The sequence below is a fragment of the Haloarchaeobius marinus genome (assembly GCF_051207415.1).
In the GTDB taxonomy this organism is placed as follows: Archaea; Halobacteriota; Halobacteria; order Halobacteriales; family Natrialbaceae; genus Haloarchaeobius.
In genome coordinates this window covers 997,314-1,111,751 of sequence record NZ_JBPKGD010000001.1, presented here as the reverse complement: position 1 = coordinate 1,111,751, position 114,438 = coordinate 997,314, and the positions used below count along the sequence as shown (strand labels likewise).

The window sequence follows — 114,438 nt, the reverse complement described above, 5'->3', positions numbered from 1 at the left end:
AGCCGGCGTGGTAGTACGACCACAGCGTCGTCGGGACGCCGCGGACGTTCCCGGTCGGGAACGAGAGCTGTTGCCAGCCGTGGTACGTCCATATCTTCTCCTGGCCGACGTAGTGGTCCAGTCCGGTGCCCTGCCGGCCGAGGTTGCCGGTCAGGGTCACGAGCAACTGGACGGCGCGGTTGCCCAGGTCGTTGTGGTACCAGTCGTTGACCCCCTTGCCGTGGATGATCTTCGCCCGGTCGGCGCGGGCGAACTCCCGGGCGACCTCCTGGTAGGTCTCGGTGCCGACGCCGGTCTGCTCGTGGACGGTCTCGGGTCCGTAGTTCGCGAGTTCCTCGCGGAGGCGGTTCCAGACGGACCGGACCCGCACCGTGCCGTCTGCCGTCTCGACGCTCCGGTCGACGGCGAGGCGGGGGTCGAAGTCGAGTTCGATGCTCGCGTCGGGGTCGTACTCTCCGGCGCGGTTGCCGAGGGACCCGGGCGCGAGTCGCAGGTCGCCCTCGCCGTCGACCATCACGAACACCTTCTCTGCGCCCTCGCCCGACTCGCCCACGTCGGCCGCCCGGAGGAACTTCCCGGTGTCCTCGCGGACGAGCAACGGCATGTCGGTCTGCTCCTCGAGGTGGGCCTCGTCGTGGAGGCCCTCGTCGACGATGGTGCGTGCCATCCCGAGCGCCAGCGCCGTGTCGCTGCCGGGGTCCGGGCCGAGCCACTCGTCGCAGTGGATGGCCGTCTGGGAGTAGTCGGTGAACACCCCGACCCGCTTCGTCCCCTCGTACGCCGCCTCGAGGAAGTACTTCGCGTCGGGGATGCGCGTGACGTTGATGTTCGACCCCCAGGCGACGATGTAGTCGGCGTTGTACCAGTCGGCGCTCTCTGCGTTGTCCGTCTGGACGCCCCAGGTTATCGGCTGGCCCGGCGGCAGGTCGCAGTACCAGTCGTAGAAGGAGTGCGAGACGCCGCCCAGCAGGTTGAGCAGCCGCGACCCGCTGGCGAAACTGACCGGGCTCATCGCCGGGATGGGGGTGAACCCGCTGATCGCGTCGTAGCGTCCCGCGGTCACCTCGTCGACGACGTGCTCTGCGATCTCGGTCAGCGCCTCGTCCCAGGAGATGCGCTGCCACTTGCCCTCCCCGCGCTCGCCGGTTCGCCGCATCGGGTGGAGCACCCGGTGGTCGGCGTTGACGTAGTCCGAGTAGCACGCCCCCTTCTGGCACCCGCGGGGATTGGGGTCCGGGAGCTGGTCGTCGAACTGCGGGTAGTCGCTCGACTGTTCCTCGCGCCAGACCTGTCCGTTGCGGACGAACACCTCCCACGAGCAACTGCCGGTGCAGTTGACGCTGTGGGTGCTCCGGGCGCGCGACTCCCAGTCCCACTCCTCGCGGTAGAGGTCCTCCCAGTCGCGGTAGGGGTAGGAACCGATGGGGTCCTCGACGACCTCGAGGCCGTCCATCTGGAGCAGGTCGTCGCCGAGGACGCTGCTCGCCCCCGTGACGGTCGCCGTTGCGCCAAGTCCCTTCAGGAAGTCCCGACGGGCCAGGTCGAGGCCGTCGGCGTTCGTACTGTCGTGGGTCTCTCGTTGGTCGCTCATTGTTTGTCGATGAGTACGGTCGCGAGTCCGACTGCGACGCCGAGTGCTGCGAGTGCGATACCGATTGCCGTGTCGCCGCCTACCTCCAGGCCGCCGGCGATGAGTGCGATACCGGCCAGTTTCGTCGCCCGGTCGAGCCAGCGGTACCGGCGGGGAGAACACGTGAACCGCCCGCGGGTGTCGGTCATCCGTCGTCACCTCCCTCGTCCGTGGTCTGCTCCTCGCCCGCTTCGACGGGGGGTTCCGCGTCCCGTTCGACGTCCGACTCGTCCTCGTCGCTGCCGAAGCCGCCGAGGACGGCGTAGCTCGCCAGTCCGGCGGCGACCGGGACGACCAGCAGCGCCGCCGTGAGGTACGGCCGGATGACGGCCGTGTTCGTCCCGAGGAGGTCGGCGACGATGACGTCCATCCCCGCGAGTGATGCGACCATGATGAACACGACGCCGGCGATGCCGACGGCGGTCTGCCACGGCCTGTCGACGGGGTCGGCGCTGAAGTGGACCTGCGTCGACTCGTAGTCGACGAACGGCCAGACCGCGACTGCCGCGAACACCAGTCCCGGCATGACGAGGCCACCGACGAACTCGGAGCTGAAGTGGACCCCGAACAGGTCGAAACTCATCCACGAGGGGGTCAGCTTCAGGAAGCCGTACCCCCACATCAGGAACCAGTCGGGCATGATGAGCGACGGGGTCGTCGCGGGGTCGTTCGGCCCGTACTCGGCGATGTTGTGGACCGGCAGGAAGCCGGCCAGCAGCGACAGCGTCGCCAGCGTGAGGAAGAAGACGACGGCGCTGACCGCCAGCTGGTTCGGGACGGCCGGGAGGCCGACGACGACGCTGTCGTCGTCCCGGTCGACCGGGGCGACCCCGGTGGCACGGGGGTTCTCCCCGGCACCACCCTCCCCGACCCCGTCGGCCTGCACGCCCGTCCGTCCGGGGACGTCGGCGTCGCGCCGTGCCTCGGTGTGTTTCTGGCGCACCAGGATGAGCATGTGGACGCCGATCAACCCTGCGATGACGAGGGGTAACACGAAGACGTGCAGGAAGAAGAACCGAGGTATCGTCGCGCTGGACGGGAACTGGCCACCGAAGACTATCTTGCCGAGCATGTCGCCGACCAGCGGGATGGAGATTGCGACGTTGTAGCCGATGCCGGCGGCGGTGCTCGCGAACTCGTCGAACGGGAGCGCGTAGCCGGTGTAGGCGGCGAACATCGAGGTACCGGCCAGTCCGGTTCCGACGAGCCAGTTCAACTCGCGGGGGTTCCGGTAGGCTCCGGTGAAGAAGACGCGCAGCATGTGCAACGCCAGCGAGGCGACGAACAGGTGGGCCGCCCAGTGGTGGAGCCGCCGTATCAGCATCCCGAACGGGACGTCGTAGGTGATGTTGAGGACGCTCACGTACGCCTCGGGGAGTTCCTCGCCCTGGTACTCGGCGACGCTCCCCTCGTACTCGACCTCGGAGGTGCTCGGCTCGAAGAAGAACCCGAGGAAGGTCCCCGTCAGGACCAGCAGGACGAAACAGACGAGCGCGACCTCGCCGAGCAGGAACGAGTCCTCCGCTGGGAACGCCTTCCCGAGGAACGACTGTGCGCTCTGCAGGTCGAGGCGCTCGTCGAGCAGGCCGTACACGCGGTCGAGTCGACTCATCACTCACCCCCCGGGCCGACCGGCCCGACGAAGTCGCCCGTGGCGACGAGGTAGCCCTCGCTCGACAGGGTGACGGGGAGCTGTGGGAGTGGTCGCGGTGGCGGGCCGCCCGTCACGCGCGCGCCGCTGAGGGGGTCGAACCGCCCGGAGTGACACGGGCAGACCACCGTGTTCCCGTCCCGGTCCGAGACCATGCACCCCGCGTGGGTACACACCTTCGAGTAGGCGGCGTACCCCCCGACCGTGAACTCCAGGTTCGTCCCCTCGCCGTACTGGTCCTCGGGGAACCGGACGAGCAACGTGGGCGCGTCGGCGATGCCCGGCCGCGGTTCCGGGAACACGGTCAGCAACTCGCCGTCGGACAGGCGCCCCTCCTGGATTCGCGCGCCCTCGGCGTCGACGAGCGCCACGCCGTCGGAGTACACCGGTCCGGCGTAGCCTCGCTCGAACACCCGGGTCAACCCGGCAAGCGGGGCGGCGAGGCTACCGAGGGCGGTCAGACCGCCGATGGTCGCCAGCACCTTCGCGTAGTCACGCCGCTGCAGTTCCGCCCGGTCGTCCCGCCAGAACTGTCGGTAGATGCTCGGCTGGACGCGGCCCGCCGACTCGCATGGGCACGTCCCGGAGTCGCTCCCGTCCGGGTACTCGCGGTCCCCGTCCGACCCGGTCATCGGTGCCCCCTCCGTTCTGCCACCTCGACGTGTGGCATGAACCACGCGTAGTACGACACCGTCAGTCCGGTCAGGGACATGAACATGCCGAAGGCGTAGACGCCGAAGTACTGGGTCCGGGCGAGGGTCAGGTACTCGCCGGTGAACAGGGCGGCGAAGACGATGGCCAGCACGGTCAGTCCCCCCATGGCGACGAGGCCTGCCAGCGCGTCGCTCGCCGGGGCGTACTCGACGACCCAGCGGTCTTCGGTCTCGAACCACGAGAGGCCGGGCGCGGTGGCCCCACCGTCGGCGGCGGTCGAGTCCGCGTCCCCGTCCGGTCGGGCAGCGTAGTTCATGAACCGGTGGAAGAACGAGAGGACGCCGACGAGCGCCAGCAGCGCGACCCAGACGACGACCCCGACCTGGCTCGGCGAGAGCTTGTTCGGGGTGTCGACGAACCCGTCGAGGGGTCGTATCTCGCTGACGCTCTGGTCGATCCTGATCTCCTCGGACGGTGGCTCCCCCTGGATGGCGACGAACCACATCGGGAGCAACACCGCCAGCACGATGGCGACGAGCGCGAGTTTTTCGTGTTGCATACCTGATCTGCATCGGGTCTGGTGGTCGTGTGGCGGTGCGAACCGGGCGACGACGGCCGTCCCCGGGTCGGCCCGTTCGCGTCGGACACGGCCGGGAGGCGTCCGGTCTCCGTTCCGGACCATTCGTTCGCCCAGCCGTGGGGACCACGGCATCGGGCACCCCCGACCGGTCCAGGCGTGGAGGCCGTCCGACCTGCCTGCAACTACATCGTGTGGTATGTTAAAACCTGACAATCGTGATACGAGGGGCACGCCGTCCGTGGAGCCTCGCCGGAACGGACTCGCAACGGGGCTATAAGGTCTTGCCGGACCCACGTCCAGGCGTACCGATGGAACTACCGACGACCACCCGGGGAGGCCCGCGATGACCACCACGGACCCCGTCCCCCTGGCGACGGCACTCGACGACCTCCACCGGCGGCTTCGGCCGGTCGAACGGACCGAGTCGGTGTCCCTCCCGGCGGCGACGGGCCGGGTCCTCGCCGAGTCGGTGACGGCGACACGGAGCATCCCGCACTACCGACGTGCAGCGATGGACGGCTACGCGGTGCGCGCCGACGACACGGCGGGGGCGCGTACCGACGCGCCGGCCTCGCTCCGACTGACGGAGGGCCGCGTCGGGTCGGGCGAGGCAGTTCCGGTCCACACCGGGAGCGAACTCCCGGACGGGGCGGACGCCGTCGTCCGGGTCGAACGGACGGTCGACGTCGACGACGGCGTCGGCGTCACCCGCCCAGTCGCCGCCGGGAAGGACGTCGCGCCCGTCGGGGAGGACGTGACCCGGGGAACCGCGCTGTTCGACCCCGGTCACCGACTGGGACCCGCTGACGCCGCCCTGCTGAAGAGCGTGGGGACGCGGTCGGTCACCGTCTACGGGCGGCCGACGGTCGCCGTCCTCCCGACGGGGGAGGAACTCGTCCAGTCCGACCCGGCCCCCGGCGAGGTCGTCGAGACGAACGGGCTGACCGTCTCGACCTGCGTCCGCGAGTGGGGTGGCGACCCGACGTACGGGGACGTGGTTCCCGACGACCACGACGCGCTCGCGGCGGCCGTCGAGGAGGCCCTCGACCACGACGTCGTCGTGACGACCGGCGGGTCGTCCGTGGGCGACCGTGACCTCGTCCCCGACGTCGTCGACGACCTCGGGTCGGTGTTCGTCCACGGCGTCTCCATCAGACCCGGCCACCCGGTCGCCCTCGGCGTCGTCGACGACACCCCGGTCCTCCTCCTGCCGGGTTACCCGGTGTCCTGCATCGTCACCGCCGTCCAGTTCCTCCGACCCGCGGTGAAGGCCGTCGGCCGGTTGCCCCTCCCCGAGTTCCCGACCGTCGAGGCCGAACTGACCGAACCGATAGACACCGACCCCGGGGTTCGGCGCTTCGCTCGCGCCACGCTCGACACGGCGGACGGGCGACGGGTCGTCCGAGAGACGCGGACGAGCGGCGCGAGCATCCTCTCCAGCGTCGCACTCACCGACGGGTGGGTCGTCGTCCCCGAGGACGTGGTCCGACTCGACGCGGGGACGACCGTCGAGGTCCAGCGGTGGGAGTAGGTGTCGAGTCGACTTCCCGCCAGGGCGTGAGCTTCATGACCGTGCGAACGAAAGGCACACCACACAGATGAGCGGACGAGAGACGGCCGGTCGGCGGGACTCGAACGGAGACGCCCACCGAGTACGCGTGGGCGAAGAGGGCTCGCTGGCGGCGCTACTCGACAGCCCCGACGTCCGCACGGTCGACCGGACCCTCGGGTACGAGTGCCTCACCGGTGGCCAGGTCGACGCGACCTGGCGCGGAGTCCCGGTCGCGGACCTCGTCGACGCCGTCGGCCTCCCGGGCGAGACCACCCACCTCGTCGTCGAGAGCCGCGACGGCTACCGGAGTTGCGTCGAGGTACGCGTCGCCGTCGAGGGCCTGCTCGCGTTCGAACGCGACGGCGACCGGCTCGACGGTCCCCGGTTCCTGGCCCCGGCCATCGAGGGACCCCGTGCGGTCAAGGACGTCGTCGCGCTGCGGCCCGTCTCGCTCGACCCGGACGAAGACAGGGCGGCGTACGAGGGCACAGGCGACGACGGTGCAGATGGGGTCTGAGGAGCCGATGACCGGCGTCGTGCTCGCCGGGGGCGGGAGTACGCGCTTCACAGACGGCCACAAGGCGCTCGCGACGCTCGACGGCGACCCCCTCCTCTTGCGCGTGTCGGAGGCCGTCCGGGCGGGGACCGACCGGACGCCAGTCCTCGCGTTCCGGACCGAGGACCAGCGCCAGCGACTCGGCAGCGCGGTCGGCGACGTCCGCACGAGGTTCGACGACAGCGCCTTCTCCGGGCCGCTCGCCGGACTCTACGGTGCGCTGGACGCCGTCGACACGCCGTGGCTGTTCCTCTGTGCGTGCGACATGCCACTCGTTTCCCCCGCTGCGATCCGGTTCCTCGCCGACAGGCGGGCCGACGAGGTCGACGCCGTGGTACCCATCGGCGCCTCGGGTGACCCCGAACCGCTCCACGCACTGTATCGGCGTGCCGCGGTCGCTTGCATCCGGGACGAGGTCACCCCTGCTGCCGGCGTCCGGGCACTCCCGTCGCAGTTCGACGAGGTCGCGTCCGTCCCGGTCGGTGACGCGCCTGCCGGCGTCGACCTGGAAGCCTCTACGACGAACGTCAACACGCGGGCGGCCCTGGCGCGACTGGAACGGTGACGGCCTCCCCCTCCGGCGGCCGACCCCCGTCCGGTCGACCCGAAGATGTTCCCGACAACCACCATACGGCACTGCCGAGAACCCGACCGCATGGACATCGGACCCGGTCAACTCGCGCTCACCGGCCTGACGAGTCTCGGACTGCTCGGCGTCATGCGGTGGGTCACGCAGTTCAACGAGTGGCGGTCGTACGAACCGACGGGCGGGACGGCGGGGCAGGCGACTGGACACGCCGAGAAGCCGTCGGGACTCACCCGCTGGCTGACGACCGTCGACCACAAGGACATCGGTCTCATGTACGGCGCGTTCGCGTTGCTGTCGTTCGCGTGGGGTGGCATCGCGGTCACGCTGATGCGAACCGAACTCGTGACCCCGCCGACCGACCTCCTCGGGTACGAACTGTACAACGCGCTGCTGACGACCCACGGCGTCACGATGCTGTTCCTGTTCGGAACGCCGATGCTGGCGGCGTTCTCGAACTACCTCATCCCCCTGCTCATCGGTGCAGACGACATGGCCTTCCCGCGCATCAACGCGCTGGCGTTCTGGCTCCTGCCACCGGGGGCACTGCTCATCTGGGGTGGACTGCTCCTCCAGCCACTTGGCGTCGGCGTCGAAGGCGCACAGACGGCGTGGACGATGTACACGCCGCTCTCTATCGAACAGTCCAACCCGGGCGTGGACCTGATGATACTCGGACTGCACCTCACCGGCGTCTCGGCGACGATGGGTGCCATCAACTTCATCACCACGATATTCACGGAGCGCGACGAGGACGTCACCTGGGCGACCCTCGACATCTTCTCGTGGACGGTCCTGGTGCAGTCGGCACAGATACTGTTCGCCTTCCCGCTGCTGGGCAGCGCGCTCGTCATGCTGCTGCTCGACCGCAACTTCGGGACCACCTTCTTCACCGTCGAGGGGGGCACGCCCATCCTCTGGCAACACCTGTTCTGGTTCTTCGGCCACCCGGAGGTGTACATCCTCGTCCTCCCGCCGATGGGGCTCATCAGCTACATCATCCCCCGGTTCTCGGGTCGGAAGCTGTTCGGCTTCAAGTTCGTCGTCTACTCGACGCTCGCGCTGGGCGTGCTCAGTTTCGGCGTCTGGGCGCACCACATGTTCACGTCCGGCATCGACCCCCGGCTTCGAGCCTCGTTCATGGCCGTCTCCATCGCCATCGCCATCCCGAGCGCGGTCAAGACGTTCAACTGGATGACGACGATGTGGAACGGCAAACTGGAGTTGCGGACGCCGATGCTGTTCTGCATCGGGTTCATCGCGAACTTCATCGTCGGCGGCGTCACCGGCGTGTTCGAGGCGGCGATACCCATCGACCTCGTCCTGCACGACACCTACCACGTCATCGCCCACTTCCACTACGTCATCATGGGCGGCATCGCGTTCGCCGTCTTCGCCGGGGTCTACTACTGGTTCCCGCTGTACACTGGGAAGTGGTACCAGCGGACGCTCGGGAAGCTACACTTCTGGCTGACGATGGTCGGGACGAACCTGACGTTCTTCCCGATGATCCTCCTGGGCTACGGTGGGATGCCACGCCGGTACGCGGGCTACGAACTGACGGTCGGCCCGGTCGGGTACTTCACCGACCTCCACCAGCTGGCCACCCTCGGCGTCTTCGTCCTCGTGGTCGGCCAGCTCCTGTTCGCGTGGAACGTCGTCACCTCGTGGCTGGAGGGTCCGGAAGTCCGCGACGGCGACCCGTGGAACCTCGAAGCGAAGGGGCTGTCGACGAAGGAGTGGGCGTGGTTCGAACGGCGGCAGACGACGGCGCTCGTCGACGGCGGGTCCGAATCCGACGGCGAGCAATGACGATACCCGTTCCCGGACGACCGGGCCGGTCACCACGGGATGATAAGTCGTTGGCACGAGTGTGACGGCGTATGACTGTCGCGACGGTCTCTCGGTGGGCGCGTCGGTACGTTCTCGTCGCCGCGACGTTCGCAGTACTCTGGCAGATAGGCGTCGTCGCCGGAGTCCCCAGACGTGCCGAGGTGGTGCTCGGACTCTACGGGTTCGTCCTCCTCACGGTGTTCGGGAAGGCGTACTCGCTGGTCCCGACGTACTTCGACCGCCGACTCGCGTGGTCGAACGCGCCGGTCGTCCAGTTCCCGCTGGTCGTGGCCGGCGTGGTCGGACTGGCGGGTGCCGCCCTCCGACCGGGACAGGCGTGGCTGGGAACCGCCGGCGCGGTCCTGTGGACGCTCGGCGTCGCCGTGTTCCTCGGGACGCTGGCGTGGACCGTCCGGACCAACCCGACCGGCAGGGAGACCGCGACCGGCGAGGCGAACGCCCAGCGACGGCCGGTCGACCGGGTCGCCAACGGGTTCGTTCCTGTCGCCCTCCTGTACCTCCTCGCCGGGACCTACGAGACGCTCGCGATGCACACGGGCCTTCCCCCGATGTTCGACGGCTATCCGCCCCGCACGACGCACCTGCTCGCGGCCGGCACCGCGAGCCTGCTGGTCTTCGCGCTCGGGTTCCGCCTCCTCCCCCGCTTCCTGGTCGCGCGCCCGGTCGGGGCACTCGTCGCACCGGTCCTGCTCGCCGGGGCACTGGGCCCGGTGACGATAGCCGCCTCCCTCTGGTCGCCGCCGTGGTTCCACGTCGGTGCACTCCTCGAGGCCATCGCCGTGTTCGGGTTCGCCGTCAGCTACGTCGTGCTGTTCGTCCGGTCGGACCGCCGACGGGTCGGGTTCTACGGCGTCCTCCTCGGGGCGGCCAGTGGCGTCGCCGGGGTCACGCTCGGCCTCTGGTTCGCCGTCGCGGGTTCCACGGCGGGACTCCCGACGTCGCACCTGCGATTGAACCTGCTCGGGTTCCTCGGGCTGACGATACTGGGCGTCGGCTACCAGTTCTATCCGCCCGCGGTCGGGGTCTACAGGGGTGCGTCAGACCGGACCGCGTACCTCTCGCTCGGCTGTCTCGGGGGCGGCCTCGCGCTCCAGGTGGTCGGACTGCTCGCCCCGGCACAGGTCGCGCTGGTCCTCGGCCGATGGCTCGCCCTCGCCGGCGCCCTGCTGTACGCGTTCGTGCTGCTCGCCGTCTTCGCGGCCCGGTAGGGACCGTGGTGAGGACCCGACACCAGCTGCCGAACCTCAGTCGGACACGGGAGCCTCCCAGAGGAGTATCGCCGCCGACCCGACGACGAGGACGACGCCCGCCACGGCCAGCGCGTACGACGGGGACACGAGGTCGGAGATGACACCACTACCGAGCTGGAACGGGACGACGGTCAGGCCGCTGACCATCGCCATCGCGCTCAGGACCGTCGCCCGGCCGAGGGTCTCGATGCGGTCGTTGACGTACTGGCCGGCGAACGACCGGGTGACGTCGGCGAGTCCGCGGGCGACCAGGAACGTCGGCAGTGCGAGTACCGGCACGAAGTACAGTCCGACCAGCGCCCCGCCGACCACGAACGGGAGAACCAGGAACCACGTTCGGATACCGACGTACTCCTCGATGGCACCGGTGTAGTAGCTGAGCAGGGCACCGACGAGGCTGTACGCCGCGTAGAACCAGCCGAGGAGCGACTCGACCTGGGCGGGCGGAACGCCGAGGTCGACGACGACCGTCTCGAATACCGGTTGCAGGAACACGAACACGAGGTACGTGACCGCGGCGTAGAGGACGTAGTAGTAGAGAATCAGCGACCGGATGTTCGGCCGCGACAGGGCGTCCCTGACGACGTCGAGCGTCCTGCGGAGGCTCAGCTCCCCGGTGTCGGTCTCCCTGTAGGCCTCCGGTTCGTCGACGGTGAGGAGGACGATCGCGCCGAGGCCGGTGACGGCGGCAGCGACGAACCACGGGAGCGAGAGGTCGATGCTACCGAGGTAGCCCCCGAGGACCGCCGCCACGGTGCCCACAGCCAGCGAGACCGACTCTCCTCGCCCCCGGACCTGGGCGAACTCGCCCTCGGAGCGGTCGTCGGTGAGCGTATCGTACAGCCAGGCGTCTTCGCTCCCCGACCGGAAGTTGTAGCCCATCGACCAGACCGCGTACAGGACTGCCAGCGGGAGGAACGAGTCCGAGAGCCCGATTCCGACAAGCGTCGCGGTGATGAGGACCGTTCCGACGAGCAGACTGTTCCGTCTCCCGACGCGGTCACCGACGTACCCCGTCGGAATCTCGCCCACCACGGTCGTCAGGTTGTATATCGCCTCGAGGATGGCTATCTGCGTGAAGTCGAGCCCCTGCTCGAGGAAGAAGAGGTACATGATCGGCCGGTAGAACTCGACCGCCTTGGTCGACTTGTAGAGGTAGTACTTCAGGACGCTCCCGGGCGTCGACCTGAGACGTCGCCCTGCGGCCGTATCGTCCATCGACTGACAGTAGACGAGAGACCGTCAACTGCGTTCCGGTATCCGGGAACACCGTTGTCCATGATGCGGCCTGGACGGCCGGACGTCCCCAGATGGGAGAAACCACTATTTCCCTGATTGTTCTGGCTAAAAGTAGCATACTTTATATATTCCGGGGCGCGACCACGTGCCACCTCAACTTCGACGTATAGACGCCGTTTATTACCATTCAACGGGCTAGAACACGAATCCCTCAGCAGGTGGCCTCCCGACGCCTTCGAGTTCGGTACCGGACGTAATATCGGCTCAGACGGAGAGACAGAGCATATTCGATTCAGCGGTAGGGGGGACCGGCCGAGGTCGTAGTTCTAGCAGGTATAAAATAAGGACACATACTCTTTTTCTGTTGAATCGGCCTTGGACTCGACCACATCTCTGTGGCGACCCGGTCCCTGGAACCGGGTCACGACCCACCGTCGTCGGCGTCCGGTTCGTCGGCCCGCGACCCGACCTCCGGGCTGACCACGGTCCGACCCGGTATCTGAACCTCGCGACTGGGCGTCCGGGTGACGAGGCGCTGGAGCAGCGTCTCCTCTCCCGGGTCCGACTTCTCCAACACCTCGTACTCGACGACGACGCTCCCGTCGTCCGCCGGGGAGAGACGGAAGTAGTTGAGCCGGTACGACGAGTAGAAGACCGGCGGAGCGATGCCGGCGACGGACCCGACCCGATAGAGTCGCTTCAGCCACGTCCCGGTGTTGAGAACGAGGCGGTCGCCGACCTCGGTCAGCGATGGCCGATGCGTGTGCCCGTACACGAATACGGCGACCGCCGGGTTCTCAGCGAACACCTCGCGGGCACCGTCGACGTACTTCTCGGTGGGGTCGGTGTCGTCGGCCGGCCGGACGAGTCCGAACCGCCGGAGTGTCTTCCGGACGTCCCGGGCGAACACGTACAGCGGGATGGAGACGAGCGTCAACAGCCCGACGATGACGAGGTTCGCGGCGAGAAAGAGGTTCACGACCTCGCCCACCGGCCCGAACAGGGCGAGCACGTCCTGGACGGCGTTCATCGGCAGCGACCAGATTCCGCCCCGGTCGAGCAGGAAGATGGCGAGATAGAGCGTCGCCAGGTTGAACAGCAGGAGGAACGGGACCGAGGCGTACCTGAGCCACGCGCTCATCTCCCTGTAGAAGTAGTTCGATATCATCCAGTCGGGGATCTGGGTCATCGGCGTCACCGCCTGGATGTCCTTCAGCCAGTTGTACTTCCCGCGACCGGAGAGTCGGCCGGCCCGACTCGTTATCTGGCGGTTCACGAAGTACCCCGGTGGGTTCGCGTAGGGGTTCCCGAAGTCCGGGATGCGGTTGCTCGGGTCTCGTTGCATCCCGTGTTCGACGTAGACGACGTAGTCGCCGACGTCTCGGGTGATGGACACCTCCTGCTCCAGCGTGACGTTGTACTCCGCGAGTCGGTCGACGTACTCCGGGTAGGCCGCGAGCTCGTAGTCGTGGTTCCCCGGGATGAGGGTGATGGGAATCCGGCTCCCCGTCGCCCGGAGTTGCTCGAAGAGTTCGGGGTACCGTTCGAGGAGCGCGTCGAACTTCTCCATGCCCTCGACCTGGGTGAACTCCCACAGCCCGAAGGCGTCGCCGTTGATTATCAGCTCCGCGTCCTCGTCGCTCTCTTCGAGGTCCCGGAGGAAGTCGAGCAGTTCGTCGAGGAAGTCGACCCGTTCGAGTTGCTCGTCGCCACCGATGTGCAGGTCGCTGATGAGGTAGTACGTGTCCGGCATCTCAGACGCTCCGGTCGGGAACCGGGCCAGGCTCCACCATGTAGGACAGGTATTTGATACGTGGTCCAATCAATCTATCGTCGATGGGGTGGCAGGGCCGACGACGGGCGGACACGCCGGCGAGAACGTGCTGCACTCCGGCACCACTCGCGTTCAGTCGACGGGCGTCTCCAGTTCGAACACCCCCTTCGCCAGTCCGAGGAGAATCGGCCCGTAGAAGACGCCGAGGAAGCCGAACACGGCGAGGCCGCCGAAGATGCCGATCATGACCAGCGCGGGGTTCATCCGCGCTGCATGACCACCGATGAGGGGTCGCAGGTAGTTGTCGATGAGGCTCACGAAGAAGAGTCCGTAGACGAGCAGGAGGCCCCCCGCGAGCGGTCGACCGGTCACGAACAGGTATATCGAGGCCGGGATGTAGACGACGAACGACCCGACGATGGGCAGGAACGCGAAGAGCGTCGTTACCACTGCCCAGAACACGACCCCAGGCAGTCCGACGAAAAAGAACCCGATACCCAGAAGGACGCCCTGCACGACGGCGACCGAGATGTCGGCGACGATGGCTGCGAACGTGAGGTCGTCGGCGTACTCCCAGATGTCGTCGAGTTGCTCCTCGGGGAGTGGCGTGCGTGTGCGGACCCACTCAGAGAGCGCTCTGCCGTCCACGAGGGCGTAGTAGAGGACGAAATAGAGGATGGTCAGTCCGATGAGGGCGTCCGAGAGGCCACCCAGGAGCGACACGGCATCACGAGCGATGGTCGCCAACCCGACGTCGCTGTTCCCGTCGCTGAGGAACTGTCCGAGCGTGTACGCCCCGTCGAACATCGTTCCGAGCGACGTGTCCGGTACTTCGGTCGTGAGAGTCCTCTCGCGGATCAGTTCGAGGATGGTCCGGAGCGCATCGAGGAGCGCCGACGCGAGAAGGAGGAACGGTGTCAGGATTCCGATGGTGAACACCACGATGGAGGACAGTGCCGCCAGTCGCTCTCCGATTCGGGGAGCCAACCGACGGTAGAGCGGATACAGTACGTACGCGACGAGGATCGCGGCGAGGATGTACGAGAGATACGGCGCGAAGAGGACGTACCCGACGACCGCCGCGACGGCGTACAGTACGAGTTTGAACACTGCTGATGTGTCCATAGACGGGGTATTCGACACCGCAGCATTTAGTCGTTCGTCGGCTCGAGGCGCCTCCAGCGACGAGCGACGCGTTGGTCGACGAGGAACCGGTCGGTGACGCGTCGGTCGACGACCGGCGGTGACCGGTTACGGACGGATGGTCAGTGCCTTCAGTCCGAGCGTCGCAGGCCGGGCACCGAGTTGGTGGAGGAGTCGGACGGTGTCCTCGACCATCCCCGTCTCGACGATGCGGCCGTCGTCGACGTGGTGGATGGCCATCCGTGCCACGTCGATGCGCTCCCCGGTCGGGTCCACGCCGAGGAACCGTCCCCTGTGGGTTCCGCGCAGCTGCATCCGGAGGACTATCTTGTCCCCCTCCGAGACCGTATCCTCGATGGTCACCTCCAGGTCGGGGAACGCGTCCCGGTACCGCTCGACGAACGCCCAGTAGGCGTCACGGCCGCGCAGGTCGTTCCCGGTATCCAGGTGGAGGACGCAGTCGTCGGCGAGAACCCGGTCGAGCGCCTCCCGGCGGCCGTCGTTCCAGACTGCCTCGACCTCGGTGCGTGCGAGGTCTTCGTTCTCCGCCGGCGCGGAGAGCTGGGTGACGACCGGCGTCGCCGCGACGCGACTCGTCGTCGACACCGGGGGCGCCGGTTCGGCGTCCGCCAGTTGCCGGAGCAGACTCCACTGCTCGAAGAGCGACCATATCTTCGATACCCGCCCGTCTTCGAGGTGGAGAATCGTGATACCCGAGAGTTCGACGTCCTCACCGGTCGGTTCGATGTCGAGGAACGACCCGGTATGGGTTCCCGTCCCCCGCCAGCGCACCGCCACGTGGTCCGGTTCGACGACGAGTTCCTCCACGCCGAACCGGAGGTCGGGGACCGCCTCCCGGAGTGTGCTTGTGAACTCGACGTACTCCTCCGCCCCGAAGACGGTCGACGTCTGCTCCGGGTCACCGCGGAGGTACCCCCGGAGTTCGACGAGGCTGGCCGGCAGGTTCGCCTCGAACGACGGCAGTGCCATCTCGTCGAAGACAGCATCTCGCTCCGGCGTCCACGCGGTCTCCACCGCCTCGCGGGCCACGCGCCGGTCCCGCTCGGTCGCGAGGAACCGCTCGGCCTGCTCGCGGCCGTGGGTCCACAGTCGCTGGAGGAACCGTGGAGACCGGTCGAGCTTCGTCGCGTAGTCGAACGACCGTCCCGGCGACGCGAGCGACTCGTCCAGGTTGATGGTCTTCACCTCGATGGGGTCCCACGCCGCCGTCAGTTCGCCCTCGGCCCGCCACTGGTTCAACTGCCTGATGAAGCCAAGTTCCTGGTTCACCGAGAGGTTCCCGCCGAGTTCGTTCCGGCGGTCCGCGATGGCTTCGAGTCTCGTCGGTATGTCGTCCTCGCGCTGTGGGTTTATCTGGACGATCCAGAGTTCGTCGGCTCGTTCGAGCCGTTCCTCGGACTCCATGAAGAGTTCCCCGAGCGGGGGGTTCTGCGAGAAGAGGCCGTCCCAGTAGTATCGCGTCGTCCCGTCCGGTTGCGTCACGGGGGCGGCCTTGAACAGGTTCGGGACCGCGGCCGAGGCGAGGACTGCGTCGTACGTCACGTCCCGTTCGGTGAACGTCCTGAACGTCCCGCGCTGGACGTCCACGGCACCGATGTCCAGACGCGGCGGGAGGGGGTCGTCCCGGCCGACGACGGCATCCAGGTCGGCCGGGTCGATGGCGTCTTCGAGGGTCTCCCGGAGGACGTCCCTGCTCCAGTCCGAGACCGGCGTATCGTAAGGGCTGAACGTCGGGAGGGGCACGCCCATGCTCTCCGCCCGGACCATCCCGACGCCGACCGTGTTCACCAGCGAGTCGACCGTCGCCTTCGCGCTGATGTCGCCCCAGATTCGACGGAGCAGTCGTCTGGCCGCGTTCCGGCCCTCGTCGCTGGCCAGTCCGAACCAGGTCGCGAACGCGCAGATCGCTCCACCCGAGGTTCCGCTGAGTCCGACGACGTCGAACTCGACGTCGTCCTCGGAGAGGAGTCTGTCGAGGACGCCGGCGGTGAACGCAGTGTGACTTCCGCCTCCCTGGCAGGCGATCGCGACTCTCGAACCCTCTCGGTCGGTAGCAGCCATCGTGACCTGCCGATACACCGCGAGATTGTATCAACGTTGTTTCCAGTTTGCCGGCAGGTACGTTCTCCCGAGGGCCGGGACGAGTTCGGCCGACGAATCGAGATGGACGTGGTACTAACTTACATCAGAGTTGGCATCGAACAGCCTATCATATGAGTTCGAGCGCAAGCGACCCGACGGGCGGGGCGACGTCTCCGGACGAGCGGTCGGCGGGCGGACTGCAGTACTGGGGCCCGGCGATCGCCGTGAGCCTGTCGATGTTCATCGCCGTCATCGACTCGACGCTGATGAACGTCGCCATCCCGGCGCTCGTCGTCGACCTCGACACGACCGTCACCGTGATACAGGGAGCCATCACGTTCTACTCGATGGTGATGGCCGCACTCATCCTCCCCGGCGGGAAGCTCCCGTCGATGTACGGGATTCGGCGCCTGATGACGGTCACGCTCATCGTCTACGGGGTCGGGACGCTGCTGGCGGCGGTGAGCTGGAACCCGGCCGTCCTCTACCTCGGCTGGTCACTCATCGAGGGGGCGGCAGCGGCGGTGTTGCTTCCGTTGACGTTCACCGTACTCGTGGTCAGTTACGACGGGCGGGACCGGGCGAAAGCGCTGGGCATCCTCGCCGGGGTGAACGCTGCCGGTGCGGCTATCGGACCGCTCCTCGGTGGTGCCGTGACCACGTTCGCGAGCTGGCGGTGGGGGTTCGCCCTCGAGGCCATCATCGTGGTCGTCGCCCTCGCGTTCGTCCGGTACCTCCCCGCTGAGCGATTGCAGGAGACGCGTCTCCGGTTGGACGTCGGCGGGACGGTCCTCTCCATCCTCGGCACGACGACGCTCGTCGCCGGTATCCTGCTGGCCAGCAGGTACGGATGGGTGCTGGCACGACGCCCGTTCGTCGTCGCCGGCGTCCAGTTCAACCCGTTCGGCACGTCGCCGACCGTCTGGCTGGTCGCCATCGGTCTGTTCACGTACGCCGCGTTCGTCCAGTACGAACTCCGGCTGGAGGCGGCCGGGCGGGACCCCCTGGTCCCCATCCGCGTGCTGAAGAACACGACGTTCACGGCCGGCATCGTCACCAACACGACGCGGTCGATGGTCATGGCCGGGTTCATCTTCGTCATCCCGGTGTTCCTCCAGTCGGGCGTCGGGTACACGGCGTTCGAGACCGGCCTGGCGATGCTGCCGTTCTCGGTCGGGACGTTCGTCGCCTCCATCTACACCACCGGGTGGCGTCGGTACGTCTCGCCGAAGACGCTCGTCCAGGGTGGAACCGTACTCATGGGAGTCGGACTCCTGTCGCTGGTCGGACAGACCAGCATCGAGCTGACGTTCGCAGAACTGTTCGTCCCGATGGCACTGTTCGGCCTCGGACTCGGACTCGTCATGGGACAGCTCATCGACATGACGCTCTCCGCGGTCGGCACGCACGACGCGGCCGCTGCCTCGGGCGTCCTGAACGCGACGGCGATGCTCGGCTACTCGTTCGGCACCGCCATCGTCGGTGCCTACCTGCTCAGGGATTTCTACGGGAACGTCGTCGACGGCGTCCTGCTGGCCAGTGGAGCAGCTGTCTCGGGCGCGCGTCGGGACGCGCTCGTCGTGGCGCTCGAAGATGCGGCCGAGACGGCGACCAGCCAGACGCAACAGGAGCTCCTGTCCCGGTTGCCGCCCGACCAGCAGGAACTCCTCGCCCGGGTGTTCGAGGCCGCCATCGTCGAGGCACAGCGAGCCGCGCTGTTGCTCCTGACGCTGTTCGTCCTCCTCGTGCTCCTCTCGTCGACGCTGCTCCCACGGGTGGCCCCAACCCTCGACGACGACCCGGAGCGTCGCGAGGCGGACCGGGACGCGGCCGACCACGAGTGACCGACGAGAATCAGATAACACCGACTTAAGAGCGTTGCCCGGAGCTTATCGTCCCACGATGGGCAGGTGTTGGTCGGAAACCTAGCGCGGGGATACCCGCCGAAACGGACTACTTCCAAGAACGAACAGCGAGGTTTCTGGCGACGGGTGCCTGGCAAGGCCAGTATAACAATTCCAGTGTCTGTCGAAGTCCGAATCGGCCCGCAGGAGCCACGAGTGGTTCCAAGGGCAGCACAGTGATACGATGTCTCAGCAACTACAGCAACCAACGTCGGCGACGTCGGGTGTACAGCAGGAATACCAGCCACAGTACCAGGCCCAGACACAGATGGGCCAGCAGTTCCAGGGGAGCCAGGTCGGCCAGTTCATGGGACGACGGTTCCAGGAGACTGTCCCGCACGAGGTCCAGCAGGCAGTGAGCGACCTGGAGAAGTTCGAGACGCTCATGGAATGGGCGAAGTCCCGTGCGGTCCAGCGAGGCAGGCCGCGCGTCGCGGCGCGGTGTGACGACCTCGCACAGATCGCCCACCTCGAGAAGGGACTCATCCTCCGAGAGTCGCCGTTCGCCGAACCCATCGGGCACGCGACCCGCCAGACCATCCAGCAGGGCATCCAGGAGCTCCAGCAGCGCGCGAGCGAGCCCGAGGTGCAGGAGGCGCTCCAGCAGGGCCAGCAGACCGCCCAGGCCATCAGCAACGCGCTGGGTCGACTCCAGAGCTTCGGCCAGCAGGGGATGCAACAGCAGGTCCAGCAGCCGGTCCAGCAGCAGGGAACCCAGCAGTACCAGCAGCCCCAGACCCAGTACTGAACGACTGGACGACCAGCCTACTCAGCGACTCCCCCACTTTCTTTCGTGCAGTCCGCCCCGAGACTGTCGCCCGTCGCGGTCGCGCTTGCAGAACCTCGTGGAAACGGCTTTGCCAATCGAGACCATACCTCCACGTATGTCAAGCACCACTCCCCGTGAGTGGGTGACGCTCGGTTCCGGCGAAGAGGTCGTCTGGTCCGGCCGGCCGAGCCCCTACCTCGTCAAGTACTGGATCGGCGTCACGGTCGGCGTGTTCCTCGCCGGACTCCTCACGATCTGGATACTGCCGACGAACTGGCACTGGATCGGATGGCTCGTCGTCCTCGGTGCGGTCGGCGTCGGTGCGTACGCCTACGTCCTGTACCAGTCCGTCGTCTACGTCATCACCTCCGAGAAGGTCTACCGGAGACGGGGCCTCCTCCACAAGAGCATCGATACGATCCGGCTCGACCGCATCCAGAACGTCACGTTCACCCAGACGTTCCTCCAGCGTCTCGTCGACTGCGGCGACATGAAACTCGACACGGCCGGGTCGGGCAAGGCCGAGATGAGATTCCGGAGCGTCCCCGACCCGTCGTACATCAACGGCCTCCTCGTCGACGGGATGGCCGACGGACGGAGACAGCCGACGTCTCCCTGAAGACCGTTCGCTCGTCGAGACTAAGCGCCTTGCGAGTCGTCGAGACTCGACAGCAGACGCAACTGTAGCGCGCCGTTTATCGGTATCACCAGGAGCCAGACGAGGATAGCCGCCGTCGGCGAAACGAGGGCGACGGGTATCGCGGCCGTGAACACGAGGGGCGAGGCGAGGTACTGGGCCGCTCGAATCTGGACTGCGCGAGACGTCACTCCCGTCCCGATGAGGTCGCGTCTCGACGCGTACAGCCACAGTATCGCGAGACTGTACCCGGTGAGCGCCAGGACGCCCGAGAGGAACACGATACCGAGTCGGCCGGGATACGTCGTGAACACGGACGTCGCGTAGGGGATGAACGCGACCAGAAGGAGGAAGACGAGATTGAGAGAGACCACTCCGCGTTCGTGCGTCTCGATGTAGACGAACGTGCGACGGTGGAGGACCCAGTACTGGCCGATGACCAGGAAACTCAACACGAACCCGAAGAAGTCCTGCCACTGTTCGACGATCCGCTCGACGACGACCGACGTCGGACTGCCGGCGGGGACGGTCGGAACCGTGATGTCCAGCACGAGCAGGGTGATGACGATGGCGATGACCCCATCGCTCAACGCGGGTAGCCGGCCCGTCTCGCCAGCCTCTCGCCGAAAGGGAACGCTCATACTACGTATAGTAGCGTGTCGTCCAGCAAACATCTTGCGGCGTCCCCCGGAGTGGTTCGCGTTCTCGAAAAATCGGTCGGGTCGATGGTCCGGGACTCCTCACCCGGCGACTTCCTCGGCGGCGAACGTCTCCCGGAGGCGGGTCTCCTGTTCCGGCGAGAGGTTCGTCTCGATTATCTCGAACTGGAAGTCGGACAGTTCGTCCTTGATACGGTCCATCTGTGCGTCGCGGGCGAGCAGGAACAGTCCGGATTCGCCGGGGTCGATCTGTTCGCCGACCTCCTTGATGAAGGAGTCGTCGATGCCGATGTCCGAGAACTTGCCACTCAGCGCACCCGTCACGCTGCCGATGGCCATCCCGAGCCAGGGCATCCAGAAGATGATGCCGATGAGCAGTCCCCAGAACGCACCGCCGAGTGCGCCGGCACCCACGAGGCTGTGGGCCTGCTTGACTTTCACCTGGCCGTTCTCCTTGCGGACGGCGACCGCCGCGTCCTCGAGCGTGATCAGTTCACGCCGTTGCAGGTCGTACATCTTCTCGCGCATCTTCTCTGCGCCGTCCATCGAATCGAATGCTAGTACTACGAGTGAGCTCATTGGAACCTCCGCACCTGTGTTTCGATGGACACGTTCTTAACGATAGTTACCACGTACCAATCAGGACGTGACGTGTCGGTCGGCCGGCCCGACCGCCGAGGGACGTTGCCAACCAGAGCCGTCAGACCTCGATTCCCGGGCTGGACGTGCCAGCAAGAAACGTCTCCCACTTTTATCACCTCAGATGTCGTACACACCGTATGCGACTCGTACAGGTACTGATACCGGAGGGTCGAAGAGCGAACGTTCTAGAGGCCCTCGACGACCAGGGGATCGACTACGCGGTGTTCGACGAGGTCGGACGGGGTGACTTCGAGGCGATGGTCCAGTTTCCGGTCCCTCCCAGCGGCGTGGAAACCATCATGGATCGATTGACGGACGCAGGGGTTCGGTCGGACGCCTACACCATCGTCCTCCCGACGGAGACGGTCGTGTCGGAACGGTTGTCGGCCCTGGTCGAGCGATTCCCCGGGCTTCGCATCTCGCGCGAGGAACTGTACGCCCGGGCACAGGACCTCGCACCGGCCAACTCCACGTTCTTCGCGTTCCTGATCTTGAGCACGGTGATCGCGACCACCGGGTTACTACTCGACTCGGCAGCGACCATCATCGGCGCGATGGTCGTCGCACCGCTGATGGGTCCTGCCGTCTCCGCGAGCGTCGGGACCATCCTCGACGACCAGCGCATGGCTTCCAGGGGCGTGACGCTACAGGTGACGGGATTGCTCGCCGCCATCGCGACCGCCGCCGTCATGGGCTGGTTGCTGCAGCAGTCCATCCTCATCCCCCCAGAACTCGACATCAGGAGTGTCCCACAGATTACAGAACGCACCAGTCCGAACTTCCTCTCGCTCTTTCTCGCCCTCGGGTCCGGGTTCGCCGGGGCGCTCAGCATCATGCGGGGGTCGGGGTCCACGCTGGTGGGCGTCGCCATCGCCGTGGCGCTCGTTCCGCCTGCTGCGACGTCGGGACTCGGCATCGCCTTCGGCTTGCCGGGTGTCGCCATCGCCGGCGCGGTGCTCGTCGTCGTCAACCTGCTCGCCATCAACCTCTCCGCGCTCCTCCTGTTCTACCTGGCCGGGTTCAAGCCGCTCGAGGCCGGGAAGTTCGAGGGTGTGAAGGCCTCTCTCGTCTCCAGACTCATGGTCATCGCCATCGGTCTGGCCGTCCTCTCCATCGTCCTCGGCGCCGTCACGTGGACGACGTTCCAGACCGAGTCGCTCGAACAGCAGACCCAGTCACAGCTCCAGCAACAGTTCGACGAGGCCGACATCGAAGGGGTCGAACTCGTCAGCGTCACCGTCGACTACCGACCCGTCGACATACTCCTCGGCAATCAACCGCGCGTCGACGTCCTCATCGGGGTCCCACGGGACCAGGAGATACCGCCAGACCTCGCACAGCGGTTCGACGACCAGTTGACCGAGAGCCTCGGTCGTGACGTGGTCGTCCGGGTCGGGTTCATCGAGGCCCAGATCTCCGAGGACGAACCGCCGGACCCGCCGCTGGGGTGGCCATCGCGGACGCTGGAGTCGACCGAAACGCAGTCCGGTCACGTCGCGTCCGGACCGACCGCTATCGAGTCGACGATGTCCCCCGCATCCGACGTCACACGCACGAGAGCGCGACTGGACGCTACCGGGTGACACGCTGATAAAAAACCGGAGAACGTCGAATCGGTCGACGTCGACCGATCCGCGTTCAGACGCTCGGGGTTTCGGTCTCCGGCTTCTCGCCGCCCTTGGGCGCGGCCCTCCGACCCGTCAATGCGACGGATATCAGCGACAGCCCCGTCGTGAGCAGGCTGACACCGACCAGGAGCCCGACCGCCCAGATGGCCGTCGACGGGAACCCGACCCAGAGCAACGCGGCGAGGACCAGGGACACGACGCCGCTGAAGAGCACCCAGCCCCACCGTGGTTCGGGACGCATCTGGAAGGCCATGACGATCTCGACGATTCCCTCGACGAGGAAGTACGCGATGACCAGGATCGTCAGCGTCACCAGTCCGACGAGGGGGTTCACGACCAGCGAGATGCCAGCCAGCCCGTAGACGATGGCCAGGATTATCTGCCAGAGCGAGCCCTTCCAGCCCCGGACGGTGAACGCGTTGACGACGTGGACGAGCCCGCCGACGATCAGGAGCCCGCCGAGCAGGTACGATATCGCGATGCCCGTCACGAAGGGCGTGAAGAAGGCGAGTACCCCGAGAAGGGAGATGACGATACCCGTTCCGAGTAGGAACCGCCAGTTCTGTTGTAGTTCTGTCGGTACTGCTGGCGCTGCCGTAGTGGATTCTGTACTCATTGTTATGCCTCGGGTGAAAGATACGGCACCTCACGGGTTAATCGTTGTTCACATTTACTAGCGAGATGTGTGCTGGGTCGAGACTTCGCGGTTCCAGACAGCACACCAGTCGGTCCCGTCGCGTCGTGAGGGATCGGCACGACCAATTATTATGTGGTCACGGTGCCTCTCGTTCACATGAGCAACTCCGACCAGGGGTGCGTTCATCCGAGCCTCGACGCCAACCCAGGTGATACTCCATGAGTCAACGATTACCCGAAGAATGGTTCATCAAGGACGAGAAAGTGAACGCGACGATAACGTGGGTACTCACGGCCGTCCTCGTGCTCGCGGCCGTCGGCTACCTGCTCTCGTTCCTGCTCGTCAGCCTGCTACTCGCGGCGACGGCGGCCGCAGTCGCCATCGTCCCGCCAGTCCTCGCACGAACGTGGACCCGGACCGTGCCGTGGCCGTTACTGCTCCTCGCGTCGGCACCCATCGTCGTCGGCGCGTACGAACCGACGCTCTTCCGACTCGTCGTCATCGGTACGGGCGTGGCCGCGCTCGGCATGCTGGTGGTCGTCGTCCTCCAGATGACGACGACGGTCCGGATGACGCCCCAGTTCGCCATCGTGTCCGTCGTTCTCGCGACGCTGGCGTTCGCGGGGTTCTGGGCGGTGGGCTCCGCGTTCTCGGCGGCCTACCTCGGGGGGACGTTCGTCGAGACCAACGACGAACTCATGTACGTCTTCACCGCGGCACTGATCGGCGGCCTCGTCGGCGGCATCATCTTCAGGTGGTACTTCCGGCGCCAGCTCCGTCGTCCCATCGAACCATCGACCGCTAGCGATAGCGAGGTGGAGACGGCATGAACATCTTCATACGCGTCGGCCCCGGCCAGGGATGGCAGGAGCTGCTCGTCCGGTTCCTCCAGCTGGTCATGGTCGGCATCCTCGCGGCCGGGCTCTGGCTGGGCAACGGTGGCGTCGTCGTCAACGCTGGCGTCGGCCTGCTCGTCACGTTGCTCCCGGCGTTCCTCGAACGGAACTACCGGTTCACGATGAACGTCGGCATCGTGCTCTGGATCACCGTCGCGATGTTCCTGCACGCCCTGGGTACGCTCCCGCTCCCGGGCCTCGACCTGGCGACGCTGTACGGGACGACGACCTGGTGGGACCACGTGACCCACGCGCTCTCGTCGTCGCTGGTCGCGGGCGTCGCCTACGCCATCGTCAGGGCGCTGGACGAGCACACCGAGTACATCCACCTCCCCGCCCGGTTCCTGTTCGTCTACCTGCTCATGTTCGTCATGGCGTTCGGCGTGGTGTGGGAGCTGATAGAGTTCTACATCAGCGTCGCAGCACGACTGCTCGGGGTCGGAACGGTTCTCACCCAGTACGGCCTGGACGACACCATCCTCGACCTGTTCTACAACACGCTGGGCGGCCTGCTCGTGGCCCTGTTCGGCACCGTCCACCTGACGGGTGTGGCCGACGAACTCGCCGCCCGCATCGGAGCACGAGAAACGGGACGCTGAGAGTCACGAACTCAGCTATTACAAACCGGTTACCAGTACCGTCCCTCGTTCGGGCGGGGCGGTCTCGGTTGGACGAACGTGGGACGGCATGCCGGACGAGAAAGGACGAACGACGAACGTGGCCGGCCAGGAAAGGTGCCGTGAACGCAGATAGTCGTCTTCTACTTGCACGTCTACGGCAGCGGTGTCGCGGGCCGGCGAGTCGCACCGAGGGCCGGCAGGAGTTACACTACTATATCTGTAAAACGAGGACGTCGATGAGGGTACGTGGTCCGGTACGGCCGGGTTCGAGCGACGATGGGACGACGTTCGGGTCGAAGAAGTAGCGGTCAGCGTTCGGAATGATCGATCGCGTTCAAAATGATTGTGATTACGTTCGGTTCGAGTCGGTGCCGTCCTCACCGGGGGCCGGTCAGGGTGCCCGGGGAGTGGTTCCGACGTCCATCTCGTCCATCTCGGGACGAGCGCCGCGGCGTCCCTTCGCCCAGCCCCCGAGGGAGCCAGCGATGGCGCCCGGGATGGCGTTCACGAACAGGGCGAGGATCCCGACGAGGGTGCCGGCGAACGCCGGAACGACGCCCACGAACAGGATGCCGAGGAGCACGGCGAAGGCGAGGGTCACGATGCCACCGAGGACGGTCGCGAGGCCGCCGTGGACAGCGCCGTTCCCCGCGCCCGAAACCATGTAGCCGGCGACGAAGCCACCGACGAGGCCGGGCAGGGCGAGGAAGACCCACCAGATGCTAGCTAGTTGCTCCGTGAGGATGAAGGGTGCCGCGAGCGACACGCCTATCCCTAGGAGGATCGATACGACGAAGCCGGTCAATACTGCAGTCCAGTTGATTTCCATAATCGAGCTTACAGATGGATGGACGAGAGCTTAGTAATTATCTTCCTATCATGTTGGTAATGTATTCGGATGATACGACGATGGGATTCGGATGATTGCATCGGCAGGGCCGTCCAGTCCGGTCGACACGTGATGGGACGGTCGGTGACGGGACAGGGTGCAGGTTGCTAGCCGACCACACTGTTGCGAAGCGTCGTGGACGCCGCCCCGTCCACGCGCTCGAAGCGCCGGCTGTCACGTGCGATACCGTCGCGCTCTCGGCAACCAGGGTGTCAGTAAGCGAACTGTACCGCGCTCTGCACGCCGCAGCCTGGTGGTTCCTGTCGGTATCCGGCGTGGTACCGGGACGGCGTAAGGACCTCCTACCCGACTCGAACCCGGCACCATCCCGGGCCCGGCCCGCCGAATCGTGTCCTCGTCGGTCGTTCGCGTCCGGCCGCCACCTGCCCCGTGAGACTCGGTTCCCTCGAATCTACCCAGTCCGGTTCGTCGACGGTGGCCCCGTCCAGCGTGCTGAACGACCACCGGTACCGTACCGACACGTTCACCGTGACCTGCGCACCCGGTTCCGTGGTGGCCGTCGCCGTCCCGGCGTACCGCGTCTCGAGGGCGACGACCATGCCGCGTTCGTCGACGAGGAGCACCGCCGTCGCGGCGTCGATGGCGTTGGGCAACCTCCGAGGTCCCGGTCGCATGTCGTCCCGGTACCCGGTGCTGACGAACCGGTACACGGTCTCGTTCGAGTCTGCCCGCTCGACGCGCCCGTCGTACTCGAACGCGAACGCGGAGAGACTCGACTCCAGGGAGTGGTCGAGGGCCCACGCCCGGAACGTGTCGGCGGTCAGGTTCCTCGACGCCGCGCGGGACGTCCAGTCGGAGGCGTTTCGACGGACCCTGGTGTGCCACTCGGACGGGGTGGCGAAGTGCTGCAACTGGACCAGCGACCCGGACCGGACGACCCGTCGACGGTGGACGGACCGCGGCGGGGTCGCGTCGAGGGCGAACCGGTGGACGCCAGTCTGGTTCCACTTCCACCGGTCGGGTCGTGGGCTCCCCGCGGGCCGACTCGCGTTGATGCGCCGTTCGACCCGGAAGGTGCCCGCCGCCGTCAGCACCGACCGATGCGCGTCGACCAGTCGAGACACGTTCTCGACGCCGTCCGACGAGGTTCCCGGCGGGAACGGCGCGTCCGCCTGGGCCGACGAACCGGAGGGGTTCGGTCCCTGGGTCACGGTCACGAACCCGCCGGTCACCACGACGGTCACGAGGAAGAGCGAGGCGAACACCCACAGCCCCGGCCGACGACCACCGTCGGGTCCCGAGGCGGTCATACTCGACCGGACCGGTAGAGGCTCGCGACGACGTTCGACGGGAGGTACGAGTAGCGGTGCTCGCGGCCGAGTAACCCCGGTGGCGGTCGAGTCGTCGCCCCGGTGACCGCGGCGCGCGACATGAGGTACGAGAACCCGAGGTTGAGCCTGAAGTGGTCGCGCACGAGCGACTCGGGATAGGCGTCGACGAGCACGTCGTAGACCGCACCGCCGACCCGTCTCGCGTCTTCGCAGTCCGGTTCGGGGAAGAACTCGCGCGAGAAGAACGCGAACGCGTCGTCGGCGTCGAACAGCGCGGGCACGATGTCCTCGACGGACGTCCCCGGGTCGCGGCGCTCGGCCACGATGTCGTCGTCGACCAGGTCCTCGTAGTGGCGCATCGACCGGCGCTCCGGCGACGGGTCGTCCGCGTGCCGGTCCCGGTAGTGCTCGACGCAACACTCGGGGTAGCCGTGCAGCACCCCCCGATACCGGTCGAACCGGCCCGGGTCCTCCTCGACCACCGCCTCGACGTTCTCGCGGACGACGTCCTCGGGGTCGGGTGCGTCGCCGTCCCCGAAGACGTAGACGCGAGCGCCGTACCGGACCTGTGACCCCGTCCGGGACCAATCCGGCACGACGAAACACGTGCCGGGGACGTGCCGACGGAGGAACGTCAGCTCCGGGAGCGTCCGCAATCCGTCCAGCAGTCGGTCCGACGCCGCCAGCAGGTCCCGTCGGCACAGCGAGTCGAGCTGGAACCCCAGTTCCCCGAGCATGCGCCGGGACTGCCGGAGCGTCTCGACGCGCGGCCCGACGTCGGTGCTCGAATCGAGCGCCTCGAGGACGGCGCGCTGCCCGTCGAAGTACGACTCGTCGAGTTGCACGCTGGCCCCACGTCTCGCCCCCTGGACCACGGCGTACGCGTCGAGGGCGAAGAACGTGGGAACCGAACCGAGGGATTCTGCGTGGTCGACCGTCGATACGTCTCCGGGCACCATACGAGAACTGTCCACGTTCGGGTTCAAATAGCCTCGGCCGGGCGCGTCGCCCACTCGCGGGGGTGCGTAACCGCCCCGACGGCGGAACGGACGGTATCTGTCATCGACCGTGGACGATGGGCGACCTATTTGCACCCCAGGCACGTATCGTCTCGTGCAGTTGCGCAACACCGAGTACAATGACCCACACGATAGAGATAAGCGACGAACTCAGGTACCGACTGGACAAACACCTGGAGGACGACGAGACCTACGAGGAACTCATCGAAGAACTCGTCGCCATGTACGAGACCGAAGGGATATTTCTCCAGGAGGGCTACTCGGAATGACGCCCCACCCCGGCTGAGGTCGTCCGAACGCGATACCCGCCGTTCGTTCGCGCGTCGTGGGACGACCACGGCGGGGTGAGGAATTATGCGAATGGCGAACGAACGGTCGGTATGGCGCTCGTAGCCTTCGATTTCGACGGAACGCTTTCCCAGACTGACCTGACCGTCCTCCTGGGGCGGGAGTACGACGTGGGCAACGAGATTCGAGGACTCGTCGAGCAGGGGCGCCTGGGCGAGGCGGACTTCGCGAGTACCCTCCGACAGCGTGCAGCGCTCCTCGACGGGATGCCGGAGATCCGGGTCGACGCCGCCTTCGAGCGCTGCAAGTTGCGCGACGGCGTCGTGGAACTGCTCACCGACCTCCGCCGGTCGGGCGAGCAGGTCGCCATCATCACCGGGACCTTCGAGCGTGGCGTGGAGACCGCACTCGACCGGGCGGGCGCCGCGGTCGACCACGTGGTGGCGAACCAGCTCGTCATCGAGAACGGCGCAGTGACTGGGGCGGTCGAGGGGCCACTGGTCGAGGGCACCAAGGACGAGGCACTCGGGGAACTCGCCACCAGCCTGGGCCTGGACATCGGGCAGACCATCGCGGTCGGCAACGGGGCGACGGACCTCCCGATGCTCCGCATCGCCGGTACCGCCATCGGGTTCGACCCGGAACCCGTCGTCGAACCGCACTGCGACGTCGTCGTGCCGTCGATAACCAAGCTCAGGCTGTACTTCGAACAGCACGACATCCTTGACGTGCCCGGACGGTGATACCCTCTGATCGGCAGTCGCTCACGGACGACTGCTCGACGGCTACGGCTCCTGGACTGCGAGGCACCGTCGCCGCGACGGCACCGGTCAGTATATCTCCAGTTCCGTCACCATCCGTCGCACGAGTTCGGGTTCCTGGAGCACGCGTCCGGTCTCGTCGACGTGTCGCGAGCCGACCTCCTCGGTGAGGACGGCCGTGTCGTAGAAGGTGTCGTCGGACCCTTCGACGCGGTCGATTCTGTCGGACGGGAACATGACCGGCGACTGCTCCTCGCCCGTCAGCGCGACCCACCCGTTCTCCGCGATGAACGCGCGTTCCGTCTCGATCGGCTCTGCGTCGTCTCGGAAGTGGACGGTCACCATGTCTGGACCGACGTGGCCGTGGACCATCAGTTCGACGGCGCGTGTCGGGGTCCGTCGAGGACGGAGACGGCCCGACGGCGAGCCCCATCCTTTTCGTCCTCGCCGTCGAAGGTCGGGTATGGCCGTAGAGCAAGGGTCAAAGGTGAAACTCGCGTTCACCGCGACGTACCCAGACGGCGAACTGTACGACACCTCGTCGCGGGAGGTGGCGGCCGAACACGGCGTCGAGGGCGACAAACGGTTCCGGCCGATCGTCGTCGAGGTCGGGTCGTCCCCGACCATCCAGTCCCTCCAGGAGGGGTTGCTCGGTATGGAGGTCGGCGATACGAGGGAGATAACGGTGCCACACGAGGAGTTCAGGCTCACCTGGGACCGGACCGAGTTCGAGACGATGGTCGACGAGCCAGCGACCGAGGGGATGGAGGTGCACGCGAAGACCGGACTCATCGGCAGGGTCGTCTCCCTCGACGACGAGTCGGTGACGGTCGACTTCGACCCGGACCGGGCGGGGGAGTCGTTGACCTTCGACGTCGAGGTCCTCGAGGTCGAGTGAGGCGAGTGGGACCGTTCCGGTACCTCGGACCGACCTGCCGGGACGCGGGGGAAAGTTAACTGTCGCGCCGTCGAATGCCACGGTATGGAACTCGTCGAAGGCTACGACCACCAGCCCGGCGTCCACTGCGGGGCGAGCGCACTCCGGAACGTCACCGAATACTACGGCTGGCGATACACCGAGGCAGCGTGTTTCGGCATCGGCGGCGGCGCGACGTTCGTGCTCTACGAACATCCCGACCACCCCTGGGTCACGTTCCGTACCACGCCCCTCTGGCTGGAGCGTGCGTTCTTCGAGAACCTCGGCATCCCGCACACGTTCCGGGAGGGAGACGACTTCGAGACGGCCTGGGAGAACGTCACGGCGCACGTCGACGACGACGACCCGGTGATACTGTTCCTCGACCCGACACGGCTGGAGTACCTCCCGGAGGAACCGGACCACCTCCCGCCCCACGTCGCCGTCGTGATCGGATACGACGACGAGACGGTCCTGCTCTCCGACGGCGCACTGGACGGCCGACACGAGGTGTCGCGCTCGGTGTTGCGGGACGCCTGGACCGAAGACCGGTTCGCGTCGCTGGAGAACGAGTACCTCGTCGTGACCCGGGCGGCGAGGACGGTCAAGGGCAACGACGCGGCCGCCGCCGGACTCAGACAGGGCGCGACCTACATGCTCGACCCGCTCGAGATAAAGCGTGACCCCCGGGGACCCGGAGAGGAGGGAATCCCCGCACTCCGGTCGTTCGCCGACTACGTCGGAAGGTGGCCCGACCTCCCGGAACCGGCCAGACCGGTCAGGGCCGCCCGGCGGGCCATCAACGAGCACGGGGAGGGCGCGGCGTTCCGTGACCTCTACGCCGACGCGCTCGAGGAACTCGGCCAGCGGACCGACCTCGCCCCGGACATCGACGGGCGGATGGCCGACGTCGCACGCGAGTGGCGGATCGTCGAGGACCGCCTGGGCGACGTCCTGGAGGCGGACGACCCGGGGCCGGGACTCTTCGAGGAGGCGTCGACAGTCGTCGCCGACATCGCCGACCAGGAGGAGGCGCTGTTCGAGGCCATCGCGGACGAACTGGGGCGCGTCAGGACCGACTGACGGTCCAGACTCAGAACGGGGCGACGAGGTACGTCGAGACGGTCGTACCTGCTGGGTCGAGGTATAGCGAGGGAAGTCCCCGGACGAACGGTTATTCCGCTGGACGTAGATGCTCCCGTATGGAGCACATTCTGCTCGCGACGGACGGGAGCGAGTACGCACGGACGGCCGCGGCGCACGCCATCGAACTCGCCGAGGAGGAGGGTGCGACGCTGCACGTCATCTGCGTGGTCGACCAGCGCCGGTTCGACGACCCGGCGCTCAGTTCGGCCGAACTGGCGACCATCTACGCCGACGAACACGCCGACGTGTCCGTACGGGAGGTGAAGCAGATGGCGTCGCACACCGACGTCACCGTCGCGGGCGACACCCGTCACGGGATTCCCCACGAGATAATCGTCGCCTACGCCGACGAGGTGGACGCGGACCTCATCGTCGTCGGCGAACACGGTGCACACGAGGAGCACTTCTCCGGCGTCGGGCGGAAGGTCGACGAACTCTCCGACCGGGAGGTCGTGGTCGTCGAAGCCGAGTCGTAGCACCGACACCGACCGGGCCGACGCCGTCGCGCCCGGCCAGCGCAGTCACGTAGAGGAACCCCGTCACAGCATGAGTTCACGACTGTCACGCGCGTTCGACCGATTCTCGGGCGCGTCGCTCCTCTCGCTCGGAATCGCCGGCGCAGTCCTGGTGTTCCTGTTCGCCGTCCAGTTGCTAGGGACGGCCACGGAGGCTGCGGCCCCGGTCCTCGAACGAGTGTTCGCTCGCGTGGTCGTCGGCGACGCATCCGCACTCGGTATCGGGTGGTTCGGGGCGTACCTCCTCGCCAACGGGTCGGTGGTCGCCGCACTCTCCCTGTCTCTGTTCACCGCCGACATCGTCTCGCCCTCACAGCTGTTCATGATGATCGCCGGGTCGCGCCTCGGGTCCGCCGTCATCGTCGTCGTCGTCGGTGCGCTGGACTACTTCCAGAAGGAACGATACACCCTGCGGCGGTCGGTCAGCATGGGCCTGTTGACGTTCCTGCTGACGCACTCGATCTACGTTCCGGTCACGGTCCTCGGGTACGTCGCGCTCACACATCTCCGCCGACCGGTCGGCGCCGTCGGTCCGGCCTGGGTCGAGGGACTCCAGCCACTGACGTTCTTCGACCCGGTCACAGCCGCGGTCACGGACGCCATCGGCCCGGGGCCGACGTTCGTCCTGGCCGTCGCGTTGCTGTTCGGGAGTCTGAAGTTGTTCGACCGGTTCCTCGGGAGCGTCGACACGAGGGCCCTCCGTCGCCGGTTCTTCAGGCACCTCGAGCGGACGTGGCTCTCGTTCGTCATCGGCCTGCTGGTCACGACTGTCACCACGAGCGTCGCGTTCTCCATCGGCGTCATCGTCCCCCTCTACAACCGTGGCTACGTCGAGCGCGACGAACTCATCCCCTACGTCCTCGGGGCCAACCTCGGAACGCTGTTCGACACGCTCGTCGTCGCCGTCGTCCTGCGGTCGCCCGCCGGCGTCGCGGTGGTGTTGGAACTCCTGGTCGTCGCGACGCTAGTGACGCTGGTCGCCCTCGTCGCCATCGACGCGTACAGCGACGCCGTCGTCGCGGTCGACGACCGACTGCTAGACGACCGCCGGCTGTTCGTCGCGTTCGTTCTGGCGCTCGTGCTGGTCCCGCTGGGACTACTGGTCGTCCCGCTCGCGGTCGGATGAGCGCCGGCGCTGTCGCTGGCCGTCCGGCAGTCCAGCGCCCGGGACGGGGCTTATCCTGCCTCCCGTCGTAGGCGCTAGCATGGTCGACCGCGTCCTCGTCCCGATGGACGATTCGCCGCTGGCCCGCCGTGCGCTCGACTTCGCGCTCGAGGTCCACCCCGAGGCCGACATCACGGTCCTCAACGTGATCGACTACGTCGAGGAGAGCTACAGCGCCGAGATGCTCGTCGGCGGTGAGGAACTCCGGGCACGCGCGACAGAGCGGGCGAACGCGCTGCTCGAGGACGCACGCGAGCGCGCCACAGACCACGCCGGCGAGGTGACGACGGTCGTCGAGTTCGGGAACCCCTCGCGGGTCATCGTGGACTACGCGGAGGAGAACCCCGTCGACGTCGTCGTGATGGGCGGTCACGGTCGGTCGATGGTCGCACGGATGGTGCTCGGCGACGTCGCCCAGACGGTCGTACAGCGTGCCACGGTGCCGGTGACCGTCGTCCGGTGACCTGTTCGCGCGACCGACGGGTACGGCCCCCGTTTATTTCGTCCTGGCAGCCGTCGGTCCGGACTGGAGGAGACCATGCAACTAGACGGAAAGACAGCGATAGTCACAGGCGGGTCGTCCGGTATCGGGAAGGCCATCGCCGACGCGTACGTCGATGAAGGTGCTGACGTCGTCATCGCGAACCGGAACGAGTCCGAGGGGAGCGAGGTCGCCGACGAACTCGGTTGCACGTTCGTCCGGACCGACGTCAGGGAGTACGACCAGGTCGAGTCGCTGGTCGAGGCCACCGTCGAGGAGTTCGGCCGACTCGACGTGATGGTGAACAACGCCGGCATCGCGAGCGAGACCAGCGTCGAGGAGATGGAACTCGAGGAGTGGCGGAACGTCGTGGACACCGACCTCGACGGCGTCATGCACGGGACGAAGGCAGCGCTCCCGTACCTGGACGAGACCGACGGCTGCATCGTCAACGTCGCCTCGATATACGGACTCGTCGGTGGGAAAGGCGCCGCGTCCTACTCGGCGGCGAAGGGCGGCGTCGTCAACTTCACCCAGCAGGTCGCCGTCGACTACGCAGACGAGGGCGTCCGCGTCAACAGCATCTGCCCCGGGTTCGTCGAGACCCCGATGACGGAGGGCCTCCTCGAGAGCGACCGGTTCTACAGCTTCGTCCGCGACGAGACTCCGATGAACCGCCCCGCCCAGCCGGAGGAGATCGCACCCCTGGCGGTGTTCCTCGCCTCGGACGGCGCCTCGTACCTCACCGGGGCCAACATCCCGGTCGACGGCGGTTGGACGGCCCACTGAGGGGCTGGCGGAAGGTTCGTCGTCGGCCAAGTCCGTCCGACCACGCTCGAACGGGAGAAACGACGGATAACGCCGCCTCTAACGCGTCTAACCAAGTAGTTAGACAGGTTAGGAGGTAACAACCTGGTACCCGTCGGTGGGTTCCCGGTACTATCCATATAGTAGCCCTACAGCCGATTTGTAATCAACCTGTAAGCAATATTGTCACGTTTTCAAAATACTTTACCTATAACGAGTACCAGCCAATTTTGAAAACAATCTAACCTGACTATTACAATAGAACCAAGTGATTTTGACTGAGATGCATGCAAAACGTAAACGGAAGGCAGCGAGTGCTGGCCATACTTCTGGCAGTACTGACGGTCGTCTCCATCGTAGCCGCAGGGGCCACAGGAGCCCTTACGACGCCGAAAGACGCGTCGACGGTGGGGGGACAGTCGCTGTCCGTCGCGGACGAAGAGATTTTGTATCGTGCGAACGCGGGCGGGAGCTTCACGACCTCGACCGGAGACCAGTGGACCCCGCTCGTCGACTACATGGTCTCTGGGAACGACAACACCGGCTCGTTCGGGCAACCGAGCACGATTCACGATTCGGTTCCGACCGGGACACCCAGTCAAATCTGGGAGGTCGAACGGTACGATACCGGTTCGGCGGGCGACGGGAACGAGATGCAGTACGAGTTCTCCGTTCCCCAGGGCCAGCAGGTCGAGGTCCGACTCTACTTCTACGACGGTTACTCGGGCACCAGCAGCGTCGGTGACCGCGTATTCGACGTCAGCGTCGAGGACCAGACCATCGAGGACTTCGACATCATCGAACGGTTCGGCGACGACACCGGCGCGATGGAGTCGTTCACGGTCACGAGCGACGGGACCGTCGACGTCGACTTCGCGCACGTGACCGAGAACCCCCAGGTCAACGCCATCGAGATCGTCACCACGGAGGCCTCACCCGGCGAACTGGGCGGACCGAGCAGCGTAGACTTCGGGACGGTCGTTACCGGGGAGAGCGCGACGGAGACGGTGACACTGACGAACCTCGGGAACGAGAGCAACAGTTCGCATCCCGACATCGCTATCGACGGCGTCTCCGTCACTGGCACCGACGCGGACCAGTTCTCGAACGACTTCTCTGGGAGCACCACGCTCCAGCCCGGCGAGTCGACCACGGTCGACGTCACGTACTCGCCGTCCGAGGCGCAGGCTCACGCGGGCACGCTCGAGGTGAGCCACAACGGGACGAACTCGCCACTCACGGTCGACCTCGGCGGCGAGGGGACGAGCGACGTCCCCGTCGGATTCGGCAAGAGTCAACTCCAGGGCTTCGACCAAGGCTCGCTCACGGCGCTTGAGTTCGGTCCCGACGGCCGACTCTACGTCGCCCAGCAGAACGGGATGGTGTACGCCCTGAACATCACCCGCGACGGTGAGAACTCCTACAGCGTCGAGTCCCAGGAAACCATCGGAGCGGTCCAGACCATCCCGAACCACGACGACACCGGGACCTACGTCCCCGGCGAGACGACCCGACAGGTGACCGGGTTGACCGTCGGTGGAACGGCGTCCCAGCCCGTCGTCTACGTCTCCTCCAGCGACCCGACCATCGACGTCGGGACGGACGACGACGACACGGACACGAACTCGGGGGCAATCTCCCGGCTGACGTTCGACTGGAACGCCGACGGCAGCCTGGCGAACGTCGACCACACCGTGATGGTCCTCGGACTGCCACGCTCCGAGGAGAACCACGCGACCAACGGGCTGGACCTGAGCGACGACGGGAGTACGCTCTACGTCGCACAGGGTGGTCACACGAACAAGGGCGCACCCGGCAACAACTTCGGTCACACGCCGGAGTACGCACTCTCGGGCGCTGTCCTCGAGATCGACCTCGCCCAGATAGAGGCGAACCACAGCGCGAAGAACCTCCAGAGCTACGACGCCGACTACCCGAGCCTGGAGTTCATGTACGCCATCCCGACCATCCAGAACGACGACGCGACCGACGGTGACGACCTGCCGTTCGGTGGGAACGACGGCATCAACCAGGCCAAGTGGATCGAAAACGGCCCGGTGCAGGTCTACTCGTCCGGCTACCGGAACCCCTACGACCTCGTCCTCTCGGAGGACGACCAGCTCTACGTCATCGACAACGGCCCGAACGGCGGCTGGGGCGGCCAGCCCGTCGACGAGGGACCGAGCGGCGTCTGCAGCAACCAGCCCAACGAGGACGGGAGCTACGGCACCGGCGACCAGCTCCACCTCGCGACCGAGGGGAGCTATGGCGGTCACGCAGCCCCCATCCGGGGGAACCCGACCGGGGCCGACATCTACGACGCCGACGGCAACCTCGTGTTCGACATCACGGAGGCCAACAGCCCCGTCCCCGCCTCGGAGGTCGACCCGGTCGAGTGCGACTACCAGGACCCGACCGAGGACAACTCGATCGGTGACACCTTCAGCTGGACCGGCGGCATCGAGGAGTACACCGCCTCGAACTTCGGTGGCGAGATGCAGGGGGACCTGCTCGTCGTCGAAACTGCCAATTCCGTCGAGCGGGTCGAGTTGAACGCCACCGGCGAGGGCGTGACGAACCAGGAGAACAACTTCTTCAGCGACATCACCGCCCTCGGCATCACCGCCCAGGGCGACGGGGGTCCGTTCCCGGGGACCGTCTGGACGGCCCGCGGGAGCGTGACCGTGTTCGAGCCGAACGACATCGACACGGACCCGTGCAGTGGCGAAGACGACCCGACCCTCGACGAGGACGGCGACGGCTACGACAACGCCGACGAACTCGACGTCGGGACCGACCCGTGCTCGGCCGCCTCCACGCCGCCCGACTTCGACGACGACGACACGTCGAACCTGAACGACCCGGACGACGACAACGACGGTCAGCCCGACACGTCCGACCCGTTCGCGGTCGACCCGGACGATGGCACGACCACGACGCTCCCGGTCCAGATGGACTTCTCGGAGACCAGCCTGTTCACCGAGGACGGCCAGGGCTGGACGGGGCTGATGACGAACGGGCAGGACGACTACCAGGACCTCTACGACCCCGGCCAGATGACGGTCGGCGGCGCGGCCCAGGTCCTGACGGTAGAGAACGTGCCGACCGGTGACGCGGTCAACAACGACCAGCAGTTCGCGTTCCAGCGCGGCGTCGCCGCCCCCGACGACCCGTTCACCGTCTCCACGACGGTGAACGGCTTCCCGGCGGACCCGTCGAACTACCAGTCGATGGGCCTCTACGTCGGCAACGGTGACCAGGACAACTACCTGAAGCTCGTAACGGCAGCCAACGGTGGCACCGGCGGCATCCAGTTCGCCGGCGAGACCGGTGGCAGCTTCACCAACGTCGCCCAGCCCGACGACCCCAGCGTCACCGGGCCTGGCAACGACACGGACCTCTCGATGACGGTGTACCCGTCGAACGGCACCGTCGAGGCGTACTACACGCCCGAGGGAGGCCAGCAGACCCTCGTCGGCGAGACGACGATTCCAGACAGCTGGCTGAACAGTTCCGACGGGACCGGCCTCGCGGTGGGCGTCATCTCGACCTCCTACCAGGCGGGGTCGACCTTCGACGCAACGTGGACGCATCTCGACGTCGAGTACGTGGACCCACCGGCGAACCAGCCCCCGATCGCCGACGCCGGTGACGACCAGTCGGTCGACGAGGGGACCACGGTCCAGCTAGACGCCTCCGGGTCCACCGACCCGGACGGCGACGACGCGACCCTCGGCTACACCTGGACGCAGACCGCCGGACCGTCGGTGAGCCTGTCGGCGAACGACGTCGTGAACCCGACCTTCACCGCGCCCGAGGTGGACGGCGACGCGACGCTCACGTTCCAGGTCAGTGTCTCCGACGGCGTCGACAGTACCACCGACACGGTGAACGTCACGGTCCAGGACACAGACGCGACCACCGCCGGCGAGGTCGTCTACCGCGTGAACGCCGGCGGCCCCGAAGTCGCTGCCGGTGATGGTGGTCCCGCCTGGAGCGCCGACACGGCCACCAGTCCCTCGACGTACGTCAACGCCGACGGCGACAACGGCCTCGACACGTACAGTACCGGCGACAGCATCACGTTGAACGACTCCGTTCCGTCGGGGACTCCCGAGACGCTGTTCCAGACGGAACGCTACGACGTGGACACCGCCGGTTCGACCGCGGACGACACCGAGATGCAGTGGTCGTTCGACGTCCAGCAGGGCGAGACCTACGAGGTCAGACTCTACTTCGCGGAGATATTCCTCGACTCCTCGAACGTCGGAACGCTGGGTCCGCGCACCTTCGACGTCCTCGTCGAGGGTGATACGAAGCTGAACGACTACAACCTCTACGAGGAGTACGGTCACGACGTCGGCGTCGTGGAGTCCTACGAGGTGACGCCCTCGGACGGTACCATCGACGTCGCGTTCCTGCACGAACAGGAGAACCCGAAGATATCGGCTATCGAGATCGTGAACGTCAGCGATAGCGACGACGAAACCTTGTCCCTCGAGGCGGCGGTCGCCAGTGCCGACGAGACGGGGGACGATAGCCAGATCGAGTTCACCGAGGTTCAGATGGCCGTCAACTGGTGGCAGACCGGCCAGGAGGTCCCCGACACCGGCGGTGAGACCATCGAGTTCACCGAGATGCAGACCCTCGTCAACCTCTGGCAGACCGACGCGACCGTCGACGAGTCGCCCACCGCGTCGCTCTCGGTCTCGCCCCAGAACCCGACCGCCGGCGAACAGGTCACGCTCGACGCCTCCGGGTTGACCGACCCCGAGGGAGACGACCTGACCTACTCGTGGGTCATCGACGGCCAGCACGACCACGACTGGCACGACTCGACCGTCGAGTACGCGTTCCAGACGGCCGGCGACCACACGGTCCAGGTGACCGTCGAGGATACCGCCGGCAACGTCGACACGGCGTCCCAGACCATCACCGTCTCCGAGGCCACCGGCACCGCACTCGTCGAGATCACGCCGGACAGCGACGTCGAAGCGACGACCTACGGCCAGGGGTCCTACCAGGTGACCAACACCGGCGAGAAGAACATCGCGGCCGTCTCGTTCGACCTGAGCAGCGCGTCCTACCCGGACATGGTGTTCGACCCGAACGGCACCGCCGGCGACCCGACCGGTGAGGGCCTCAACATCGTCGACGAGGGCGGCACGAACATCACCACCGAGCCTGGCACCTGGGAAGCGTTCTCCCAGCCGCACAACGGCGTCGACGGTGACGACGGTTACGACGTGATGACCGTCGAGTTCGGGGACTTCGACCCCGGCGAGATGGCCACCTTCTGGGCGGACAACGACCCGACCAGCATCAAGGGAGCGACCGTCAGTTCCCAGGAGGCAGGCCCCGTCTCGGGGCTCGAACTCGCCGGGTCCACCGTGACCGTCACCTACGAGGACGGGACGACCCAGACGACGCAACTGATGGGCGACGGCAGCGCCGGCGGGTCGACCGCCAACGTCACCTCGAACGAACAGCCTGCGCCCACCATCGGCGCCGAGGGTGTGACCCTCGACTCGGGCATCCTCGACGCCCGCCACAGCGCCGCGACCGTCTCCTCGGCCAGCCAGACCATCACGGTCACCGGCCAGGCTGGCGAGACGGTGACCCTCGTCCGCGCCGAGGGCGAACTGACGCTCTCGAACGTCCCGGACGCCGACGACGACGGCGAGCCGGGGTACGATATCGAGGCGTACGAGGCCAACGACGTCGAGACGGTCGAGTACTACACGGTCACCCTGGACTCGAGCGGCGAGGCCACGGTGCCAGTCACCCTGACTAACACCACCTCGGACGGCGACGACAACGCCGGCTACAACTACTTCACCGCGGTCCACGGCGAACCGAACGCCGACGCCGGCCTCGCGTCCAACGTGGTCGTCCTGAAACTCGACGCTGGAAGCGACACCGGGACCACCGACCAGCCCGTCTACGCGGTGAACGCCGGCGGTCCGAACTACACCGCCGTCGACGGGACGGAGTACGTGTCCGACGCTAGCTTCGGCGGTTCGTTCAGCGGTTCGGCCGGCACGTCGAGCACGACCTGGGCCATCGGGAACACCGAGGACGACACGCTGTACCAGACCGAACGGTACGGCGACCCGCTCTCGTACGCCATGCCAGTCGACGACGGCACCTACAACGTGACCCTGCAGTTCGCGGAGATCTGGCACACGTCCCAGACCGGCGGTGCCGGCGACGACGCCGGCGGCGACGGCGAGGTTGGTGACCGCGTGTTCGACGTCTCGATCGAGGGTCAGCAGGTCCTGAGCGACTACGACATCTACCAGGACGTCGGCGGCCTGAACGCGACCCAGAAGACGTTCACCGTCGAGGTTACCGACGGGACGCTGGACATGACCCTGGACGCCTCGACCGACTACGCGAAGGTCAGCGCGTTCACCGTCGAGAACGCGAGCAGCACCGGCGGGGGGACCAACACCGCGCCGACGGTCGACGCAGTCGACGACCAGACGGTCATCCGTGGCGAGACGGTCACCGTCCCCGTCTCGGCCTCGGACGCCGACGGCGACGCACTGTCCCTGTCCACGAGTGGCCCCGCGTTCGTCGACTTCACGGACGATGGCGACGGGACCGGCACGCTGACCGTGGCCCCGAAGTCCGGCGACACCGGCACCTACACGGTCGACGTGACCGCCGACGACGGAACCGACCAGACGACCGAGAGCTTCCAGCTGACGGTCGACGCCGGCACGTCGCTCACGGACGGCGTCGCCTCTCACCGCGTGAACGTCGGCGAGAGCACGACCCTCGGCGCGACCGACGGCGGTCCCGACTGGACCGGCGTCGCGGGGACGTCCTCCCCGTACCTCGTCTCGGTCGGCAGTCCGGCCGGGAACTACTGCGGTGGAGACACCGTCACGCCGACGAGCGCCGTTCCGGCGAGCACGCCCGACGCCGTGTACGACTGCGAGCGATACGGTCCGATGCAGTGGACCTTCCCGACCGACGGGCAGGAGGTCGAGGTGCGTCTCTACCTGAGCAACCAGTTCTCGGGTGCCAGCGAGGTCGGACAGCGTCAGTTCAACGTCTCCGTCGAGGGGACGCAGGTGCTGACCCAGTACGACCCGGTGGCCGACGCCGGCCACGCCAACGGCACGGTGAAGGCGTTCACTGCGACCGACCAGGACGGCGACGGGAACGTGACCGTCGCGTTCGAGACCGGAGCGATAGAGAACCCGCAGGTCAACGCCATCGAGGTGGTGAACCTCTCGAGCAGTTCGACCACGAGTTCCGCCGAGCTCTCGGTCACCGAGAACGGCGGCATCGACGCGAGCACCTACAACAGCGGGTCGTTCGAGATAACGAACACCGGCGCCCAGGAGATAACGTCGGTCACGTACGACCTCGGCACGTCCACGTTCCCGGACGTGGTCTTCGACCCCGAGGGGACTGCTGGCGACGCGGGTTCGAAGGGGTTCACCCCTGACAGCGGCGGCAGCACCGTCGGCGTGGTCGACGGGTCCTTCACCAGTCCGCACAACGGCGTCGACGGCTCGGACGGCTACGACGTGCTGACTGCGACGTTCGACGACTTCGACGCAGACGAGACGTTCACGTTCTCGGCCGACATCGACCCGACGAGCATCAAGGACGCCACGGGGACCGGTGCCGCAGGTGCCGTCTCGGGGCTCGAACTCTCGGGTGCGACCGTGACGGTCGAGTACGCGGACGGGACGACCCAGACGAGCCAGCTGTTCGGCGACGGGAGTAGCGGTGGCTCGCAAGCCACCGCGAAGGAGACCGTCGAGAGTGCTCCCACCATCGGCGTCGACGGCGTGACGCTCGATTCGAGTGCGCTCGACCCCGAGCACAGCGCGGCGACCGTCTCCTCGGCCAGCCAGACCATCACGATATCCGGTCAGCCCGGTCAGACGGTCCAGCTCCTCCACGTGGAAGGCCAGCTCGAACTCGACCAGGCGACCGGCTACGAACTCGAGCAGTACGAGGCCAACACGGCGGAACAGACCGCCTACCAGACCGTCACGCTCGACTCGAACGGGGAAGCAACGGTCGACGTCACGCTCACGAACACGTCCACCAGCGGTGTCGAAGGTGGATTCAACTACTTCGTCGCCACCGTGCAGGACGGCGACGGCGACACCGGTCAGACCTCGACCGTGGTGATACTGAAACTGGAGAGTAGCAGTTGATCGGAACAGACCGATGCAGGAGACCGATGACGGCCCAGGCACTCCCTGGAACGTCTGTGGCGCCGTGGGTCGTGGGAACGGTCGTACCGTCCACGATTCGGCGGTCGCCCGACCAGTATCCTGCCCGAGGTTCCACCCCGCATCGGTCGTCCGACGACGCCGAGGCTCACACCCCTCGGCAGAGGCAGCGCACGACAACTAACCCGACAAACCCGACGCAAACACATCGAAAACAATGAAATCGACAGTTCAGCAACGAATGCGGCAGACGGCCACGGTGGTCGTCGCACTCGCGGTCGTCCTCTCGGTCTTCGGATCGGTCGGGACGGTCGTGGCCCAGCAACCAGACGTATCGGTCTCACAGTCGCCGTCGACCACGACAGCCACGGCGGGTGAGACGGTCACCCTGCAGACGACCGTCTCGGCGACAGAGGTCAACGGTCAGGGACTACAGATTCAACTGCCGGCCGGCTGGCAGGGCAACCTGACGGACAGCGACGGCGGCTCTGCGAACCCCCCGGCAGGTCAGGCGAACAGCTTCGCCATCATCTGGCTCGAATCGGGGACGTACACCGTGACCTACGACGTGTACGTTCCGGAGGACGCGAGCGCCGGCGACTACACGGTTGACGTCGAGGGGTCGGGGATCAATCCGGCCGACGGCGGTCGTATCGTGGACTCGACCCAGACCACCATCACGGTCGAGGAACCGGACCAGAACACGGCACCGATAGCCGACGCCGGTGACGACCAGACGGTCGACGAAGGAACGTCTGTCACCCTCGACGCCACCGGGTCGACCGACCCCGACGGCGATTCGCTCAGCTACACCTGGAGTCAGACCGGCGGCCCCGACGTCACGCTGAACGACGGAACCTCGGCGACCCCGTCGTTCACCGCGCCCGAGGTCGACGGCGACCAGACGCTCACGTTCGAACTCGGCGTCTCCGACGGCAACGGCGGGTCCGACACCGACACGGTGAACGTGACGGTCCAGAACGTCGAGGAGGCTCCGGAACCGTCGATAGAGGTCTCCCAGACGGCGACGACGACCACGGTCGACTCCGGCAACCGGACGACGTTCGAGGCTACCATCGACGTAACCAACCTCGACGAACCGACGCTCGACCCGGCCCTCCCGACCAACTGGACGATCGTCGATTACGACGCCGAGGGTGCCACGTTCGACTCGTCTGCGACCGAGTGGCAGTGGCCGTCCAGTAGCGTGCACACCGTCACGTACACCGTCCAGGTGCCTGCCGACGAGACGGCTGGCGACTACACTATCGTCACGGAAGGAACTGGAATCACCGACGGTGGCGAGGAGATGTCTGACACCGCCCAGACGACCATCACCGTCGAATCGGTCGACGATGGTCAGGACGGCGAAGATGGCCAGGACGGCGAAGACGGTCAGGACGGCGAAGATGGCCAGGACGGCGAAGATGGCCAGGACGGTGAAGACGGCGAAGACGGCGAAGACGGCGAAGATGGCGAAGACGGTGAAGACGGCGAAGACGGCGAAGACGGCGAAGATGGCGAAGACGGTGAAGACGGCGAAGACGGCGAAGATGGTGAAGACGGCGAAAAGGACGTGACCAAGGTCGACTCCTGTATGGTCATCGACGAACCCGGCACGTACCGTCTCACCGAGGACATCGAGGACAGCAAGAAGAAGGTCTGCATCCGAATCAAGGCCGACGACGTCACGTTCGACGGCAACGGTCACACCATCGACGGCGTCGGTCACGAGGACACGTACGCGGTGTACGTCGGTCACCACGTCTCCGACGTCGTCGTGAAGGGTCTTACCATCCACGAGTGGGACCAGGGAGTGACGCTTCACAAGGTCGAAGATAGCAAGGTGAAGAACGTCAAGGTCCGGAAGGTCCACGACGGAATCACGCTCATCAAATCGGATGACAACGTCGTCGAGCACAACGACGTCCGCGGGAGTACCGACGACGGCATCGTCCTGTACTCCTCGGACGAGAACCGGATTCGCGACAACAGGGCCAACCACAACGACGCCGCCGGCATCGAACTCTACGATTCGAACGAGAACACGATCGACGAGAACCGAGCGAACCACAACGGACACGACGGTATCGTGCTCCACTGGTCGAACGAGAACACCGTCGAGGACAACACCGCCAACCGGAACGGCGACGACGGCCTCTACGTCGACGGTTCCAACGGCAACGTGGTCAAGCACAACAAGTTCAACCACAACGCCGACGACGGCATCGACCTCCAGTGCGCGAACGACAACACGGTCAAGCGGAACTACGTCAAGTACAACGAGGACGACGGTATCTTCCTCCGCAGTGCAGACGACAACACGATCCGCAAGAACGACGTGAAGAACAACGAGGACGACGGCATCGACCTCCGCAACTCGGACGACAACACCATCGAGAAGAACTGGGTCAAGAAGAACGCCGACCGAGCGATCGTCGAGCGGGATAGTTCGTCGGGGAACGACTTCTACGACAACGAAGTCTCGGCCTGACCGACTCACCAACCTTTTACTCGACCGTCGACGGGGCCCAGCTGCGGACCGTCAGCAGGGAGTCGCGGCGTCACCCGTTCGTGAAGTCGGTCTCGGCGGCCTGTGCGAGGTACGACTTCAGGAACGGCGTGCGCTCTCGCGAGGAGTCTGAACGTCCGCGATTACGAAAGCAACGGGCTGGCTGCATACAGTGGACGGACAGCGTTTAAGGAACCGGCCGTCGACGTTCAGACTGTGTACGGACCATGGACGTGACGAACACCGCCGACAAGACCGAGTGGGACCATCCGGTTCAGGTGACCAAGGCACTTCTCTCGGACAGCGTCGAGAGCGAGTTCGACGGGAACACCGTTCACTCGGCTGAAGTCACGTTTCGACCGGGCGAACGGACCAAGTTCCACACGCACGCCGGCGTACAGGTCCTGTACGTCACCGAGGGGGAGGGAATCGTGGCCACGCGCGACGAAGAGCGTGCGGTATCGGAAGGCGACCTGATAGTCTTCCCGCCCGGTGAAGAACACTGGCACGGGAACAGGGAGGATGCGACGTCGCCGTTCAGCCACGTCTACTTCATCGCCGAATCCGGCGACGGTGAGATGACGGTTCTGGAGTCCCCGTAGCGACGGAACCCGAACCCGTCGGCCCCGTCCCGGTTTGGAACGCTAGGCACAACCCCATTGAACCCGGCCCCGTAACTAGATACCGCAGGGACAGTCGTGAGCCTGCGCATCGACGCAACCGACCCCGTACTTCCGCAAGCATGTCACTCCACAGTCTGCTAACCCAGTTCGAACGCGCGGTCGCGCCGGTTCGTCACGTGCTGAAACCGACCCTCTCCGACCCGAGGGTGATTGCGGTCTGGGTCGTCCTCGTCGTCGCCGCCGTCGGGACGCTCTGGTGGGACGTCCGGACGCGAAACCGGGCGCTGCCCTCGATGATGAAGGGGGTCTGGACGCTGGTCGTCCTCTACTCCGGCCCCTTCGGACTGGCTATCTACTGGTTCGCGGGCCGGACGCAGATCGACCGAGACTCCCTGTGGCGTCGCGGCTTCCGGTCGACGGCCCACTGTTACTCCGGGTGCGGCGCGGGCGAAGTCGTCGGCATCCTGCTGGCACAGGCGATACTCGGCCTCACCATCGGCTGGGTCGCCGCCGTGACGTTCGGGTTCGCGTACCTGTTCGGGTACGCGCTCACCGTCGGTCCGCTGTTGCAGGAGGGCGTCGCGTTCTGGGAGGCGATGAAGGACGCGCTGTACAGCGAGACGCCGTCGATAACCGTCATGGAGGTCGTCGCCATCGGGACGGACCTGCTGTTCGCGTCGTCGGCACACGTCGGCGACGTGCTGTTCTGGTCCGCGCTGGCGTTCTCCCTGTCGCTCGGGTTCGTCGCCGCGTTCCCGGTGAACGTCGGTCTCGTGCACCTCGGCGTCAAGGAGGGGATGCAGAACCCCGCCGAGATGGGTGGACGCCGCGCGGGGCAGGCACAGGCGGCCGACGACTAGCGACGGGCGCGATGACGTTCACCATACGTTCCTTCGAGACGGAGACCCGGACGAGGCACAAGGCGACGAGCCCAATGCTGACGGCCCAGGTCGCCATCCAGATGACCCCGAGGCAGACCGCACCGATTCGAGGAGTCCCTCGACGAGGGTAGCGTCCACAGGTAACAGTCCAGTCCTCGCTCGGCGTTCTTCCCGGTTGCTCTTACGAAACCAAAGTAGAGACGCCCGCTGTCCGAGCACTCGAAACCGGCCTCGCGGTCCAACCTCAGACGGTCGGCTCTGGGTCACCGTACGAGACGGACGCCCGGGTCAGCATCGCCGCGACGACCGCGACGACCAGCACGCCGGCGGCCGCGACGCCGAGCAGTGGCCGGTAGCCCACCACGGTCGCCGCAGCGGCGAACGCCACTGGTCCGGTCGCACGACCGAGGAAGGTCGTGCTGTTGCGCAGTCCCAGTAGCCCCGCGCGGTACTCCTGTGCGACCCGTTCGCTGACCGCGGCGTCGACGGCGGGCATGCTGAGTCCGAGGCCGACCCCGAACACCAGCACGGAGACGGCGACGAAGGCCGGCGACGGCGAGACGTAGACGCCGGCGAGCGAGAGCCCGTAGCAGGTGAATCCCAGCGCGACCAGTCGCCCGTTCGAGAAGACCCCCGCGAGCCGACCGCTCGCCGCGGCGGCGACGACCGACCCTCCCTCGGCCGCCATCAGCATCAGTCCGACGTACAGCGGGGTCACCCCGAACGCGGCGGTGAGGAGGAACGGGAGCGTCGTCACGACGGTCCCGAACAGCAGGAACTCCGTCAGGAACGCGGTGGCGAGCAGGCCACCCAGCGCGGGCGTGAGCGTCGATACTGCACCCCTGAGGTATCCAGCCGTCCCGCCGTCGGGTCCGTCCGTGCCACCGTCGGTGGCGCCAGCAGTCTCGCGGGCCGTCGCAGTCGGTTCCTCGAGTACCACGGACGCGAACAGGGCGACGGGCAACCCGAGCGCGTAGGCGACGAACGGCGCGTTCCACGCGACGGCGGCGAGCGCGCCCCCGAGGACGGGGAACGCCGCCGCCCCGAGCGAGAGCACCGCGACGTTCGCGCCGAGCACCGCGTTGCGATGGACGCCGTCGAACACGTCGCCGATGATGGTCACCGTCGTGACGAACAGGGCGGCCGCGGCGGTGCCCTGGACGCCCCGCAGCACGAGCAGGGTCGTGTACGTCGGTGCGAAGAACCCGGCCAGTCCGGTCAGGCTGAACACGACCAGCGCGGGGACGAGCACGCGCTTGCGCCCGACGCGGTCGGCGAGCAGTCCCACGAACGGCGAGACGAGGATGCCCACGACGAAGTAGGCACTCACCAGCAGACTGGCCTGGGCGTCCGTCAGGCCGAACGCGTCCCGGACGACGGGGAGCGCTGGCGCGACCAGCGGAACGCCCAGGGGCGCGAGCATCGTGCTCACGAGGACGACCTGGACGGTTCGGTTGCGCCAGGGAACCGCTCCACGGGGTGGGACGTGACTCATCGTGGCCCGGCCTCCTTGGTGGGTGCGTCGCCGGACTGGACGACCGCCAGGACCGTCTCCTCGCCGATTGCTTCGAGGAACCACTCGAAGAACACGCCCGGCCCGTTCCCGGTCTCTCTCCCGCTCTGACTGACTTCCGTTGCCATGGCCGTACGGAGGCCGTGACGGCCGAAATAGGCACCTGCGGAGACCGATGCGACGGAACGAGACCCGTCTCGGCCGGTGAGACTGGACGCCTGCCGGGAGACGGGTGCCAGCGCCAGTGAACGACCGCTCACAGCCCGAGACGGCCGTCGAGCGTCGCGACCCGTCCCGTTCGGTTCGACGAGTCTCCATCCGTACGTATAGCCCGGATGCCGTCCTCCCCGCTCTCATGACCACCGGTGACCGTACGGCAGTTCGAACGAGACGAGTCGAGTTTCCCGGGACGACCGACCAGCGGTTCAAGACGACGGCGCTGTTCGTGCTGGTCGTCCTCGTCATGGGTGGCGGGTACGTCGCCATCGACGTCGGCGTCGGGACCGTTCCGCCGTTGCTGCTCGCCGCGCTCCGGTTCTACCTGACGGCCGCCGTCCTCGTCGCGGTGGCAGTCCTCACTGGCGGGCAGTGGCTGCCACGAACGCGGGCCGACTGGACGGCCGTCGGCGTCCTCGGCGTCCTCGTCTTCGCCGGCGCGATCGGGTTCCTGTTCGTGGGGCAGCAACGTACGAGCGCGTCCGTCGCGGCGGTCGTGATGTCTCTCGGTCCCGTCCTGACGGCAGCCCTCGCCCGTGCGTTGCTCCCCGACGAGCGACTGTCCGGTCGCCAGTTCGCCGGACTCGCGTCCGGACTCCTCGGGGCGCTTGTCGTGGTCGACCCTGGTTCGACCGGGTTCGCTCCCGGAACGGGGGCCGCGATGGTCCTCTGTGCGGCCGGGAGCGGGAGCCTGGGCGGCGTCCTGCTCGGTCGCGTCCGTGCGACTGCGTCACCGACGGTGCAGGCGGCCTGGGGTGCACTGCTCGGCGGACTCGTCCTGCACGCCGCGAGCGTCTGCCTCGGCGAACCGGCGGACGCCGTCGTCTGGACGCCGGCGCTCCTCGGTCTCCTGGCGTACCTCTCGGTGATGGTCGGGGGTGTCGGCTACGTCGCGTACCTGGTCCTCCTGCGGACGGTCGGCCCGACCCGGACGAGTTACACGTCCTACGCGAGTCCCGTCGTGGCCATCCTCCTCGGCTGGGTCCTCCTGCACGACCCGCCGACGGTCGGGACCGCCGTGGGGTTCGTCGCTATCGTCGTCGGGTTCGCCCTGCTGCAGGGGGGCGTCGGGAGCCGTCGTGACGGAGCAGCGCAGTCGAACCGTGGAACGGGAGTCCGTTCCTGATTGCTCGAAGGGTGGCGGTCGAGGTTGCCCCGTCGACCGGACTCGCTCCGAGACGACGGATGCTGGTCCGTTCCCGACGGTTGGTCTCGCCCGGTGAGATAGGGTTAATCCGGTGCGACGCGTCCTAGTCAGCCGGTAGCACATGGAGGTGGTGTAAGTGACGAACTCTGTACTGGACGAGATACTCGAGACGACGCTGGAACTCGTCGGGAGGCAACGCACCAGCGACGTCCCGCCCGAGCGGATGAGCACCGCCGAACTCAACGACGTGGTCCAGCACCGTGGGTTGCTGGAGGTCCTCATCGACGGACCGCTGTACCGTGACGAGATCCAGGAGCGACTCGACGTCTCCCGGGCGACGAGCCACCGCTTCACCCGGTGGCTCCAGGACAACGACCTCGCAGAGCGCGTGGACGGTCGATACCGGTTGACGGGGAAAGGCACGACGTACGCCGACGAGGTGCTCCGGTTCGAACGCAACCTGCGGACGGCGACGGCGCTTGCTCCCCTCCTCGACGTCATCTGCGAGTACCACCAGGAGTTCGTCATCCCACCCTTCGCCGACGCGACCGTTACGACGGCGACGCCCGACGACCCCCACCGCCCGGTCGCCCGGTTCGTCGCGTTGCTCCGCGACAGTTCGACGTTCCGGGGGTTCAACACGACCCACATGGTGCCCCCCGCACTCGCAGACGTCTACGACCACCTGTTCGACGGAATCGAGACCGAACTCATCTATCTCCCCGACGTCGTCGACAACCTCGTCGAGACGTACCCCGACCGGCTCCGGGTCGGCATCGACGCCGGACACCTGCGACTTCGGACCCGCGAGGCGCTCCCGTACGGACTCGCCATCTTCGACGACAGAGTCGGCATCGCCGGGTTCGACGAGGAGACGGGGTCCATGCACGTCTTCGTGGATAGCGACTCCGCCATCGCCTGCGCCTGGGCCGACCGCGTGTTCGAGACCTACCGGAACAACTCCGACCCCATCGAACTGCACGCGTACCTCGACGATTGAGTCGATACGGTTCGGCGTCCTGCGAGGCGGTACATTCGGGCCCGGGATGCTACTGGGGCAGTTATTCCTGGGTGGCTATCGAATCGCTAGTCATGTTTCGAAGATTCCTCGCCGCGATCGGCATCCTCGAGATCCTCGTCCCGGAAGCGTTCATCGACGCCGTCCAACGCCTCGCACTCGAGAATCCGGACGCGCTCGAGGTGCGGCCGTCGGTCATCACGGAGGCGCGCGTCGAGGGGGTCCTCTACCTGTTCTTCGCGTGGCGGTCAGACGCCGGGTACTCGGCGTTCAAGAAGTTCCTCGGTCTGGTCGGACTGACCGCACTGGTCTCTCCGCAATACTTCGTCGACGCGGTGGCGAGGATGGCCTACGCCGACTCGGAGAACTGCGAGTGGAGAGACGGCGTCTACGCCGCCGTTCGAATCGTCGGGGTCGTCTACCTGCTCATCGCACTCGACGAGTGGAAGAAGAACCGGTCGGAATAGGGGCGAGTCGGTCACGTCCGTAAGGAACGGGCACACGGATCCCGCGATACCGACTGCTGACTCGTCGACGGGACCCGGGGATATCCTATAGCGATATGCAGTATAGCACGTCCGTCGGTCGGCAGGTGCGACGATAGAACCGGCAGAGAGCGGTCACATTCCTCCGGATTCGACGCCGGGGCGATGTCCACCGCGTACCCGACGCCCCCGACGAGGATGCTCGTCCTGATTCCCTCGACAGCCCTGTTTCGGGCGAAGAACTGCCCCAATCGGGTCACTGGTGCAAGAATCTACAACCCGTGCGACCAGGACGTCCGTGAGAACCGTGCATAACGAGAGCACTCCGGACCGGACGCGACGTCCGGTCCCGACGGGCAGTCGGACGTTAACGGAGCGCCGTCGGAGGAGTACGAGCCACACGATTGCAGGGATGCCCGTCAGTCGACGAATTCGTGGGATACGTGCGAGTGAGGCCATCGGAGCCGGTTTCGAGTTCCCGTGTGGTCGGGCGTGTTTGGTTTTCAGGAACGAGAAGCGACACCCAGCCCGCGATGGAACTCGGTATCCGACTCCATCTGGCTTGGCTATCGCTTTTGGATACAGTCTCTATACTCGATACATTTGGAATCAGTCTCTGTCGCTCGACTGCTCACAACTGGGTGCGGAAGGCCCATATACAGCCACTCGACGGTGCTGACCCGGACCACGTGGCAGTCGATGAAACCGTGATCCGACTCGACGACGAGCGTTGCTTGCTGTACGCTACGGTCGCCCCCGAAAACGAACCGCCTGCTGTACGTCTGTCGCTGTCCGACGAGAACACGGGTACTCACCGGGACGTTCCTCGCCGAACTCCGCGAGGAACGTCTCGGCGACGCAATCGTTCTCGTCGACGGCGCAACGTGGCTTCAGGCGGTCTGCCAGCCCACGGCCTCCGATTCCAGCACGAAACTCGCGGGGTTCGCAACAGTTCCGAACGTGTCTTTCGAGGGGTATAAACTACAACCAGGCAGTTCTCGAACTGTTCTAGCCACGTCGACGCAGCCACCGTCGGGAACTGGCTCCAGGCATTCGCCTGGCATGGAACCAGCTAATTCGACCCCTACCTCGCGAGAACCGACAGATCCACCGCAGTGACGCAGGGCCGTCGTGACCTGCTTCGGTTCGACCGAAGTGGGTGTCCTGGCCGCCTGCAGCACAGAGCCGAGCGTTCCAGGGCCCGAATCAGCCCTCCAGGGCTATCGGCGTCCTCGTGACTGCAGTCCACCGGGGCGTGGAGCGCGACCCACGGTCGTGTAGACCCGAAACGACGCGCGCCAGTAGGCGTTTGTCTCGTCGGGCCACGTCGACCGACCAGCAACCACTCGGGGCGCAGTCCTGCGGTTTCTCCCCCAGGTTCGTTCTCCCCCTCCGTTCTCCGGCGGTTTTCCCTCCGGTCGGTTCGCCCAGAATCGGAGCAGTTCGGGCCGGAGAGGACTGTCTCCGCAGATACGCCGTCGTGGGGTGCGAAACGGGGATAAATCATATATCGATATATCAAATCCGGGCAGCGGGCACGAGACGACGGCGTATCGCGAGGGGGCCGAGAAGCGTGGTTTCGGGCGATACAGGGGAGCTGGCGGTTCCGGGGCGACCGACGCGAGCGCCCCAGGCCGAGTCGCGGATCCGGCGTCTCTGCGCGCTCGAGCACTCACGGGGACCCGGCGTCGTCTATCCGATACGCGAGGAGAAGCCCCCGTCCGAGGGTGGAGTTGCTATCGATGCTCGATATCCGGTCACTGGCTGGTACCCGTGTCATAACAATTGAGGACGGGACCGAACCCCGAACCCGGAGAGAAACCGATGGTTCCCCGAAACGACTCCGACGCCGACGGCGTATCGCGTCGTACAGCGCTGAAGGCGGGCGTCCTCCTGTCGTCGGTCGGTGCGGTCGGTGTGTCGACGCTTTCGAAAGCAGCCTGGGCAGAGGACCCCCGGGCCGCGGTCTTCGACCTCGACTTCGCCGTCGGGAGTGGTGATGCAGACGCTGTGGGACCCGATTCGGCGGGCTGGAAGGTCGACCGCAAAGCGCCGGATGCGTGGGAGACGAGTACCCTCGAAGGCGACGGCGACGACGGCCGGTTACATATCGACATCGACGAGTCCGGAACCACCAGTGGGTTCCGCAGCGAACAGGGGAAGAAGTACCTCCCCGAGGAGGGAGGTCACTGGGACACCGGGCACAACACGGTCCTGAGCTATCGCTTCTTCATCGACCCGTACTGGGAAGACGACGACGGGAAACGCCACCAGACCGGGATGTGGGGCGTCCTCGCGGACGCGAACGGGGACGTCGTCGCGTATCCGGTACTCGAGTACCAGGACAGCGACAGCACCGGGAACCCCAACGAACCCGAGGACTACGTGAACGAGGTGCCCGATGGCCCCCAGTTCAGACTCTACACCCAGAACGACGAGTGGCTGAACCTGGGGCTGCCGAAGAAGATCCGCGTGGACCCGGAGGAGGGAGGCTGGGTAGACGTGAAAGCGAGGTTCCTCTTCAGGGGGAATCCCAGGGTGATGTGGTTCGTGAACGGCGCACTCCTCGCCGTCGACGATACCATCGACAACGCCGGCGACCCGGCACTGTTCCGCGAACCGATACTCAACAGCGAGAACTTCGGCGAGGACGCGGACTACTACTACGACGACATCAGACTGACCGTCCCGAGAGCCGGTGAAGACGGGGAAGGTAGAGACGGTGGCGATGCAGAGAGCCGTGAACACGAGGACGAAGCAGAACACGAAGGCGACGACGAGATAGGGGACGACGATGACGACGATGAAGACGGGTGTGACGAACGGGAAGACGACGAATGGGAAGACGACGAAGACCACGACGAAGACGACGAATGGGAAGACGACGAAGACCACGACGAAGACGACGAGTAGCCACTCGGCGGTCTCCCGGAACGATACCTCGAGCTCGGCTCCCGTCTCGAAGTCGTTCGTAAGACGCGTATACCCGCTTGCCGACCAACCCACCGGGTCAAGTCGACGTATCTCGCCGGGCCCGTCGAACCCGTAGTACCGGCAGAAACGGCGACGTCGAGGTGGAGAACCCCTCGGTGGTGTGGAACGCTCCAGTATCGTTCATAGGCCAGCCATCGAAAAACCGAATCGGCCTCGGTTAACTTTTTGGTAATATTACCTCAGTAATAACGAAATGTTATTTCTAATGGTTAACTGGCCGAAGGGTTAATGTGGTGCATCTCCGAAGGTGATAACCATGTTACCCACTGGTAATAACCTGGTAACTAACAGAGGGCTAAAATTGACTCCGAACGAAATCTTTGACAGAGGAGTCCGTGAATAATGCCCGACGTATCGAGACGATTGTTGCTGAAAGCAGGTGCAGCGTTGGGTATCGCGGGATTCGTCCCACAGAGCAACTTTGCAGAGGAGGGACACTCGGAGTGGGACTCGTCCCCTGAACTCGACAAGTACGTTCACCCGCTACCGATTCCCGAGGAGCGAGCACCCGACGGCAGACATCGCGGTGCCGAGTACCACGAGGTCGAGGTACAGGAGGCACAGCACAGTTTCCACCCCGACCTCGACGACACCACGATCTGGGGGTTCGACGGTCAGTTCCCCGGGCCGGTCATCGCCGGCCGTCGAGGACGGCGCCTCGCGGTGAAGTTCGACAACAGCCAGATGCCGGACGACCACCTCTTGGAGGTGGACGAGCGAATCCACGGGACCACCACGGAGAACTACGTCGGACACGACGATCCCGTTCCCGAGGTGCGGACCGTCACCCACTTCCACGGGCTCAACGTCGCACCGGGGAGTGACGGCCAGGCCGAGATGTGGACCTCCCCCGACGGCGTGACCGGCCCCCGATTCGAGCGGGAGGTCCAGGTGCTGCCGAACCGACAGTCCCGGCTGACGACGACCTACCACGACCACGCCAGGGGTATCAGTCGACTCAACAACTATGCCGGTCTGGTCGGCGCCTACTACATCCGGAGTCGCATGGAGGAGCGACTCGACCTGCCGGACGGCGACTACGACATCCCGCTCGTCCTGGCAGACCGGTCGTTCAACGACGACGGGTCGCTGCACTACCCGGACGAGTTCGTCGCGAACTTCGCCGGTGACACCCCCACCGTCAACGGTGCAGCGTGGCCGTACCTGGAGGTAGAACCCCGGAAGTACCGGTTCCGCATCCTGAACCCGTCCAACGGTCGGGTGTACGGCCTCGGCTTCGACAAAGCCGAGGACAGCGACGACGTCCACGCGCACGGGGCCAGCGAGGTCCCGACGATGCACCAGATCTCGCCGGGCCACGGGTTCCTGGACGACGTCGTCTCCATCGGTCACGGTGGAGACCTCGAGAAGCTCGTCGTGGCGCCGTTCGAACGGGCCGATATCGTCGTCGACTTCTCCGACCACGCCGGCGAGACGTTCACCGTCACGAACGACGCCGAGTTCCCGTACGAGGGCGGCTCTGGCCACGACGACGGCATGGATGGCGGCATGGACGGCGGCATGGATGGCGGCATGGGCCATGGAAACATGGACCACCCGCAGATCCACGAGATCATGCAGATTCGGGTCAAGGATACGGCGACCACGCAGGATACCACCACGCACCCGTCCAACCTGCGACTCCCGAACCGGCGTCGCAGTCCGGACCCGAACGACGCCCGCACGACCCGGGAGATCACCATGGAGATGGGCATGGACGACAGCGGGCTCATGACCCACACCCTGAACGGTCGGCGCTGGGGTGACGGAATCCATATAAAACCCCAGCTCGGATCGACCGAGGTCTGGGAGCTCGTGAACAACACCAACCACACCCACCCGATCCACATCCACCTGGTCGATTTCGAAGTTCTCAGCCGCGAATCCCGCGACGGCCATCACGGCCGACAGCCGCCCCTCCCGAACGAACGGGGTGGCAAGGACGTCGTCCGGGTCAATCCCGGGGAGACCGTCCGGATCGCCATCGAGTTCGGGGACTTCCCCGGTCAGTTCCCGTTCCACTGTCACATCCTCGAACACGAGGAACACGACATGATGCGATCCTTCGAGGTCGTCACCGGAGACGCACCCGGTGACCACCCGGACTGGGGGAACTGACGCACCCGCAGATACGTCGGTCCTGAACCGACCGACGACCTCGAAACGAGACGAAGACTGTGACACTCCGTTCACGACGGGCCGAATCACCCGTCGCTGTCACGGTTCTGTTCTTTTGCTACGGACCGGCGAGAAGCATCGGTTCGTGACCCGATTCGGCCCGCGAGTGGTGGTTCGACCGCCGTTCCGGACGGAGCTGGGTCGAACGACAGGAGTGGGGTTCCTACCGACTATCGCCGTCGGGTTCGGCGTCTCGTGACCCCTGGCCCTGGTCGTCCGAGACGCCGTCGTCGACGACGAACGAGAACTCGTCGTTACCGTCGTTGGTGGTCCATATCGCGTTGTCGTCGACGATGGCCGGCCGGTCGGGGTCGTCCCCGGTCTCGAACTGGTCGAGCTTCGAGGAGAGTTCGGACGCCTGCTGTGAGAGGTTGCTGACGGAGCGGGAAACCTCGGTGAGCGCAGTCGTCTGTTCTTCCCCGGCGGCTGCGACGTTCTCGGCTTCGGTGGTGGTCTCCTCCGCGATCGTCGCCGCCTCGTCGACCATCGAGACGACCTCCTGGGTGGACGCCGCCTGCTGCTGGGTGGCCGCAGAGATCTCCTGGACGCCGTCGCTCGTCTCGTCCGCGTACTCCGCGATCTCCTCCAGGGCGTCGACGGTGTCCTCGACGGCGTCGCGGTGGTCGTCGATCCGTTCGCTCGTCTGTCTGACTTCGGTGGTCGTGCGGTCGGCCTGCGACTTGATCTCCTCGATCTGTTGCTCGATGTCTTCGGCGGCGTCCTTCGTCTCCTCGGCGAGTTCCTTGACCTCGTCCGCGACGGCGGAGAAGCCCTCGGACGCCTCGTCCGGCCGGGTCGCCTCGATGCCCGCGTTCAGGGCCAGGATGTTCGTCTGCTTGGCCACGTTCGTGATGAAATCGACCAGTTCGTCGACCTCGTCGATCTCCTCCTCGAGCGATTCGATTGCCTCGATGGTTCGCTCGGAGTCGGCCTGGACCTCGTTCATCTCCTCGATGGTGTCGCTCGCGAGCTCCCGACCCTCTCTCCCCGTCTCTGCGGTCTGCGCCGCGAGGTCTGCGACGTTGTTCGAGGAGGCTGCAATCTGTTCCGTCGTCGTCGAGAGACCGTTCATCTCGTCGTTGACGGTCTGTAAGTTCTCGTTCTGACGCTCGGCACCGTCGGATATCTCCTGGATCGACTCCGTCACCTGCTCGCTGGCCGACCGGACCTCTTCGGTGCTCGCCGTGACCTGCTCGCTCGAGGCGGCGACCTCGTCTGCGAACCGTGACAGTCTGTCGACGGTCAGTTCGATCTCCCCTACCATCTGGTTGAACTCGGCGGCGATCTCGGACATCGCCTCGCTCTGGCTCTCGGGGTCCATCCGCTGGGTGAGGTCTCCCTCTGCACACTCCTGCATCACGTCGGCGTACTCGTCTGCCTTCGTCTCCAGATGGTCGTTGAGGCGATTGGCCCTGGCGCGTGCGTCCTCTACCTCTGCGATCCGTTCGCGCAGGGACGCCCGCATACTGTCGAACGCGTCGTAGAGTTGCCCGATCTCGTCAGTCCGGTCCGTATCGAGTTCCGCGTCGAGGTTCCCGCGTTCGAGTTTCGACGCCCGGTCGGCCAGTCGCTCTATCGGGCGGGTCGTGTCGCGTCCGATGACGACGCCCACGCCGGCGAGACCGAGCATCGAGAGGACGACCAGGGCGATGACGGAGCGCTCAATCTCGCTCTGCAGGGCGTAGGACGATTCGGCCGGGATGTGGGTCATGATCACCCAGTTCGTACCGGGGACCGGCGCGAATCCCATCGTCATCGTTCTCGCGTGTCCGTGGCTGACCTCCATCTCCATGTAACCTACCTCGCCCTGGAGACCGCGTTCGACGGCCATCGAGTCCACGCTGTAGTTCTCCGGCGAACCCACGTTCTGGGTGTTGATGTCGTGGTGGTGGTGACTCATCACGACCGTCCCCCGGGAGTCGACGATGTGGGTGAACGAATCCTCGGACGCGGCCGGCAGGTCGAGTTGCTCGGTCTGGGAGAAGAGGTCGACGACCAGAACGATGGCCCGGTCAGATTTGTCCGGCACCGGACTGACGAACGCGATCGAAGCGTTCTGGGTGACCGTATCGTTGTACGGGTGGGTGACGACGGTCTGTCGCGCGTCCCCGAGGTCGAGACCCTGGGCCGCCCACTCGACGCCTGCGTCGCGATAGTTCACGCCAGCGGCCCCCTCTCGCGAGCTGGCGAGGACCTCCTGGTCCTCCGTATCGTAGTAGTGGATGGCGGAGACGGAGGCCGACGATTCGGCCCCTTCCGCCCTGAGGTACGACTCAATCTCGGAGACGTCGCCACCAGCGACCGGGCCCGACGCCGAGATGTAGCCTGTCTTCTCTCGCATCCCCTCGACCCACTCTCCGACGGTGTTCGCCTGGAGGGACGTCGTCTTCTCCATATTCGCTTGGGTACTATCGTGCAGTGCTGCCCCCGTTTGCGCGTAGATGACGCCGCCGATGCCCGCGATGAGCAGGAGGACGAGCAGAAACAGCACGGCCAGTTTCCTTGAGAAGCTGCTTCTGATCGCCGAAATCGGTGATTTTGGAGTGTTGTTGCCCATTTCTGATAGCAACCACACAGTAGTGACTAATGATAATTGTGCTTCATCAGAGACGTATTCGATAAACAATCGATACTAACTGGTCGTTCACTCGGACGCAGGACCGACGTCACAGTACCGTGGGTCGCCGGCACGGGCCAGATACCCCAGCAACAGCACCAGGCCGCCGGCGCGGAGCAGGTTCCCGTGGAACGGCAGGGTCGCCATCGCGCCGGCGAACCCGAGTAGCCCGAGGACGCCGGCACCACAGCTCGCACAACCCGACGCGAGGAGGCCGGGGACCGCACTCGCGAGTCCCCGGGTCCCGGACGGGCCGACCTGCCCGAGCCGCCCCAGCGCGTTCGTGAGTGCGACGCCGGTCACGAGGGAGTACACGACGACGAGTCCGAGGCCGAGTTCGCCGATGGTCGAGTACGTGTTCGCCGTCAACGCGAGCACGGCGTCGTCGAGGTACGTCGCCCCGGCCCCGAGCATCTGGGCGGAGTACTCCGGGAACGAACTCAGGACGAGGAAGACGTACGTGAGGACCGAGAACAGGGCGACGGCCAGCGTTCGACCCGCCGTCGTCAACGGGTACGCGAGCGCGGCCAGCAGCCGTTCTACGTGTCGTTCCACCCGGCTCATGCGTTCTGGACTCGCCGGATGGCCTCCTCGAACCGTTCGTACGGTTGTGCACCCACGAGTTTCCCGGCGGCGTCTGCGTCGCGGTTGTAGACGACGAACGCCGGTGTCCCGCGGATGCCGAACCGTCGCGCCTGTGCCACGTCGTCCTCGATGGCCGCCTCGACGTCGCTCCGGTGGGTAGCCAGACAATCCTCGACGGCCGCCGCGTCGACCCCTTCGACGCCCCGGGTGACCTCCAGCAGGTTCGCCTTCGACGCCCACTCCGAGGTCCCGGAGTCCTGTTCGGCGAACACGGCCGAGTGCCACCGCCAGTACGCCCGGGCGTCGTCCTCCCGGACCTGCCGCCAGACGCAGCGGTCCATCACGGCGGCAGTCCACGAGCGCTGCCCGAGATAGGGGTACTCGATGAACACCAGTCGGACGTCGCCGGGTCGGACGTAGTCGTCGACGAGACTCGGAAGCGTGTCCCGCTCGAACCGCTGGCAGAAGGGGCACTGGTAGTCGCTCCAGTAGTAGATGTCGAGCGGGGCGTCCATCGACCCCATGACCGGATGGCCCTGCAACGCGACTCCCAGCCCGGTCGTTTCGGAACTGCTGTGCATGGGGGCCGGGGTCATCGACGACGGGCCGGACGGGTCGAGTCGCGACGCGCCGTAGACGACGCCCGTTCCCGCGAGCGTCGCACCGACACTGCCGAGGAGGGCTCGCCGCGTCGTCAGCGAATCGGGGAGTTCCATTCTGTACTGTACGTCTAACCCAACGCTCCGAAAAGCTGGTGCTTCCGGCTACCTGCCACGGGGCCGTTCGGACGAGGGGACGGGAGTCGATGCGACTGTCACCCCGGTTCGAGCCTGAAGTCGAAATCGGTTTGCGTGGTCGCCACGAGGTTCTCACCTACCGATGTCCGACGAACCAGACCGCCCCGACGAGGAGGGGCCCCCTCCCGAGGAAGTCGGCAAGGGACTCCTCGACGAGGAGATGGGGCCGAGTTCTTCGCTCGCACACCTGTACCGGGGCGAGGTCCATCGGATGAAGTTCTGGCGCGAACGGCTCGACCAGACCACAAACTGGGCAGTCATCATGATGGCGGCCATCCTGACGTGGGCGTTCTCCAGTCCGTCCCACCCACACTACGTCATCCTGGTCGGCATGGCCGCCCTGACCGTGTTCCTCTTCATCGAGGCCCGGCGCTACCGGGGGTACGACATCTGGCGCTCCCGCGTCCGGTCGCTCCAGCGGAACGTCTTCGCTCCCGGCCTGGACCCCTCACGCGAGATTCCAGACCCGGAGTGGCGACGCGACCTGAGTGCGGACTACTACAGGCCGACCATCAAGATAACGATGGAGGAGGCCGTCGCCCACCGACTGCGCCGCATCTACCTGCCGCTCTTCGGGGTCCTGCTCGCCGCGTGGGTCATCCGCATCACGGCGTTCGTCGAGGTGGAGTGGCCGTCGAGTGCCGCCATCGGCGTCATTCCGGGCGGACTGGTGACCGCACTCGTCGTCCTCTACATGCTCGCTCTGGTCGTCGTCGCGTTTCGTCCCCGGACGTGGCACGCGAAAGAGGAGATGCGCACGAGGGAGTTCCGCAGGAACCGCTAGCGGACCCCAGGGTGGACGCCGGCGAACGGGAGCCAGAGGGAGGTCACGTCGCTTCGCGTCGGAGAACGAGAAGCCGTCTCAAGGGACCGCAACAACGCTCAGACGAGGAGCTGGACGTCGGCCTCGGCCATGTCCTGGATGGCCGTCGCCGCGCCGACGCCGGTGACGACGCCGTCGAAGAAGTCGTCCTCGTCGTAGTCCATCAGGTCGATGGTCATCTGGCAGGCCTGGAACTCCACGCCCATGTCGAGTGACGTGTCGATGAGCTCCTGGATGGTCGCGGTGTCGTTGTCCGCGATCTGTTTCTCCATCATCTTCGTCGTCACCCGGTCCATCCCGGGGAGTGCGCCGACGACGTTCGGGACCGGCATGCTCGGGTTGCCGACCGAACTCAGCTGGAGCTTCTTCGATTTCTCCTCGTGGAGGATGTCCAGCCCCCAGAAGGTGTGGAAGACGGTGACCTCCCAGCCGAACGCGGCGGCCGTGCTCGCGAGGATGAGCGGGGGATAGGCCATGTCGAGGGTGCCCTTCGTCGCGATGATGGACATCTTCTTCTGGCCGTCGCCCGTCTCGGCCTCCACGTCGGCCAACCGGTCTTCGAGTTCGTCGATGCGTGCTTCGAGTTCGTCGCGGGTCAGCGTCTCCGCGTCGGTCGTATCGGTGCTCATAGGATCACGCCGTCTTCTTGACGTAGTGCTTGTAGACGTCGCCGGCCTCCTCCTGTCCGACGAGTTCGACGCCGTCGGTCGAGTCGGCCCAGCCGCCGAGGTCGCTCATGCTCCCGGGGTCGGTCGCGAGTACCTCGAGAATCTCGCCAGGTTCGAGGCCGTCGGTAGCCTGCTTCGTCTTGACGACTGGCATCGGGCAGTTCTGTCCTTTCACGTCGAGCGTGTCTGTGATTTCGTACTCGGTCATGGTATTGACTTCACTGCCCAATATTGGCCCCACCTGTAAAAACATATCGGTGGCAGTTCGGACATCGCACACAACTACTGTCCCGCCAACGCGGTTTTCTGCGGTTCCCTGTCGTCTCGTCGCGTGAATGCGGTGCAGTATTGCTCTAAATTAGAAATTCTATGCAAATGCTTTTGAGGGCGAGCCACGAACTACTTCCTACGATGACGGACCCCATGAGCGACATACTCCGGCAGGACATGCAGTGTGAGGGGCTCCTCCAGTGCTTCCACGGGGTGAAAGAACTCGACCTGGAGGTCTTCCAGTTCCTGACCGCGCAAGACGACCCGATGACGGTGGACGAGATCGCCGACGCGATAGAGCGCGAACGGTCGACCGCCTACCGGTCCATCCAGCGACTGGTACAGGCCGGATTCGTACAGAACGAACAGGTCAACTACGACCAGGGGGGCTACTACCACGTCTATCGACCGGCGGACCCCGACGAGGTCACGGACGACATGCAGCGGATGCTGAACGACTGGTACGCCAAGATGGGCCAGTTGATAGACGAGTTCCGCGAGAAGTACGAACACGCCGCCGACCAGACGGCGGCCGCCGAGGACTAGCCCCACCGCGGGGTTCGACGTCCAGTCTCCCATTTTTGCTATCGACGAACCACCGGACACGCCCCCGCCGGGACCCACGGCGTGACCGTCTCCGGGTCGTCACCAACGATTAACAGCGAGGCCGGTGAACTCAGAGTATGTTCCGGATCGGTGCGCACGTCTCCATATCGGACGGGTTCCCCGCTGCGGTCGACCACGAGGTCGACCTCGGGGGGAACTGCGGACAGATATTCGTCGGTTCGCCACGTGGCTGGGCGGTCAGCGAGGTCGACGAGACGGAAGCAGAGGCGTTCCAGGAGACGACAGAGGAACGGGACGTCCGCCCGTGGATCGTCCACGGGACGTACCTCGTCAACCTGGCGACGCCGAAGGACGACCTCGCGGAGAAGTCCGTCGATTGTGTCCAGTCCGAACTCGACGCGACGGCAGCCCTCGGCGTCCCGTACTACGTGTTCCACCCGGGCGCACACACCGGTGCCGGCGAATCGACCGGGATACGGAACGTCGGGGAGCGACTCTCCGAGGTCGACGTCCCGGACGACGTCACGCTCCTGCTGGAGAACACGGCCGGGAAAGGGACGACCGTCGGCAAGCGACTCGAAGACCTCGACGAGATGGTCGAGGTGTCGTCCCACGGGTACGGCGACCTCGGCATCTGCCTCGATACGTGCCACCTCTTCGCTGCGGGCTACGACTTCAGGGACGACGCGGGGATGGCCGACCTGGCCGACGACATCGAGGCGACCGTCGGCTACGAGAACGTCCACTACCTCCACCTCAACGACTCGAAACACCCACTCGGGTCCGAGAAGGACGAACACCAGCACGTCGGCGAGGGCGAGATCGGCGAGGACGGCTTCCGACTGTTCGTGAACCACGACGGACTCCGGGAGAACCCGATGGTGCTGGAGACGCCGGTGGACGAGAAGGGGTACGAGTGGAACATCGAGACGGTGAAACGACTGCGGACGGGCGACTGAACGTGCCGGAGACGTTGCCGGTGGAGTACACGGGTCGCACTCACGCGCGCGACGTTCGAGAGCCCACGATGGCCGTCGGCCGGCCCGGACCGGGCATGTCGCGCCGTTAACCACGACATATTAAACGGTGTGTGGACTACCAGCAGGTAATGACCGAGGTACGAATCGCCGGTGTCGGGTTGACCAAGTTCGGCGCGTCGCCGGAACGCACCGGTCGTGACCTGTTCGCGGAAGCAGGACTCGATGCGCTCGAAGACGCCGGTGTGGCACAGGACCACGTCGAGGCTCTCTTCTACGGGAACTTCATGGGGGAACTCGCGGAGCACCAGGGCCACCAGGGCCCGCTGATGGCCGAGGCAGTCGGCGTCGACGCTCCGGCGACCCGCTACGAGGCGGCGTGTGCGTCGAGCGGCGTCGCGGTCCGCGAGGCCGTCAAGAACGTCCGCAACGGCGAGCGAGACGTCGTCCTCGTCGGCGGGGCCGAACGCATGACGAACCTCGGAACGGCGGGCGCGACGGAGGCGCTGGCCATCGCCGCAGACGACCTCTGGGAGGTCAAGGCCGGCATGACGTTCCCCGGCGCGTACGCGCTCATGGCGAACGCCTACTTCGACGAGTACGGCGGCGGGCGCGAGGACCTGGCCGCCATCGCGGTGAAGAACCACGAGAACGCGGTCCCGAACGAGAAGGCCCAGTACCAGCGCGAGATAACGACCGAGGACGTCATCGAGGCGCCCATGGTCGCCGAACCCCTCGGTCTGTACGACTCCTGTCCCATCTCGGACGGGGCGAGCGCGCTCGTGCTCACCTCCGGCGAGTTCGCCGAGGAACACGACCTCGACGCCCCCGTGGCCATCGCGGGGACCGGCCAGGGCGGGGACATGATGGCACTCCACGACCGCGAGCACCTCGCACGCTCGCCCGCCGCCGACGAGGCGGCCGAGGAGGCCTACGCGGACGCCGGCATCGACCCGGGAGACGTGGACATCGCCGAGGTCCACGACTGCTTCACCATCGCCGAGGTGCTCGCACTGGAGTCGCTCGGCCTGTTCGACGTCGGCGAGGGCATCGCTGCCGCGAGGGACGGCCACACCACCCGCGAGGGGGACCTGCCGGTGAACCTCTCGGGCGGACTGAAGGCGAAGGGGCACCCGGTCGGCGCGACCGGAGCGTCCCAGATAGCGGAACTCACCGCCCTCATGCGGGGCGACCATCCGAACAGCGAGTACGCCACGGGTGCGACGACCGGCGTCGCCCACAACGCGGGTGGGACCGTCGCGAGTGCGGTCGTCCACGTGCTCGAGGTGGTCGCATGAGCGAACGACGTGAGCGACTGCGAGTACGCCGGGGCGTGGCTCCGGGGGTGGTCGCATGAGCGACGACGTCCACCACGCCGGCTACGACGACTGGCTGGACGCCGTCGAGGACGGCGAACCGTACTACCTCGAAGGCCCCGACGGCGACGGCTGGTTGCCGCCGCGGCGCGTCGACCCTGCGACCGGGTCGCGGGAACTCACGGAGGAACCGCTCCAGACGCCCGGCGAGATAGAGACGTTCACCGTCGTCCACGTTCCGACGCCGGCCTTCGAGGAGGACGCACCGTTCGCGACGGCCATCGCACGGTTCGGACCGGTCAGGATAACGGGCATCGTCGCCGACGTGGACCCTGACGCGGTCGAGGTCGGCACTGCCGTCGACGTCGACGTCGCGAAGACGGCGACGACCGGCGAGCGCGTCGTCGTCTTCCGACCGCACTAACTGGTCTCAGTCCTTGTTCCCGGGCTCTTCGACGTCTATCTCCACGGATTCGCTCCCGCCACGCTCGCGTTCGACCTGGACGCCCGTGTCGCCACGTCCCTCGCGCGCCCGCTTGCGTTCGAGACTCCGTCTTCGCTCCTCCGCGAACACCTCGGAACTGATCTCGGGGAGGTCGTCCTCGATGGCCTCGACGAACTTGTCGGGGTGCTCGTCGTGTGGCATGAGCCTCGAGTAGTCGATGACGACGAGTTTCGCGCCCGTGGCGTCGGCGAGCCTGCGCCCCTCAGCGAGTGGCGTGACGTCGGCCTCGCGGCCCCAGACCAGCGTCACGGGCACGTCGAGGTCCGAGAGCGTCGCCGCCAGGTCGACGTCCGGGTCCAGGTAGCCGCTGACGAACGAGGCGGGTGCGAACCGGGCACCGGGCTGGTGGGTCGTCTGCCACTGGTAGGACTGCTTCGACTGCGTGTAACTCGACACGTCGTAGTAGCCGTGGTCCGCGCTGAAGTGTTCGAGCGAAGGGTTCGACGAGACGGCGTTGAATATCGCCTCGCCGAGCAGGGGCGACCGGAGGACCGCAAGGACCGTGCGCTTGCGTCGGCCCGGCATGCTCGACGTCGTGGGACAGACGAGGACGAGTCCGTCGACAGCGGTCCGGTTCGCGGCGGTGGCGGCGTACGACCCCGAGAGGGAGGAGGCGAGTATCGTCGGCGAGTCCATCACGTCGGCGGCGAAGTCGGCGACGAAGTCCTCGTACAGCCCAGCGGTGTAGACCAGCGGTGGTCGTTCGGACCGACCGAAGCCGGGGAGGTCGACGGCGACGACGTGGTACGCCCTCGACAGTGGCTCGAATATCTCGTGCCACTCCTGGCTGGAGGCGGCGGCGTTGACGCCGTGGACGAACAGGAGGTCGGGCGCGTCCGGGTCGCCGGCCTCCGTGTAGGCGACGTCCATGCCACGCCAGCGGTACGTCCGCTGCTCGCCCTCGAGCGCCGGTTCGAGCGGCTCGGCCCGGCGCGACAGGAGTTCGTTCGTCGCCGCTACGGCGCCCACCGCGACGCCTGCCGTGGCTAGCGCCTTTCTGAGCTTCATAGGTGAACTTCGACGCGACGTAACTTAATAATGCCGACAGGTGGGTTCCTCGGCGACGGACCGGCCGAAATCGAGAGGACTTACCGGGACGGGTCCGAAGCCCCTGGCATGACGACGGCGCTCGCGGTGGACGGAGTCCGCAAGACGTACGACGAGACGGTCGCGCTCGGGGGCGTCTCGCTGTCCGTCGAGGCCGGCGAGGTGTTCGCGCTCATCGGACCGAACGGCGCAGGCAAGACCACACTGGTCAGGACGATGACCGGAACCACGGTCCCCGACGAGGGGTCGGTCGAACTCCTCGGGTCCGCGCCGGAGGACGCCGAGAAGTCCCGACTGGGCGTCCTGCCACAGGCGTTCTCGCCCCCGGGACGACTGACCGCACGGGAGGTCGTGGCGTACTACGCCGGGTTGTACGACGACGCGCGTGACGTGGACGCGGTGCTCGCCGAGGTCGGCGTCACGGACGCGGCCGACACCTGGTACGAGAACTGCTCGGGCGGCCAGCAACGACGGGTCTGTCTCGGTGCGACGCTGGTGAACGACCCCGAGGTGCTGTTCCTCGACGAACCGACGACCGGCATCGACCCGGCAGGTCGGCGCACCCTCTGGGAGCGAATCGAGGACCTCGCCGCGGGCGGGACGACGGTGTTCCTGACGACTCACGACATGGCCGAGGCGGAGCGACTGGCCGACCGGGTCGGCCTCCTCGCCGACGGCGAACTCGTCGCCGTCGGCACCCCCGGCGAACTCGTGCGCGAACACGGCGGCGACCGACGCGTCACGGTGACCGTCGACGGCGACCCGGCCGAGGCGGCCGACGCACTCGGGCGCGAGACCGCAATCGACGGCGACCGTGTCGTCGTCTCCGGCGTCGAACCGGCCGACATCGGCGGCCTCGTCGACGCCCTCGAACGCGCCGGGGTGGACTTCACCGAACTCTCGTGGGCCGAACCGTCGCTGGAGGACGTCTACCTGGCGCTGGCGGGTGAGAAGTTCCGGCCGGGCGGCGTCGAGGCCGCCCGGGTGACGGCGGACTGAGTCGCGGTCGTGTGACGACCGACGCGTCTCAGCCCTCGACGCCGCCGAACGACAGCCCGTCCTCGATGTACCGCTGTGTGAGCAGGTAGACGAGCATTATCGGGAGCGCGAACGTGAGTGCGAACGCCGAGAACTTCGGCCACGGCGTCGAGTACTCGCTGACGAGGAGGTACAGCCCCACCGGCAGCGTGTACTGGTCCGTCGTGAGCACGGTCTGTGCGACGACGAACTCGGTCCACCCCGCGAGGAAGGTGAAGATGAACACCGTCGCCAGCCCGGCCTTCGAGAGCGGGAGGACGACCTCCCAGACGACCCGGAACGACGACGCACCGTCGACGTAGGCCGCCTCCTCGTAGGACTTCGGGATGCCGTCCATGTACGTCTTCAGCAGCCACGTGTTGAACGGCACCGCCGTCGCGGCGTAGTAGAACGACAGCGCCAGTTTGTTCGCGTCGAGTCCGAACTTCACGAACAGCGCGTACAGCGCGATGAGGCTGGCGATGCCGATGCCGCCGCCGACCTGCGTGAACAGCACGTAGCCGTACAGCAACTTCCCGCGACCGATGAACTTCCGGCGCGACAACGCGTACGCGCCGGGGACGATCATACACATCGAGAGGACGACCGTCGGGACGGCCACGGTCACGCTGTTCCAGAGGTACCGCTTGAACTCGCTCGGGTACTCGACGCCGTGTGTGCTGGCGTCGAGCAGGACGACCTCCGGCGTCTGCAGGAAGACGTCGTAGCCGACGCCCGGAAGGGTCAGCGAGACGCGGTACCCCGGCAGGATTAGGTCCCCGACGACCCAGACGAACGTCCGCAACGTCGGGTCGCTCGGGAACAGTTCGATGCCGGTCGTCGCGAAGAACGACCCGGTCGCCCCCGACAGGGCGAGTTTGAACACCCAGTATATCGGGAACAGGAGCACGGAGACGGTGACCAGGGCGGCCACCGTCGAGACGAGCGTCCGGGCCACGTCGGCCGGTGCGACGTCGCCGGTCCGGAGGCCGACGACCGTGTACCGCACCTCGTCGTAGGCGCGCCGTGGCGCGTACGCCGCCGACTTCAGGTCCGACCCGACGCTCCGCGCGATGGACTCGACGAGGCTCATCGGTCACCGACCCCGTCGGCGAGTTTGCCCTTCTTCACGTTCAGCCACATGAACGCACCGATGAACAGCAGCGTCAGCATCATGATAGACGCCGCCCGGCCGTAGTGTGGCGGGGTGTCCACGAACGCCTCGTTGTAGCCGTAGTGTATGAGCAGCGAGTTCGTCCCGCTCGGACCGCCGTCGTTGAAGATGAACGGGATGAGGAACTGCTGGAACGAGGCCGCCGCGGTGAGGATGCCGCCGAACATGACCGGTCGCTTGATGGCGGGCAGGGTAACGTGTCGGAAGCGCGCGAAGTACCCCGCGCCGTCGACCCTGGCCGCGTCGTGGAGGTCCTCGGGCACGTCCTGCAGCGCGCTGACCGTGATGATGACGATGAACGGGTACGCCAGCCACACCTCGGTCACGTTGTACGTGAGAAAGGCCAGCCAGCGTTCGGTCATCCAGTTGGCCTTGTCGAGTCCCAGCTCGAGCAGGAGTTTGTTCGAGAGGCTGTAGCGCGCGTTGTCGAATATCTTCGACCAGACCGTGATGGAGAACACCGCGGGCAGGCCCATCGGCAGGATGACGAGCGAGCGCATGACGCGCTGGCCACGGACCCGGTCGCCGGTCAGCACCAGCGCGACGGCGATGCCGAAGGCGAGTTTGAGGGCGACGCTGGTCGCGACGAACAGCCACGTCACGCCCATCGAGTTCCAGAAGTTCGGGTCCGAAAGGATGGTGACGTAGTTCTCCAGTCCGATGAACTGCTCGTTGCCCTGGTGGATGCTCGTCGGCGGGGCGTTCGTCGCCCGCATGAACGAGAGGTAGAGCAGGTACAGGATGGGGTAGAACATGAACGCCGAGAAGAGGAACAGCCCCGGGAGGACCAGGAACAGTCCCACGTTCTCGCGGACCTGGACCGGCAGGTCGTACTGGCGTGCACGCCGGGCGATGCGGTTTGCGGTCGACATCGCTCACTCCCAGTTGTCCCTGACCTCGTCGGCGGCGGTCGAGAAGGCCGCCTCGGGGCCTTCCTGGCCGTTGTAGACGCGGGTGATGGCGTCGCCGACCGGTCCCCAGACGTCCTGCATCCGCGGGTTCGTCGGCATCGCGTAGCCCTGCTGGACGGCGGCGGCGTAGCCGGTGACGGTCTCGGGGAGGTCGTCGCTGTCGGCGAGGTCCCTGTGGACCGGGATGTAGGAGTGCTCCTCGGCGAGCGTCCTGAGCACGTCGGTGTTCGTGGTGTACCACTCGGCGAACTCGCGACTCGCGGTCGCGGCGTCGGCCGACCCGGTGCCCATCTTCTTCGAGAAGAAGAGCAGTTTCACGCCGGTGTACGGTGCCGGGTCGCTACCGTCGGCGGTGGGAAGTCGCGTCACGCCGAGGTCGACGCCGGCGTCGGCGGCCCCGCCGAGGAACCACGGACCGTTGATGGCGAAGGGCGCACGTCCCTGCTTGAACACGTCGGCCTGTGCCCCGTAGTCCGGCGAGTCCGGCATGTAGGGCGCGAAGTTGTCCATGTAGTACTGGAGGCCCTCGACGGTCGCCGGGTCCTCCAGTCCGAGTTCGTCGGCCTGGTCGTCGTAGTAGTACCCGCCGAAGGCGTGGACCCACGCGCTCACGAAGTAGGGGTCGACCGGGTAGCTGAGCCCGTACTTGCCCTCGCTCGGGGCGTGGTAGTCGTCCATGATGGACTGCATCTCCGAGACGGTCTCCGGCGGCTGGTCGACGATGTCCCTGTTGTAGACGAGGGCGACCGTCTCGGCGGCGTACGGGAGGCCGACGACGGCGCCGTCGAACTGGGCCGCCTGCGCGCCGACCTCGGTGAAGTACTCCGAGAGGTCGAGGCGCAGGCTGTCGCTCTGGTCGACGACCCAGCCGTTCTGGTAGTACTTGCCCGCCCAGTCGTGGGCGTGGTCGAACGAGTGCGGACCCTGGTCGGCCGGGATGGCCGTCTCCGTCCGGGTGCCCAGTTCCGCCACCTCGCTCGCGTTCAGTTCCTGGTCGAAGTTCTCGTTGAACAGACCGACCTGGTCCTGGAGGCTGCGCTTCTCGGCCTCGCGCCGCGAGTGCCAGAGGCTCGCCGACCCGCCCGAGTTCTCGGGTTCGAGCACGGCGAGGACCTCCTCGTCCGTCGAGGTGCCGTCTGCGGTGTCCGTCTCCGTGTCGTCCGCAGACGTGTCCGTCCCGCTGGTCTCCTCGACACCCAGACAGCCCGCAGTGCCCCCGAGTGCCGCCACCGTTGCCATCGTCCCGAGCAGGTCTCTTCTGTGCTGACTCATGCCTGAATCTATGATGAAATATGTGTTCATATATTTAGTTCTTTGGGTGCGAACGTCTCGCACCCGAGAAAAACGGGGCGGGACTCACTCGACGAACGAGACGGTCCGCTGGGCCGCCGCCAGCCCCCGGTCGGGGAACGACCCCTCCCCAGCAGCGACCACGGTCACGGGGTTGCGACCGTCGTCGAGGGGGACGTCGACCGCGAACGCGCCGTCTGTCGGCGTCGTCCGGATCGACTCCGTCCGCGTGCGGACGAGCACCGTCGTCGCGTCCGTCGTCCCCGAGACCGTGACCGAACTCGACTCGACGACGCTGTCGGGCCACGAGACGTCCAGTGTCGGCGGGGTCGGCGTCTCGCCAGACACGTACCGTCCCGAGACGAACCGGGGGGTCTCCACCGGCGCGCCAGCGTCGAGCGAGTGTGCGAGGCGGACGTACTGGGCCATGCTCCACGCCAGGGGCGTCGCGCTCCCGGTGCCCTCGCCGAACTCCCAGTCGTAGGCCGTCGCCCCGGGTCGGTCCCAGACCTGCTCCGGTAGCATCCGCCCGTCGTTGGCGAATCGCTGCATCGACCGGAGTAGGTTCGCCGGGGCCAGGGGACCGGACTCCGTGCCGGCCAGCAGTTCGTACTCGGCACGTTCGCCGGTGAGGAGGGGCCAGAGCCGACCCCGGCCCTCCCGCGTCACGGACCAGGGGGTCCCGGCCTCGTGTGGCCCCGACGGTCCCAGTTCGCCGTAGCCGTCGCCGTTGTAGCGGTACCACGCCGGCCCGTTCGGCGTGTCCACCCGGATGGCGTCGTCGACGACTGCGAGGGAGTTCCGGACGACGGGGTCGTCGGCCGGCGTGACCCCCAGTCGCACGAGTTCGAGGAAGCCGGCGTCGACGACCGCCCGCTCGTCGAGCGTCGGCCCGCCGTTCGCCAGCGACCGGGCCGTCCCGTCGTCGGGGTCCGTGTCGTCGCTCACCCGGACGTAGTACGGGGCCTCGTGGTCCACGGTGCCGGTCGTCGTCGCACACCAGTCGTCGACCGAGCGCTGCCAGTGGTCCGCGACCGCGAGGTAGGCCAGCGCGTCGTCCCCGTGACCCTCGTCGTGTGCCAGGCTGGCCGCGGAGGCGAGCCCCGCGACCGCTGCGGCGATGGTGCTCGGCGAGTAGCCGTCCTCCTCCTCCCAGCGCTCCTGCTCGGTCCGGGGGCCGCCGTGGACGACGTACTCCGCGAGTGCCCGGACCGAGTCGTAGTCGTACCCGGCGTCCGAGAACCCGTAGCCGTGGCGCTCGCGCAACTGGAGGGCCATCACGAGGGGGAACGAGATCTCGTCGAGTTGCTCCCCGCCCCAGCGCGTTCGCCCGTCGACGAACGTGTTCTGCGGGAGGAATCCGTCGCCGTCGTGCTGGTGGGCGAAGACGTACTCCAGCGCGTCGACCGCGCTCCGGACGTCGCCCATCGCGTCGAACGCGGTGAAGACCTGGTAGAGGTCCCGCGCCCAGACGAAGTTGTAGCCGTAGTCGCGGGCCTGGAGCGCGCTCACGCGTGACCCCCACGGGACGGAGGGACTGGCGATGCCCGCCCCGACGTAGGTCTTGTCCTCGACCGCCTTCAGGACCATCGCGGCCGACCGGTACTGGTCGGCCAGCGCATCGTCGCCGGCAACCGACTCGGGGACGGAGACGCCGTCGAGGTAGCCCCGCCAGGAGTCGACGTAGCCCGACCTGGCCGCGCCGAACCCGTCGTCCAGTGCGGCCGTCGCGGTGTCGAGTGCGGCGTCGGCGTCGCCTCCGGTGGCGAACCCGAGCGCGAGCGTCCGCGACGCCGTCGTCGCGCCGTCGGCGAGTCGTCCCCCGAACGTGACGACGCCCTCGGCCGTCGTCGCGGCGTCGACCGTCCGGCCCTCGTCGAGGAGCGCACGGGTCTCCGGTGCGCTCGATTCGCCCGCGCTGGCCCAGTCGAACCCACCGTCGGCGGCCAGTGCCAGGGCGACGACGTGGGGGTCGCCGTCGGCGTCCGTCATCACGATACCGTCGTCGCCGGTGTCGACGGCGACCAGTCCGGAACCCTCGCCGTCGGCGACGGGACGACGCTCGGCCGCGGTGTGGGCGGCCCGGCCCGACGGCGTGGGCGTGGCGACGACGAACAGGTCGAGGGGGACGGCAGCCTCGAACGTCACGTCGACGAGGAGCGCGTCGCGATTCGGGTCGGCCACGTGCTCGACTGTCAGCGTCCAGTCCCGGTCCGGGTCGGTCACGGTCTGGCGGAACGCGAGCGCGTCGGACTCGACCGGGTCGACCCGGCGCTCCAGCGCGTCGTCGGTGCCCGGCGGGGCGTGGGTCCGGGCGACGTAGCCCTCGCCGTCGGCGACGAGGAACGAGACGTGCCGTGCGTTCAGCAGGTCGATGCGCGGGAACCGCGGTTCGGTGAGCGCGCCGTCGGTGAGCGTGAACCAGACCCGGGAGGGGTCGGACTCGCCGTGGTCGGCGACGGTGCCCACGCCGTACTTCTCCCCCGTCGTCCACTGGGGGTCTGCCCGGGGCCGGGCCTCGCCACCGTCGGTTCGCGTCGGTTCCGTCCCGTCGGTCTGTTCGTCGCCGTCGTCGCGTCCACTGGCCCCGCAACCGGCCAGTCCGGTGACGCAACTCGTGGCGAGCGAGGCGAGCATCGTTCGTCGCTTCGGACGTGAAGGTGGCAGTCGGGTCACTCCTGCGTACTCGACGCAGCGCTCTAAAAAGACTACGAAATAGTCAATCACAATTTCACAAATTTGGGAAAGAGTTATGTGTTGTCACACACCCACACAGTACGATGGCCAGTCTTCGAATCGAGAACCTGCGGAAGGAGTACGACGCCGGCTCCATCGTCGCCGTCGACGACCTGACGCTCGACATCGCCGACGGCGAGTTCGTCACGGTGGTCGGCCCGTCCGGGTGTGGGAAGACGACGACGCTCCGGATGGTCGCCGGCCTCGAACGCGCGACGTCGGGCCACATCTACATCGGCGACGACGACGTGACCGACCAGACCGCCCGGGACAGGGACGTCGCGATGGTGTTCCAGAACTACGCGCTCTACCCGCACAAGACCGTCGCCCAGAACATGGCGTTCGGGTTGCGGATGAGCACGGACCTCTCGAAGGACGAACGCGACGAGAAGGTCCAGTGGGCCGCCGAGATGATGGACATCGAACCCCTGCTGGGGAAGAAACCTGGCGAACTCTCCGGCGGGCAGAAACAGCGCGTCGCCCTCGGACGCGCCATCGTGCGTGAACCCGCCGTCTTCCTGTTCGACGAACCGCTGTCGAACCTCGACGCGAAACTCCGGACGACGATGCGGACCGAGATACAGCGCCTCCAGAACGAACTCGACATAACGGCGGTGTACGTGACCCACGACCAGGAGGAGGCGATGACGATGGGCGACCGGATGGTCATCCTCCGCGACGGCGCACTCCAGCAGGCGGGCCGCCCGAAGTCCGTGTACGAGAACCCGGCGAACGAGTTCGTCGGCGGGTTCGTCGGGTCCCCGAGCATGAACTTCGTCGACGTCGAGGCCGACCCGTCCGACGACCCCGACTCGCTCGTCGGCGACGGCTTCCAGTACCGGCTTTCGGCCGAGTTCGCGTCGGTCCTGCCCGACGGCGACGAGTTCCGCCTCGGCGTCCGCCCGGAGGACGTCTCGCCGGCGTCGCCCAACGCCGCCGGGAGCGTCACCGCGACGGTCGAGGTGGTGGAACCGGTCGGGAGCGACAACTACCTCTACCTCGACGTGGCCGACCAGTTCATCGCTCGCGTCGATTCCAGCGTCGAACCGACGCCCGGGGAGGAGGTGACCGTCGCCTTCGACGAGTCGGCCATCCACCTGTTCGACGCCGAGACGGGCGAGACGTTCGACCGGGAGGCACGCAGAACCGACCTGCAGACGGCCTGAGAACGGCTGGACCGGCGTTCCTCGAAGAAGCGTCAGTCGTCCTCCGACACCACAGTCGCACCCGTCAGCGACTGCGATTCGTCGCGAGCGACCGTGACGAGTCGAATCGCGTGCGGCCAGCCGAGGGGCGTCGCGCTGTCGGGCGTCCCGTCGTCGAACACCTGTTCCGGCAGGTAGTGACCGGCGGAACAGAGGCTCCCGCCCGGGAGGAGTTCGGCGAGTAACTCGGCCGCCCGGGCCTCGAACCGGTCCGCTCCGTCGCGACCCTGGTCGTCGAGCAGTCGGGCGAGTTCGGCGGCGGCGTGGGCACCCCAGGCCGTCGCGACGGTCCACACCTTCGGCTCGGTCTGCGTGCGCGTGCGCCAGTCGTCCCCCTCGTAGCGGACGAGTCCGTAGACGTCGTCCGTCTGCCGGGCGAGTCCGTCGAGTGCGCACCCGGTGTGGCTGACGAGGCGGTCGAGTCGCTCCTCGGTGACGAGACCGCCCGCCGCTGCGGCGCGATGGGCTTCGACGAGCGCGAACGTGCTGGAGTCGAGTCGGTCGTCCAGTTCGCCGTCGTCGAGGCGGAGGCCGTACGCCTCGCGGTCGTGGCTCCAGAGCGCGTCGAGCGCGTCGAAGACGGTCCGGGCGCGGCCGGCTGCGTGGTCCGCGACCGACCCGACCGGTGCCCGGGCGACGCTGGCGTAGGCGTGCAGGTACGTCGCGGCGGTGTGCGTAAAGCGCCCGGTCATGTCCTCCCAGGCGTTCTGGCAGGGGGCTGGCAGGCCGTCGTCGTCGAGCCAGTCGTCGAGCGCGTCGACGCCGTCGGCGATGGCGGCCTCGACCGCCTCGGCATCGTCCGGGTCGCACCGCCGGCGGTACTCTGCGAGGAAGGAGACGACGCTGGCCGTCTGGTCGGCCTGGTACTCGCGCCCCTCGCCCTCGACGGTGGCGTTCGCCCAGCCCGGGGCGAGCGACCCGTCCGAGGGCCAGACCCGGTGGGGCCAGCTTCCGTCGGCCAGTTGCGTCTCCCGGTAGAACCGGGCACTCCGGCGGTGTCGGTCGTCGAGTCCGAGGCCCAGTTCGGCGTCGGCGTCGAGGAGGTACCGGGCGATCTCGGCGTCGTCCCGGAACCAGGTGTAGCCGTAGCCACCGGAGTAGGCGTAGTTGGGGTCGAAGTCCGGTCCGGCGATGCGTGGCCCGTCCGGGGACCCGAGCAGACCCAGGACGCGCAGGTCGGCAGCGACGCTCTCCGACGGCGCGGGCGTGAACTGTTCGTTCGCGACGCCGGCGAGGCGCGCCGGGTCGTGGTCGGCCGCGAGGGACCGGGCGCGTTCGACGGCCTCGTCCCGACTGACCGGGTCCGCCTCAAGGAGCGTCGCGACGGTCGCCTCGCCTGCCTCCAGCGGGACGACGACGAGGACGTTCCCGCCGAGTCGGCCCGCCTCGTAGGCGTCGTCCTCGACCGGCCGCGGGAGGTCGACCGCCTCGTCTGCCAGGAGTTCCGCGAAGCCCTCCGGGCGACGTCCCTCGACCGATTCGAAACCGGTCGCGGACGCGAGGAAGTCGTGTTCGCGCCGGTGGTACGCCTCGACGACACTGCGGTCGCGGTGGACCAGGTGCCCGACCTGCGTCTCCGCCCCCTCCGGTTCGAACGAGCAGTAGACGACGAGCGCGTCCGCCGGTCCGGAGACGTCGACGTGCGTCACGTGGCCGGCGTCGACCGTCAGGTCGGTCCGCTCGACGGTCACGGGACCGTCGCGGAACGTCGACTCCACGAGGGCCGTGTGGCCGTCGTAGCGCTGGCGGCGCTGCCCGAACCCGTCCAGCCATCGCGTCTCGCCGTCCACGCGGACGCCGAAGCGAGCGCGTGCCAGTCCGCCGAGGCCCGAGAATGGTGCGGAGAAGTCTTCCAGTCGCCCGTCGCGGCCGACGTAGACGAGTCGGCCACCGGCCCCGGAGAACAAGCCGTCGGTCGTCCGTCGCTCGCCGGGGAAGCACGACGGACGGCCGCGGTCGCGTTTGTAATCGTTCAGTGCGGCACGCAGGTGCATTGCTTCGAGGTTGCCTGGGGCGGTCATAAAACTTGTTGTAATATTAGTTCATAGTTTAATCCCGGTGCTGGCCAGTTCCCCCGTCGCACCGTCTCCCGGTCCGGGGACGCGGTCGTCGAGGACACGAAGCCTGGACTCGCGGCGTCGAGGTCGGGCCTCTCGAAAGCGGTAAGGGGTGGAGGGACGTGGGTCCGGTACGCACCAGGGGAACGAGAGACAATGGAAGACACGACACTGGTAGCCCGGTTGGAGCGACTCGGTCTCTCCGAGAAGGAGATAGACACCTACCTCGCCATCCTCGACCACGGCGAGGCGAAGGCGAGCACCATCGCCCAGGACGCCGGCGTCTCGAAGCGATACGTCTACAGCGTGAGCGAAAAGCTCGAGTCCCGGGGGTTCGTCGAGGTCAACGACCACGCCGTCCCGACGCTCATCCGGGCGAACCCGCCCGAGGACGTCGTCGAACGTCTCACGGCCGAACTCAGGTCGCTCGGGCCAGACCTCTCGGCCCGGTGGAACCGGGTCAGCGAGGAACAGCGCGAGTTCGAGATCGTCAAGGCCCGTCCGACGGTCATCAAGCGCATCCGCCAGTTCCTGGCCACGGCGGAGGACGAGGTGACCCTCTCGATTCCGGCGAGCCAGCTCCCCGAGGTCGCCGACGAACTCCGCGAGACCGTCGACCGCGACGTGCTGGTCTTCCTCATCCTCACCGGCGAGGACGCCGGCGACGTCGACCTGTCCGGCGACGTGCCCGTCGCCAGCGTCGTCCGGGTGTGGGGCGAGCGCGCCCCGGTCCTGTTCACCGTCGACACCCGACTCGGCCTGTTCGCGCCGTACGAACTGCTGGCACGGTCGAACACCGGCAAGCAGGCGGTGACCATCGCCCAGGAGCAACTCGTGCCCATCCTCGTCGGCTCGTTCTTCGGGAACTACTGGCCGACGGCCGAGGAGGCGGCCGTCGCCGACCCGACGCCGCTCCCCCAGGACTTCCAGAGCTTCCGACACGCCGTCTTCGCGGCGACGCGCTACCGGAACGAGGGCGTCGAGGTCGCCGCGACGGTCGAGGCCCGGCCGGTCCACGACACGGACGACTACCGGACCCTCACCGGGAGCGTCGTCGACGTCCGACAGACGCTCGTCGAACCCGTGAACAGTACGTTCGCGGTCGAGAACGCGCTCGTCCTCGACGTCGACGGCGAGACGGTCCCCGTGGGCGGTCCCGGCGCGTTCGTCGAGGAGTACGAGGCGCGGTCGGTGCGCCTCCACCGCGTCGAGTAGCGACGGCCGACCCCGACCCGAAACCGGTGCATCTTAGCGTCCCGGTGACCGAGCGTGGGACATGACGATGGCGAGGCGCGTCCGGTCCGAGTTCTTCGCGGCGTGGCACTCCTTCCTGCGCCGCCGAGTCGCTGTCTTCTTCACGTTCTTCTTCCCCGTCCTGCTGGTGGGCATCTTCGGCGCACTGGTCCAGACCAACCCGGCAGGTGGCGGCCTGTTCGCCGAGGACCCGGCGTACTACGTCCCGGGGTACCTGGCCGTCGTGGTCCTCCAGACGCCGCTGTCGCGCATGGGGTCCGAGGTCGCCCGCCACCGCGAGGGCCACCGGTTCGAGAAACTGGCGACGACGCCACTCTCGCGGGCGGAGTGGCTGATGGCGCACACGCTGGTCAACACCGTCATCATCGCCATCGCGGGGTTCGTCCTGCTCGCACTCACGGTCGTCCTGACCGGGGCTGACGTCGTCTTCTCGCCGCTACTGCTCCTGTTCGTGCCCGTCGGCGTCGTCTGCTTCTGTGGCGTCGGCTCACTGCTCGGTGCGTTCGCCGACTCGCAGGACGGCGCGATAACCGCCGCGAACGCCATCGGACTCCCGTTGCTGTTCCTCTCGGAGACGTTCGTCCCGCCGTCGATGCTGCCCGAGTGGTTCCACCCCATCGTGGCGCTCTCGCCGCTGACGTACTTCGCCCAGGGCCTCCGACAGGCCATCTGGCCGGGGGCGGAGTCGGGGACCGTCGTCCTGGGACTCGGCGCGGTCGAGTCGCTCGCCGTGCTCTCCGTGCTGGCGCTGGGCTTTTTCGCCTTCGGCACGCGGGCGATACCGAGGACCGACTAGAGGAAGTCAGAGAGCGTCTTCTCGCTGGCCTCGCGGGTCTCGACGTCGAACTCCGCCAGGCGGACGAACTCCATGCCGTCGTCCCGGAGCGCCCGCTTCACCCGGTCGCTGGCCGACGGCGCGACGAGCATCCCACGGACGTCGGGGTTCGACTCCCGGTAGAGTCCGACGTAACGCTTCAACTGGTCGAAGTTGTTCAGCGTGGCCTGCCGTCGCTTGACCTCGACGACGACGGGTCGACCCTCGTCGTCGCGGGCGAAGAAGTCGACGAACCCGTACTTGGTCTCGCGCTCGTGTTCGACGATCCTGATGCCCGATCCGAGCGCGTCCTCCGGGTTGCGCTCGATGTACTCGTGCATCTCGGCCTCCGTCCCGCGCTCCTGGTACTCGACGGGGTCGTCGGCGTCGAAGCGCGTCAGCTGGTACGGCTCGTGGAGGTAGACCCGGAGGTACTCGTTGGGGTTCGAGCGCCGGGCGTAGAGCAGGGGCGACTCGGACTCGCCGTCCTCGTCGTAGTCGTCGTCGACCTCGACCTTGATGGTCGCCCCACTGGGCATCCAGTTCACGGGCTTGTGGCCGCTGGGTCGGTGGACGAGCAGCGTCCCGTCCGGCTTGCAGACGACGAGTCGGTCGCCGGGACCGAGGTAGCCCCCGCTCCGGCCGTCGTACTCGACCTCGCAGGCCGCGAGGCAGGTCACGACGGCGCCGTCTCGCTGGCTCTCTCGGACGACACGTGCGACCGTCTCTGCGTCGGGCGACTGGTGGCGCTCCGTCGGCATTGCTCTCGGTGACTCGGGACGGGAGCAAAAAGGTAGGCGATTCCCACCCGGGTCGGTCTAGATTTCGAAACTCGGACCGCCCTAGAAGGACGGGGGATGTGGCCCAGTACCAAAGATTCGCCGTAGAAATCGAAATTATTGTCGGGCAAGTGGAATCGAAACCGGAGATTCGGGAACCTATCCGGTGGGTTTATGAAACGAACATTCTACCATCCGAAGGAGTCACCAGATGTCAGAAGACACCTCCAGACACGGACCGGACGACGCCGACGTCGACTCGGTAGCGTCCGACCACGACACGCTGACGACGAACCCCGGGGACCAGGTTCCCGCCACCCAGAACGCCCGGGGCGACGGCGCGTACGGGACGGCCACGCCCACGAACGACGTGACGTCGGAGGGTATCCGACGATGAACGGGTCCGAACACGACTGGTGGCCGAACCAGTTGAACGTGGGCCTACTCGACCAGAACGCTCGCCAGGTCGACCCGATGGGCGAGGAGTTCGACTACGCCGAGGCGTTCGAGAGCCTCGACCTCGACGCCGTGAAGGCGGACGTCGAAGACGTGATGACGACGTCGCAGGACTGGTGGCCGGCCGACTACGGTCACTACGGGCCGCTGTTCATCCGGATGGCGTGGCACAGCGCCGGCACGTACCGCACGAGCGACGGCCGCGGCGGCGCGGCCGGCGGCCGACAGCGCTTCGCGCCCCTCAATAGCTGGCCCGACAACGCGAACCTCGACAAGGCGCGCCGACTGCTCTGGCCGGTCAAGCAGAAGTACGGCCGCAACCTCTCGTGGGCCGACCTGCTGGTCCTGGCCGGGAACGTCGCCATGGAGTCGATGGGGTTCGAGACGTTCGGCTTCGCCGGCGGGCGCGAGGACGCCTTCGCACCCGACGAGTCCGTCTGGTGGGGGCCCGAGAACGAGATGGAAGCCTCCGACCGGTTCAGCGACGACGGGGAACTCGAGGAGCCCCTCGGCGCCACCGTGATGGGCCTCATCTACGTGAACCCGGAGGGGCCGGACGGGCAGCCGGACCCGGACGCGTCGGCGGAGAACATTCGGGAGTCGTTCGGCAGGATGGCGATGAACGACGAGGAGACGGTCGCGCTCATCGCCGGCGGACACACGTTCGGGAAGGTCCACGGCGCCGACTCCGGTGACCACCTCGGTCCGGAGCCCGAAGCGGCACCCATCGAGGAGCAGGGTCTCGGCTGGAAGAGCGACCACGGCTCCGGCAAGGGTCCCGACACGATAACCAGTGGCATAGAGGGCCCCTGGACCGACGCGCCGGTCCAGTGGGACATGGGCTACGTCGACAACCTGCTCGACCACGAGTGGGAACCCGAGAAGGGTCCCGGCGGTGCGTGGCAGTGGTCGCCGACGGACGAGGAACTGTACGAGAGCGCGCCGGACGCCCACCTCCCGGACGCGATGGTCGACCCGATGATGCTGACGACGGACATCGCGCTCAAGCGGGACCCGGACTACCGGGAGATACTGGAGCACTTCCAGGAGAACCCGGACGAGTTCCAGGAGGCGTTCGCGAAGGCGTGGTACAAGCTGATACACCGCGACATGGGCCCGCCCTCCCGGTTCCTCGGTCCCGAGGTCCCCGACGAGGAGATGCTGTGGCAGGACCCCCTCCCCGAGGTCGAGCACGAACTGGTCGGGGACGAGGAGGTCGCCGAACTCATGGCGGAGATTCGAGAGTCGGACCTGTCCGTCTCCCAGCTGGTCACGACCGCCTGGGCGGCGGCGTCGACGTACCGCGACAGCGACAAGCGCGGTGGAGCGAACGGGGCCCGCATCCGCCTCGAACCACAGAAGGGCTGGGAGGTGAACGAACCGGAGCGACTGGAGACGGTGCTCGACACCCTCGAAGAGATCCGGGAGGCGTTCAACGGCTCGCGGTCCGACGGGACGAGGGTCTCGCTCGCCGACCTGATCGTTCTGGGCGGCTGGACAGGCGTCCAGCAGGCGGCCGAGGATGCCGGGTACGACGTGGACGTTCCGTTCGAACCGGGCCGGACCGACGCCTCGCAGGAACAGACCGACGTCGAGTCCTTCGAGGTGCTCGAACCGGACGCCGACGGGTTCCGTAACTACGTCGCGGACGGCCACGACCGACCGGCGGAGGAGTCGCTGGTGGACAGGGCGGAACTGCTGAACCTGACGGCGCCCGAGATGACGGTCCTGGTCGGCGGCATGCGAGCGCTGGACGCGAACTACGGGCCGTCCGACCTCGGCGTCTTCACCGACCGGCCGGAGACGTTGACCAACGACTTCTTCGTGAACCTGCTCGACATGGGTACGGAGTGGGAACCGGCCTCGGACGCCGCAGACGTGTTCGAGGGGCGCGACCGCGAGACGGGCGAACTCGAGTGGAGAGGAAGCCGCGTGGACCTCGTCTTCGGGTCGCACTCCCGGCTTCGAGCCATCGCGGAGGTCTACGGAAGTGACGACGCGGAGGAGACGTTCGTGCGTGACTTCGTCGACACGTGGGAGAAGGTGATGACGCTCGACCGGTTCGACCTGGAGTGACGTCCCGCCGTCCGTCGACCCTCGGTCGCACGGACTCCCGTCGGCGAGTCATGCCGACGGCGAGACGGCGTCGGCGAGGTCAGAGAGCGGCCCGAACACCGCCTCGAACAGCGGTTCGACGACGTGGGCGACGCCGGCGACGTCGAAGACGACGAGCAGGTAGTACGCCGAGACGAGCAGCATCACCGCACCGGTCAGCCGGTTGATGGCGCTGCTCCGCCGGGCGAGCCACCTGGTGGCGCGTTCCCCGGTGGACTGCGAGACGAGTCCGAACGCGAGCAGTGGCGTCCCCATCCCGAACCCGAAGACGAGGAAGCCGGCGAAGGCGGCGACGGGCGTGTCGAACAGCACCGGCGTGCGGGCGAAGAACGCGGCCAGCAACGCCGGGTTGCACGGGAGGACGATGGCACCGAAGAAGAACCCGTAACCGAGCGCGGAGACGACGGGGTGGCTCGACTGCGGCGGTTCCCGCGTCGGGAGTCGGTGGAGGAGGTCGAGGTCGAACAGGAGCGCGACGCTGACGATGGCGAGCACGGCGAACGCCAGGGGCGAGACCACCTCGACGACGAGCGTCAGCGACTCCTGCAACAGGAACGAGACGACCAGCCCTGCCAGCCCCATGAACGCGACGACGCCGACGGTGACCAGGGCGGCGAGGACGCCCGTCGGAACGGCGTTCGACTCGTCCTGCGAGGAGAGATAGGCGAGGAATCCCGGGTACAGCGGGAGTGCACAGGCGGCCGTCAGCGGCGTCGCCACGCCGAGGACGAACACCTCGACGAACCTGCTCAGCATTCGCCGGTCCGCTCCCGGAGGTAGCTGGTTGGCTTGTGACCGTTCTGCAGTCGCGTCGCCATCCCGTCGGGACAGTACAGGACCATCGGGACGATGGGTGGACTCGTCATCGACGCGCCGAACTCGTCGACGAGCGAGCGCGTGACGGCGGGCGGAGAGACGGCGTACCGCCAGTCGTAGCCGTGCGACCGGGCGTGTTCGCGCACCGCCGCGGCGTCTTCGTTCGGGTCGGTGTTCAGGGCCACGCTGACCACGTCTTCGCCCACTGCGTCGTGGAACCGCTTCAGTTCGTCCTGCTGGCGTTTGCAGTTCGAACACCAGATGGCGAACGTCTCGACCAGCACGGGTCGGTCGAAGTCGGCGATGGTGAACTGCTCGTCGGTGAGTACGTCGGTCAGCGTCGCCGTCCGCCAGTCGACGTCGCCGCCGTCGTCGTCGCCCACGGACGTGTCGTCGCCCGTGGCACCCTCGAACGCGTCGAGACACCCGGCGAGGCCGGCGGTCACGCCGACGCCGGCGAGTCGGAGCGCGTCCCGGCGGGATATCGGGTCCATAGCCGTACTGACGGCCGGTGACTTATAAAGGACGGTCTGGTCGTGCGTGACCGGCGCACGACCGACGGGGTCGAGCCGAGTCCGACTCAGGCCAGCAGGCCGGCGAGCATGAACTCGTAGTCGTAGATGTGGTTCAGCATGACGTAGGTGACCACGCCGAGCGTGAGCGAGAGGATCCACGCCCCGGCGGCGACCCGGCCGACCCGTCTGTGTGGCGTGTCCCGCAGTTCGGCGGGGGTGTGGGTCAGACCGAGCACCAGGGCGTACAGCACCACGGGCACCGACACGACGGAGAGGACGATGTGAATCGCCAGCATCGCGATGTAGGCGTAGTAGACGAGTCCGACCGCGCCGACTATCTCCTTCTCGCCGCCGCCGCCGACCTTCAGCAGGTACATCGCCAGGAAGACGAGGATGAGCGTGAACGCGGTCACCATCGCGGCGCGGTGTTTCCGGACCTCGCCCTGTCGAATCCAGTACCAGCCGAGGACGAGGCTGACCGTCGCCACGGAGTTGACGACCGCGATGCCGTCCGAGAGCAGGTTGACCGTCGCGTGGTCGATCGTCGGGTAGATGGGTACGAGTCCGGCGAACGTCCCGAGGACGAGCGCGTAGCCGACCGCGGACAGGACGGCCGTCGTCGTCAGCACGTTGTCCCGTACCACGCCGTGAACGCCTGTAGTCGCCATCGTGCGGGCTTCGAAGTGCCGACGTATCGGCCTTGCGCTTCCGGTACGTCGCGTGGTCCTCGGTCAATTCCAGTCCCGTTGTATTACTACAGCTATAATTGTATAAACGGCCGCGAGCGGCGGCCGACGTTCCGTTAAAGTAAAACGCGGCGCTCCGGAATGAGAACGTATGAGTACCGACCAGTCGCAGCGGTCGATTCGATGTCTCGTGGCCAAGGTCGGACTGGACGGACACGACCGCGGTGCACACGTCATCGCGCGGGCGTTCCGCGACGCCGGTTTCGAGGTCATCTACTCGGGACTGCACAAGTCGCCCGACGACATCGTCCAGGCCGCGGTCCAGGAGGACGTTGACGTCCTCGGCATCTCCATCCTCTCCGGTGCCCACAACACCCTCGTTCCGAAGATCGTCGACGGACTGAAGGAGTACGGCGCGTTCGAGGACACGCTCATCCTCGTCGGCGGCGTCATCCCGGACGACGACAAGGCGGAACTGAAGGAACTCGGCGTCGCCGAGGTGTTCGGCCCCGGCACGCCGATGGAGGAGACGGTCGAGTACGTCCGGCAGAACGCGCCCGACCGATGAGCGACGAGACGTCGGCGTTGCTCGACGACCTTCTGGCCGGCGAACACCGCGCACTCGCCAGAGTCATCACCAAGATAGAGAACCGCGAACCGGGCTACCGCGACCTCGTCTCGGGCCTGTACGAGCACACCGGTGACGCCGAGGTCATCGGCATCACGGGCAGTCCGGGTGCGGGCAAGTCGACGCTGGTCGACAAACTCGCCGAGCACTACCGCAACCAGGGCAAGACGGTCGGCGTCGTCGCCATCGATCCGTCGTCCCCGTACACCGGCGGCGCGGTGCTGGGCGACCGTATCCGCATGGCGTCGAACGTCGGCGACATGGACGTGTTCTTCCGGTCGATGTCCGCCCGTGGGAACCTCGGGGGACTGTCGACCGCCACGGCGGACGCCGTGAAGGCGATGGACGCCTTCGGCAAGGACGTCGTCTTCATCGAGACGGTCGGTGCCGGGCAGAACGAGATAGACGTCGTCCGGGCCGCAGACACCGTCTGCGTGCTCGTCCCGCCCGGTGCAGGCGACAACGTCCAGATGCTCAAGGCCGGCATCCTCGAGATAGCGGACGTCTTCGTCGTCAACAAGGCCGACATGGCGGGTGCGAACCGCACCGTGCAGGAACTCACCGAGATGGTCCACCTCGGCAAGGGGTCGACGACCGTCGACCCGGGCCACCACGACGACGTGGACCTGGACGTGGAGATGCCCGGCGAGGAGGACGCAGAGACCGAACCGTGGACCCCGCCGATCCTCGAGACGGTCGCCACCGAGGGCGAGGGGGTCGCGGAACTCGGCGAGACGTTCGCCGACCACCGCGCGTACCTCGAATCGTCGGGCCAACTGGAACGACGTCGACGCCAGCGCATCGCCGAGGAGATACGGACGCTGCTCCGGGACGACGCGGCCGGCCTCGTGAAGCAGGAACTCGACGCCCATGGCGGCGTCGACGCGTTCGTCGACCGGGTGCTCGCCGGCGAGACGGACCCCTACACCATCGCCGACTCGGTGATGGAACCCCTCGAGGACTGTCTGGACCGGGAGTGACGGCGGCGACGATAACCGGACGCGACGGCGACGGTGGTCGCGGCGGACCCATCTGCCCGACCTGCGACATCGACCCTCTGGGACCCGGTCTGCTAAGGAGACGGGGGCCCTACACCCTGGTATGCGAGTCGTGGTCCTCGGTGCCGGGTACGCCGGCGTCACCCTGACGAAGCAACTCGAACGGTCCCTGCCGGACGACGTCGACCTCGTCCTCGTCGACGACACGGGCGTCCACCTCGTCCAGCACGAGCTTCACCGCGTCGTCCGTCGTCCGAGCATCGCCGACGCCATCACCGTCCCGCTCTCGGAACTGGTCGACGAGGCGACGGTCCGCGAGGGCCGCGTCACCCACGTCGACCGGGAGGAGCGGGTGGTCCACTTCACCGACGACGGTCGCCTGTCGTACGACGTGGCGGCCGTGTGCCTGGGGGCCGAGACGGCCTACTACGACCTCCCCGGCGTCGAGGAACACTCGACGCCGTTGAAACGCCTGGAGGACGCCTACCGCATCCGCGACGAGTTCGACCGCGTGCTGGAGTCGGGTGGCCGCGTCGTCGTCGGCGGGGCCGGCCTCTCGGGCGTGCAGGTCGCCGGCGAACTGGCGGAACTGGCCGAACCGAAGGGCGGCAGGTGCAGTCCGGACGACGCCGGGACCGCCGGGGGACGGGACCAGACGGACGAACCGCAACGGATCGACATCGACGCCACGGACGACCCGTCGTCGCCCGGGAACGCCGGACCGACGGACGACGCAGACGACCTGGCGGAGACGGAGCCGCCGGAGACGGTGGACGACGACTGGGGCACGGCGTCCGAGGTCGAACTCCGGAACGACGTCACGGTCACGCTCCTCGAACAGTTCGACAGCGTCGCGCCCACGTTCCCCGAACGGTTCCAGCGCGCCGTCCACGACCAGTTGACGTCGCGTGGCGTCGAGGTCCGGACGGGCGCGACGGTGACGCGGGCGACCGACGACGAGATACACCTCGAGGACGGGTCGGTCCTGGACTACGACCAGCTGGTCTGGACCGGCGGCATCCGTGGCCCCGACGCGCTGGACGGCGAGCGTCCGGTCGTCCGGAGTCACCTCCGCCTCGACCGCACGACGTTCGTCGTCGGCGACGCGGCACGCATGGTCGACGACGACGGCGAGGCCGTCCCGGCGAGTTCCCAGGCGGCCATCCGGGCGGCCAAGGTCGGCGCCGCCAACGTCGAACGCCTCGTCTCGCACCTGCGCGAGGGCGACGTCGACGACTTCGAACCGCGCCTGAAGCGCTTCGACTTCAACTCGCCGGGGTGGCTGGTCTCCGTGGGGAACGGTGCCGTGGCACAGGTCGGTCCGACCGTGTTCACCGGACGGGCAGCACTGGCGCTCAAGGCGTCCGTCGGGGCGGGCTACCTCTCCTCGGTCGGTGCCGTCCGTGAGGCCGTCGACCTCGTGAACGAGGAACTCGGTATCGACCCCGGCCGGGACGACTGACTCCGGTCCGCTGGTCGCCACCCGGGACCGACTCGTTAAAGTAGGCTTGTGCTAGATACGACGAAGTGATGTCCGAGCCGAACGGCGACCGTTCTCGCCTCGATGCCCGGCCCGCCGGTCGTCCCCTCCCGCGACGGGGTGACCGATGAGGCTGGTCGTCGTCGCCGGGACGACCCACACCGCCACCGTCGATGGCATCAGCGCCGCGGGCGCCGACCCCGACGCCCTGGTCCACACGCCGAGTGCCGACCTCGAGATACTGGCGTACGGCGAACCCGTCCGTGCACCGGTGGTCCCCGTCAGTCCGACCGGTTGTCCCACGCCGGCCGTCGTGACCAGGGCGGTCCGGACGTTCGCACCGTTCGACGTGACCGCCGTCGACGCCGGCCTCGCCCGGGAGACCGGTGCACCGACCGTCCGACTCGGCGACGACCCGGGCGGCGACGTGCGCCGTGACGACCCCGTCCCGAACGCAGCGCACCTGTTCGAACGCGCCCGGTCCTTCGGCCGCGACCTCCCCGACGCGGAACTCGCCGTCGCCGAGACCATCCCGGGAGGGACGACGACGGCCCTCGGCGTGTTGACCGCACTGGGCGAACGCCGGTCGGTCTCGTCGTCGCTCCCCGAGAACCCACTCGCCACGAAGCGACGCGTCGTCTCGGATGCGCTCGCGGCTAGCGACCTCGACCCCGGCGACGCCGCCGGGGACCCGGTCCGGGCGGTCCGACGCGTCGGCGACCCGGTGCTGGCCGTGGTGGCCGGCCTCGTCGTCGGTGCGACAGAGTCCGGGAGCGACGTCGTGCTCGCCGGCGGGACGCAACTCGCTGCCGCCGCCGCGCTGGCCCGGCACGCGGACGTCGACGCACCGCTGACGCTCGCGACCACCTCGTTCGTCACCGACGACGAGACGGCCGACGTCGCGGGACTCGCGTCGGACCTCGACCTGACGCTCCGGTCGACCGACCCCGGGTTCGACCGGGTCGACCACCCCGCGACGAACGCGTACGTCGCCGGCGAGGCCAAGGAGGGCGTCGGCATGGGCGGCGCACTCGCACTGGCCGAGGACGCTGGCGTCCCGATGGCGGACGTCCGCGAGCGCGTCGTCCACGTCGCCGACCGACTGCTCGCCGTCGCACCGACCGGGCCCGACCCGGCCCCGTAGGACGGTCGTACGGTCGCCGGGACGACCGACCGGGTAACCGCCCCGGCCACGTTCCGGGAACCGTGACAACAGGTACCATCGTACAGGAGTGGCACGGAGGATTTAACCGTCCCTCCTGCGTAGTGACGGTGTGAGTGAACAAGAAGAGCGGCGAAACCTTCGGATGCCTAACGGCGACGAACTCTTTGCCACAGTTACGGAGCACCTCGGCGGAAACCACGTTCGCGTCCACTGCCAGGACGGGAAGACGCGTCTGGGACGGATTCCGGGCCGGATGAAGTACCGCACCTGGATCGAAGTGGACGACGTCGTCCTCGTCGAACCGTGGGACTGGCAGGACGAGAAAGCCAACATCGAGTGGCGCTACACCAGCCAGGACGCGGACCAGCTCCGTGCGGAAGGGCACATCCAGTGACGGCGACCGCCGCCTGACGCAGGGACTTCTGGCCGATTCGATTATTCGACCCGAGAACGGACGTGAGAGACGTTTCTCCGTGTCGCGTGAGGCTGCGTCGAGCAGCGCGCCGAGGAATACGGGTCCCGGCGTTCGAGGGGGCAGGGTACGTCCGACTGGCCCGCTACGAGAGCCCGGGGACCGGAATCTCGGGTGCTGGATAGATACTCGTCAGACCGAGGTACAGCGTCAGGAACACGCCGAGCAGGACGAAGGTCCGCACCGACCAGAGCCACGCCGTCGCGAACGTCTCGCCGCCCCCGGTCCCCTTGCGTATCTCGTCGACGGCCTCCGGGCCGTACACCCAGCCGACGAAGACGACGCCGAGTAGCACCGACGTCGGGAGCAGTACCTGGTACGCCAGCGTGTCGAACCAGGTGAGCCACGCCGTGTTCCACGCCGAGAGCGACCCGAGGACGAACAGCGCCCCGCCGAAGCCGAACGCGATGGTCGGGCGCGAGTACCGGTAGTTGTCCACGACGTACGACGTGACGACCTCCAGCAGGCTGATGGCGGAGGACAGGGCTGCGATTAGGACGACGCCGAAGAACACGAAGCCGATGACGCGGCCGGCGAGTCCGAGGTCGGCGAAGGTCTGCGCGACGGAGACGAACAGCGCCCCCGCACCGCCAGACGCCGCGTCCTCGGGGACCTCCCCGAAGTGTACGAACAGCAGGGGCAGGACGACGAGTCCGGCGAGCAGGCCGACGAAAGTGTTCAGGACGACGATGAGCCCCCCGTCGGCCGGGAGGCTATCGTCCTCCCCGAGGTAGGACGCGTACGTTATCATCGCCCCCATGCCCAGCGACAGCGAGAAGAACGCCTGGCCGACCGCGAAGGGGACGATGGAGCCGAGGTTATCCGCCAGGAACTCGAAGTCCGGCGAGAGGTAGTAGCTGTACGCGTCGCCGGTCCCCTCGAGCATGAACGCGTAGACTGCGAGGCCGACGAGGATGATGAGGATGGAGGGGACCATCAGCCTGGTCGCCTTCTCGATGCCGTCCTGGACGCCGAAGGCGACGATGCTCGCCGTGAGCCCCATGAAGAGGCCGTGTAACAGGATGGCATCCAACCCGGTGGAGACTAACCCGAAGTACTCACCGACGTCACCGAAGTACGCACCCGTCGCGCTCCCGACGACGTACCGGATGACCCAGCCACCGACGACGCTGTAGTACGAGAGGATCCACAGCCCGGTGAACAGACCGAGGGCCCCGACGACGGTCCAGGCGGGGTGTTCCAGCCGGTCGAAGGCCTCGACGGCGTTGATGTTCGCCCGCCGTCCGACGACGAACTCCCCGAGGATGGTCGGGAGTCCGATGAGCAGGGCGGCGACGAGGTAGACTACGACGAACGCCGCACCGCCGTTCGTCGCCGTCTTGAACGGGAACTGCCAGATGTTCCCGAGGCCGACTGCGCTGCCGACCGCAGCGAGGATGAATCCGACCCGTGTGGCCCAGGTCTCACGTTCTACCATGCGTCTCACAATTCACCGGGCAACGAGAAAAGTGCCACGCCGCCGAGACGTGTCGGCGGCCAGTGTTGCGTCGGGACCGTACAGGGACCGGTACACGTCGGTCTGGTGGAGGACGTCGGTCGGTTATTTTTAGCTGTTTGCTTCCAGTTGGCGAGTATGGTCGACGTAGAATGGGGAATGAAGCAGCTCGATTTGGTCTATCATTCCGAGGACCATCTGAAGCTCTCACTCGCTGCTGAACTGGCTCAGATGTACGGGGATGAACACGTTCGGCTGGAATGGAAACCCGAGCCCGGGATCCACGTCGACATCGGGGTTCGGCGTGAAGGCGTGACCATCCCCATCGAGTTGAAGTACAAGACGGACAGAGCGACAGTTGAAGATGGGGTCTTCGGGGAGACGTTTGAGTTGACCCGGCAGGGAGCACATGACCGTTCCCACTACCGACTTTTCCGGGACGTTCGCCGCATCGAGAATATCGTAGAGGAGCAAGGCAAGTACGGATACGTAGTGCTGCTCACGAACGACTCGAATTATTGGACGGAACCAGCCGGAAAGGCGTTGTATGACGATTTCAGGGTCCACGAGGGGGAGATTCGGCAGGGTACGCTTGAGTGGACGGATACTCGTGACTGGATGGTAAAGGAGGGAGTCGATTCCCCCCTCGAATTGGATGGAGAGTACCGGATGGAATGGTCGGATTGCACTTATCGCGACGACGTGGAGGTGTCGAAGAACCCCGGCTTCCGGTACCTCGTTCTCCGTGTGGATTAGACGTGTCACGACGGCGGAAGCTTAAACTTGTTTGTCAGGGTACCTGTTGAGGAGTGTAAAAATGAGCAAGGGACGAGAATGGCTCTTTGAGCGACTGTGGGAAGTCAAAGCGACGTTGGGCTTCGGGGTTCTGGTTGGTATGGTGTATACCCTCCAGTTAACGTTAGCCGGAAGTATCGATAATACAGCTGCTTATGCGGTGGCCCGTGAGGTGCTGAGCTCAGGGGGAAATTTCCTCTTCCTTTCACCACTATTCCATTCCTACCACGCCCACGTCACAGAGAACCTGCTCTCGTTGGTGATTGCTGGCAGTGTGGTTGAAAGACGGATTGGCTCAAAACCCACGGCCGCTTTCATCTACCCCACTGGAATTGTCACAAATGCTATTCCAGCACTCATCGGAATCGGGGGTCTGAGCATAGGTATTAGCGGGACAACATACGGTCTCTGGACATTCATCGGGTGCGCTACATTCGTGTTATCAATTGAAGGGCCAAACAAGGTCAAGACAGCCGTGGTCAGGGGCGTACTGGGTTTCTTGGCTGTTATCCAGATCTTTCGTGGTGTCAGCCAGTTCTTTGGTTTCATTCCGGTCAGCGCGGGAGTTGCTGCTGGGGGTCACTTTTTGGGAATACTGCTTGGTGCAGGTCTATTCGCTGGGTGGTTCGCTGTACGGACGTTGGGTCTTGAATTGAGTCTGGACGGCACCCGGGCCGAAAGTTAGCCGTGCGCGAGAGGCGCAGAACGCGTAAGCAAGAGCTTCACGGTGGATGTTCGGATATTCACGGAACCGACAGAGACTCCAAGCACGGGGAAGAGAAGGGAAGGTTGCCATGTGAGGAGGTGGCGATTCGGGATAGCCCACAATGAGGCTGTACGGGTCTGGGCCTTACTTTCAGGGTGCATCCTGGATATTTACCAGTTGCCACAAACAGTATCCAGTGAAGTCAAAGACGGAAGGGAAGCACGTACTGCAGCGGGTTAGTATCTGCAGTTAGGGGACGATAGTATCGAAATACGTCGTACTCCCGTAGTGCGAACCACCGCCGCCACCGACCCGACCAGGATACGACTTACGCGACCCCCGGCGCGTCGGTACTCCGGCGCAGTTCTCGTTCCAGCACCGGAGACTCCCGATACCGAATCGTCCGACTCCTGTGGTCGTACTCGATGAACCCCCGCGTCGCCAACTTCGGTAGTGTGACGTGATGCAGTTTGACGGCGGCGCGTCCTCGGTCCTCGGTGAACTCGTCGTGGCCGAGGGGACCCTCTTTCAGTTCCTCGATCTCGACGACGTCGTCCTCGGCGGCTACCAGATACTCCAGAATCCGGCGACGGTACGCGCAGGCGAGCGTGTCGTGGACCGTATTCAGCGTATCGTTGTCGTTCATGGGTTCGGCAACGGCAGAACGTACCCACCCACTCTACTTTGGCGGTGTTGTTGAAGACTCAACCCCTATTTAGGGAGATGGCGTCACTCGAGGTCGCTCACGGACGAGAGCAACACTGACCGGAGAATCTTCTCGTTACCGCGGCGGATCCGGTTCGAGACGGCCTGTTCGCTGATGCCCAGTTCCTCGGCCAGGTCTGCGAGACTCGTCTCTCGCGGCGTGGCGAAGTAGCCCCGCCGGGTGGCGAGGACCAGTGCCTCGCGCTGTTCCTGCGAGAGGTCGAACCGGTGGCCGCGCTCGGTCGTCTCGGTCAGCGTGTACGTCCGGTCGATGTGAATCGGGACGTCGTGCTCGAGGATGAAGTTGTGAAAGCGCGAGAGTCTGTCGTGGTCCGGGAACCGCAGGCGGAAGGTCCACTTCCTGTCCCTGCGGGCTTCGAGCACGACCGCATCGGCCTCCGCGATGGCCTCGATGAGGTCGGTCGAACCGTCTTGCCATTCGATCCGATAGAGGGCGCTGTCGCCGACCCTGTCTAGCGCCAGAAACTCCTTGACGGCGGGCTGGGCCTGGACGCTGTCCTCGAAGGCCTCGTGGTCTTCGCCGGTCGCCCAGACGAACGGCATTATCATGGTACCCGTCGGGACGATGCGTTCGATTTCGAGGGACATGTTCGGAGTCCCAGAGAGAACGGTCCCGAGCTGGAAGTCCTCGCTGTCGACGGTGAACTCCAGGATGACGCTCATCCGTACTGGTACGGACGCCAGCGTTGTAGGGGTTACCCGGCACGTCCCGTTGGTCCTCCGGTGTATGTGCGCCGTGAGCCGTGTGTAGATGCTGGAGAGAACGCTTTCAAGATGGAATTGCACGCCGAGTACGTGGACTCGTCGGGGGTCTCGACCGGTGAAGACGTCCCACACTGTCGTCAGTGTTCCCGGATTTCGACGTGGTCGGAACCGCGACGGTGTCCCGCGGTCGTACCCCCCGGCGGCGTACGCTGTCAGCGGTGAGTTCGACCACCTGCGTGCGTACCGCGACGACGTCGTCTCGGCGGACGTCACGGAGACCGCGTCTCCCCTGACACGACGAGTGCCTGAAGACGCGCCGCGACCCGGCCCGCGACAGTTCGGAAGACGTCGCGCAACTCGCCCCCGTCGTCGCGGAGTGCGACGGGCGGGAGCGAGGTACCACCGCGCTCGGCACTGCTCCGTGGCAACTGCAGGCGTCCGACGAGCGGGATGGTTACGCCGCGTGCCGTCTCTTCCGAGGTCGTCTCGATGGTCCCGGCCGCCCGGTCGAGTGGAATCTGTCCGAGCAACGGTATCTCGAACTCGCCCGCGAGTTCCTCGCCGCCGCCGGAACCGAAGAGGTCGTGGCTGCCCCCGCAATCGGGGCACTCGAATCGGCTCATGTTCTCGACGACGCCGAGAACGGGGACGCCGTACTTCGCGAACTGCCGGAGTCCACGGCGCGCGTCGTCGACGGCGACGGACTGGGGTGTCGTCACCACCACCGCGCCGGTGACGGGCAGGTGCTGGACGAGAGAGAGCTGTGCGTCGCCCGTCCCCGGCGGGAGGTCCACGACGAGGTAGTCGAGGCTCCCCCACGCCACGTCGCCGAACAGTTGCTGGAGGGCGTCGTCGACCATCGCCCCGCGCCAGATGACGGGGTCGTCCTCGCCGACGACGTAGCCCATGCTCATCACCGTCACGCCGTGCGCTTCCGGCGGGTGGATGCGAGCTTCGCGGTCCGTTCGCGGTGTGGCGTCGCGGTGCCCGAGCATCGCCGGCGCGTTCGGGCCGTAGATGTCGGCGTCGAGGAGGCCGACGCTGGCCCCCGCGTCAGCGAGCGAGACGGCGAGGTTCACCGCGACCGTGGACTTGCCAACGCCGCCCTTGCCACTGGCGACGGCGACGACGTGCTCGACGTCGGGGAGGAAATCGACGCGCGCATCGGGTTCGGCCGGGTCGGAACGCCACTCGACGTCGACCCGCGAGACGTCCGACACCGACCGTGCTGCGTCGGCGAGGGCACCCTCGAGGCGTTCTCGCACGGCAGCGGCCGGAACCGGGAGCGTCACCTCGATCCGAGCGGTGCCGTCCACTACGGCTACGTCGCCAATCCCGTCCAGTTCCGAGAGCGGAACGAAGCACTCCGAACGTCCCACGTCGGCGTCAGCGATGGCCGACCTGACGGCGGCCGCCCGGTCGGCGGGGGACTCGGCGGCCATCAGTCCTCGTCGTCGCCGCCGGTCGACGAGCGCGTCTCCGAGTCGGGGTCCCACCGCTCGGGTCGGCCGACCGGGCCGTCCATGTACCACGCGTCGTCGCGGCCCGGGTCGGTCTCCGGTGCGATGGGGCGCTTGAGCCACTTCGGGCGCCGGAGTCCGTCCGGCCCCGGGGCGGGTCTGGCGTCTTCCAGCCACTCGCGGTAGATGTCCATCGACCGGTCGGTGTCGACGAAGACGTCGCCGTAGTGGTCGTCGTCCCTGGCCTGCTTCACGGTCACCGTCTGGTGCCAGCAGTGCATCCCGGATATCGGGTCCGGATGCGGGGCGTGGGTGAGGTTCTGGGCGACGCCGCCGTCGGTCCACCAGACGCGCTCGGAGTCGGGGTCGTCGGACTCGAACGGAGTGATGCCTGCCGTCTGGCGCATCCCCCACTTCGAACTGTCGTTGTCGAGGGAGACGGTGACCTTCCCGTAAGGGTCGCCACCCTCGTCGAAGTCGCCGTCGGCCTCGCCGTCGCTGTCGCGGTCGACCTTCCACTGGCCCATGTGGTGACTCATGGCGACGATTCCGGGCTTGATGCTCTCGGTCACCCACACCTCGTTGACGAAGTAGCCGATGTCGGTCTCGATGCGGATCAGGTCGCCCGTCTCGAGGCCCAGGCGCGTCGCGTCCTTCGTGTGGACCCACACCGGGTTGTTGTGGGATATCTCTTCGAGCCACTTCGAGTTCGACGACCGGGAGTGAATCTGCGTGGGGAGGCGGAACGTCGGCACCAGGACCATCTCGCCGTCCTCGTAGTCGAGGTTCTCGGGGTGGACGTGCGACTTCAGGTAGTTCGGGACGACGTACTCGTCGGCTTCCCACCCCCAGTCGTCCAGCGTCTTCGAGTAGAACTGCTGTTTCCCCGTCGGCGTCGGGAACCCGCGTCTGGGTTCGCCGTCGACCAGCACCCCGACGACTTCGGTGTCGTGTTCGGTGACCGTCTCCCGGTCGAGTTGGTCGTACTCGTAGTCGACGCCGCCCACGGCGGTCGACGCGGCGTCCACGTCTGCCTGGTCGTCGGTGCCTACGGCGTCCGTCTCGACCGCCTCCCCGTCCAGCACCCGGTGGACGGTGCCGTACTCGTCGACGTACACGTCGTCCTCGTCGAGGACGGCGGGGTCGAGTTCGTCCTCGTGGAGTTCGTAGCGGTTCGTCTGGGCCTCGAACGCGCCGTGATGCTTCATGTACTCCAGCGGTTCCATCCCCGCCTCCGCGGCGGCGTCCACGAGGTTCTCCTCGTTCTCGAAGACGTACCGGTAGTACTCGTCGACGGTCATCTGGACCGGGTCGCCGTCGTCCCCGTCACGATAGGGGCTCTCGAAGTACTCGCGGATGCCGAGTTCACCGTCCTCGTCGAGGCGCCACGAGAGGTCCATCCAGAACTCGTCTTCCTCCCACACCTCGCCAGGGTTGGCCTCGTAGGTCCGCTCTACGTCCTCGCCCTCGCGTTCGGCGTACTCCCGGAGGACGGGTTGGCGGTAGGTGACCCACGTCGCAGCGTGGGTCTCCTGGCTCTGGATGTCGTGGCGTTCGGGACTGTGGCCCATCGGGAGCACGTAGTCGGCGAAGTACGCCGTCTCGTTCCACGTGGGCGTGAGGGCGACGTGCATCCCGACCGCGTCCTCGTCGGTCAGCGCCTCTATCCAGGAGAAGCCGTCGGGATAGGTGTAGACGGGGTTGAATACCCGCGTGAAGTACACCGAGATGTCCCCGCGTCCTTCCTTCAGGAAGTACGGTAGCAGGAAGCTCATCTCGTAGTGGGCGAACGGGTACTCCGGCGGGAGTTGCAGTTCGTCCCAGAGCTTCTGCCGCGGCGGTTCGCGCGGGAGGTGGGGGTCGAACTTGTGCCACGCGTTCGGGGACGTTCCCCCCTTGGTCCCGACCGCCCCCGTGAGGACCGACAGGAAGTGGAGCGTCCGACTGACCTGCCAGCCGCCCCGGTTACCCGACGCCGCGGACCGCCAGATGTAGCTGGCGAAGCGGTCACCCGCCAGACCGATCTTCCGGGCGACCTTCTCGATCTGTGCGGCGTCCACGCCGCTCTCCTGGGCGGCGTACTGGGGCGTGAAGTCGGCGTAGAGGTCGTCTGTCAGCACGTCGACGTAGCTCTCGAACGTCCGAGGGCGGTCGGGGTACCGTTCGTCGAGGAACTGCTCCCAGTTGACCCACCGGCGTACGAAGGCCTCGTCGTAGAGGTCCTCGTCGAGGATGACGTTGGCCATCGCCAGCAGGACGGCAGCCTCGCTCCCGGGCTGGGTCGGTAACCAGAAGTTCGACATCGCGGCAGTGTTGGACAGTCGCGGGTCCATCACGGCGAGTTGGCCCCCTTCCATCACGCCCTCCATGATGCGCTGGGCGTGCGGGTTGAAGTAGTGGCCCGACTCGAGGTGGGCCGACAGGAGCAGGATGAACTCCGCGTTGGCGAAGTCCGCGCTGGCCCGGTCGTACTTGTGCCAGAAGGCGTAGCCCGCCCGGGCGCCCGCCGAACAGATGTTGGTGTGCGAGTTGTGGCCGTCGAGGCCCCAGGCGTCGATGACCCGGTCCATGTACTCCTCGTGGCCAGGCCGCCCGACGTGGTAGGTGATCTCGTTCTCCCGACCGTCCTCGATGGTCTCGCGCATCTCCGAGGCGATGTCGTCGAGTGCCTCGTCCCACGAGACGCGCGTCCACTCCCCGGACCCCCGGGGACCGTCGCGCTTCAGGGGGTATCTGATTCGCTGGGGGTCGGTTATCTGGTTTATCGTCGCCGGCCCCTTCGCGCAGTTCCGGCCACGGCTCCCGGGGTGTTCGGGATTGCCCTCTATCTTCCGGATTTCACCGGTGGACCTGTCGATGTAGGTCAACAGGCCGCAGCCGGCCTCGCAGTTGAAGCAGGCCGTCGGAACGACGGAGTAGTTCGTCGGTTCCCCGTCGGAACCGTACTCGCGCCAGTCGTCCCACTGTGAGGGGTCGGGGTAGCTCTGCAGTTCGCCCTCCGGCGCGATTCGGTCGACGCCGTCCGCTCTTCGTCGCTGTCGTTGCTTCTTCGTGTCGTCGGTCCGATTCGAGATGATGCCCAGCCGCTGGGCGAGCGTCTCGATCGAACTCGGGTCGAATTCGTGTCCCATATTATGCGAGTGAGATGGTCTGTGGTGCGGTTATCCAGGTGTACTCGAAGGCGAACAGACCGGCGACGGCGAGGACGCCCGCGAGAGCGACCATCACCGCACTCCCGGACAGGACGAGCATGGCGAGCGGAATCGCCATCCCGACGAGCACGCCGCCGCCCCAGAACGCGGTCCTGAATCGGCCGCTGACGATTCGGTGGGCGGCCTCCTCGGCGTCCTCGGTCTGGTGGGGCGTGAACAGCTCCGACCCGACGAGTGCGGCGTGGAGTGCGAGCGACCCGAGGAGGGCCCACCGGGACGGGTCGACGAATGCCTCGAACCCGAACCCGGCGAGTCCGAGCACGGCCGTCGTGGCAGCGCCGGCGAGGAACGCCTGCGTGAGCATGTGCAGTGGCATCGCAGGGCTCTGCCAGAGGTCTCGTCCCTTCGACTGGCTGAACAGGAACGCGGTATAGACGCCGGTTGCGGCGGCCAGCACCGCCCCGACCAGCAGGACGACAGGGTTCACGATGGCCTCGACGCCCAGCAGCCATCCGAGGACCGCCAGGCCGAGGAAGGCGCCGTACGCCGAGATGATGTACGCCCCTTTCACCAGCCAGGAGTTCCAGTTTGGCCGCAACAGCACCCAGTGGAACCGCGTCGGTCGTTCGAGGTCCAGGATGAGCAGGACGCCGGTCAGCGCGAGGAACACGCCGCCGACGAGCGAACTGACGCCGACTATCGTCGTGTCCGGCTCGACGAGTCCGAACGCCATCAACAGCGCCGGGAACAGGAAGACTCCCGCCGCTATCGACTTGGTCATCGTGTAGGCGTAGACCTCCCACCCCCACGACTGGTAGTGGCTCTCGCCGACGTCGTAGACTCGACGCGCTTCCTCGTGGAGTAGTTCGTACGCCTTCGACGTCCGGGCGCGCGTGGTGCCGGTGTCCCCCGCGTTCGACCTCGCGTCGGGGTCCGCAGAACTGCTGTATCCTCCATCCGAAGCGACGTCCTCGTCGGTCGAGGTACACGCGCACCCGCCGCCACACCCGCAGCCGCCGTCAGCGCGGGCATCGGACTCTTCCTCGCTCGTCGACAGCGACACGTCCGACTCGGCGAGCGACCGGGCCGCCTTGTGGATGTCGAAGTCCTCGCGTGCGGGACCGTGCGTCTCGACGTGGTTCGGTGCGTCGGACCACATGTAGTGCTCCTCGCGCCCGGTCGACCCAGGCGTGATGGACCCCTCGTCACCGTCGACGTAGAACAGCTTGGGCTCGGTCCCCTTCTCGGGCTTGCGCGCCTGCACTTCCTGGTTCGAGATGAGTCCCGAGATGTCGGTGTCGGGGTTCTCCATGTCCCCGGCGACGATGGCGTCCTCCGGACAGACCGTGACGCAGGCGGGTTCGCGCCCCGTGTCGACGCGATGCGAGCAGTAGTTGCACTTCGCCGCCGTCTCCGTGTTCGGGTCGATGTACAGCGCGTCGTACGGACACCCCTGCATACAGGCTTTACAGCCGATACACCGCTCCGGGTCGAAGTCCACGATGCCGTCTTCGCGCTCCCAGAGGGCGGTGACCGGACAGACGTCGGTACACGGCGAGTCGTCGCAGTGGTTACACCGCATCACGGAGAAGTTCCGACTCGTGTTCGGGAACTCCCCCTTCTCGATGTACTTCACCCACGTCTTGTTCACCCCGATCGGGTCGTCGTGTTCCGCCTTGCACGCCACCGTGCAGGCGTGACAGCCGATACACCGGCGATTGTCGATGACGAACCCGAAGTTAGTGATACCCTCCACCCCCGGCATCCGACTGTGTCATAAACTATCATGTGCCGGGGCAGCACATAAAATTTCGCCGTCGTTTTCGGTCGGTACTGGGGGCGAGCGCCCGGTTCGGTGCTAATTCTGTACGTCGCGACGTTCGGATTCGACAGGACGACGAACGACAAAGCGTCAGCACCGTTTCGAGCGCGTCAAGGTCCGTTCTGGAGACGACGTTCGCGTTCGGCCCGGTCTTTTATACCGAGCATCATCCCTCGTTCCATGACGAAATGCGGTAGTTCGTACGCCAGATACCGGGCGACGTATCCGATGGCCGTTCGAGTCTCGGGCTTCCGGCCGCGTACGATGAATCGCGTAGTCGCTTCGTCCATCGGTTCGAGGTGAAACGTCCACGTTCCGCCGTCGTGGCCCTGGAGAACGAGCGTTCGGCCACGGTCGACGTATTCGACCGTCATCGACGTGAGCGGACTCTGGAGCCAGTAATCCTCCCGGACCATCCGGATGGAATCACCTTCTTCCAGGTCCTGGAGTTCCGGGACGATGCGGTCGACGTTGTGGATGTCCGCCCCGACTGCGTTTTCGAGCCAGGTGTAACTGTAGAACCCGCCGCGTCCCTGGCCGAGCTGGACGACCCACGACCACACCGCCTCGCTGGGCGCCTCGACCGTGACCGCACGTGTGGTTTCGTCACCCGGTTCCGGGACCATCTCGTCACCCGGAAGCTGTCGACTCACTTCGTCCTCGCTGGCGCCCCAGGTTCGGTGCCACGGACGGATCAGGAGGTGATACACCGTCAGAACCATACAGACGGCGACCGTCGCGGCCCAGACGCTGCTCGTCCGGCCGCTCCGTGGTTCCCTCGAACCCACCTGACCGTCCGGTCTCGTCACTCCAGTTTCCATCTCGGTCTCGAAACTACGTCACCGAGGGTCAAGAGAGATGGTCCTGTCATCGTCCTCGTCGGTGTCGACGACGCGCTGGTAAAACGGGTAAGTTTCGGTGGCCGCTGCATGTTCTCCGACTGCGGGTTGTCGCGATCTAGTATAGTGGCGGTCCAAAACCCGAAAGAGAGGCTGGCACCCGTTAGAACGCCGTTTCGCTCCGCTCGACGGGTTGCTCGATTCGGTGTCCCGCTCGTGGTCACCATTCGCACGCGTGGATGCACCGAGTGGCGGGGAAGCTCTTTCGGGACGGTGTCCACGGTTCCGTTCGGCCGACACGGCAGTGGGTGGCCATCCCGAGACTTGCCCCGGATGGCGTTACTCCCAGTTGCAGATGGGCCGGTCGTAGACACTGGTGGTCTGGTCGAACTCGATCGCATCCCCAGAGAGTATCACTCGCCCGTCCCCGTAGTAGGTAAAGTCGTCCGTGAGTCCGATCTGCCACGTGTGGCTCGCCCGTCGTCCGTCCGCCAGTTCGGTCGTGACGGTGTACACGCCGAACTCCCCGGTAACCGAGAAGTCGGGCGGGGTTCCGTCCGGCGCGACGGTGACGCCGGTCCGCTCGAACACGCGGTCGCCGTTCTCGTCGGTGACTGCCACCGACGCCTCGATCGGTGCCTCGGTCTCGTTCTGGAGTGCGAGGTCCACAGGGGTCGTGAAGGCCGTCCACTCCTCGAAGGAGATGCGTATCGTCTCGCCGTCCCGTTCGATACGATGTTCGTAGAAGGTACCTCCTCTGTACAGGGGCGTTCCGGGACCGACCGCCTGGTCGTACAGCAGCGGCCCCTCGGTCTCGTACGCTCCGGTCTCGAACGCTTCGTCGACCTCCCTCGCGACGTCGTCGGGGAGGATGGAGTAGAGTACGAAATCCGCGTCACACTCCTCGTAGCGGGCCGTTCCGGGAGGACCGTCGGTTCGTTCACCAGTCGAACCTCGGAGGCATCCGGAGATGGAACCGCCGACGACTGCTCCAATGGCGAGGACGACCGAACGGCGATACCATCGAAGGGCCATTTTTCTTCCATGAGATTCGGCGAGTAAAAGCCTTCTGTTGGTGTCTTCGCCGAAGAATGGAACGAGAGTCCGCCGGGTTGTCCGTCACTCCGAGTGGTTACCGGCAGCGGGTACCTCATTGCCAGAACTCGGAGAACCGCCGTCACCTACAGCTATCGCGTACAGGTTAGTTGGCAAAGGTTTCAACAAAGGCAATCGAATCAAGTGTCGGTCATGGGCGCTGCAGGCCTTGGTCACGCGGCGTGACAACCCTTCCTTTTGGCGATTTCGGCCGATGTAGCCGTTGGTTCGGAACGGGCGGTAACCGGGACTCGTGGGGTTCGCTTGAACGGAGACGACCAACCATGAGTCTCGAACCAATCGATGCCGAAACCGCGCTTGAACTGTACCTCGCTGACAGAGGGAACGAATTATCGGAGGCCTCTCTGAAGGGCCACAAGTACCGACTCGGTCACTTCGTCCGCTGGTGTGATGAGGTAGAAGAGATACAGAACCTCAACAACCTTAGCGGCCGCCAGCTGCACAAGTACCGGCTCTGGCGGCGCGAGGATGGAGACCTGAACAAAGTCAGTGAGAAGACCCAGATGGATACCCTTCGCGTGTTCATCCGGTGGCTAGAGTCTATCGACGGTGTAGAACAGGACTTGAGTCAGAAGGTGCTGTCTCCGTCGATCACTCCCGATGAGAACTCTCGGGACATAATGTTGGACAGTGATAGTGCTTCGAAGGTGCTCGCGCATCTGGAGAAGTACGAATACGCGAGCATCCAGCACGTCTCAATTGCCCTGATGTGGCACACGATGATGCGCGTCGGCGGTGTTCACGCACTTGACGTTGACGACTACGACTCAGAAGAGCAGTGCATCAAGGTCCGTCATCGACCAGATACAGGCACCCCGATCAAAAACCAGGGAGAGGGCGAACGGATGGTCGCACTCTCAGACCAAGTCTGTGACCTCCTCGATGACTGGTTAGACGCCAAGCGACCGTCGGTAACTGACGAGAACGGTCGAGAACCGTTGCTGGCCTCGCGGGAGGGACGGACTAATAAGACGACGCTGCGCGCCTACGTTTACCGCTGGACACGTCCGTGTGTCTACAGCACCGAGTGTCCGCACGACCGCGGCCTCGGAGAGTGTTCGGCAGTAGAGCGGAATACCGCCTATCGTTGTCCGTCTAGCGTGAGCCCGCACGCAATTCGTCGCGGAAGCATCACGCACAGTCTGAATAGTGATATGCCGGACAAGGTCGTTAGCGATCGTGCGAACGTAAGCCAACGGGTGATCGAACAGCACTACGACCGGCGTACGGAGAGGGAAAAGATGGAGCAACGGAGGGAATACTTAGACAACCTCTAGTCTGACTCCACCGACGCTATCCGTCGGGACGTGGGATTTCGCCATCGCAGTCACCCTAGAGATTGCGACCGTCATCCAGACGATAGCGTCGCTACCCGCCGCTACCTTCTGCGTGGTCGAAATGACTACGCGTGTTGGGCTCGCGAACTGGTCAAGGCGATAGTCAGTCGACGCGCTTGCGGGACTAACGGGGCTGAGGCACGTACAACGGGCCGCTGACGAGGAACGTCTCCACGGTGCCGGGAGTTCTACGGTAAGCCAACTCGCCGCTACGGACCCGGTAGCGCTCTCTGAGCGATTGGGTATCAGCGATTCACGAAGCAACGTCGTGAGTCGAGCAAGCAACAGCTCTCCGGCTAGTTCGACCACTCCATTGTCCGCCAGACGGTCGGTCCGGTGAAATCCATGACGTCCCTTATCTGACGACGATGCCGCCATCGATTTCCATGTACGGGTGCCCATAGCCACAGTAGGTCAGGCAACTCAGCGTGTAATCGCTCCGTCGCGTCGCCCCTAACTGCCGAACGATGGGTTTGGTGGCATTTTGCGGCAGTGCGACTGGGTGCATCATCATTCCGCCGCCCATGTGGACCTGTCCGGATGGCATGATCGCGAGGCTGTGGTCGGGATACTGCTCGTTCGCTTCTTCGAGTAGCTCGTGGAAGTCGCCGTTAGATGGGTGCGGGATACGCTCCTTGTTTCGTTCTTCGAGTGCCTCGTGATCGGGAAGGGCGTCTCGGTCGACGCCGGGAGGGACTGGACGGCTTGACTTGCGAGTGTGTTGAATGAGACGACACGGAGAAGATTGTTCCGTTGCAGGCTGATACGGTCCTGTTCCTCGCCGGATTCGTCGAGGATGATGAACCCCAGTGATACGCGCCGACGTAGATTGTCCGATCGACGTCACCGCCACTCCCTGGGAGGTTACCGACGCAGCCCGAAAGACCTGCAAGGTCCGCTCCGAGCGCAGTGAGGAATTCGCGCCGCTGTACTGTCGGGGATATCTTAGAAGCTATTGTGACTCTTCTCGGCCGAGTTTCGCACGCCGTTCCTCGAACTCCTCTTCGGAGAGGTCGCCGCGAGCGTACGCCACCCGGAGTTCCTCGAGTGCCCTATCGCCGGTCAGCGACGACCCGACACCGCCGACGAGGCCTCGATAGAGGAGGTAGCCGATGCCGACGAGGACGACGAGCCAGACGAACATCATCCCGATGCCCCACAGCGGTGAGAGGCCGCCAGCCATCCCGCCGCCCCACCACCAGCCCATCATGCCCATCATCGGCATCGCGAACACCATCATCAACAGCGGGAACAGGACGATCACCGCGAGGACGATCAGGACGATGCGGAGCAGGCCGTCGGAAGTACGCTCGGTGGACATGGTGAATCACTAGGGAAATTCGTCGACTGCGTTCATAAAGTTGGGCAGCCGTCAGTACTGCTCCAGTCAGGGCTCCTGGCTTGGGAAACAGTGGCTCTATGAAAAACCCAAGCAGTGATAGGTTTCAGAGGTCGTGCTATATACAAAACACGGGCCTTGTTTTATTCAGCAGTCATAACCCTTCGATCAAAGCGATGGTATGCTCGGTGGGTATGAAGACATCCATGGCCTTCACGTTCAGAGACGCCGCATGTGGTCACGTAGACCTGAAACGTCTTGAACAACTAGAGAACGGATAACTCCTACTCTCGTCACCGGTTCTGTGGAGTTTGAGGCGCTCAGTGTTCGTCGGGGTGCTCTAGTGCCGCCCTGGTTCGTTCATTGAATCCCTCAATTTCCCGCCGAGCGACGTTGGGGAGTCCGTCTGCGGGTGGTTGGAGTGCAGGCTGAACGTTGGGATCGAGTTCTGGCCAACCGACGATCACGCGGCCGACCATGCCCGTCGCTTCGTGTGTTTGATGATGGCCAGGAGGGCCGTGTCCACGGTCGGGCCCATGGCCATGTTCGACGACGGTACAGGTGTAGTCATAAATCCCGGCCTCTTCGAATGTTCGCTCAAACGTCTTTCCCCTGGTTCGATACAACTCACTCCGCCACGGCCGGGCTTCTTCCGGCATCCGCCGCTCGGTCGCTGATGGGAGAAGGCCAGCATTGTCCTGATGGTAGCTAACCGTGTCGTGAGCGCCACTCTCCAAAACCCACCTGACCGTTCCTCCCTCCTCAATGTGAACGACGTGTGGGACGAAGTGGTTACTGTCGCCGTCCGATTCCATCCGCACGTCTATCTGTGTCTCCGGATAGCCGAGTTCGTGACCGCTCTCGTGATCGTGTTCATCGCTAGCGCCAGTAGATTCTCCGCCATTGTCGTTGTCAGTCGAGTTGCCGCTATTGTCATCGTCGCTGCCACCAGCGGGTGAATTGCTATTAGTCACACACCCTGCTAGGCTGGTCACAAACGCTCCGCCCGTGACTACGATCAGGCGTCGTCGCGTGGGCATAGTACTGTGGCTTGAACATCACTGTCACAGAGGACGCCGAATCCCTGGTCTTCAAGCGCGGCGATCGTCGTGTCGATGACGACATCGAAATCCCCCGATACAGAGTTTTGTATGGTATCTCCCATCCTGTCTACTACTCCCTGGACAGGGTTAACGGTGCGGGTCCGATGGGGCAATCGTCTTTTCCGTCGATTGGAAAATAGACTGCCTACTCAGACCAGTTGTGCTCTCAGACCACTAAGTACTGTGTTCAGCCTCTGTGTTCAGACGCGGCCCCCATCAACTGATTGAGGTTTCAACGAGGCTGGAACAGCCGACACGTTGCCCCGTCTCTTCACTGAGATGGGTTTCCTCAACTGCAGTCGGGGTCGTCGGGCGACCACTCACAGGCGTCGCCAGTCGTCAGGTCGTTTTCGTCCACGTAGGTCGTGAGACACGCGTAGTTGCAGAAGTACGTCGGCGTCCCACAGTCGTCTGTACAGTCGCGCACACAGATCGGGTCGTGGTCAAAGATACGTGACTCACAGTAGGCACACGTCTGATCGGTGTCGGGGAGTTCGACGGTTGTAGACATACCCGTGCTACGGGGAGAGTCAAGAAAGTATTTCCCCAGCTGGACATCCATACTTCGGCTCCGGACTGTCAGCGACGGCAGCGTGCCTAGACTGCTAAAATTCGATTGCCCCGATCATCGGCTCTCCAACGCACTTCGGGCAGACGTCGGTATCGTATTCCTCCATACAGTGCTGGTGGCAGCAGCACCCGCAGTGCTCGCAGACGAACACCTCCTCGTCGCTGGTGCACTGTGAATCACAGATGTAGCATCGAACCATTAATTCCTTGAACGTACGGTGGCAATCGGCATAAATCGCTGTGCTCGTGACTCTCAGTTGACGATACTTGGGTTCGGCACGGATCGTCTAGCGTCGAGATTGGCTACTGGCTTGTGATCAACGAGCGTTGGGCCCTCTACACGCACAGTATTCGAGAGGCTTCAGTTCCCTTGATCCTTCACTAATCGCTCACGGCGTCTCTGGAACTCCTCGTCGTCGATCTCGCCTCGTGCGTATCGACGTTGGAGGGTTTCCATCGCGGAACCGTCACTCTCGGGAGGGGAATCATCTCGACCCAGTGTCCAGTAGAGGAGTCCACCGACCAGCCCGAGCATTCCAAGTGCCCCGCCGACGAACGGCAGCCCGCGACCCCAGCCACCGTTTCGGCCGTTCATCATCTCCGAACCAGACCCCATCCCGGGACCCATCATTCCGCCATCGGAGTTCCCGTCACCTCCGGTGCTGGACCCATATGCTATGGCACCCTGTTCGACGATCGCGTCGCTCTCGGGCACGTCGCCGTCCGGAATCGGACTCTCCGCGGCTGGACCGCCGAGGCTGCCGACGACGATGCGACCGACCATCCCGATTGACTTGTGTGGGATACAGTAGTAGTCGTATGTGCCTGGCTCTTCGAACGTGTACTCGAAGGATCCCGACGAGATGGTCCCGCTGTCGAATGCGCTGGCGTCGGATGGAATCCGGTTCTCGTAGGCGGTCGCCGAGTGGGCCCCGGCCGCTAGCTCGAAGCGAACGGTCGTGCCGGGTTCGATGTGGAGTCCGATTGGGTCGAAGTAGTTGTTCCCCATCTCGACGACGGGCGTCTCCTGTGCGGCGACTGGCTGGGTGAGTCCCGCACTTGCGACTGTGCCGGCACCGAGTGCTCCTAGGAACTGGCGTCTACTGTAGTCTGTCATTGTTGTTTTACTGCTGTTATCCGCGGATGATGCTAGCGAGCCGTTGCGTGAGTCCGGTCACTTGCTGGTCTGCACGTTCGATAGCCGCCTCCAGTTCGTCCCGGTCGACGATGCCGATGAACTCGTCAGTCCGCTCCCCGTTCGCATACACGAGCGTCGATGGTGTCTTTCGAACGCCGTACTCCTCGGCCGTCTCCAGATCGGTCTGGATGTCGACCTCGCGAAATTCGACACCCGGATACGCATCTTCGATGCCTTCGTTTTTCTCTCGTTGCGTTGCGCACGCCCCGCACGTCTCCTGCGTGAAGAGGAGTACTTCTGTCATAGTAGCTAGTATGGTCTTGTGCCTTTAGCACATTTCTGTTCACATCCGAAAGCTGTGAGGGTCACAGATTTCGGAATCCAAGGGAAGCGGACGTGAGTAACGCGGGAGTTGGTGGTCGAGACGATTACTCCGACCGTTCGAGCCTCTCGCGGCGGGCTTCGAACTCTTCGTCAGTGAGGTCCCCACGAGCGTATGCCGTGCGGAGCTCCTCCATCGCGGGATTTCGAGACGTCTGCGTTTCGCTCATGCGCCGGAAGACGAGGTAGCCACCGCCGAGGAGGATGAGGAGGAAGATGAGCGGGACGAGCATCCCGACGAACGGCCACCACCCACCAGTTCCGCCATACTGACCCATCATCCCGCCGTACCCCATCATTCCGCCGAATCCCATCCCCATCGTGAGCAACGGGAGCAAGATGATCGCTCCGAGGATCAGGAGCACGATGGTCGTGGTGTCGAGCTGGTTCGATGAAGACATCGAGATCAGGCCTCCGACTTGGAGCCTAGTTCATCGGTGACGGCCGAGAGAACACGCTCGAAACGCTCGTTGACCTCGGTCGCGATAGAGTCAAGTGCATCGTTGTCGGCGATGCCAACCAGCTGTTGCGAATCGACTGCACTCACCATGACCTCGCCGTTATCGGTTTCGTAGACGATGACGTTACACGGGAGGAGCGCGCCGAGTTCGATTTCTTCGGTCAGTCCTTCGTATGCCAGAGGGGGATTGCATGCACCGAGAATGCGGTACTGGCGGAATTCTTCGCCGAGTTTCTCCTTGAGCGTCGTCTGGATATCGATGTCACAGAGGACGCCGAATCCTTCGTCTTTGAGCGCAGCAATCGTCGTGTCGACGACGTCGTCGAACTCACCGGTGACTGAAGTCTGTACTGTGTATTCCATGAAATATCATACCACGTCCACGGGGTTAACGGTTGGGCGCCGCAACGGCGGGCGTTGGGGGTGTGGTGTACCGGTTGGAACAGCAGCGGTTCCGGTCATCCGGTACGTTCGAGCTGTTTTCGCCGTCGATCGAATTCGTCATCCGAGAGTTCCCCGCGGGCGTAGCGCTCGCGGAGAACCGACAGCGACTGCTCATTGTTTCCACCGGACCCTCGGTTGAAGAGCGCATAGACGAGGTAGAGCGGGACGGCGATGAGGAGCCCCATCCAGAGGAGTCCCCAGAGCCCCATCGCTCCGCCGAAGAGGCCCCAGCCGCCGCCCATCATGCCGCCGCCGTAGCTCCCACTACTGTGGGCAGCAGCCGTTCCAGTTGCCGCGACCAGCAGCGGGACGGTGAGTATCGCGAGTCGACGAGCAGTGCGTCCGATGTGAGTGGTGAGTTGCGCCATTATCTTGAGTTGGTGAATCGTGGTGTTCGGTCGAAGCGATCGAAACGGTCAGGGCCTATCAGCAGTGGCCCTGCCCGTACATCCCGCCGTTGTAGTCGTCGTTAGCCCCGTTGTGGTATTCCTCGCCAGCCATGTCCTGGGCCATCTCGTCGACGGTCACACCCATGTGCGACTCCATCCATTCGACGCTACCAGGGCCCATGTGCTCGGTCATCTGCGCCTCCATCCAGGCCGCCCAGTCATCAGCGGTAGCCATCCAGGCCGCCCAGTCATCAGCGGTAGCCATCCAGGCCGCCCAGTCATCAGCGGTAGCGTTGTCAGTGGGCGCGTCGTCAGCAGCCGTGTCGGTGCCGTGTGCGCTGACCACGGGCGCGGCGAACGCGAGTCCGACGATCGCGAGCGCCACGAGCAGCCAGCGGCCGAGTTTGAAGTTGGTCATTGTCTTTCTCCTCGGTTACTCGTAGGACTGCTCGGGAGTTATCGACGTGGGTGTGAATCCACTCAGGAGAACGTTCGAGAACGTGTATAAGGCGACCTAACCGTTTTTCAGGATAAGAAACGTTCCTCCGACTCGAATTCACCGGGTTGGCACTCAACCCTTCCTCACCCGGACAGGACCAAGACCACACGAACGATAGTAGAACGATCCGAAACCGGCTCTTCAACCTGGTCACTCGACGTATTTTATGACACGCGCCATTCCTGCATCGAGATGGTAGAGGTTGTGGCAGTGGAATAACCACCGGCCGGGATTGTCCGCGTGGAAGTCGATCGTCACCTGCCCTCGATGTCCGGGGACGATGACGGTGTCTTTGACTGCGTTACCGACTTGGAAGAAGTGGCCATGAAGGTGCATCGGGTGAACGACCGGGCTCTGATTGGTCATCCGAATTCGGACGTGTTCGTCGGGCCGGATCTGGAGCGGGTCGGCGTCCGGGTAGGCCTGTCCGTCTATCGTCCACACGTACTCACCCCTGCCACGTGAGAGCGTCAGATCGAACGTTCGATCTGGTTCTCCACTCACTCCATCGAGCGAGGAGATCGCCCGCAGATCTCCGTACTGCAGTTGGTTACTGGCCGACGACGGGCGCTGTGGACTCCCCCCGCCCGCTGACTCGTACTCGACGACAGCCCTGGCTGGTGGTTCGTTTCCATCGAGCGCATCCGCTTGAACGACCCACGTGCCCGGATTCGTCGCCTCAACCACGGCATCATAGCGCTCACCGGCTCCGAAGGCGAACGAGTCGACGGCGACGGGGTCGACAGGTCGACCATCGGCGTGGGTAACCGTCATCTCGTGGCCAGCGATCCGGACACCGAAGATCGTCGCGCTGGCGGCATTCACGAATCGGAAGCGAATCCGCTCGCCCTCCGTTACGTCGAACGTCTGGGGACTCTCGGGGAGTCGACCATTTATCAGAAGCCCCTCGTATGGCGGCCGAATATCTCCCATCATCCCGCCCCTCCCACCCATTCCGCCACCCCTGCCTCCGTCCGAAGGAAGCTTCGGCTCTCTGGGAAGGTAATCATCGACGACTACAACGTACTCGCGATCGTACTCGACATGTGGCTCACGTTCTTCGACGATCAGTGGCCCCAGCAATCCCCGGTCGAGTTGGAGTCCGACGTGGCTGTGATAGAAGTACGTCCCGGCGGGTTCGGCACGGAAGGTGTACGTGAACGTGTCGCCGGAAGCGATCGGCTCTTGCGTCACGTTCGGCACGCCATCGACCGGATTCGGAACTGGGATTCCATGCCAGTGAATCGTCGTCTCCTCCTGGAGGTCGTTGGTCAGTTCGACGCTGAGCACGTCACCCTCCTGAACACGTAGCTCCGGTCCCGGGAATTGACCCTCGTACATCCAGTTGGTCGTCGACATATCGGGCGCTGGTCGAATGGCCCCGGACGCCGCGGTGAGGCTGACGGATGTATCTGGATCGGCCGTGACGGTTGAGCGTGGCGTCACCTCACGACCTCCACCATCGTCGGTGCCCGGTAGCTGACCGGCGCAACCCGCGAGCGCTCCGAGGGTGGTTGCCCCAGTCAGTTGGAGGAGCCTGCGGCGCGAGAGCGACCGTTGTTCTCTATGCGGCACAGTTGTTCGGCCCCAGTTCGAGTTCTGTCGCCTCGCCCTCGTCGTCGACGGTCTCTTTGCCGGTGTTGATGGCGATGACCCGCTCGTAGTTCGGGGGCTTCTCCGGGGCATCCTCGGTCAACCGCTCCACGAACGCTTCGCGGTCGAGCCCGAGGAAGTCTAGTTCCTCGCGGAGATCGCCAAGTTGGGCCTCGAGGGGTTCGCCGGGCGAGCCGTTCTCGTAGCGTCCGTCGCTCGTGACGGTGAGATGGCCCGGCAGAATCGTGGTGTCGTCCGGGAGGTCGAGGATCGTCTCGTGGAGCGAGTCGTACAGCAGTTCCGCTCCACGCGAGGCATCGTCCTCGCCGAACTGGAGTTCCGTCCGTCCGACGGAGTCGACGAACAGCGTATCGCCCGTTAACAGGAGTTCGCCGTCGACGAGATAGTTCATCATCTCCGAGGTGTGACCCGGCGTGTGGAGCGCCTCGATCTCGACGTCACCGACTTCGACGACGTCTCCATCCGACAGCGGATCGTATTGGTACTCGACGTCGCGGTCGCTGGCTGTGTCGCCGAGGTGGTAAGGAACGCCGACCTCGTCGGCGAGTGCCCGACTACCCGAGATGTGGTCGGCGTGGACGTGCGTATCGAGCACGCGGGTTATCGAGAGCCCAGCGTCCTGGGCAGCAACTTTGAACTGGTCGGTCTGTCTGGTCGCATCGACCACGACTGCCTCATCCGCCTCCTTCGAGCCGACGATGTAGCCGAGACAGCCCTTCGCGCGGCGCTGGACCTGCCGAACGACGAGGTCATCGCTGGCCGTCTCGATAGAAACGACTTCGTAGAGTTTGCTCCACTCCTCCATCCCGCCGGTGACGACCTCAACGTCGTCGTAGCCCTGGTCGTCGAGGTCGAACGCGAACGGCGTCGACGTCAGGCCCTTCCCGCAGATGGCGACGACCGGCCGGCTGTCGACTAGTGCGTTCACCTCGTTCAGTTGGGCCTCGCTCAACCCCTGGTCGGGGTCGTACGGAACGTTTTCTGCGTTGCGCACGTGCCAGGCCTCGAAGCTGTCTTCGGGACGCACATCGATGAGCGTGAACTGTTCGTCGGCGTCGATCTTCTCCGCGAGTTGTTCCACGGTAATGTTCTTGACCATCGTATCTCACCTGTATCGTGTCGTTCGCCGTTCGTGGGACTGTCGCGTGTACCGTCGCTATCTAGCGCGTTCGATTACGCCCTTCTTCGGGGAAAGCGTTCCCACGGGGAATCATGGACGTCTCGCAGTAGGCCGCTCCGTCCCGGTAGTCGACGCCCGGTTGGATGAACGGATACGGCCCGTCGGCGGGCGTGTTCTGTGCCCGACCGCCATCGTCTGCGGTCTCGACCAGCCCCATCACCTCGTAGTCGACTGGTGAGTGCTCTTCGAGGTACTCGACGATGACGTCGACAGGTATCGTCCCGTTGTCGACCTCGACGTCCTGAAACGGGAACCCGCAGTTGCCGAGGTCACGTTCTGGGTCGCCAGGACGGCGGAACGTCGCCACCGAGTACGTCTCCTCGGGGTCGACCCGCTCGCCGTCGATTTGCATCTCGACGAGGCGGCGGCCGCGCTTGGCGGTCGGGTCGACGGTCACCTCGACATTCGAGGAGAAATTTCGGACGCGTCCGTCCTCCTGGTCGTAGGGGTACGGCGTGAAGTTGTCCTCGAGGAACGCCTCCATGTGACTCGTGAGTTGCTGACCGTACGCGACGCCGCGGGCAACGGGCGTCGCCATCGGGAAGAACGTGTACAGTTCGCCGAGCGTGATCTCGCCGGCCGAGATAGCGGTCCCGTAACGGAACCCGTGTGAGACGGCGAGGTCGGTGTCGAAGTGTGCCCGCAGTGCGTCATTGAACAGCGTGTTCCAGGCGCTTTCGAGGAACGATTGCCGGTAGAGCGGCGTGTCCGTCTGCCCGACGGTCGTATCCAGGGGGCGTTCGAGCGTGCCGGCTCCACGCTCGAATTCTGGATTTTCTTCGAAGAACGGTGCACGCACCGACTCGACGGTTTCCTGTGCATCGGCGTCCGGGTCCGGCGTGTACTCGCCGTCCTCGGTGAGGCAGTAGAGGTGGTGTCTGAACTGTATCTCCCCGTCTCGAATTCGGAGGTCGACACGGCCGAGCGCTTCGCCCATGCCGGACTCGACGACCACGGTTTCGGTCTCCTCGACGACGATAGGTTCGTACGTATACTCGTGGGTGTGTGCGCTTAACATCACGTCCACGCTCGCACAGTCTTTCGCAGCCTGGACCATCCACGGCAGGCCGATTTCGGTGACTGCGACGACGACATCAGCGCCGTCATCGCGGGCGGCCTGTGCGGACTCTTCGAGGAGCGCGGGATGCTTCCCGAAGCGGTACTTCCTCTCCCAGAACGAAGGCGCCATCCGGTCGACGTAGACGTTCGTCATACCGACGACGCCTACAGAGAGTCCACCGACCTCGAGGATGCTGTACGCGTCGTACAGCCGCTTGTCAGTCTCCCAGTCGTAGAGGTTGTTCGCGAGGACCGGGGCGTCAAGGTCATCCATTAGTTCCACGAAGTTGCCGTCCTCGACGGCCTCGTTCGAGTAATCCCAGTTACCAGGCACATAGACGTCGGGCACGACGTGCTCGTTGATGGGCTCGAGCATCGCCCGCCCGTCGGTGTAGGTGGTAACGGCGGAGCCGTGGAACGTATCACCACTCATCAGGGTACAGACCTCGTCATCCTCGCGGAGTTCGTCCAGTTTGGCCGCGAGCAGGGGAACCCCGCCACCGCGCTTGATGACGCGGTCGTCGTCTCCGAACTCGAAGTTCGGCTTCGACGTCGGATTGTCGTAGTAGACTTGGTGGCGTGGCGTGAGCTGTCCGTGGAGGTCGCTGACGTGCGCGAAGACGACGTCTGGATCGCCTGTGCTGTCACGCGCAGGGTCACCGTATAGGGATTGCCACTCGCCGACAGGAGTCTCTTCCTGGTTCATCGTGACGCCACTGGAGATACGACCGTTGGCTGTTCATAAGTTGTGGTTGAAATTCGAAAGACCGAACAAGACCACGTATGGGTTTGCTATCGGCTACATAGTCGGTTGAAAGCCGAGACCGGTCGAGTTCGGTTTGCAAATCAGTCTCGTAGTGCGTTCTAGTGGCAGGTGCGAAGGATGAGTGGGACACTGGCCTTACGCTTCTTAGGGAGAACTTCCCTAAGAGAGAAGGCCGTAGTATTGGCCGAGCAGAGATGTACGCGCTTGTTCGAACGTCGAGGTGGTCTAGATGACAGCTAACTGGGTAACGACGGGGCTGTCTGCGGTCGTCATCCTCGTTGCGTCCGTTATTCACGGGATCGCCGGGTTCGGTTTCGCGCAGGTGTCGATGGGCCTGATGCCGCTGTTCCGGTCGCCCTCGAGTGCCTCGATCATCTTCACGGCGACGGCGGTCGTAAGTAATGCACGCGTCTGGTGGAGTGTCCGGGACGCGTTCGACTGGCGCAAGTGGATCGTTCCAGTCGGCGGACTCGCCGTCGGGATGCCGCTTGGCATCTACGTGTTCAGCCAGTTCAACCAAGCACAGATGCGCGTCGCCATCGGGGCGGTGCTCGTACTCGCGGTCATCATCGTCGGCGCGACCCAGCAACTCGAAATCGTCACGGACTGGATAGAAGCACGGGACTAC

101 protein-coding genes and 2 pseudogenes (2 of these 103 running past the window's edge) are annotated in these 114,438 nt (G+C 65.8%); 49 read left to right on the top strand and 54 right to left on the bottom strand.

Going from position 1 to position 114,438, the window contains the following annotated elements:
* The 5 genes in view from narG to ACSC1W_RS05545 are tightly spaced (each overlapping or abutting the next) and all read right to left on the bottom strand, a layout consistent with a single transcriptional unit that may run on beyond the window.
* A protein-coding gene (gene narG, locus ACSC1W_RS05565; protein ID WP_435345888.1) for a nitrate reductase subunit alpha crosses the window boundary here: on the bottom strand, positions 1–1,591 show its 5' portion. Its footprint begins 1,325 nt before the window's first position; 1,591 of the gene's 2,916 nt are visible here — the first part of the coding sequence; its start codon is at positions 1,589–1,591; its stop codon lies off the left edge, out of view.
* On the bottom strand, positions 1,588–1,779 hold the full coding sequence (locus ACSC1W_RS05560) for a DUF8120 family protein (RefSeq protein ID WP_435345886.1): 192 nt from the start codon (positions 1,777–1,779) through the stop codon (positions 1,588–1,590). The genes narG and ACSC1W_RS05560 overlap by 4 nt, the downstream gene beginning before the upstream one ends.
* Positions 1,776–3,242 carry a cytochrome b gene (locus tag ACSC1W_RS05555; RefSeq protein ID WP_435345885.1) on the bottom strand — a complete coding sequence of 489 codons (1,467 nt, stop codon included), beginning with the start codon at positions 3,240–3,242 and terminating at the stop codon, positions 1,776–1,778. Before ACSC1W_RS05555 ends, ACSC1W_RS05560 begins: the two co-directional genes overlap by 4 nt.
* Entirely contained in the window at positions 3,242–3,913 is a 672-nt protein-coding gene (locus ACSC1W_RS05550) for a QcrA and Rieske domain-containing protein (protein WP_435345884.1), read from the bottom strand. Before ACSC1W_RS05550 ends, ACSC1W_RS05555 begins: the two co-directional genes overlap by 1 nt.
* A complete protein-coding gene (locus ACSC1W_RS05545) occupies positions 3,910–4,494 on the bottom strand; it encodes a hypothetical protein (protein WP_435345882.1) in 585 nt (194 codons plus the stop codon). Before ACSC1W_RS05545 ends, ACSC1W_RS05550 begins: the two co-directional genes overlap by 4 nt.
* Positions 4,495–4,858: 364 nt before the next feature.
* Between ACSC1W_RS05545 and ACSC1W_RS05540 the strand changes: the two genes are divergently transcribed.
* From ACSC1W_RS05540 to ACSC1W_RS05520, 5 genes are all read left to right on the top strand, one after another.
* Positions 4,859–6,046 (top strand): molybdopterin molybdotransferase MoeA, encoded by a 1,188-nt coding sequence (locus tag ACSC1W_RS05540; protein WP_435345881.1) that lies wholly within the window; start codon positions 4,859–4,861, stop codon positions 6,044–6,046.
* A 127-nt stretch (positions 6,047–6,173) separates the two neighbouring features.
* On the top strand, positions 6,174–6,584 hold the full coding sequence (locus ACSC1W_RS05535; RefSeq protein ID WP_435345879.1) for a molybdopterin-dependent oxidoreductase: 411 nt from the start codon (positions 6,174–6,176) through the stop codon (positions 6,582–6,584).
* A complete protein-coding gene (gene mobA, locus ACSC1W_RS05530; RefSeq protein WP_435345877.1) occupies positions 6,574–7,188 on the top strand; it encodes a molybdenum cofactor guanylyltransferase in 615 nt (204 codons plus the stop codon). The genes ACSC1W_RS05535 and mobA overlap by 11 nt, the downstream gene beginning before the upstream one ends.
* A 90-nt stretch (positions 7,189–7,278) precedes the next feature.
* Positions 7,279–9,021, top strand: a complete 1,743-nt coding sequence (locus ACSC1W_RS05525) for a cbb3-type cytochrome c oxidase subunit I (RefSeq protein WP_435345876.1) — start codon at positions 7,279–7,281, stop codon at positions 9,019–9,021.
* 71 nt (positions 9,022–9,092) lie between these two features.
* Complete coding sequence (locus ACSC1W_RS05520) at positions 9,093–10,271, top strand: hypothetical protein (protein WP_435345874.1); 1,179 nt, start codon at positions 9,093–9,095, stop codon at positions 10,269–10,271.
* Positions 10,272–10,307: 36 nt separating this feature from the next.
* On the opposite strand, the gene ACSC1W_RS05515 is transcribed toward ACSC1W_RS05520, so the two are convergent.
* From ACSC1W_RS05515 to ACSC1W_RS05500, 4 genes are all read right to left on the bottom strand, one after another.
* Positions 10,308–11,531 (bottom strand): MFS transporter, encoded by a 1,224-nt coding sequence (locus tag ACSC1W_RS05515; protein WP_435345872.1) that lies wholly within the window; start codon positions 11,529–11,531, stop codon positions 10,308–10,310.
* 442 nt (positions 11,532–11,973) lie between these two features.
* Positions 11,974–13,305, bottom strand: a complete 1,332-nt coding sequence (locus ACSC1W_RS05510; protein ID WP_435345871.1) for a metallophosphoesterase family protein — start codon at positions 13,303–13,305, stop codon at positions 11,974–11,976.
* Between the two features lie 153 nt (positions 13,306–13,458).
* Positions 13,459–14,451: an AI-2E family transporter gene (locus ACSC1W_RS05505; protein ID WP_435345870.1), complete on the bottom strand. Its 993-nt coding sequence runs from the start codon at positions 14,449–14,451 to the stop codon at positions 13,459–13,461.
* A gap of 126 nt (positions 14,452–14,577) precedes the next feature.
* Positions 14,578–16,551: an ester cyclase gene (locus ACSC1W_RS05500; RefSeq protein WP_435345869.1), complete on the bottom strand. Its 1,974-nt coding sequence runs from the start codon at positions 16,549–16,551 to the stop codon at positions 14,578–14,580.
* Between the two features lie 152 nt (positions 16,552–16,703).
* Between ACSC1W_RS05500 and ACSC1W_RS05495 the strand changes: the two genes are divergently transcribed.
* The 3 genes from ACSC1W_RS05495 to ACSC1W_RS05485 all read left to right on the top strand — a co-directional run bounded on the left by ACSC1W_RS05495 (position 16,704) and on the right by ACSC1W_RS05485 (position 19,864).
* The gene (locus tag ACSC1W_RS05495; protein ID WP_435345867.1) at positions 16,704–18,416 is read left to right on the top strand and encodes an MFS transporter; all 1,713 of its coding nucleotides are present in this window, start codon (positions 16,704–16,706) and stop codon (positions 18,414–18,416) included.
* Positions 18,417–18,660: 244 nt separating this feature from the next.
* Positions 18,661–19,224 carry a hypothetical protein gene (locus ACSC1W_RS05490; RefSeq protein WP_435345865.1) on the top strand — a complete coding sequence of 188 codons (564 nt, stop codon included), beginning with the start codon at positions 18,661–18,663 and terminating at the stop codon, positions 19,222–19,224.
* Between the two features lie 136 nt (positions 19,225–19,360).
* A complete protein-coding gene (locus tag ACSC1W_RS05485) occupies positions 19,361–19,864 on the top strand; it encodes a PH domain-containing protein (RefSeq protein WP_435345863.1) in 504 nt (167 codons plus the stop codon).
* Positions 19,865–19,884: 20 nt separating this feature from the next.
* On the opposite strand, the gene ACSC1W_RS05480 is transcribed toward ACSC1W_RS05485, so the two are convergent.
* A complete protein-coding gene (locus ACSC1W_RS05480) occupies positions 19,885–20,523 on the bottom strand; it encodes a TMEM175 family protein (protein ID WP_435345861.1) in 639 nt (212 codons plus the stop codon).
* Between the two features lie 99 nt (positions 20,524–20,622).
* Positions 20,623–21,087, bottom strand: coding sequence for a DUF1269 domain-containing protein (locus tag ACSC1W_RS05475; RefSeq protein WP_435346012.1), 465 nt, complete (start codon positions 21,085–21,087; stop codon positions 20,623–20,625).
* Between the two features lie 233 nt (positions 21,088–21,320).
* Here ACSC1W_RS05475 and ACSC1W_RS05470 point away from each other — a divergent pair, with 233 nt between their 5' ends.
* Positions 21,321–22,766: a TIGR00341 family protein gene (locus ACSC1W_RS05470; protein ID WP_435345860.1), complete on the top strand. Its 1,446-nt coding sequence runs from the start codon at positions 21,321–21,323 to the stop codon at positions 22,764–22,766.
* Between the two features lie 55 nt (positions 22,767–22,821).
* Here ACSC1W_RS05470 and ACSC1W_RS05465 read toward each other — a convergent pair whose 3' ends face one another.
* Complete coding sequence (locus ACSC1W_RS05465) at positions 22,822–23,427, bottom strand: HdeD family acid-resistance protein (protein WP_435345858.1); 606 nt, start codon at positions 23,425–23,427, stop codon at positions 22,822–22,824.
* Between the two features lie 239 nt (positions 23,428–23,666).
* Between ACSC1W_RS05465 and ACSC1W_RS05460 the strand changes: the two genes are divergently transcribed.
* Both ACSC1W_RS05460 and ACSC1W_RS05455 read left to right on the top strand, forming a co-directional pair.
* Positions 23,667–24,278, top strand: coding sequence for a hypothetical protein (locus ACSC1W_RS05460; protein ID WP_435345857.1), 612 nt, complete (start codon positions 23,667–23,669; stop codon positions 24,276–24,278).
* Positions 24,275–24,943 (top strand): DUF2238 domain-containing protein, encoded by a 669-nt coding sequence (locus ACSC1W_RS05455; RefSeq protein ID WP_435345856.1) that lies wholly within the window; start codon positions 24,275–24,277, stop codon positions 24,941–24,943. The genes ACSC1W_RS05460 and ACSC1W_RS05455 overlap by 4 nt, the downstream gene beginning before the upstream one ends.
* A 412-nt stretch (positions 24,944–25,355) precedes the next feature.
* On the opposite strand, the gene ACSC1W_RS05450 is transcribed toward ACSC1W_RS05455, so the two are convergent.
* From ACSC1W_RS05450 to ACSC1W_RS05440, 3 genes are all read right to left on the bottom strand, one after another.
* The gene (locus tag ACSC1W_RS05450) at positions 25,356–25,793 is read right to left on the bottom strand and encodes a DUF5518 domain-containing protein (protein WP_435345855.1); all 438 of its coding nucleotides are present in this window, start codon (positions 25,791–25,793) and stop codon (positions 25,356–25,358) included.
* 362 nt (positions 25,794–26,155) lie between these two features.
* Positions 26,156–27,124 carry a hypothetical protein gene (locus ACSC1W_RS05445; protein ID WP_435345853.1) on the bottom strand — a complete coding sequence of 323 codons (969 nt, stop codon included), beginning with the start codon at positions 27,122–27,124 and terminating at the stop codon, positions 26,156–26,158.
* Positions 27,121–28,104 (bottom strand): hypothetical protein, encoded by a 984-nt coding sequence (locus tag ACSC1W_RS05440; protein ID WP_435345852.1) that lies wholly within the window; start codon positions 28,102–28,104, stop codon positions 27,121–27,123. Before ACSC1W_RS05440 ends, ACSC1W_RS05445 begins: the two co-directional genes overlap by 4 nt.
* Positions 28,105–28,283: 179 nt before the next feature.
* On the opposite strand from ACSC1W_RS05440, the gene ACSC1W_RS05435 reads away from it, so the two are divergent.
* Positions 28,284–28,433, top strand: coding sequence for a DUF7557 family protein (locus ACSC1W_RS05435; protein WP_435345851.1), 150 nt, complete (start codon positions 28,284–28,286; stop codon positions 28,431–28,433).
* A gap of 111 nt (positions 28,434–28,544) precedes the next feature.
* Complete coding sequence (locus tag ACSC1W_RS05430; RefSeq protein WP_435345849.1) at positions 28,545–29,195, top strand: HAD family hydrolase; 651 nt, start codon at positions 28,545–28,547, stop codon at positions 29,193–29,195.
* An 87-nt stretch (positions 29,196–29,282) separates the two neighbouring features.
* Here the strand turns inward: ACSC1W_RS05430 and ACSC1W_RS05425 are convergent, their stop codons facing one another.
* Positions 29,283–29,585: a hypothetical protein gene (locus ACSC1W_RS05425; protein WP_435345847.1), complete on the bottom strand. Its 303-nt coding sequence runs from the start codon at positions 29,583–29,585 to the stop codon at positions 29,283–29,285.
* Between the two features lie 91 nt (positions 29,586–29,676).
* Between ACSC1W_RS05425 and ACSC1W_RS05420 the strand changes: the two genes are divergently transcribed.
* From ACSC1W_RS05420 to ACSC1W_RS05375, 10 genes are all read left to right on the top strand, one after another.
* On the top strand, positions 29,677–30,111 hold the full coding sequence (locus ACSC1W_RS05420) for an FKBP-type peptidyl-prolyl cis-trans isomerase (protein WP_435345845.1): 435 nt from the start codon (positions 29,677–29,679) through the stop codon (positions 30,109–30,111).
* Positions 30,112–30,195: 84 nt separating this feature from the next.
* Positions 30,196–31,212: a BtrH N-terminal domain-containing protein gene (locus tag ACSC1W_RS05415; protein WP_435345844.1), complete on the top strand. Its 1,017-nt coding sequence runs from the start codon at positions 30,196–30,198 to the stop codon at positions 31,210–31,212.
* Positions 31,213–31,331: 119 nt separating this feature from the next.
* A complete protein-coding gene (locus ACSC1W_RS05410) occupies positions 31,332–31,751 on the top strand; it encodes a universal stress protein (RefSeq protein ID WP_435345842.1) in 420 nt (139 codons plus the stop codon).
* 70 nt (positions 31,752–31,821) lie between these two features.
* On the top strand, positions 31,822–32,916 hold the full coding sequence (locus ACSC1W_RS05405; protein WP_435345841.1) for a sodium:phosphate symporter: 1,095 nt from the start codon (positions 31,822–31,824) through the stop codon (positions 32,914–32,916).
* A gap of 79 nt (positions 32,917–32,995) precedes the next feature.
* On the top strand, positions 32,996–33,418 hold the full coding sequence (locus tag ACSC1W_RS05400; RefSeq protein ID WP_435345840.1) for a universal stress protein: 423 nt from the start codon (positions 32,996–32,998) through the stop codon (positions 33,416–33,418).
* Between the two features lie 75 nt (positions 33,419–33,493).
* The gene (gene budC, locus ACSC1W_RS05395; RefSeq protein ID WP_435345839.1) at positions 33,494–34,225 is read left to right on the top strand and encodes a meso-2,3-butanediol dehydrogenase; all 732 of its coding nucleotides are present in this window, start codon (positions 33,494–33,496) and stop codon (positions 34,223–34,225) included.
* Positions 34,226–34,530: 305 nt separating this feature from the next.
* The gene (locus ACSC1W_RS05390; protein WP_435345838.1) at positions 34,531–42,429 is read left to right on the top strand and encodes a malectin domain-containing carbohydrate-binding protein; all 7,899 of its coding nucleotides are present in this window, start codon (positions 34,531–34,533) and stop codon (positions 42,427–42,429) included.
* 259 nt (positions 42,430–42,688) lie between these two features.
* Complete coding sequence (locus tag ACSC1W_RS05385; protein WP_435345837.1) at positions 42,689–44,941, top strand: right-handed parallel beta-helix repeat-containing protein; 2,253 nt, start codon at positions 42,689–42,691, stop codon at positions 44,939–44,941.
* A 245-nt stretch (positions 44,942–45,186) separates the two neighbouring features.
* Complete coding sequence (locus ACSC1W_RS05380; protein ID WP_435345836.1) at positions 45,187–45,561, top strand: cupin domain-containing protein; 375 nt, start codon at positions 45,187–45,189, stop codon at positions 45,559–45,561.
* A 140-nt stretch (positions 45,562–45,701) separates the two neighbouring features.
* Positions 45,702–46,442 carry a DUF4396 domain-containing protein gene (locus tag ACSC1W_RS05375; protein ID WP_435345835.1) on the top strand — a complete coding sequence of 247 codons (741 nt, stop codon included), beginning with the start codon at positions 45,702–45,704 and terminating at the stop codon, positions 46,440–46,442.
* Positions 46,443–46,707: 265 nt separating this feature from the next.
* On the opposite strand, the gene ACSC1W_RS05370 is transcribed toward ACSC1W_RS05375, so the two are convergent.
* Both ACSC1W_RS05370 and ACSC1W_RS05365 read right to left on the bottom strand, forming a co-directional pair.
* Positions 46,708–47,958, bottom strand: a complete 1,251-nt coding sequence (locus ACSC1W_RS05370; protein ID WP_435345834.1) for an MFS transporter — start codon at positions 47,956–47,958, stop codon at positions 46,708–46,710.
* Positions 47,955–48,104, bottom strand: a complete 150-nt coding sequence (locus ACSC1W_RS05365) for a hypothetical protein (protein ID WP_435345833.1) — start codon at positions 48,102–48,104, stop codon at positions 47,955–47,957. Before ACSC1W_RS05365 ends, ACSC1W_RS05370 begins: the two co-directional genes overlap by 4 nt.
* 227 nt (positions 48,105–48,331) lie before the next feature.
* Between ACSC1W_RS05365 and ACSC1W_RS05360 the strand changes: the two genes are divergently transcribed.
* From ACSC1W_RS05360 to ACSC1W_RS05335, 6 genes and pseudogenes are all read left to right on the top strand, one after another.
* Positions 48,332–49,318: a DMT family transporter gene (locus ACSC1W_RS05360; RefSeq protein ID WP_435345832.1), complete on the top strand. Its 987-nt coding sequence runs from the start codon at positions 48,332–48,334 to the stop codon at positions 49,316–49,318.
* 157 nt (positions 49,319–49,475) lie between these two features.
* Positions 49,476–50,339: a helix-turn-helix transcriptional regulator gene (locus ACSC1W_RS05355; protein ID WP_435345831.1), complete on the top strand. Its 864-nt coding sequence runs from the start codon at positions 49,476–49,478 to the stop codon at positions 50,337–50,339.
* A 92-nt stretch (positions 50,340–50,431) separates the two neighbouring features.
* Positions 50,432–50,824: a hypothetical protein gene (locus tag ACSC1W_RS05350; protein ID WP_435345830.1), complete on the top strand. Its 393-nt coding sequence runs from the start codon at positions 50,432–50,434 to the stop codon at positions 50,822–50,824.
* A gap of 498 nt (positions 50,825–51,322) precedes the next feature.
* Positions 51,323–51,977 (top strand): annotated as a pseudogene (locus tag ACSC1W_RS05345) (transposase domain-containing protein).
* A 689-nt stretch (positions 51,978–52,666) separates the two neighbouring features.
* Positions 52,667–53,755: a hypothetical protein gene (locus ACSC1W_RS05340; protein WP_435345829.1), complete on the top strand. Its 1,089-nt coding sequence runs from the start codon at positions 52,667–52,669 to the stop codon at positions 53,753–53,755.
* 423 nt (positions 53,756–54,178) lie between these two features.
* Positions 54,179–55,954, top strand: coding sequence for a multicopper oxidase family protein (locus ACSC1W_RS05335; RefSeq protein ID WP_435345828.1), 1,776 nt, complete (start codon positions 54,179–54,181; stop codon positions 55,952–55,954).
* Positions 55,955–56,177: 223 nt separating this feature from the next.
* Here ACSC1W_RS05335 and ACSC1W_RS05330 read toward each other — a convergent pair whose 3' ends face one another.
* The 3 genes from ACSC1W_RS05330 to ACSC1W_RS05320 form a co-directional block, all read right to left on the bottom strand.
* Positions 56,178–58,505: a methyl-accepting chemotaxis protein gene (locus ACSC1W_RS05330; protein ID WP_435345827.1), complete on the bottom strand. Its 2,328-nt coding sequence runs from the start codon at positions 58,503–58,505 to the stop codon at positions 56,178–56,180.
* A gap of 153 nt (positions 58,506–58,658) precedes the next feature.
* A complete protein-coding gene (locus tag ACSC1W_RS05325; RefSeq protein ID WP_435345826.1) occupies positions 58,659–59,195 on the bottom strand; it encodes a hypothetical protein in 537 nt (178 codons plus the stop codon).
* Positions 59,192–59,932, bottom strand: a complete 741-nt coding sequence (locus ACSC1W_RS05320; protein WP_435345825.1) for a DsbA family protein — start codon at positions 59,930–59,932, stop codon at positions 59,192–59,194. The genes ACSC1W_RS05325 and ACSC1W_RS05320 overlap by 4 nt, the downstream gene beginning before the upstream one ends.
* Before the next feature lie 163 nt (positions 59,933–60,095).
* Here ACSC1W_RS05320 and ACSC1W_RS05315 point away from each other — a divergent pair, with 163 nt between their 5' ends.
* Entirely contained in the window at positions 60,096–60,797 is a 702-nt protein-coding gene (locus ACSC1W_RS05315; protein WP_435345824.1) for a DUF2270 domain-containing protein, read from the top strand.
* A 98-nt stretch (positions 60,798–60,895) separates the two neighbouring features.
* Here ACSC1W_RS05315 and ACSC1W_RS05310 read toward each other — a convergent pair whose 3' ends face one another.
* Both ACSC1W_RS05310 and ACSC1W_RS05305 read right to left on the bottom strand, forming a co-directional pair.
* Entirely contained in the window at positions 60,896–61,465 is a 570-nt protein-coding gene (locus ACSC1W_RS05310) for a DsrE/DsrF/DrsH-like family protein (protein WP_435345823.1), read from the bottom strand.
* Between the two features lie 4 nt (positions 61,466–61,469).
* Entirely contained in the window at positions 61,470–61,712 is a 243-nt protein-coding gene (locus tag ACSC1W_RS05305) for a sulfurtransferase TusA family protein (RefSeq protein ID WP_435345822.1), read from the bottom strand.
* 203 nt (positions 61,713–61,915) lie between these two features.
* Between ACSC1W_RS05305 and ACSC1W_RS05300 the strand changes: the two genes are divergently transcribed.
* The 4 genes from ACSC1W_RS05300 to ACSC1W_RS05285 all read left to right on the top strand — a co-directional run bounded on the left by ACSC1W_RS05300 (position 61,916) and on the right by ACSC1W_RS05285 (position 65,058).
* Positions 61,916–62,320 (top strand): helix-turn-helix domain-containing protein, encoded by a 405-nt coding sequence (locus ACSC1W_RS05300; protein WP_435345821.1) that lies wholly within the window; start codon positions 61,916–61,918, stop codon positions 62,318–62,320.
* 137 nt (positions 62,321–62,457) lie between these two features.
* Positions 62,458–63,300 (top strand): deoxyribonuclease IV, encoded by an 843-nt coding sequence (locus ACSC1W_RS05295; RefSeq protein WP_435345820.1) that lies wholly within the window; start codon positions 62,458–62,460, stop codon positions 63,298–63,300.
* A 149-nt stretch (positions 63,301–63,449) separates the two neighbouring features.
* Complete coding sequence (locus ACSC1W_RS05290; protein WP_435345819.1) at positions 63,450–64,616, top strand: thiolase domain-containing protein; 1,167 nt, start codon at positions 63,450–63,452, stop codon at positions 64,614–64,616.
* Positions 64,617–64,671: 55 nt separating this feature from the next.
* Positions 64,672–65,058: a Zn-ribbon domain-containing OB-fold protein gene (locus ACSC1W_RS05285; RefSeq protein WP_435345818.1), complete on the top strand. Its 387-nt coding sequence runs from the start codon at positions 64,672–64,674 to the stop codon at positions 65,056–65,058.
* Between the two features lie 6 nt (positions 65,059–65,064).
* Here the strand turns inward: ACSC1W_RS05285 and ACSC1W_RS05280 are convergent, their stop codons facing one another.
* Positions 65,065–66,147, bottom strand: a complete 1,083-nt coding sequence (locus ACSC1W_RS05280) for an alpha/beta fold hydrolase (RefSeq protein WP_435345817.1) — start codon at positions 66,145–66,147, stop codon at positions 65,065–65,067.
* A gap of 108 nt (positions 66,148–66,255) precedes the next feature.
* Between ACSC1W_RS05280 and ACSC1W_RS05275 the strand changes: the two genes are divergently transcribed.
* Positions 66,256–67,185, top strand: a complete 930-nt coding sequence (locus tag ACSC1W_RS05275; protein WP_435345816.1) for an ABC transporter ATP-binding protein — start codon at positions 66,256–66,258, stop codon at positions 67,183–67,185.
* A 28-nt stretch (positions 67,186–67,213) separates the two neighbouring features.
* On the opposite strand, the gene ACSC1W_RS05270 is transcribed toward ACSC1W_RS05275, so the two are convergent.
* The 4 genes from ACSC1W_RS05270 to ACSC1W_RS05255 form a co-directional block, all read right to left on the bottom strand.
* Positions 67,214–68,296, bottom strand: a complete 1,083-nt coding sequence (locus ACSC1W_RS05270; protein ID WP_435345815.1) for a sugar ABC transporter permease — start codon at positions 68,294–68,296, stop codon at positions 67,214–67,216.
* Positions 68,293–69,249, bottom strand: coding sequence for a carbohydrate ABC transporter permease (locus ACSC1W_RS05265; protein WP_435345814.1), 957 nt, complete (start codon positions 69,247–69,249; stop codon positions 68,293–68,295). The genes ACSC1W_RS05270 and ACSC1W_RS05265 overlap by 4 nt, the downstream gene beginning before the upstream one ends.
* A 3-nt stretch (positions 69,250–69,252) precedes the next feature.
* Entirely contained in the window at positions 69,253–70,560 is a 1,308-nt protein-coding gene (locus ACSC1W_RS05260; RefSeq protein WP_435345813.1) for an extracellular solute-binding protein, read from the bottom strand.
* 84 nt (positions 70,561–70,644) lie between these two features.
* Positions 70,645–73,215 carry a glycoside hydrolase family 15 protein gene (locus tag ACSC1W_RS05255; RefSeq protein ID WP_435345812.1) on the bottom strand — a complete coding sequence of 857 codons (2,571 nt, stop codon included), beginning with the start codon at positions 73,213–73,215 and terminating at the stop codon, positions 70,645–70,647.
* Positions 73,216–73,358: 143 nt separating this feature from the next.
* On the opposite strand from ACSC1W_RS05255, the gene ACSC1W_RS05250 reads away from it, so the two are divergent.
* Complete coding sequence (locus ACSC1W_RS05250) at positions 73,359–74,480, top strand: ABC transporter ATP-binding protein (RefSeq protein ID WP_435345811.1); 1,122 nt, start codon at positions 73,359–73,361, stop codon at positions 74,478–74,480.
* A 32-nt stretch (positions 74,481–74,512) separates the two neighbouring features.
* Here ACSC1W_RS05250 and ACSC1W_RS05245 read toward each other — a convergent pair whose 3' ends face one another.
* Positions 74,513–76,513 carry a DUF7997 domain-containing protein gene (locus ACSC1W_RS05245; RefSeq protein WP_435345810.1) on the bottom strand — a complete coding sequence of 667 codons (2,001 nt, stop codon included), beginning with the start codon at positions 76,511–76,513 and terminating at the stop codon, positions 74,513–74,515.
* Positions 76,514–76,732: 219 nt separating this feature from the next.
* On the opposite strand from ACSC1W_RS05245, the gene ACSC1W_RS05240 reads away from it, so the two are divergent.
* Both ACSC1W_RS05240 and ACSC1W_RS05235 read left to right on the top strand, forming a co-directional pair.
* Complete coding sequence (locus tag ACSC1W_RS05240) at positions 76,733–77,791, top strand: TrmB family transcriptional regulator (protein ID WP_435345809.1); 1,059 nt, start codon at positions 76,733–76,735, stop codon at positions 77,789–77,791.
* Positions 77,792–77,852: 61 nt separating this feature from the next.
* A complete protein-coding gene (locus ACSC1W_RS05235; RefSeq protein WP_435345808.1) occupies positions 77,853–78,626 on the top strand; it encodes an ABC transporter permease in 774 nt (257 codons plus the stop codon).
* On the opposite strand, the gene nucS is transcribed toward ACSC1W_RS05235, so the two are convergent.
* Positions 78,623–79,405, bottom strand: coding sequence for an endonuclease NucS (gene nucS, locus ACSC1W_RS05230; RefSeq protein ID WP_435345807.1), 783 nt, complete (start codon positions 79,403–79,405; stop codon positions 78,623–78,625). The two genes, ACSC1W_RS05235 and nucS, sit on opposite strands and share 4 nt — an antisense overlap.
* Positions 79,406–79,634: 229 nt before the next feature.
* Between nucS and ACSC1W_RS05225 the strand changes: the two genes are divergently transcribed.
* Complete coding sequence (locus ACSC1W_RS05225; protein WP_435345806.1) at positions 79,635–79,820, top strand: hypothetical protein; 186 nt, start codon at positions 79,635–79,637, stop codon at positions 79,818–79,820.
* Positions 79,817–81,955 carry a catalase/peroxidase HPI gene (katG, locus tag ACSC1W_RS05220; protein WP_435345805.1) on the top strand — a complete coding sequence of 713 codons (2,139 nt, stop codon included), beginning with the start codon at positions 79,817–79,819 and terminating at the stop codon, positions 81,953–81,955. Before ACSC1W_RS05225 ends, katG begins: the two co-directional genes overlap by 4 nt.
* A 48-nt stretch (positions 81,956–82,003) precedes the next feature.
* On the opposite strand, the gene ACSC1W_RS05215 is transcribed toward katG, so the two are convergent.
* The 3 genes from ACSC1W_RS05215 to ACSC1W_RS05205 all read right to left on the bottom strand — a co-directional run bounded on the left by ACSC1W_RS05215 (position 82,004) and on the right by ACSC1W_RS05205 (position 83,993).
* Positions 82,004–82,750, bottom strand: a complete 747-nt coding sequence (locus ACSC1W_RS05215; protein ID WP_435345804.1) for a cytochrome c biogenesis CcdA family protein — start codon at positions 82,748–82,750, stop codon at positions 82,004–82,006.
* Positions 82,744–83,304: a TlpA family protein disulfide reductase gene (locus ACSC1W_RS05210; RefSeq protein WP_435345803.1), complete on the bottom strand. Its 561-nt coding sequence runs from the start codon at positions 83,302–83,304 to the stop codon at positions 82,744–82,746. The genes ACSC1W_RS05215 and ACSC1W_RS05210 overlap by 7 nt, the downstream gene beginning before the upstream one ends.
* An 86-nt stretch (positions 83,305–83,390) precedes the next feature.
* Positions 83,391–83,993, bottom strand: coding sequence for a DUF420 domain-containing protein (locus ACSC1W_RS05205; protein ID WP_435345802.1), 603 nt, complete (start codon positions 83,991–83,993; stop codon positions 83,391–83,393).
* A 169-nt stretch (positions 83,994–84,162) separates the two neighbouring features.
* On the opposite strand from ACSC1W_RS05205, the gene ACSC1W_RS05200 reads away from it, so the two are divergent.
* The 5 genes from ACSC1W_RS05200 (at position 84,163) to ACSC1W_RS05180 (ending at position 88,676) form a co-directional block, all read left to right on the top strand.
* Positions 84,163–84,579, top strand: a complete 417-nt coding sequence (locus ACSC1W_RS05200; RefSeq protein ID WP_435345801.1) for a cobalamin B12-binding domain-containing protein — start codon at positions 84,163–84,165, stop codon at positions 84,577–84,579.
* Positions 84,576–85,619, top strand: a complete 1,044-nt coding sequence (gene meaB, locus ACSC1W_RS05195) for a methylmalonyl Co-A mutase-associated GTPase MeaB (RefSeq protein ID WP_435345800.1) — start codon at positions 84,576–84,578, stop codon at positions 85,617–85,619. Before ACSC1W_RS05200 ends, meaB begins: the two co-directional genes overlap by 4 nt.
* A 121-nt stretch (positions 85,620–85,740) precedes the next feature.
* Positions 85,741–87,099 (top strand): NAD(P)/FAD-dependent oxidoreductase, encoded by a 1,359-nt coding sequence (locus ACSC1W_RS05190; protein WP_435345799.1) that lies wholly within the window; start codon positions 85,741–85,743, stop codon positions 87,097–87,099.
* Between the two features lie 145 nt (positions 87,100–87,244).
* The gene (locus ACSC1W_RS05185) at positions 87,245–88,261 is read left to right on the top strand and encodes a nicotinate-nucleotide--dimethylbenzimidazole phosphoribosyltransferase (RefSeq protein WP_435345798.1); all 1,017 of its coding nucleotides are present in this window, start codon (positions 87,245–87,247) and stop codon (positions 88,259–88,261) included.
* A 130-nt stretch (positions 88,262–88,391) separates the two neighbouring features.
* Positions 88,392–88,676, top strand: a complete 285-nt coding sequence (locus tag ACSC1W_RS05180; protein WP_435345797.1) for a translation initiation factor eIF-1A — start codon at positions 88,392–88,394, stop codon at positions 88,674–88,676.
* A gap of 163 nt (positions 88,677–88,839) precedes the next feature.
* On the opposite strand, the gene ACSC1W_RS05175 is transcribed toward ACSC1W_RS05180, so the two are convergent.
* Entirely contained in the window at positions 88,840–90,192 is a 1,353-nt protein-coding gene (locus ACSC1W_RS05175) for a sodium-dependent transporter (RefSeq protein WP_435345796.1), read from the bottom strand.
* Positions 90,193–90,348: 156 nt separating this feature from the next.
* Here ACSC1W_RS05175 and ACSC1W_RS05170 point away from each other — a divergent pair, with 156 nt between their 5' ends.
* Both ACSC1W_RS05170 and ACSC1W_RS05165 read left to right on the top strand, forming a co-directional pair.
* A complete protein-coding gene (locus ACSC1W_RS05170; RefSeq protein WP_435345795.1) occupies positions 90,349–90,966 on the top strand; it encodes a hypothetical protein in 618 nt (205 codons plus the stop codon).
* Between the two features lie 61 nt (positions 90,967–91,027).
* Complete coding sequence (locus ACSC1W_RS05165) at positions 91,028–91,690, top strand: rhomboid family intramembrane serine protease (RefSeq protein WP_435345794.1); 663 nt, start codon at positions 91,028–91,030, stop codon at positions 91,688–91,690.
* Between the two features lie 349 nt (positions 91,691–92,039).
* On the opposite strand, the gene ACSC1W_RS05160 is transcribed toward ACSC1W_RS05165, so the two are convergent.
* From ACSC1W_RS05160 to ACSC1W_RS05130, 7 genes are all read right to left on the bottom strand, one after another.
* A complete protein-coding gene (locus ACSC1W_RS05160) occupies positions 92,040–92,357 on the bottom strand; it encodes a DUF7344 domain-containing protein (protein WP_435345793.1) in 318 nt (105 codons plus the stop codon).
* A gap of 83 nt (positions 92,358–92,440) precedes the next feature.
* A complete protein-coding gene (locus ACSC1W_RS05155; protein WP_435345792.1) occupies positions 92,441–93,100 on the bottom strand; it encodes a helix-turn-helix domain-containing protein in 660 nt (219 codons plus the stop codon).
* A 311-nt stretch (positions 93,101–93,411) separates the two neighbouring features.
* Positions 93,412–94,584, bottom strand: a complete 1,173-nt coding sequence (locus ACSC1W_RS05150) for an Mrp/NBP35 family ATP-binding protein (protein WP_435345791.1) — start codon at positions 94,582–94,584, stop codon at positions 93,412–93,414.
* Positions 94,584–97,733 (bottom strand): molybdopterin-dependent oxidoreductase, encoded by a 3,150-nt coding sequence (locus ACSC1W_RS05145; protein ID WP_435345790.1) that lies wholly within the window; start codon positions 97,731–97,733, stop codon positions 94,584–94,586. The genes ACSC1W_RS05150 and ACSC1W_RS05145 overlap by 1 nt, the downstream gene beginning before the upstream one ends.
* A 1-nt stretch (position 97,734) precedes the next feature.
* On the bottom strand, positions 97,735–99,510 hold the full coding sequence (gene nrfD / locus ACSC1W_RS05140; protein ID WP_435345789.1) for an NrfD/PsrC family molybdoenzyme membrane anchor subunit: 1,776 nt from the start codon (positions 99,508–99,510) through the stop codon (positions 97,735–97,737).
* A 176-nt stretch (positions 99,511–99,686) separates the two neighbouring features.
* The gene (locus ACSC1W_RS05135; protein WP_435345788.1) at positions 99,687–100,364 is read right to left on the bottom strand and encodes a hypothetical protein; all 678 of its coding nucleotides are present in this window, start codon (positions 100,362–100,364) and stop codon (positions 99,687–99,689) included.
* Between the two features lie 390 nt (positions 100,365–100,754).
* Positions 100,755–101,450, bottom strand: a complete 696-nt coding sequence (locus ACSC1W_RS05130) for a hypothetical protein (protein WP_435345787.1) — start codon at positions 101,448–101,450, stop codon at positions 100,755–100,757.
* Between the two features lie 344 nt (positions 101,451–101,794).
* Here ACSC1W_RS05130 and ACSC1W_RS05125 point away from each other — a divergent pair, with 344 nt between their 5' ends.
* The gene (locus tag ACSC1W_RS05125) at positions 101,795–102,808 is read left to right on the top strand and encodes a tyrosine-type recombinase/integrase (protein WP_435345786.1); all 1,014 of its coding nucleotides are present in this window, start codon (positions 101,795–101,797) and stop codon (positions 102,806–102,808) included.
* 1,012 nt (positions 102,809–103,820) lie between these two features.
* On the opposite strand, the gene ACSC1W_RS05120 is transcribed toward ACSC1W_RS05125, so the two are convergent.
* The 13 genes and pseudogenes from ACSC1W_RS05120 to ACSC1W_RS05060 form a co-directional block, all read right to left on the bottom strand.
* Positions 103,821–104,189, bottom strand: coding sequence for an SHOCT domain-containing protein (locus ACSC1W_RS05120; protein WP_435345785.1), 369 nt, complete (start codon positions 104,187–104,189; stop codon positions 103,821–103,823).
* A 338-nt stretch (positions 104,190–104,527) separates the two neighbouring features.
* Positions 104,528–105,022 (bottom strand): cupredoxin domain-containing protein, encoded by a 495-nt coding sequence (locus ACSC1W_RS05115; protein WP_435345784.1) that lies wholly within the window; start codon positions 105,020–105,022, stop codon positions 104,528–104,530.
* 227 nt (positions 105,023–105,249) lie between these two features.
* A pseudogene (locus tag ACSC1W_RS05110) lies at positions 105,250–105,372 on the bottom strand (DUF302 domain-containing protein); the annotation flags it as partial.
* 227 nt (positions 105,373–105,599) lie between these two features.
* Positions 105,600–105,821, bottom strand: coding sequence for a hypothetical protein (locus tag ACSC1W_RS05105; RefSeq protein WP_435345783.1), 222 nt, complete (start codon positions 105,819–105,821; stop codon positions 105,600–105,602).
* Between the two features lie 420 nt (positions 105,822–106,241).
* The gene (locus ACSC1W_RS05100) at positions 106,242–106,997 is read right to left on the bottom strand and encodes a plastocyanin/azurin family copper-binding protein (protein WP_435345782.1); all 756 of its coding nucleotides are present in this window, start codon (positions 106,995–106,997) and stop codon (positions 106,242–106,244) included.
* 16 nt (positions 106,998–107,013) lie between these two features.
* Complete coding sequence (locus ACSC1W_RS05095) at positions 107,014–107,322, bottom strand: thioredoxin family protein (RefSeq protein WP_435345781.1); 309 nt, start codon at positions 107,320–107,322, stop codon at positions 107,014–107,016.
* A gap of 124 nt (positions 107,323–107,446) precedes the next feature.
* Positions 107,447–107,800 (bottom strand): SHOCT domain-containing protein, encoded by a 354-nt coding sequence (locus tag ACSC1W_RS05090; protein ID WP_435345780.1) that lies wholly within the window; start codon positions 107,798–107,800, stop codon positions 107,447–107,449.
* 5 nt (positions 107,801–107,805) lie between these two features.
* A complete protein-coding gene (locus ACSC1W_RS05085) occupies positions 107,806–108,222 on the bottom strand; it encodes a DUF302 domain-containing protein (protein ID WP_435345779.1) in 417 nt (138 codons plus the stop codon).
* A gap of 95 nt (positions 108,223–108,317) precedes the next feature.
* On the bottom strand, positions 108,318–108,671 hold the full coding sequence (locus ACSC1W_RS05080) for an SHOCT domain-containing protein (RefSeq protein WP_435345778.1): 354 nt from the start codon (positions 108,669–108,671) through the stop codon (positions 108,318–108,320).
* Positions 108,672–108,729: 58 nt separating this feature from the next.
* A complete protein-coding gene (locus ACSC1W_RS05075; protein ID WP_435345777.1) occupies positions 108,730–109,110 on the bottom strand; it encodes a hypothetical protein in 381 nt (126 codons plus the stop codon).
* A 231-nt stretch (positions 109,111–109,341) separates the two neighbouring features.
* On the bottom strand, positions 109,342–110,766 hold the full coding sequence (locus ACSC1W_RS05070; protein ID WP_435345776.1) for a multicopper oxidase family protein: 1,425 nt from the start codon (positions 110,764–110,766) through the stop codon (positions 109,342–109,344).
* Positions 110,756–111,904, bottom strand: coding sequence for an MBL fold metallo-hydrolase (locus ACSC1W_RS05065; protein WP_435345775.1), 1,149 nt, complete (start codon positions 111,902–111,904; stop codon positions 110,756–110,758). The genes ACSC1W_RS05070 and ACSC1W_RS05065 overlap by 11 nt, the downstream gene beginning before the upstream one ends.
* 61 nt (positions 111,905–111,965) lie before the next feature.
* Positions 111,966–113,750 (bottom strand): 5'-nucleotidase C-terminal domain-containing protein, encoded by a 1,785-nt coding sequence (locus tag ACSC1W_RS05060; RefSeq protein ID WP_435345774.1) that lies wholly within the window; start codon positions 113,748–113,750, stop codon positions 111,966–111,968.
* Between the two features lie 289 nt (positions 113,751–114,039).
* Between ACSC1W_RS05060 and ACSC1W_RS05055 the strand changes: the two genes are divergently transcribed.
* Positions 114,040–114,438, top strand: the 5' portion of a protein-coding gene (locus tag ACSC1W_RS05055; RefSeq protein WP_435345773.1) for a sulfite exporter TauE/SafE family protein. 387 nt of this gene lie beyond the right edge of the window; the window shows 399 of its 786 coding nt (coding positions 1–399); it begins with the start codon at positions 114,040–114,042; the stop codon falls past the right edge of the window.

Bases quoted from the DNA above. Each gene is read 5' to 3' on its own strand.
- ACSC1W_RS05560 (WP_435345886.1), bottom strand. From the start codon at position 1,779: ATGACCGACACCCGCGGGCGGTTCACGTGTTCTCCCCGCCGGTACCGC.
- ACSC1W_RS05555 (WP_435345885.1), bottom strand. From the start codon at position 3,242: ATGAGTCGACTCGACCGCGTGTACGGCCTGCTCGACGAGCGCCTCGAC.
- ACSC1W_RS05550 (WP_435345884.1), bottom strand. From the start codon at position 3,913: ATGACCGGGTCGGACGGGGACCGCGAGTACCCGGACGGGAGCGACTCC.
- ACSC1W_RS05545 (WP_435345882.1), bottom strand. From the start codon at position 4,494: ATGCAACACGAAAAACTCGCGCTCGTCGCCATCGTGCTGGCGGTGTTG.
- ACSC1W_RS05540 (WP_435345881.1), top strand. From the start codon at position 4,859: ATGACCACCACGGACCCCGTCCCCCTGGCGACGGCACTCGACGACCTC.
- mobA (WP_435345877.1), top strand. From the start codon at position 6,574: ATGGGGTCTGAGGAGCCGATGACCGGCGTCGTGCTCGCCGGGGGCGGG.
- ACSC1W_RS05525 (WP_435345876.1), top strand. From the start codon at position 7,279: ATGGACATCGGACCCGGTCAACTCGCGCTCACCGGCCTGACGAGTCTC.
- ACSC1W_RS05520 (WP_435345874.1), top strand. From the start codon at position 9,093: ATGACTGTCGCGACGGTCTCTCGGTGGGCGCGTCGGTACGTTCTCGTC.
- ACSC1W_RS05515 (WP_435345872.1), bottom strand. From the start codon at position 11,531: ATGGACGATACGGCCGCAGGGCGACGTCTCAGGTCGACGCCCGGGAGC.
- ACSC1W_RS05510 (WP_435345871.1), bottom strand. From the start codon at position 13,305: ATGCCGGACACGTACTACCTCATCAGCGACCTGCACATCGGTGGCGAC.
- ACSC1W_RS05505 (WP_435345870.1), bottom strand. From the start codon at position 14,451: ATGGACACATCAGCAGTGTTCAAACTCGTACTGTACGCCGTCGCGGCG.
- ACSC1W_RS05500 (WP_435345869.1), bottom strand. From the start codon at position 16,551: ATGGCTGCTACCGACCGAGAGGGTTCGAGAGTCGCGATCGCCTGCCAG.
- ACSC1W_RS05495 (WP_435345867.1), top strand. From the start codon at position 16,704: ATGAGTTCGAGCGCAAGCGACCCGACGGGCGGGGCGACGTCTCCGGAC.
- ACSC1W_RS05490 (WP_435345865.1), top strand. From the start codon at position 18,661: ATGTCTCAGCAACTACAGCAACCAACGTCGGCGACGTCGGGTGTACAG.
- ACSC1W_RS05485 (WP_435345863.1), top strand. From the start codon at position 19,361: ATGTCAAGCACCACTCCCCGTGAGTGGGTGACGCTCGGTTCCGGCGAA.
- ACSC1W_RS05480 (WP_435345861.1), bottom strand. From the start codon at position 20,523: ATGAGCGTTCCCTTTCGGCGAGAGGCTGGCGAGACGGGCCGGCTACCC.
- ACSC1W_RS05475 (WP_435346012.1), bottom strand. From the start codon at position 21,087: ATGGACGGCGCAGAGAAGATGCGCGAGAAGATGTACGACCTGCAACGG.
- ACSC1W_RS05470 (WP_435345860.1), top strand. From the start codon at position 21,321: ATGCGACTCGTACAGGTACTGATACCGGAGGGTCGAAGAGCGAACGTT.
- ACSC1W_RS05465 (WP_435345858.1), bottom strand. From the start codon at position 23,427: ATGAGTACAGAATCCACTACGGCAGCGCCAGCAGTACCGACAGAACTA.
- ACSC1W_RS05460 (WP_435345857.1), top strand. From the start codon at position 23,667: ATGAGTCAACGATTACCCGAAGAATGGTTCATCAAGGACGAGAAAGTG.
- ACSC1W_RS05455 (WP_435345856.1), top strand. From the start codon at position 24,275: ATGAACATCTTCATACGCGTCGGCCCCGGCCAGGGATGGCAGGAGCTG.
- ACSC1W_RS05450 (WP_435345855.1), bottom strand. From the start codon at position 25,793: ATGGAAATCAACTGGACTGCAGTATTGACCGGCTTCGTCGTATCGATC.
- ACSC1W_RS05445 (WP_435345853.1), bottom strand. From the start codon at position 27,124: ATGACCGCCTCGGGACCCGACGGTGGTCGTCGGCCGGGGCTGTGGGTG.
- ACSC1W_RS05440 (WP_435345852.1), bottom strand. From the start codon at position 28,104: ATGGTGCCCGGAGACGTATCGACGGTCGACCACGCAGAATCCCTCGGT.
- ACSC1W_RS05435 (WP_435345851.1), top strand. From the start codon at position 28,284: ATGACCCACACGATAGAGATAAGCGACGAACTCAGGTACCGACTGGAC.
- ACSC1W_RS05430 (WP_435345849.1), top strand. From the start codon at position 28,545: ATGGCGCTCGTAGCCTTCGATTTCGACGGAACGCTTTCCCAGACTGAC.
- ACSC1W_RS05425 (WP_435345847.1), bottom strand. From the start codon at position 29,585: ATGGTCCACGGCCACGTCGGTCCAGACATGGTGACCGTCCACTTCCGA.
- ACSC1W_RS05420 (WP_435345845.1), top strand. From the start codon at position 29,677: ATGGCCGTAGAGCAAGGGTCAAAGGTGAAACTCGCGTTCACCGCGACG.
- ACSC1W_RS05415 (WP_435345844.1), top strand. From the start codon at position 30,196: ATGGAACTCGTCGAAGGCTACGACCACCAGCCCGGCGTCCACTGCGGG.
- ACSC1W_RS05410 (WP_435345842.1), top strand. From the start codon at position 31,332: ATGGAGCACATTCTGCTCGCGACGGACGGGAGCGAGTACGCACGGACG.
- ACSC1W_RS05405 (WP_435345841.1), top strand. From the start codon at position 31,822: ATGAGTTCACGACTGTCACGCGCGTTCGACCGATTCTCGGGCGCGTCG.
- ACSC1W_RS05400 (WP_435345840.1), top strand. From the start codon at position 32,996: ATGGTCGACCGCGTCCTCGTCCCGATGGACGATTCGCCGCTGGCCCGC.
- budC (WP_435345839.1), top strand. From the start codon at position 33,494: ATGCAACTAGACGGAAAGACAGCGATAGTCACAGGCGGGTCGTCCGGT.
- ACSC1W_RS05390 (WP_435345838.1), top strand. From the start codon at position 34,531: ATGCAAAACGTAAACGGAAGGCAGCGAGTGCTGGCCATACTTCTGGCA.
- ACSC1W_RS05385 (WP_435345837.1), top strand. From the start codon at position 42,689: ATGCGGCAGACGGCCACGGTGGTCGTCGCACTCGCGGTCGTCCTCTCG.
- ACSC1W_RS05380 (WP_435345836.1), top strand. From the start codon at position 45,187: ATGGACGTGACGAACACCGCCGACAAGACCGAGTGGGACCATCCGGTT.
- ACSC1W_RS05375 (WP_435345835.1), top strand. From the start codon at position 45,702: ATGTCACTCCACAGTCTGCTAACCCAGTTCGAACGCGCGGTCGCGCCG.
- ACSC1W_RS05370 (WP_435345834.1), bottom strand. From the start codon at position 47,958: ATGAGTCACGTCCCACCCCGTGGAGCGGTTCCCTGGCGCAACCGAACC.
- ACSC1W_RS05365 (WP_435345833.1), bottom strand. From the start codon at position 48,104: ATGGCAACGGAAGTCAGTCAGAGCGGGAGAGAGACCGGGAACGGGCCG.
- ACSC1W_RS05360 (WP_435345832.1), top strand. From the start codon at position 48,332: ATGACCACCGGTGACCGTACGGCAGTTCGAACGAGACGAGTCGAGTTT.
- ACSC1W_RS05350 (WP_435345830.1), top strand. From the start codon at position 50,432: ATGTTTCGAAGATTCCTCGCCGCGATCGGCATCCTCGAGATCCTCGTC.
- ACSC1W_RS05340 (WP_435345829.1), top strand. From the start codon at position 52,667: ATGGTTCCCCGAAACGACTCCGACGCCGACGGCGTATCGCGTCGTACA.
- ACSC1W_RS05335 (WP_435345828.1), top strand. From the start codon at position 54,179: ATGCCCGACGTATCGAGACGATTGTTGCTGAAAGCAGGTGCAGCGTTG.
- ACSC1W_RS05325 (WP_435345826.1), bottom strand. From the start codon at position 59,195: ATGAGCCGGGTGGAACGACACGTAGAACGGCTGCTGGCCGCGCTCGCG.
- ACSC1W_RS05320 (WP_435345825.1), bottom strand. From the start codon at position 59,932: ATGGAACTCCCCGATTCGCTGACGACGCGGCGAGCCCTCCTCGGCAGT.
- ACSC1W_RS05315 (WP_435345824.1), top strand. From the start codon at position 60,096: ATGTCCGACGAACCAGACCGCCCCGACGAGGAGGGGCCCCCTCCCGAG.
- ACSC1W_RS05310 (WP_435345823.1), bottom strand. From the start codon at position 61,465: ATGAGCACCGATACGACCGACGCGGAGACGCTGACCCGCGACGAACTC.
- ACSC1W_RS05305 (WP_435345822.1), bottom strand. From the start codon at position 61,712: ATGACCGAGTACGAAATCACAGACACGCTCGACGTGAAAGGACAGAAC.
- ACSC1W_RS05300 (WP_435345821.1), top strand. From the start codon at position 61,916: ATGACGGACCCCATGAGCGACATACTCCGGCAGGACATGCAGTGTGAG.
- ACSC1W_RS05295 (WP_435345820.1), top strand. From the start codon at position 62,458: ATGTTCCGGATCGGTGCGCACGTCTCCATATCGGACGGGTTCCCCGCT.
- ACSC1W_RS05290 (WP_435345819.1), top strand. From the start codon at position 63,450: ATGACCGAGGTACGAATCGCCGGTGTCGGGTTGACCAAGTTCGGCGCG.
- ACSC1W_RS05285 (WP_435345818.1), top strand. From the start codon at position 64,672: ATGAGCGACGACGTCCACCACGCCGGCTACGACGACTGGCTGGACGCC.
- ACSC1W_RS05280 (WP_435345817.1), bottom strand. From the start codon at position 66,147: ATGAAGCTCAGAAAGGCGCTAGCCACGGCAGGCGTCGCGGTGGGCGCC.
- ACSC1W_RS05275 (WP_435345816.1), top strand. From the start codon at position 66,256: ATGACGACGGCGCTCGCGGTGGACGGAGTCCGCAAGACGTACGACGAG.
- ACSC1W_RS05270 (WP_435345815.1), bottom strand. From the start codon at position 68,296: ATGAGCCTCGTCGAGTCCATCGCGCGGAGCGTCGGGTCGGACCTGAAG.
- ACSC1W_RS05265 (WP_435345814.1), bottom strand. From the start codon at position 69,249: ATGTCGACCGCAAACCGCATCGCCCGGCGTGCACGCCAGTACGACCTG.
- ACSC1W_RS05260 (WP_435345813.1), bottom strand. From the start codon at position 70,560: ATGAGTCAGCACAGAAGAGACCTGCTCGGGACGATGGCAACGGTGGCG.
- ACSC1W_RS05255 (WP_435345812.1), bottom strand. From the start codon at position 73,215: ATGCTCGCCTCGCTCGCCACGAGTTGCGTCACCGGACTGGCCGGTTGC.
- ACSC1W_RS05250 (WP_435345811.1), top strand. From the start codon at position 73,359: ATGGCCAGTCTTCGAATCGAGAACCTGCGGAAGGAGTACGACGCCGGC.
- ACSC1W_RS05245 (WP_435345810.1), bottom strand. From the start codon at position 76,513: ATGCACCTGCGTGCCGCACTGAACGATTACAAACGCGACCGCGGCCGT.
- ACSC1W_RS05240 (WP_435345809.1), top strand. From the start codon at position 76,733: ATGGAAGACACGACACTGGTAGCCCGGTTGGAGCGACTCGGTCTCTCC.
- ACSC1W_RS05235 (WP_435345808.1), top strand. From the start codon at position 77,853: ATGACGATGGCGAGGCGCGTCCGGTCCGAGTTCTTCGCGGCGTGGCAC.
- nucS (WP_435345807.1), bottom strand. From the start codon at position 79,405: ATGCCGACGGAGCGCCACCAGTCGCCCGACGCAGAGACGGTCGCACGT.
- ACSC1W_RS05225 (WP_435345806.1), top strand. From the start codon at position 79,635: ATGTCAGAAGACACCTCCAGACACGGACCGGACGACGCCGACGTCGAC.
- katG (WP_435345805.1), top strand. From the start codon at position 79,817: ATGAACGGGTCCGAACACGACTGGTGGCCGAACCAGTTGAACGTGGGC.
- ACSC1W_RS05215 (WP_435345804.1), bottom strand. From the start codon at position 82,750: ATGCTGAGCAGGTTCGTCGAGGTGTTCGTCCTCGGCGTGGCGACGCCG.
- ACSC1W_RS05210 (WP_435345803.1), bottom strand. From the start codon at position 83,304: ATGGACCCGATATCCCGCCGGGACGCGCTCCGACTCGCCGGCGTCGGC.
- ACSC1W_RS05205 (WP_435345802.1), bottom strand. From the start codon at position 83,993: ATGGCGACTACAGGCGTTCACGGCGTGGTACGGGACAACGTGCTGACG.
- ACSC1W_RS05200 (WP_435345801.1), top strand. From the start codon at position 84,163: ATGAGTACCGACCAGTCGCAGCGGTCGATTCGATGTCTCGTGGCCAAG.
- meaB (WP_435345800.1), top strand. From the start codon at position 84,576: ATGAGCGACGAGACGTCGGCGTTGCTCGACGACCTTCTGGCCGGCGAA.
- ACSC1W_RS05190 (WP_435345799.1), top strand. From the start codon at position 85,741: ATGCGAGTCGTGGTCCTCGGTGCCGGGTACGCCGGCGTCACCCTGACG.
- ACSC1W_RS05185 (WP_435345798.1), top strand. From the start codon at position 87,245: ATGAGGCTGGTCGTCGTCGCCGGGACGACCCACACCGCCACCGTCGAT.
- ACSC1W_RS05175 (WP_435345796.1), bottom strand. From the start codon at position 90,192: ATGGTAGAACGTGAGACCTGGGCCACACGGGTCGGATTCATCCTCGCT.
- ACSC1W_RS05170 (WP_435345795.1), top strand. From the start codon at position 90,349: ATGGTCGACGTAGAATGGGGAATGAAGCAGCTCGATTTGGTCTATCAT.
- ACSC1W_RS05165 (WP_435345794.1), top strand. From the start codon at position 91,028: ATGAGCAAGGGACGAGAATGGCTCTTTGAGCGACTGTGGGAAGTCAAA.
- ACSC1W_RS05160 (WP_435345793.1), bottom strand. From the start codon at position 92,357: ATGAACGACAACGATACGCTGAATACGGTCCACGACACGCTCGCCTGC.
- ACSC1W_RS05155 (WP_435345792.1), bottom strand. From the start codon at position 93,100: ATGAGCGTCATCCTGGAGTTCACCGTCGACAGCGAGGACTTCCAGCTC.
- ACSC1W_RS05150 (WP_435345791.1), bottom strand. From the start codon at position 94,584: ATGGCCGCCGAGTCCCCCGCCGACCGGGCGGCCGCCGTCAGGTCGGCC.
- ACSC1W_RS05145 (WP_435345790.1), bottom strand. From the start codon at position 97,733: ATGGGACACGAATTCGACCCGAGTTCGATCGAGACGCTCGCCCAGCGG.
- ACSC1W_RS05130 (WP_435345787.1), bottom strand. From the start codon at position 101,450: ATGGCCCTTCGATGGTATCGCCGTTCGGTCGTCCTCGCCATTGGAGCA.
- ACSC1W_RS05125 (WP_435345786.1), top strand. From the start codon at position 101,795: ATGAGTCTCGAACCAATCGATGCCGAAACCGCGCTTGAACTGTACCTC.
- ACSC1W_RS05120 (WP_435345785.1), bottom strand. From the start codon at position 104,189: ATGTCCACCGAGCGTACTTCCGACGGCCTGCTCCGCATCGTCCTGATC.
- ACSC1W_RS05115 (WP_435345784.1), bottom strand. From the start codon at position 105,022: ATGGAATCGGACGGCGACAGTAACCACTTCGTCCCACACGTCGTTCAC.
- ACSC1W_RS05105 (WP_435345783.1), bottom strand. From the start codon at position 105,821: ATGTCTACAACCGTCGAACTCCCCGACACCGATCAGACGTGTGCCTAC.
- ACSC1W_RS05100 (WP_435345782.1), bottom strand. From the start codon at position 106,997: ATGACAGACTACAGTAGACGCCAGTTCCTAGGAGCACTCGGTGCCGGC.
- ACSC1W_RS05095 (WP_435345781.1), bottom strand. From the start codon at position 107,322: ATGACAGAAGTACTCCTCTTCACGCAGGAGACGTGCGGGGCGTGCGCA.
- ACSC1W_RS05090 (WP_435345780.1), bottom strand. From the start codon at position 107,800: ATGTCTTCATCGAACCAGCTCGACACCACGACCATCGTGCTCCTGATC.
- ACSC1W_RS05085 (WP_435345779.1), bottom strand. From the start codon at position 108,222: ATGGAATACACAGTACAGACTTCAGTCACCGGTGAGTTCGACGACGTC.
- ACSC1W_RS05080 (WP_435345778.1), bottom strand. From the start codon at position 108,671: ATGGCGCAACTCACCACTCACATCGGACGCACTGCTCGTCGACTCGCG.
- ACSC1W_RS05075 (WP_435345777.1), bottom strand. From the start codon at position 109,110: ATGACCAACTTCAAACTCGGCCGCTGGCTGCTCGTGGCGCTCGCGATC.
- ACSC1W_RS05065 (WP_435345775.1), bottom strand. From the start codon at position 111,904: ATGGTCAAGAACATTACCGTGGAACAACTCGCGGAGAAGATCGACGCC.
- ACSC1W_RS05060 (WP_435345774.1), bottom strand. From the start codon at position 113,750: ATGAACCAGGAAGAGACTCCTGTCGGCGAGTGGCAATCCCTATACGGT.